The following is an 89,049-nucleotide window of genomic DNA, read 5'->3' on the forward strand; positions in this document are numbered from 1 at the left end:
TTATTCCAAAAGCCCTCTGCTATCGCAGGGGGCTTTTTTTATGCGTGGGGTTTAATAGAACAAAATAAAAAGGCTTAAATTCAATTTAAGCCGTTTTATTTATGTATTAATATTTCTGGAATGCATTTACTTAATTATTAGTACATTCTAATTACATCGATTTTTTAAGTTGCTTCTGGTGCGTTAAAACTTCTTTTGCATATTTTTTGCCTTGTTTACGCATTTTTCGATCTTTCTCATAGGCAGTAGGGCCTACATTATAATAGCCCAGCGCTTTTTCTAGGCTGCCGCTAGATTCCTGATAACGTGACAGAATATAACTCCCACATCCAATATTGACTGCTTCATTAAATAAATCAGGTCCACAGGTAGATCTCCAATAACGCGGAACAATTTGCATAAGACCCACTGCACCTGCAGGTGAAGCGACCTGACTGCGATAGGTAGATTCCTGTCGAATCACGGCTGCTACTAGCAAGGGATCTAGACTATGTCTTTCTGCATTCTGAATAATTAAAGGTGAAACGCGAGTAGCAGTTGTCGCAGGCACAGCATATGCAGTCTGAATTCCTTGAGACAGTTTAGCAGAGCGTTTTTCTAAGGAGTTACCTCCTAGTGAGGAGCAAGCACTTATTAATATTGTACTAAAGCCAAGCATCCCAATTTTTAAGGTAGTAGGATTTAAGACCTTTAATAATGAATAGTTTTTGCTAGAAAATTTGCCCAACAACTTTCAGCTTCCCTGTATTTTTAAAATTAGGTCGATCTTAGGAAGATGTATGAAAATCGTCAAGAAATTAGATGATTTGTTTACAAAGACAACTTAGATTTTGTTGAATAATGAATTTTTTATGAAGAATTGCTTAAAGAAAAGCTAGTTAGCAGCTGAATTTGTATCTCTGGCTCTTCTTTAAAGTGTATTATATATTTGGATGCACAAGATAGCTTAGTCTAAAGTTTTTAGCATCCAGATTTCACAAGCTGCACTATGACCCGTATTGCCTTCGGGATGATCGAGATGTTCAAAACTTAATTTTTCGTAAAGCTTTACTGCCTGCCAAAGACTTGCAGTAGTTTCAAGATAGATTCGTTTAAAGCTCTGCTCATGAGCGAAGTCAAAAGCCAGATTTAAAATCTGTTTTGCAAATCCATAACGACGAATAATAGGTAAGAAATACATTTTCTGTATTTCTAGAATACTCTGATCACCCTGTAATGGCGCAATACCTCCACCGCCAAAGACTTGATCCTGCTCATCGACAATGACCCAATAAGCCGCTTTTGGCTGCTGATATACTTCATACAGGTTATCCAGGATTGAATCACCGACAGCAAAACCGGACTCTGCTGCAAGTCCGAATTCTACGGAAACTTCACGAATAATTTTGGCAATTTGAACATTATCTTGAGGTTGTATAGGACGAATAGAATACATAGGTCATGACATGAAAAAGGATGGAAATTTTATAGTCCGAAAACCATAAAAAATCCATCCTTTTTGATGATTTGTTCTTTAATAAAGCAGTATTTCTAGTTTTTGATTATTTTAATTCACTTGAAGATTTACCTAGTTCACGTCGAGCAATAATGAGTTGCTGAATCTGTTGAGTTCCTTCGAAAATATCCAGAATCTTGGAATCACGTGCCCATTTTTCTAAAAGTTCTGCTTCGTTATAGCCTATAGATGCTGCTAATTCGACGCACTTCAAAGTAATTTCATTCGCAATACGACCCGCCTTGGCTTTAGCAATAGAAGCTTCACGGGAATTAGGCTTACGATTATCCGCCATCCACGCAGCTTTCAGCATTAATAAACGGGCGGCTTCCCATTCGGCTTCTATACGATAAATCTGCGCTGCAATATTCGATGTATGTAAAAAAGGCGTATTGTACTCAGGGTCTAGCTGATCCTTAAAAATTTCCTTGATTCTTTCTAAGGAAGCTTTAGAACAACCAATTGCCATCGCTGCAACGAGTGGACGGGTATTATCAAAAGTTTCCATGACCCCAGCAAAACCTTTAGCCACATCAATTTCTGCATGTCCAAGCAAATTAGCAGCAGGTATACGACAATCGATAAAACTAATTGCAGCCGTATCCGAGGCTTTAATGCCTAGCTTATGTTCCAGACGCTCGATTTTCATGCCAGGCGTACCTTGGGGTACGACAAAGGATTTGATTGCAGCACGGCCAAGTTTTTTATCTAAAGTCGCCCAGACGACAACCGCATCTGCACGTTCGCCAGAGGTGACAAAGATTTTTTCACCATTGAGGATATAGTCATCACCCTCTTTAATGGCAGTAGTACGAATGGCAGCTGAATCGGAACCACAGCCTGGTTCAGTGATTGCCATCGCTGCCCAGATGCCATGAAAGCGTTGTAACTGTTCATCATTAGCAACAGCAGCAATGGCTGAATTTCCTAGACCTTGACGCGGCATGGATAAAAGTAGTCCGGTATCGCCATAACACATTTCGACAATACTAAGTGCAGTGGACATATTGACGCCATTTTTATTACTTTCATCGTTATCACCGCGTTTATTGACCGCAGCTCCCGCATTCATGCCTTCGCTGCCTTGGTTCATACCGTCGACGACAGAAGCGAGCATATTTAACTCTTTCGGATAAGCATGTTCAGCTTTGTCATATTTGCGTGAAATAGGGCGGAGTACATTTAGAGCAACTTCATGTGCTTGATCAATCAGCAATTTGAATTTTTTAGGATTTTGCAAGTTCATCTATTTTTTTCCTTATTCTTTGCTCAGGCATGAAGGCCAGAATGTACGATTGCTGTTGCTCTTAAGTCCCGATACCAGCGTTCTACCGGATGTTCCTTGGTGAAGCCATGTCCTCCAAGAATCTGCACGCCATCTGTGCCAATTTTCATGGATTTTTCTGCACAGAGCAGACGGGCCAGATAAGCTTCTCGATGAAAATCCTGCCCGGATTCTGCCAGACTGGCGGCATTCAGGATTAGCATTTGCATGGCATCAATTTCAATCGCCATATCTGCAATCATAAAAGCTACACTTTGCCGATGGGAAATTGGTTCACCAAAGGCTGTGCGTTCATTGGCATATTGCACACAGTATTTTTTAACCGCTTCACAGGTACCGACCGCCATGGCACACCACATCAAGTTACCCAGATCAATAAAAGCGGTGCAATCAAAATCGTCATCTCCCAGGCGTTGTGCCAGTGTGTTATTAAATTTTAGATTCATGGTTTGAGTGGCTTTCAGGCCCATAGCCGGAGATTTTTGTGCAGTAATAGTATTATTGCGTTGCACAATAAATACTTCGGTTTTGCCATTCAGATCTGCACTGACCAGATAGATATCAGCAGTTTCTCCGAGCATCACCAAGGTTTTTTCACCATTAATTAAATAGTTATCTCCATTCGACGTTGCTTTAGTTTTTAACTGATAAGGATTAAAGGCAACTGTTACTTCCTGTACTGCGAAGGTAGCTTTAAGATGAGGATCATCAGCGAATGCAGTCAAATACTCAGTCTGAACCTGTTCTGAACCCCAACGGGTAATCGCATTAATCACACTAAAAGTAGAAAGCAGTCCAGCGGTCAGACTGAAATCACCTTGAGCCAACTGTTGAGCCATCAGGACATTGCTGACGATATTCTGTTCTGCAGCAACGCCACCTAGAGCTTCAGGCAGCGCATAAAAATTAAGACCCAGATCAGTTGAATATTGCCAGAGTTCCTCTGGGAAGATTTCATGATGATCTGCATCGTGTGCCAAAGGATAAAGGACTTCGCTGGCAAACTGTTGCATTGCCTCGCAGGTCATTTGCTGTTCTTCAGTCAGATTCAGATCAAACAGGGATTTGGACTGATGTGGTAAACGTTGTCTTTGAATTTTCTGACCAGATTTCAGGATTTTCTGAGTTTGGCTGAATGTTTTAAAACCTGCTTTAGAGCTTTGATAAAGAGATTTTTCTAAAAATTTACGCAGCTTTAATTGGTCGAGTAAATCACTTCCAGCCACTTTGGTCAGGATGGACAAGCCAAATCCTTGTGCTTTGTTCACCATATTGTTCATTCTAATTATCCTACGGGGTGCTATCTTATTTGCCTGATGTTGACATGCAGTTCTAGAAAAAACCATGTCATCAATGACATGAATCATTGTCAATTTATCATTAAAATAAATAGAGGATTTAAAATTTAAGATATTGAAAATAAATAGAAAAATGAAATAAGAGAAATTTGGTTTTTGTCAAAAATTGACCCGAATGACAAAATCATCCGGGTCTTATATAAGGCTAATAATAACTTAGTCTATTAGAGATGACGTTTAATCATCGCGCGTACATTAGTTTTCGCATCAATCACCGTCATGAAGGTATAAGCGCCAATGAACTTACGGCTGATAAACATAAATTCTTTAGGCGGTACACTGAAATAACGTGAAGCCATGGATTTAGAAGCCTGCTGCATCACACGGCTATGAAGCTGGCTTTTTTTCCAGTTATAGCGGTCATGTTCATCCATCACACCTGGAGGCAAGTCTTTATTGTTCATTGGCGAGCTGAAGGCTTCTGTGGCTAACAGGAAGACTTTCGCCATATCCGGTTTGATGCTAGGCGGAATAGAATCAAAGAATTCATAACCGGTCATGGCTTTTACCATCATGTCTGAATCATGATGATAACCGGCCTGGATCAGGTTACGCGCTACATTGAGTAGATGCTGGTCAAACTGACGGATTGCACCGAAGTCAAGAAGTACAATTTTGTCCTGGATATTTTCGCCATCACCTAGACGTACCAGATAGTTACCGAAATTCGGGTCAGTCTGCATCTCGCCCCATTCAAAAATCTCACGTACAGCGATTTCAAGGGAAGCTTCACCCAGTTTATTACGACGTTCCTGTGGTAGAGACAGCATCACTGGACTATTGATGGGTACACCACGTTCAAAGGTCATACACAAGACACGGTCAGTACAATAGTTATCGATAATGGTCGGTACGATATATCGTGGATCATTTTGAAGACGCTTACAGAAGCGGCGAGTGGTATCCGCCTCAATTTTGTAATTGACCTCACGATGCATCATCTCGCGAACTTCATCAAACCATTGATCAAATTCACGGGTTTGCGGCACCATACGGGTCAATTTGAGCATGTTCTTAAACAGGCTCATATCAGAATCAATAGCTTCAGCTACACCCGGGTACTGGATTTTAAGCACCAGCTCCATACCGTCTGACTTACGCACCGCACGATGCACCTGAGCCAAAGAGGCAGTGCCCAAGGGCTCATGATCAACTGTCAGACCATCTAGCTTGGAACCTAATTGCTGCTGTAATTGAGCTTTGATCGCCGGCCAAGCCAAAGCGACTGTTTTATTATTTAAAGTATTTAAGGCTTGAGTAACTTCTTCTGGCAGAAAATGCTCGCCATACAGTGCCATCATCTGGCCAATTTTGACAATTGAACCTTTAAGCTTGCCAATTTCTGCAACCAGATAATCGGCCTGTTCTTTCATGGCTTTTTTGCGTCTTCTTTCTTTTTCTTCTTCGCTCGAGAACATAGAACCCGCACTGGATGCTGCCCAGCGCGTACCTGCCAGCAAAGATGCCTTTGCGATCGATAAGCGTCGATCCATTGAGGAAGTTTTCAATTGTTTAAGCTTATCGTTCTGATCTGACATGTAAACTCAATCCTTTTATCAGCATAAAGCGGAATAAATCATTGTAGTGGATATTACCGTGTCTGCACGTATTAAAAAAGTTTAAGCCGCTGAATTCACGGTGAAAATCTCGGCAAGAGCATATCGCTTGCCGTTTTGACCAGTGTAGGGTGAATATTATGACATTTGAAATTGAATTTTTAATTCAGATCGTTGTTGTAACTGTTGTTTATTTGTTTGAATATGTTGATGAATTAGGTTCTGGACTGTTTCATGCATAAAACCCAGCGCATAACCCTTCACAATAATGATGCTTGGCAAGCTGAAAAACAGGTATTTGGCATCTTCCAGTGTCGCGCTACTAAATACGCCTTGCTGCATTAATGTGGTCTGTAAAAATACCTTTTCCTGCTGCACCTGACTGGATAACTGGTCATTCCAGTAGTTCTGGCGCATGGCCATAAGATTGTTGTGCTTATAGCTCATAAGATCTGGGCTCGTTTGGACATCATTGCCGAATTATATGCGGCCATAAAATCAAGTTTCAACCAAAGAACTGTGACATCTTTTTAAGCGAGAAAAATATAGGATTTTATCGAGGATCAAGTTAGTATCAGGCAATAATATAAACAAGATTCATTATTCAATATTGATTGGAAACAAGCCGGTTTTGGTGAAGGAGATATTATGTGTTTTGCATGTTTATTAATGGCAGGTTGTTTGGGGACAATGGCATTACAGGTTCAGGCGGCTACAGGTTATTCTCAGGAATATACCCAGTGCATGAACTTTAGTTATGGCAATACAGCTAAACTACAAAAATGTGTGAAAAAAGAATTAAAAGCACAGAACAAACGTCTGAAGAAAAACTATAAGACTTATCTGAAATTAAATGCTGGCTATCGTAATAATATTGGTGAGCAGCATACAGTGTGGCAACGTAAACTATCACAGCAATGCAAGCTGACTATGAATACACAATATGCCCAGATTAAACAGGGTCAATGTGCGCTGGAGATGGTAAAAGATCAGGCGAATTTGTATCAATCGCGTTCTTATCGTGCCGGTGCTTAAACTGGTTTTAAGTTAATAAATCCTTCCGGAAATAGTGATAAACCTTAAAAAGCAGGATTCTAATCTGTCTGAAATCCAGAAGATCTGTCATTGATAAACCATGGAGAATTCGGGTTTTTCATGGTTTTGGCATTATAAAAGACCTCAAAACAAGGTATCATAAGGCGTTCTAAAAAATGACCTTGGAGACGCCTTAAGTGGATCGACCGACTATTAGCCCTGAACATTTGCAGGAAGCCGCTGAAAATTTAACTACCATTCGTGATTTTATTCGTTTTGGGGTTACAGCATTACGTCAATACGATGCGCACTTAGGTCAAGGTACAGAAGATTATTTTGCTGAAAGTTCAGCGCTGGTTCTACAAACCTTGTCACTGGACTGGAATGCAGATCCTGAAATTCTGGACTCTAAATTATTGCCGAGTGAAGTCGCTGAGTTCTTAAGCTTGCTGGAACGCCGCATTAATGAACGTGTTCCAACCTCTTATTTATTAAATCTGGCCTATTTCTTCGGCAAGCCATTCTATGTCGATGAACGTGTATTAATTCCACGTTCGCCAATCGTTGAGCTGATTGAAAACCGCTTTGCTCCTTATTGCCTGACTGAAAATGGTGAAATGCGCGCAGCAGTAAATAACTTGCCAGAAAACCCGAATCCAAAAACTCCACAACGCATTCTGGATATGTGTACCGGTTCTGGCTGTATCGCGATTGCATTGGCCTATGCTTTCCCGGATTCAGAAGTGGATGCAACTGATATTTCTAAAGATGCCTTGGAAGTGGCGCAGATTAACTGTGAACATCACAGTAAACAGTACCAAGTGGCCTTACTTGAATCTGATTTGTTCGCTAAAATTCCAGCTGAAAACCAATATGATCTAATCGTATCTAATCCTCCATATGTCGATGCAGAGGATATGGCTGATCTTCCTGATGAATTCCATCATGAGCCAGAGCTGGCATTGGCTGCTGGTCAAGACGGTCTGGATCTAGTTCGTAAGATGCTGGCTCAAGCAGCTGATTATCTGACTGAAGATGGTCTGATCGTGATTGAAGTGGGTAACTCTGAATGGGCAATGAAGCAAAACTTCAATACCGTTGATTTCCACTGGTTGCAGTTCCAACGTGGTGGTTCAGGTATCTTTGCACTGACTGCAGCCCAATGCCGTCAATATCGCGATTTATTCATTCAATCTGTTAATTCATAAGGAGTCGTTGACATGGCAGGTAATAGTATAGGGCAACTCTTCCGTGTAACGACTTGTGGTGAATCTCATGGTGTTGGCTTAATGGCCATTATTGATGGGGTTCCACCAGGGATTGAACTGTCTGAAGCTGATTTGCAAAAGGATTTGGACCGTCGTAAGCCAGGTACTTCAAAATTTGCAACACAGCGTAAAGAGCCAGATGAAGTTGAAATTATTTCCGGTGTGTTTGAGGGTAAAACCACCGGAACTTCAATCGGTCTTTTAATCCGCAATACGGATCAAAAATCGAAAGATTATGGCAATATCGCGCAAACTTTCCGCCCAGGCCATGCAGACTATACCTATACTCAGAAGTATGGTTTCCGCGACTATCGCGGTGGTGGCCGTTCAAGTGCGCGTGAAACTGCGATGCGTGTAGCAGCAGGTGCGATTGCCAAGAAATTCCTGTTTGAAAAATTCGGTATTGAAATCCGTGGTCATGTGACCCAAATCGGTACTGAAAAAGCAGAAAAACTGGACTGGAATGAAGTGCCAAATAACCCATTCTTCTGTGGTGATGTTGATGCCGTTCCACGTTTTGAAGCACTCGTGACTTCATTACGTGAACAGGGCACAAGCTGTGGCGCACGTTTAGAAATTATTGCTTCTAAAGTACCAGTCGGTTGGGGTGAACCAGTATTTGATCGTTTAGATGCTGATATTGCCCATGCGATGATGTCAATCAATGCCGTGAAAGGCGTGGAAATTGGTGATGGTTTTGGTGTGGCTGAGCAGTTCGGTCATGAAACCCGTGATGAACTCACAACAGATGGCTTCCTGGCGAACCATGCTGGCGGTATCTTGGGTGGTATATCTAGCGGTCAGGATATTCGTGTTTCGATTGCGTTGAAACCAACGGCTTCCATCACGACTCCGGGTAAAACCATTACCATTAACCGTGAAGATACTGATGTCCTGACCAAAGGCCGTCATGATCCTTGCGTGGGTGTACGTGCAACCCCAATTGCTGAAGCGATGCTAGCAATTGTTTTGATGGATCACTTCATGCGTCATCGTGCACAAAATGCCGATGTCGTTGCGCCGTTTGAGCCAATTGAACCTAAATAATTTGCTTTATAGAAGCAAATGAAATTAAAGTCAGGCTTCGGTCTGGCTTTTTTATGTTTATAAAATGAAAAATAACAATATTCGTTTAGCCCAAGCTACGGACATTCAAAGCATTGTTAAGTTGATCAATACAGCTTATCGATCTAATTTGGGCTGGACGCATGAACATTGCATTGTTTCAGGTGATCGAATTAATGAGGCTCAGTTAAGTGAGCTTTTAACACGATCTGATTTTGAACTTTATGTTTTGGAAAATGATGACCAACTGGTGGGTTGCATTGATGTGACACACTTGCCAGATTGTTTTGAAATCGGCAGTTTTGCTATTGACCCAGTCCGGCAAAATTCAGGTTATGGTCGAATATTGTTAGATTTCGCTGAGCAATACTCTAGAGAAAAAATACCTTTCAAAAAACTTAGAATGACTGTTCTTAATGTTCGCATTGAATTAATCGCGTATTATGAGCGTCGTGGTTATCACCAAACCGGCAAAACAGAGAGTTATCCACTCGATGCAGATGTTGGACAGCCTTTAGTAGATTTAAATCTGGTGATTTTAGAAAAAAGTCTCGAAAAGATTTATGAAGTTATTTGAATCTATTTTTGATTCTAAGTGTATTTAATAAAAATAATGACAGGATGTATGAATGGAAGTATGGTTAAGTGCTGAATTAAGTAGGGAAGTGTTAACAGAAGATCATCTTGATCTCGAAAATAAAGCACGTAACGCAGTAGAAAATGCCTTAAATGCTCAACTACAAAATAAGTCGTATGATATTCCGATAGATAAATGGAAGTGCATTGAAATTATGATGGGAAATGATAGTTTTGATGAACGTATTTTTTATTCATTTAAACGTAAAAATATGGATTTCCGTTTAAGGATTGATCCAACAACTTTTAAGGCAACAGATGATTTAGGTCGTGAGAGACTCATTTTTAGGATGCTCTTAAGAAGCTTAGATTTGTTAAAAGTTAAGTTTGAAAAAGTCCGTCCGAAGCTTGATGTAAAGGTTTATGAGGAGCTTGAAAGATTAAAAAATGATGCACTAAATATTGCAAAAGATGAAAGTTGGATTTAAAGCGTATTTTAATTAAAGCCAGCCAGAGTGTTTTTTATTTATTATCCATTGAATTTTCCACTATTTTTATCCTGAAACGAGCCGCTTGTTGTATCCTTGCTCATTGACAGGCAATTGAATTGGATGCGATTGCCGCAAAACCCATATCATGAGTTGTTCAATGTTTCAGACTATCTTCACTGTACTGTTTCCGCTTATTGGCCTGATTACTTTGGGCTATGTATTAAAACAAAGGAAATGGCTGGAAGATAGTTTCTGGCGTGGGGCAGAAAAACTCAATTATTTTGTCCTGTTTCCAGTTATGCTGTTTTTAAATCTGGCCGTAGCCAAGATTGAAATGGCAGTCATTAAAGATGTGATTCTGGTGGTCTTTAGCCTTATGGCGGTGGTCAGTATTGCGCTATATGTACTGCGCAAGATTTATCAGATTGGCTATGCACGTTTTGGGGTCTATGTGCAGGCACTTCTGCGCTTTAACACCTATATCGGACTTGCAGCAGTGAATGCCTTATTTCATCAGCAGGGCATGACCATTTTCGCCGTAGTGATGGTGTTGTGTATTCCACTGGTCAATATTTTATCTGTACTTGCATTTACTCGTAGTTCAGATATGCAGATCTTCAAAATTCTGGTTGATCTGTTAAAGAATCCTTTAATTTTAGGCTCTCTTGTGGGTGGCCTATTTAATCTTTCAGGCTTATCACTCTGGGCCGGGTTTGAATTATTCCTAAAACAGATTGCCTTATGCAGTTTGCCGCTTGGCTTGATGTGTGTGGGGGCTGCTTTAAAATTCCAAGGCTTCCAGCGGGATATCTTCCCATTGGGCCTGGCGACTTTTGGACGTTTATTAGGAATGCCACTTGCTGCTTTCTTTGTCTGCCAATTATTTAATATTGACCCTTTAACCACACATGTACTGGTGTTGTTTTTTGCTTTACCTACCGCTTCAGCTTCTTATGTGTTGACACGTGTCTATGGGGGAGATAGCCAGTTCATGGCTAGTATTATCAGTATGCAAACGGTAGTCGCGGCAGGATCTCTCATGTTAATTCTTTCCTGGTTAATTTAATTTTAGGCTCTGAAAGCCAGTCATATATTGAGAGTTTTCTGGTAAACCAATCTCGTAAATAGCCTAAGAAAATATTAACTTTATTGCTTTTCTTAAATGCTTTTTATTGGAGCATGACGTAGAAAAATGAGGCAAAAAACCAAATTAAAATCTTAAAACTCATTTGAAATGGATAGTGTTATTTCTTCTAAATTTATTGAAAGTGTTGTTACCACTTAAATCACGTGAATTAACATAAATAAAAAACTGTAGTCCCCGATAAGATGGTATATAAATTGCTCAGGATAATAAAAATATTATTGCAGGAGAGAAATGCTACTGCATTCGCCGAAGGAGCAAGGTCCCAGGAAACTCTCAGGCAAAAGGACTGCAATAATATATTAAACTCTGGAGAGAAGTGTTGAATCACTCACCGAAGGGGGAAGGTTGCTGCATACAGTTATGATGCAGTTACCGAAGCTCTCAGGTACACATGACAGATGGGAAAGACATCACATATTAAGGAGAGGTGTCTATGCGTCATGTTATTGTGGTGGGGGCAGGCATTACCGGTGTAACAACAGCTTATGAGCTCGCTTTACTCGGTTATCAGGTCACGGTGGTCGACCGTCATCTTTATCCCGCGATGGAAACATCCTTTGCCAATGGCGGACAACTTTCTGCCTGTAATGCAGAAGTCTGGAATCAAAAAGCCACTGTATTGAAAGGCATCAAATGGATGTCACAGAAAACCGCGCCACTATTGCTTAATCCTTCTTTTAGTCTGCATAAATATGGCTGGCTGATGGAATTTCTAGGTCATATTAAAAATTATGAAGCCAATACCCGGGAAACGGTAAGACTCGCGCTACTGGCCAGAAAACGCCTGTTTGAAATTGCCGAAATTGAGCAGATTGATTTTGATCTGGAAAAGCGCGGAATTCTACATTTCTACCATAATAAAGCTGATTATGATGTCGCAATTAAGGTCAATGATCTCCTATGTAGTGGTGGTCTAGAACGTAATGCAATTACAAATGAAGAAATCAAGCAGATTGAACCTGCATTAACTGGAGATTACTACGCCGGGTTTTATTGCCAAAGTGATGCGACTGGAGATATTCATAAATTCAGTACCGGACTGGCAAATGCTTGTATGAAAAAAGGGGTGAAATTCGAATTTGGTCAGGATGTATTTGCAGTCGATCACCAGACACAGCAGATTATAGTTAAATGCAGGCCAAGCCCTGAAAATGTGCGTGCCAATGCTGAAGATGTGCTCGAGATTCAGGCAGATGCCATTGTGGTATGTGCAGGTGTCAGCAGTTACCAGTTGGCAGATCTGTTGGGGGAGCGGGTGAATGTCTACCCGGTGAAAGGCTATTCAATTACGGTACAGCTCAATGAAGAGCAAAGCCAGCAAAATGCTCCTTGGGTCAGTCTCCTCGATGAGAGTGCCAAGATCGTCTTGTCACGCTTAGGTAAAGACCGCTTACGTGTTGCAGGAACCGCGGAATTTAATGGCTATAATCGGGATATTCGCGTAGACCGGATTCAGCCTTTAATTGACTGGACACAACGCAATTTCGATCTGTGTACTGAACATGTGGTTCCGTGGGCAGGTCTGCGTCCCATGATGCCGAATATGATGCCTGTAGTGCGCCGTGGTAGACAGGAACGTGTCTTTTATAACACCGGTCATGGACACTTGGGCTGGACATTATCAGCGGCAACCGCAGCTATGATTAGCCAAGAAATAGCTCAGCATTACCCGGCATAAGTAAATAGCCCGCTTGCGGGCTATTTTAAAAGATCAAAAAATAATTGTTTATCAATTAAGCTCCTTCTACTTGGGGAAGAAGGTTGGGGTGAAGGGAATCTTTATAAAAACTTCTCCAATAAGGAGAGGGAATTTCTAGTTTAAATTTTTAAATATATATTTAGGAGATTGGTAGATAAAAATAAAAGTCGACTGTTTAATCATATAAACGATAAATACCACTAAAGCGCTCGCAGCCTTTTTGTTCAGTACTGACCGTCAAGATTGCTTTGCTATAGTTAAAGGTATATTTGCAGTCATGCTCATTATCCATAATCTGGCTTTTAGTTTCCGTCGTGGTATAAGCCAGAAAAGGAATGGTCTGGGTTTCTGCACGATTGTTCGGATTACGGTAGGCGACCCCTTCAATCTTGATGCGGTCTTTCGTCAGCTGATGAATCTTGAGATGAATCGGCTGTTTGGCCATTTGGCCCTGTTCAAACTTCAGATAGTGCTGAGTCAGGCTCTGATTCAAAGAAATATAAATATTGAGGTCATCCAGACGCTGGTCAAATTGCTGTTTAAAGCAGTCCAGCGTTTTACATTGCTGTAAGCGTGTGCTCCATAGTTGCTGGGTATCTTGCAACAAGCGAACAGGTGCATCTGTAATCAGAAAAGCGGTAAAATATTGATCAGCCAGTTTTTCACGCGGTTCATCTAGAGAGGCTGAGCAGATCTTTTTCATGGCTGCGTTATTGTTATGATGACTGCTACAGTCCAGCGATTCAGCATGAATGCTGCTAGCAAAAAGGCCTGTCCCGAGTAAAAGTCCCATTATTTTCATCATATTTATATCAGTTTTCAGTAGCATGATCGCTTATACTTTCACTGTGTTACGCTAGGTCTAACTATAGCGAAATAGAAACGTCGTGTACAAGATTTCAATCAGTTATTTCTAAAGGATATAAAAGTGATTGCACAAATTCGTATTGGTCAGGGACTGGATGTACATGCATTTGAAGAAGGTGATTTTGTCACTCTGGCAGGTATTCAGATTCCACATACGCATGGCTTGAAAGCACACTCTGATGGTGATGTAGTTTTACATGCACTTTGTGATGCTTTATTAGGTGCCTTAGCACTGGGCGATATTGGTCAACATTTTCCGGATACCGATCCGCAGTTTAAGGGTGCGGACAGCAAGGTCTTGTTAAAGCATGTCTATCAGCTAATTCTGGATCGTGGTTATCGCCTGAATAACGCTGATATCACTGTAGCTTGTGAACGTCCAAAGCTGGCTAAACATAATCTGGAAATGCGTCAGAGCATTGCCGATGTACTGGATGTGGATATGACTCAAATCAGTATTAAAGCCACAACCACTGAAAAATTAGGATTTACTGGCCGTCAGGAAGGTATTCTGTCTATGGCAACTGTTCTAATCAGCCACTACAAATAACATCAACCGAAGTTATTGGGATGAATCAGGGATAATTCCAGTTCATGTGTTGCTTTACGGCCTTGCAGCTGTAGGGCAACCGCATGAATTAAACCGGTCCAAGTTTCATTCGGTTCCCAGAGCTGATGCAGATATTCCTGCGCAGTCGGCATATCCATATTCATGTAGTATTGACGGTATAGATATATCAGGCAGCTGACATGATAATTCTGCGTACAATGTACCCAGACCATTTGTTCTTTGACCAGATAATCAATCAGATCCAATACCAGTAGGCACTGACTATCTGAGGGAGTTTCCCAAGAGATGGGCAACTGGATATAGTTCAGGCCAAGATCAAGACAAATTTTATCTTCATGTAACAGATGATGATCGCTATCTGTTAATGCCACATTGATTACGGTAGAGACGCCGTATTCTTTAATCAACCTCAGTTGTTCAGTTGTCGGCTGACCAGAGCTGAACAGATGGTCATGGATGAACTGAAAATTTTCAATTTGACTTAATGCAGTTTCAATTTCATTCATCAGATAAAATTTTCCTTGTTCAGAAATGAAAACGCCATCTTGTCGATGGCGTTTGTCAGTTCGTTTAACGATTAGGTAAAACGTCCTTCAATGCCTCATGCATGTCAAGCAACACTTTTTCTGTGGTCTCCCAATCGATACAGCCATCAGTTACTGATTTTCCATATTCCAGATCACAAAGATTGGCAGGAATATCCTGACGGCCACCTTTCAGATGACTTTCTACCATAATACCAACAATTGACTTGTTTCCATCAAGAATTTGTTCAGTAATATTTTTTAAGACAAGCGGTTGTAAGTACGGGTCTTTATTCGAGTTTGCGTGGCTGGCATCAATCATGATCTTGCCGCTCACTTTGGCTTTCGCAAGAGCTGCTTCAGCATCTGCAACTGAACCTGCATCGTAGTTAGGTTTGCCATTACCACCACGTAGAACCACGTGTGCATATGGGTTACCAGAAGTACGAATCACCGCAACCTGACCTTGATCATTAAGGCCCAGGAAGCTGTGACCATGTTTAACAGATTGCATTGCATTAGTCGCAACAGTTAAGCCGCCGTCTGTGCCATTTTTGAAGCCGACTGGTGAAGACAGGCCAGAAGACATTTCACGGTGAGTTTGGCTCTCAGTAGTACGTGCACCGATCGCTGACCATGAAATTAGATCTTGATAGTACTGTGGAGAGTTTGGATCCAGTGCTTCTGTCGCACATGGCAGGCCAAGTTCATTCAGCTCCAGTAACAGTTTACGACCGATACGCAGACCTTTCTCAATATTGAAAGAGTCATTCATATCAGGGTCATTGATCAGACCTTTCCAGCCTACAGTTGTACGCGGTTTTTCAAAATAAACACGCATTACGATATACAGGCTATCTCTTACTTTTTCGCTTAAAGCTTTTAAACGTTCAGCATATTCATGCGCAGCCGCTGGATCATGAATTGAACATGGACCAATCACTACAAAAATACGCTTATCCTTGCCATCCAGGATATTACGAATCGTTTCACGACCATGCAGTACGGTTTGATAAGCAGTTTCAGTCAAAGGTAACTCTGCTTTCAACTGAGCAGGTGTTACCAAAGGAATCATGCTTTGGATATTCACGTCATCAATATCTGATGCTGAAATAGGTTTTGACTGTAGTGTATTCATTGCCGTCACTGGTTTGATCATACAAAAGGTTGTTTAATAGCCTGAATATAACATGAATGATGCGTCACTTTGTTATAAAAAAGATGAATACTTCTTTGAAAAAAAAGTGATGAATCCATGATTTAGTTTAAACAGCAGCAGCTTTTTCTGCTGCTGTTACCAATTCAGGTTGGGCGGGTTGTGCCGGTTTTGACTTGACTGGATTCACAATGAAATTCACGCCAAGACAGAACAGGGTAATCCCAAGAATTTTACGGATAATTTTCTCTGGCATACGTGAACTGATCAGTGTACCAATCACAATTGCTGGAATAGAACCGCAAATTAACCAGCCTAATAAAGTAAAGTCTACATTACCTGCGCTCATATGGCCCAGACCTGCGACTAAAGTTAGAAGTACAGCATGTACTACATCCGAACCGATGATGCGAATCATGGGTAAATTCGGAAACATGAGGATCAAGGCCATAATACCGAAAGCACCGGCACCGACAGATGATAGGGTCACAAATACGCCCAGTACAATCCCCATGATCACGATCAAGACACGTTTATTACCAGATTTAAAGTCAACTTTGTCCAGATCCTGAGTCATGTCAGGCAGTTCTTGTTTGCGGTATTTATTAAAAAACTTTTCAATAGAATTGCGGAATATAATAGATGCCCCGGTAAGGGTCAGCATAAAGCCTAATACCATGGTCAGCGTTGCTTTATAATGTGTCGATTGACTGAGGTAATTCTCTAGTACCCAATGGGTCGCAAATGAGGCAGGGATACTACCGATGGCCAGCCAGATCACAATAGGCCAGACAATATTCATTTTTTTGGCATGAACCAATGAACCACAAAATTTAGAAATTGCGGCATAAAGAAGGTCTGTACCAATCGCGATATGCGGTTCAACCCGAAGCAGTGTAATCAGGATTGGGGTCATCAACGAACCGCCACCGACACCGGTAATCCCGACACAGAAACCAACCAATACACCTGCTAAAATAAATTCAATCGGACCAAACATGCATATATGCCAAAATCAAAAAACGAGCATATCTTATGACTTTTAAATATAAGTCGTTGTCTTGATTATTGATTTGCTTATTCTAAAAAGAGATAAAGACTGTAAAATTTAAAGTAATTCATCCTAATTTATATTTTAATTTGAATCATCTAGTACACCTTTCTATTGCTAAGCCTGAAAATTGATAAAGATTCTGCAAAATGCCTTTTGATTTATTTGTTTAAAGATTATTCGGTTTAGGTCACTTCTAATTTTTAAGCTGGGCTAAGGCGCGGGCATTGTCCAGATCCCAGTAATTTTATTATTTGAGATAGCCATGATTTGTGAGTTCAACACTTAGGCATGCTCAAATCACGCTTTATGATAGAATCTGAACGGAATTAATTTGTCTCATTTGAGGGAATACACTTGCAGAATCGGAAACTTAAAATCGGAATCGTGGTGGGAGAGGTATCGGGAGATACGCTTGGTGCGAAGTTCATCCGTAGTTTTCGAGAGCAGGGTATTGATGCAGAATTTGAAGGGATCGGCGGGCCACAAATGCTGGCGGAAGGCTTCAAGAGCTACTATCCAATGGATATTCTCTCGGTCATGGGCATTGTTGAAGTCCTGAAAGATATTAAAAAACTGTTTGCAGTTCGTGATGGTCTGGTCGAGACCTGGACGAAAGATCCAGTCGATGTGTTTATCGGTATTGATGCGCCTGATTTTAATTTGCGACTTTCCAAAACCCTGAAGCAAAAACAGTTACCGATTAAGACCGTGCAATATGTCAGTCCTTCGGTCTGGGCATGGCGTCAGGGCCGGGTACATGGCATCAAGGCCAGTATTGATCTGGTGCTGTGCCTATTTCCATTTGAAAAAGCATTTTTCAAGAAATGGGATGTTCCGGCAGCTTTTGTCGGTCATCCATTGGCAAGCCAGTTACCCCTTAACAATGATCTGGCTGAAGCGCAGGCAGAACTGGGTCTCGATTCTACGCAAAAGTATATTGCACTGCTGCCGGGGAGCCGCCGTGGGGAAATTGAACGTTTAGGACCATTGGTACTGGATGCAGCCAAAATTCTACATCAGAAATACCCGGATTATACGTTTCTGATTCCCGCCATTAATGAGATGCGCAAACAGCAGATTGAAAACTTGCTGGCACAATATCCGGACAGTTTAAAAGCGCATATCCGCCTGATGGAAAATACCAGTAGCGAGTCAAAAATTGGCCGCCAAGTCATGAATGCGTCCAATATCATTGCGCTAGCTTCAGGCACTGCGACACTGGAAGCCATGTTATTGCACCGTCCGATGGTGACCTTTTATAAATTGCACTGGCTGACTTTCCAGATTGCCAAATTGCTAGTCAAAATTCCTTATTTCTCATTGCCAAATATTATTGCGGGCAAAAAAGTCATTCAGGAATTAATTCAGTCTGAAGCAACGCCTGAAAATCTAGCTGCTGAAATTGAAAAATTGATGGATATTGAAGCAGCTCAAATTCAGGTGATGCAGCATCTCACCATGCACAAGCAGCTGCTTTCCGGCAATAGTGAAGATCCTGTCAAAGCGGTACTAGACTTAGTCCAATAAAGGCGTCTTGCTTTTCTGACAAGCAACACGATATTGGGTCGGGGTTTGTTCAAACTGTTTTTTAAAGCTTTGACTAAACGCCGTTTCCGAAGAATAGCCTACCAAATAGGCGATCTGCTGAATGCTAAATCCGCTATTTCTGAGATATTGTGCTGCCAGTCGAAGTCGATACTGTTGCAGATAAGCCAATGGCGGCTCACGAACAATCTGGGTAAACAGCTGGGCAAATTTGGAGCGCGACATATGGCATTGTTCAGCCAAACTTTCTACAGTCCAAGGCTGTTCTGGTTTGCCATGAATCGCTGCCAAGGCATTGGATAGTTCAGGATGCGAAAGGGCATTTAGCCAGCTTGAGGCATTTTCCAGATTCAAAATATAATCTCGTACGCATTCAATCAGTAAAATACTGACCAGATGATCCAGAATCTTGTCCCGTCCAGGACGAAGTTGTTGGGTTTCTAGCGCCAGAAATTGCAAACCGACCTGTAACCATTCTGGTGCTGTATCTCCCAGAATATGCTGGATGTGCAGAAATTTGGGTAAAGCACTCAATAGCGGTTTCGCCATCTGGATATCCAGATTGGAACGAATCGCCAAAATAAAACTACGTTCTGCTGAATGGGTGATATTGAGATCCACACATTGCTGTGCATGAGTCTGAAAATAAGAGTTGATCGAATGATGTTCAGAAAAATTCGCATTACCGGGACTAGAAATCCGATGGGCAGAACCTGCAGGCAATAACATCAGATCGCCTTGTTGCAGCTCAAGCAGATCGCCATCTTTAAATATTAATTGCGCTTGACCTTGCAATAACACATAAGCCAGCATGGAAGGTTCATATTTATAATCAAACCCGCCTGGATGGAACAGATTGAGGTAGAGATATTCTGATTTTTCCAGATGAATATCATCAAAAATTTTACTTAAAGCATCCATGCCTGACTCTATTCTTTTGTTTTAATTCATTTAATTAAATTTAAATAGTCCAGAATTGTGATTTAAGGCCAAGATTTAGCCTATTGCGCCAAAGACGCTGACATAGTTTTTCTGGACGTTCAATACTGTTTGCTAATGCTGAAATATTCAACTATATGTGCAGAGTAACATAAAAAAGGAGGGTCGTAATGAATGCCCCTGCACAAATTAGCAAAGCTCAGTTCACGCAGGATGTGTCAGCGCTGAAAGGTTTACAACTGGATAAAAAACGTTTTGGCTGGCTGCTCAGTCCCAGTTTGCCTGTGATCGGTATGGGAATTCTGGCTGGCTATCATTTTGGTCCCAAAGCCACTAAAAAAGTCTTTGCGATGGGTGGACCTTTATTATTGCATGTGATTATCCCGACTCTGGATGCTTTAATTGGTGATGATGCCAATAATCCAAATGATGAGCAGATTCAGGCATTGGTCAGAGATCCTTATTATGACCGGATTGTGAAGATGTTTATTCCTTTGCAAATGGCTGCCAATGCTTTTGCAGGCTATGTAGTATCCCGCCCAAATGTTTCTCTGGTCGATCAGGTTCTACTTGGCGTATCTATGGGGGCGATCAATGGAATCGGCGTGAATACTGCGCACGAGCTGAGCCATCGTTCTCAGAAAAAAGACCATTACTGGTCGCATGCCAGCCTGATGCCACTGGCCTATAACCATTTCCGGATTGAGCATCCTTATGGACATCATAAACGGGTGGCGACGCCAGAAGACCCGGCATCTTCGAAAATGGGTGAATCTTTCTACCGTTTCTGGCCACGTACCGTATTGGGTGGCTTGAAATCAGCAATTCAGATAGAAAAAAGACGTTTGGAACGTAAAGGCTTAAAATTCTTTAGTCAGGAGAATGAACTGTTTCATGGCTGGGCCATGAGTGCGGGCTATCATGCCTTGATGCTGAAAACGTATGGCAAAAAAATTATTCCTTATACGCTGACCCAGGCCTTCTATGGCATCAGCCTGTTTGAGATCGTGAATTATATCGAGCATTATGGGTTGAAACGCGGGCAAAAAGCGGATGGTACCTATGAGCGAACCTTGCCCGAACATAGCTGGAACAATAACAATATCGTGACTAATCTGTTCCTGTACCAGTTACAGCGCCATTCAGATCATCATGCCTATCCAAGCCGGCCATTTCAGGCATTGCGACATTTTGATGAAGCGCCAGAATTACCAAGTGGTTATGCTACCATGCTGATTCCAGCACTGATTCCACCATTGTGGTACAAAATGATGGATCAACGTGTGTATCAGCATTATCAAGGCGATCTGACTAAAGCGAATATTCTGCCTTCGAAGCGTGCCAAGCTGCTTAAGAAATTTGGTCTAAAAGACGCTGCGGCTTGATGATGTAAACAAATAAAAAATGCGCCTCAAATGGCGCATTTTTATTGATTTTTAATTAGAACCAGTCACTTTGCATATTTAGACAGGTGTCATCGAAGTTCATCAGTAATTTAGCCTGATGTTCAATTTCAGGCAGTTCCCACTGAATAAAATATTGAGCTGCCTGAATTTTACCTGCCAGAAAAGCTTTATCTTCCTGTTGAGAAGATGTGCCAAATTTAAGTTGAGCCTGATTAGCCATTTCCAGCCACAACCACGCAATAATAGTTTTGCCCATCATATCCAGATATAGGCCAGAATTGGCCAAAGCTTCACTAACGTTGCCTTGATGCAGAGCCTGACCTAAAACCTGAGTGGTCTTTTGCACAGTGGCAAGATGCTGTTTATAGACATCTGCCAGTTCTGTTAACTTACTATCCTGAATCTCAAATAAGGTTTTCTGGATGCGTTGCATGAGCAGAGTCAGGCCTTTGCCATTGTGCTGCCAGAGTTTACGGCCTAATAGATCCAGAGACTGAATCCCATAAGTGCCTTCATGAATCGGATTAAGGCGGTTATCACGATAGCATTGCTCAACCGGATATTCACGCGTATAGCCCGCACCACCCAAGACCTGAATCGCCAGATCATTGGCTTTAGGACCATAGGCAGAAGGGAAGGACTTGACCACGGGTGTAATGAGATCCAGCAAAATAGCACTATCTTCATCTTGTACAGCCTGATGTTCATCAATTAAGCGGGCTGCAAATAAGCACAGCGCCAAAGCACCTTCAACATAAGACTTTTGTGCTAATAACATGCGTTTGACATCAGTATGCTCAATGATATTCACGGGCTTGGCATCAGGTGTTTTTTCATGAACCAGCCGGCCTTGAGGACGGTTTTTGGCATAGTTCAGAGATTCCAGATAACCACGATAACCAATCATGGCTGCACCGAGACCAACACCGACACGTGCTTCATTCATCATCTTGAACATGTATTTTAAGCCATGCCCCGCTTCACCAATTAAATAGCCTAAGCAATTGTCATTTTCCCCAAAGCTTAGCACTGTTGAAGTAGTGCCGCGATAGCCCATTTTGTGTAGCAGGCCAGCCAGCTGGACATCATTGGATTCACCTAAAGTGCCATCTGTATTGGTTTTGAGTTTCGGCACGATGAATAGGGAAATACCTTTTACGCCTTGTGGTGCATCTTGGATACGAGCCAGAACCAGATGCACAATATTTTCAGTAATGTCCTGATCACCACCAGAAATAAACATTTTCTGGCCTTTAATTTTATAGCTTCCATCTGCCTGAGAAATCGCTTTAGTGGTCAGATCTCCCAAAGAGGAACCTACATTCGGCTCGGTCATCGCCATAGTCCCGGCAAAGCGGCCACTGAGCATATGCGGCAAGAACATTTGTTTTTGTTCTGAAGAAGCAAAGGCCTGAATCAGATTTGCTGCAGCGGCTGTCAGAAAAGAGTAGGCAACAGTCGAAGGATTCGCCGACATAAAATAGGCATTGCAGGCCATATTCACCAAAGTCGGCAATTGCATGCCGCCGTCTGCGTAATCATGCTGGGCGCAGAGTAGACCAGCATCAGCAAATTGTTGCCATGCTATTTTCACTTCATCAATAGTCTTCACCTGTTTGCCATCAAAGCTCGGTTCGTGGTGATCAGCCTTGGCATTATGCGGCGCAAAATAATCGGTCGCGATGCCTTTTGCCGTTTCCAGAATGCTATCAAAGGTATTTTTGTCATGATCCTGATAACGTTCCAGGTCAGTTAAGGCTTCGAGTTTGAAAACATCATAAAGCAGAAAATTGAGGTCTTTATCATTAATCAGCTGAGTCACAGTACGATCCTGAATGTGTAATCCTTGAGATAGCATCAAGACTAGCAGTTGCATTTATCAAGGAGGATTGTCAATAATGACATGAATCGGGTGAAAAACGACAAATAGAAAAATATGCAACAGGTAGTGATTTTAGGCTTTGATGGTGCTTTGGCTTCAGCAATTACAGGTGTCGTCGATTTATTTGCTATGGCTGGCGTGAGCTGGAACCGGATTCAGCAGCAGGATGTGCAACGCCTGTTTAAAGTCAGGATCGCAAGTCCAGATGGACAGCCAATTCGTTGTATTAATGGTCTGGAATTGCAAGCTCATTGTGCGTATAAAGAGATTCAAACAGCAGATATTCTGGTAGTGCCGACCATTGCCGCACCTATTCAAGAGGTACTGGATGAAAATCCAGGCCTGATTCAGTTTTTAACTTCCGCTCATGCACAATCCACCTTAATCGCTGGAAACTGCACCGGGAATTTCTTTCTGGCAGAAGCCGGCATATTAGATGGACGTGTGGCGACAACGCATTGGGGATTTCAGGACATGTTTCGTGCCCGTTATCCTCAGGTCAAACTCAATGCCGATCTGATGATTAGCCGGGATCAGAATATTTACTGTGCAGGTGGAGGCTTGGCCTGGTTTGACTTAGGCTTGCATCTGATTGAACGTTTCTATGGTTTTGAAGTTGCCATGCAATCTGCCAAATCCTTTGTGATTGATTATCGACGCGATAGCCAACTCTCTTATTCATTAATGAAGATTGGTCAACCTCATCATGATGAACTGGTGCAAAAAGTTCAGGACTGGTTAGAGCAGCATTTTCATGAAGAATTCACTTTGAATGCACTGGCAGAACGTTTTAATGTTACCACTCGTACTTTAATCCGGCATTTTAAGCAGGCGCTAAATATTGCACCGAACCAGTATCTACAAGCCATTCGCATTGAAGCAGCACGCAAACGGCTTGAGGAAACTGATCAGGCAATAGATCTGATTATGCAAAATGTCGGCTATCAGGATCCAAGCTCATTTCGGCGTTTATTTTATAAAAAAACAGGGTTAACACCCTTAGAATATCGCCGTCGTTTTAGCCGACGTTTCTAGATTTTGATAAAAAGAGAGATTCGAAAATCTCTCTTGATATAATACATATTAGCTAAAGATGTCTTTACGTAGATAATGCGTATAAATGGTTGAAGTGATACTTTGCAGGAAGCCTGTAAACATAATCCAGTAAATAAAAACTTCACGTTCTAACCATTTTAGTCCGAAGCCTTTAAATCCGATGATGATCAAAAAGGCTGAACTAATCCCCAAAAATAAGTTGAGATATAAAAAACGGGCTTGATGCCCGTTTAAAAAAGTATTGAATCAACTCGTTTAAGCTTTAACTGAGGTCGATTTAACCTTGCGGCCATGCAGCAGGTAATACCAGATTAGACAGCTAAAGGTAAGCAATGCAGAGAACAGATAAAGCTGACGATAACCCACCTGATCCAGCAGCATGCCGAGGAAATAAGGGCCGAAACCAAGACCTGCATCCAGTGCAATAAAGAAGGTTGAGGTGGCGAGACCCATCCGTTGCAAGGTGGTACTTTTCACAGCAATGGTTTGACACACGGACTGGATATTCCCGAAACCAAAACCTAATAACGCGGCACTCGCCAGTAACATCACAGAGTTTTGTGCTTGACTCAGCATCAGAATACCTACTGCCATAATCACGATTGCAGGATAGATAATGATGTTTTCACCTTTGCGGTCCATTAATGGGCCAGTAAAAGGACGCGACAGCAGAATAGCAAAGGCATACATCAGGAAGAAGAAAGAGGCTGCTTCGACCAGATTGATGTCCTTGGCATAGAAGTGAATAAAGGACAATACGCCTGAATAACAGGTAGCCACCAGCAGGACAATCACTGCAATCGGCAAGGCATTGGGCTCTACATATTGAGCGAGTTTACTGGCAGATTGTGGAACAGAGGAAGTTGATGTACCACTCGCTTTAAGGCGCGGCGGCTGGATAAACAGACCGCAGATCAGGCAGCTGAGCGCAACGATAGTGGTGAAGATAAAAATCACCTGATAATTAAAATTCGTCATCAGCCAGATCCCGACAAAAGGACCAATCGCTGTACCAAGCGTACTGCTCATACTGAAATAACCGATACCTTCACCACGTCGTGTTGCCGGAATGGTTTGCGCAATTACTGTGCCGAGTACGGTAGAGGCCATACCCATCATAAAGCCGTGGATCAGACGAATACCCAATAACACTTCTAGTTTGGCCGGAATCATATAAAGTCCGGAAAATAGCAAAAAGCCAGTCAGGCCAATCACCAGAGTATTTTTCAGCCCTAGACGATTCAGTAATTTCCCAATAAATAAGCGTCCAATTAACGTTCCGACAATAAACAGACCGGATACCAGACCGGCTTGTGCAGTCGATGCTCCCAGTTCAGCGACCGAGAAACCGACAATCACAATCACCAGCAGGTAAAACACCAGAACAAGCTGGAAATTAACCAGACTGACCAGGACGAAATTAGGGGTCCATAAGCGGGCTTGATCTTGGCTCATTGTGGCGTTTCCTGAGATGAAGGGTGTAATTGCTGAATCAGTTGAACCAAAGTATTTTTACTGCTTTGCAGATCATCTGCGTCAATCTGTTGCAGTAACTGATCTTCAAAAGCATCAATCTGTTTAGAACACAGGTTAAAGGTTTTAACCCCTTGCTCGCTGAGTTTAAATACCTTTTGACGTTTATCTTCGGTTTCGATCTGGCAGATTAAGTCGAGTTCACTTAAATGCTGGATACGTTTGGTTATGCTTGGTTTTGAAACATTTAAATAGCTTGAAATATCAACCAGTGTGCATTGCTGTTGGGATTGAATGGTATAGAGCACTTGCCATAAGGAATAATTAAGTTGGGAGGATAATAAAATAGTATTGATTTCATCACTCATGAGTCGTGCGCAACGCAGCAACAGTGAACGAAATCTGGAAGAGGGTTGAAACATATAGTTAACCTGGCTAACTAAATTGTGCCTAATTTACGCCTCTTTATTCAATTAGACAAGAGGGAAATTTTGAAAATTTTTGCATGGTTAACGTCTTTTTGACTAAGTTATTACAAGTCTTTAACTTGATTAAAAAATAATCAACAAAAGACTACATACTTTTAAGAATGATTCAGCCTAAGCTACCTAAGCACTAGAAAAATCCATCACTTAATAACTGAAGGGCAGATATGCCACATAACACTGCATAGGTGAAGTTTATGACTCTGGGTTTAACTGCATTAGAGTTAGCACGCATACAGTTCGCCTTTACTGTATCTTTTCATATTATCTTTCCTGCAATTTCAATCGGATTAGCAAGTTTTTTGGCTATTCTGGAATGGCGCTGGTTAAAGACTAAAAATCCGATTTTTCAGGATCTGTTCAAGTTTTGGGTCAAAATTTTCGCCGTCGCATTTGGTATGGGCGTCGTATCCGGTGTGGTAATGAGCTATCAGTTCGGAACTAACTGGAGTGAGTTTTCCCGGGTCGCTGGAAGTGTGACCGGACCCTTGCTGGCTTATGAAGTTTTAACTGCGTTCTTTTTAGAAGCCGGATTCCTGGGCATCATGCTCTTTGGCTGGAATCGGGTTGGCCCACGAGCACACTTTTTCTCCACTTTAATGGTCGCAGTCGGCACCTGTATTTCCATGTTCTGGATTTTATCTTCCAATAGCTGGATGCAGACCCCACAAGGTTTTGCGATTGAAAACGGCCTGATCGTCCCGCAGGACTGGGTAGCGATCGTATTTAACCCGTCTTTTCCTTATCGTCTGGCCCATATGGCGATGGCCGCCTTTCTGGTCTCGGCCTTACTTGTAGCTTCAACAGCGGCATGGCATCTGATCAAGGGTCGTCGCGATCCTTTAGTTAAAACTTCATTTTCCATGGCCATGTGGCTGATTCTGGCACTTGCACCTTTACAGATTTTTGTGGGGGATATGCATGGTCTGAATACACTTGAACATCAGCCAGCCAAACTGGCCGCGATGGAAGGCCATTGGGAAACCAATCATGATGAAGGAATGCCTTTATACCTTTTTGGGATTCCAGACATGCAAGCGGAAGAAACCAAATATGCAATTGGTATTCCTAAATTGGGTAGCCTGATTCTGACGCACTCTATGGATGGAAAAGTCACGGGGCTTAAAGATTTTGCGCCTGAAGATCGACCCAATTCACTGGTCGTGTTCTGGAGTTTCCGGATTATGGTCGGGATGGGTATGTTGATGCTCTTGCTTGCATTATGGGGGCTATGGTCACGTACCCGAGGACGTTTTTATGAGTCACGTGGTCTGAATCGTTTTGCACTCATCATGGGTCCATCCGGATTTCTTGCCATGCTGGCAGGATGGTTTACCACAGAAGTCGGCCGTCAGCCTTGGGTTGTCTACGGCATTATGCGGACCAAAGATGCATTATCACCAGTGTCCGCTGAACAGGTCGGTTTGACCTTGATTATCTTTGTGGTGGTGTACTGCGTTGTTTTTGGCGTAGGAATTTTCTACATGTTGCGCCTAATGCATAGAGGTCCAGAATTTATTCATTCCAGACCACATCATGAATCGGATAGCGATGTGGTTCAGGCTTCCCGTCGACCATTGAGCAGTATTCGCGAACGTATTGAAGAGGTTCCTGAACATCCGGATCAGGAGGATAAAAAATGATTGATTTATCATTAATTTGGATTGCGATTATTGGACTGGGTGTACTGGTCTATACTATTCTCGATGGTTTCGATCTGGGCATTGGCATTCTATTTCCATTCTTCCCGCATCAGGATGAACGCGATGTCATGATGAATACGGTCGCTCCGGTCTGGGATGGTAATGAAACTTGGATGGTTCTAGGGGGCGCTGGATTATTTGCTGCCTTTCCATTGGCTTATTCGACGGTACTCTCAGCACTGTATATGCCCATTATCCTGATGGTGATCGCCTTGATTTTTCGTGGTGTTGCTTTTGAGTTCCGTTTTAAGGCGAATAAAAGCAAACACTGGTGGGATAAAGCTTTTATAGGTGGATCGATCATCACCAGTTTCTTGCAAGGGATGATCCTGGGTGCATATATTCAGGGAATTGAAACACGAAATGGTGTCTATGTAGGTGGTGGTCTGGATTGGCTCAGTCCATTTAGTATCTTTACAGGAATCAGTGTCGTGGTGCTATATGCAGCATTAGGCTGTGGATGGCTCATTTATAAAACCGGTGATGATTTACAGGATCGCATGTTTAAACTGATGCCGAAGCTGATTGTAGCCTTATTGATTATTCTAGGTGCTGTTAGTGTTTATACGCCGTTGACCCATCCGCAAATTGCGGAGCGCTGGTTCAGCCAGCCTCAATTTACCTACTTTATGCCCGTACCGATCCTGGTCATATTGTTTACCTGGCTGGCCTTACGTGCCTGTAAAAGACGCAGTGAACTAGGCCCATTTTCCTATATGTTAGTGCTGGTATTCCTGGCATATACCGGTTTTCTGATTAGTCTGTGGCCTTATATTATTCCACCATCAGTCACGATCTGGCAGGCAGCGGCACATGAAAATAGTCAGTTATTTGCTTTGATTGGAGCCTTAGTCCTGATTCCGATTATCGTGATTTATACCTGCATGTCCTATTGGGTATTCCGACACAAGGTGCGTGTTGGTGATGATGGTTATCATTAAGGAGCGGGTATGACACGCAAACAGATAGTATGGTTTGTAGGCTTATGGCTTGCAGGTTTTTTGACACTGGCACTTATTGCAGGGGCATTCCGCTTTCTGGTACATTTGGCCTATTAGGTCATCATATGAACTGAACAAGCAAAAGGGATTTGTTAGTACAGATCCCTTTTTTATAAGCTAAATTTTAGATCTTTAAAATCAAGATGAGGCTTTGATCTGTTTACGATACACACTTGGACGGACAGGGCGGCTATTTTTCCATAACCCTTTTTTCTGCTTTTTGGCTTTATTCTGTAGTTCCATCATATAGCGTAAATGGTTTTTATCCCGGATATATTCCTCATAAACCCATGCCGCACCACGTTTCACAATCTCTTCATTGATATTCTTGCGATAACGATAGACCACACCGACACAGCGACCATATCGGTCAATATCAGTAATTTGTACACGAATCATTTTATTTTTAACCATACTTTGAACCAGGCGTAACGATTCCTTACCATAGGCCTGTGAAGATTCAGGTGCATCGACATAAGCAAAGCGCAGTTTGGTCTCAGAGCGACGGATATTAAAACGGTAGCAGGTGAGGGTATCGCCATCACTGACAGCACTAACCCGGCACCAGTATTTCTTACCTTTCTTAAAGGGGCGAAATAGGTCCTTTAAATACACCGTAATTTTATGCAGCAGATAATAGGAAAAACACAGAAGTACGAAGCCCAGCACAATTTGCCAGGTGGTGGAGAGATGTAACAAGGGCAAGATCCAAATCAGCAAAAACAGCCGCATAAACACAGCTAAAAGTTGAGCCATTTTAGATCAAAGCCACTCCGCATAAGGCTTAAAAAGTCATCAATCAGTGTTTAGTTTTGTACCGATAAAATAGCCTAAGTACTAGCAAATTAGGCCAATCTCAATCCTAAAACCTGATAATAAAATAGCCTAAGCAATTTTAAATCATCTGATAAATAGCCTAAGTAAAAATTTTATAAATTTCATTTCTCAAAAATCGATGTCTTTTATTTTCTTGCAGATCTTTATGCCAATACATCCCCATATTAATTTTCGGCAGTTGTACAGGAACGTCAAAAATATTCAGACAGTTTGCTAACTGTAGATGTGTCAATACATTTTTAGGAATTGTCAGCATGGCAGTCTTTTGCTGTTCCAGAATTTGCAGGGCTGTGGAATAGTGCTGACAACGTAAAAAAATCTGCCGAGAATAATGTTTTCGACTTAAATATATATCTTCAACTAAAACTCCCGTACGGCGTGAGGAAACGCCAATATGAGGTGAGGCCAGATAAATCTGTTCATTCATTTCTGTTTGTTGTGTACAGACCACGAATTCATCTTGTACCAGTCGTTCAAACTGAATTTTTTCACTAATACTTTGCTCCAGATCAATGACAAAATCGACCTGTTGAGAGGCGAGATCTGCAGCAATATTTTTACGGTCGAGTTTCATGCTACTCAGCTGAAGATCCAGGTTAATTTTTTGAAAATGTTGAACCAATTTTGGAAATATCATGGGTTCAATTTCATCATGTACAGCGATTTTTAAGCTATGAATCAATTCCGGTCTGAATTGCTGATGCTGCATCGAAATATTCTGAATCGCAAAAAGTGCATTTTTAATTTCAGGATAGATCTGATCCGCAAACGGTGTGGGCTGCATCTTGCTACCCGTTCGCACAAATAAATCATCCTGTAAATGCTGTCTTAAACGTTGTAAAGCATGACTGGCCGCTGACTGGCTTATCGATAGAATTTGCGCGGCTTTAGAAATACTGTTTTGTTCGTAAATGGCAATAAAAAGTGGATAAAGATTAATATCAATACGATGAAAATTTCGTAGGTCCATCACGGTTTTTGAATGAATACTATGCATATTGCTATATGGAATTAAATCATTTTATTCATAATATATTTTGGGTTAAGGTATTGTAAAGCGTATGAATTAGAATATTCAGAGGGATAAAGCAATGTTTGATTTGTCTGCACGAGCACAGGATTATTTAAATAGAACAAAAAAGTTTATTACTGATGAAATTGAACCTGTCGAGGCTGGTTTCTGGCATCAGGTGCATCAACTGAATCAAGGTGGCGACTGGACCAAATGGCAATGGCCGGCAGAGCTTGAAATATTGAAAGATAAAGCCAAAGCGGCAGGTCTCTGGAATATGTTTTTGCCTTGTCCAGAATTAGGTCAGGGATTATCCGTTCAGGAATATGCACATATCGCTGAACTTTCTGGACGAAGCCTGATTGCACCTACCGTCTTTAACTGTAATGCGCCAGATAGCGGTAATATGGAAGTATTGTGGCGCTATGGTTCTGAAGAACAAAAACAGCAATGGTTGATGCCACTTCTGGAAGGGAAAATCCGTTCAGTGTTCTGTATGACTGAACCTGCTGTGGCTTCAAGTGATGCTACCAATATGCAGGCGACGGCAGTAGTTGAAGGTGATGAAATTGTTTTGAATGGTCGTAAATGGTGGTCTTCGGGTTTGGGTGATCCAAATGCCAAAATCATCATCTTTATGGCACATACACCGGATGAATCCAAAGACCGTCATCATCAGCATTCCATGGTTTTAGTTCCAGTCGATACTGCAGGCGTGAAAATTGAACGGATGCTTCCAGTCTTTGGTGATTATGATGCACCACATGGCCACGGCGAAGTCAGCTTCGATAATGTTCGTGTTCCAGTTTCGAATTTTATTGGGGGTGCAGGTCAAGGCTTTGAAATTGCCCAAGGGCGTTTAGGGCCAGGCCGTATTCACCATTGTATGCGTTGCATCGGTGCTGCTGAAAAATCATTAGAACTTATGATTGATCGGGGTATGAGCCGTACCGCATTTGGTAAAGAGATTTTAAAACTGGGTGGTAACCTGGAACGTGTCGCAGAAGCTCGCGTTGCCATTGATCAGGCTCGATTATTAACCTTGTATGCTGCCTATAAAATGGATACTTTAGGGAATATGGCAGCACTGACTGAAATTTCTGCAATTAAAGTCGTTGCGCCAAGTGTACTGGAAAAAGTTGTGGATATGGCGATTCAGATCCACGGTGGTGCGGGTGTTTCTCGTGATACACCGCTGACCGGATTCTTTGCCCAAGCCCGTGCCTTACGTCTGGCTGATGGTCCGGATGAAGTGCATAAAGGTATGATTGCCAAGCTGGAACTGGCAAAACGTGGTTATAGCACACGTCGTAAAAAATAAGCTGGCTTTATATACAGACCATTGAAACGTATTAGAAGATTTTAAGGAAAAATTATGGCGGTCATTGATGTAGGTGGATCAGTTCGTGAAGGTGAGGAACTGGATGTACAGGCCATCACAGATTGGTTAACTCAACAAGGAGTAAATGTAGAAGGTCCTTTAGAGCTTACTCAATATTCCGGTGGAGCTTCAAACTGGACTTATCGTTTGCAATATGCCAATGCCGATTTGATTCTACGTCGTCCGCCTCAAGGGACTAAAGCTAAATCTGCGCATGACATGGCACGTGAATATCATGTACAAAAAGCTTTGGCTGAACACTATCCAGTCGTACCTGAAATGGTGGCACTTTGTCAGGATGAATCAGTCATTGGCTGTAATTTTTATGTGATGAAACGCATTGAAGGTATTATTCCGCGTGCCAAGCTGCCGCCTGAATTACAACTGACTGAACCAGATATCAAAACTCTATGTATTAATGTGATTGATAAGCTGATCGAACTACACCAAGTTCCTTACACTGGTACAGAACTGGAAAAGTTAGGCAAAGGTGAAGGCTATTGCCGTCGTCAGGTAGAAGGCTGGGATGCACGTTACGAAAAAGCCAAAACATTAAATGTTCCATCTTTTAAATACGTGCGTAACTGGCTGAAAGATAATATTCCATCTGATTCTAAAACCTGTGTTATTCACAATGACTGGCGTTTTGATAATGTCATTTTAGATCCAGAAAACCCAACTGAAGTTATTGGGGTGCTGGACTGGGAAATGGCCACCCTAGGTGATCCGCTGATGGACTTGGGTTCTGCCTTGGCTTATTGGGTAGAAGATACGGACAATGCCATTTTTAAAGCAACACGTCGTCAGCCCACCAATTTAAAAGGTATGTTTACCCGTAAAGAAGTGGTGGATTACTATCTGGAGAAAACCGGTCTGCAACCGGAAAACTGGACATTCTATGAAGTGTTTGGGATTTTCCGTCTCTCAGTGATTGCTCAGCAGATCTATTACCGTTATTACCACAAACAAACCAACAATCCGGCCTTTAAGGATTTTTGGGTAGTGATTCATGCCTTGCATATCCGTGCATTAAAACTGATTGGTCTACAAAAGCTTGAAGCCAATGACATTGCACAAAAATATATCCTGAAATTTAAAGAGTTAATGCCAAAATGACCACCATTTACTTGATCCGGCATGGGCAGGCATCTTTCGGGGCAGCCAGTTATGATCAGCTTTCGCCAAATGGGGAACTACAGGCAAAATTGCTCGGTCGTTATTTTGATGAAATTCTGAAAGAAGCACCGTATGTAGTGGCTGGTTCTATGCAACGTCATCAACAAACGGCGCAGTTATCTCTAGATGAATGTTTTCCTGAAAGCGAGATTTTGACCGATAGTGCCTGGAATGAGTTTAATCATCAGCAGGTCTTTGCCCGTTATGAACCGCGTTTTAATCAGCCAGAACTGCTGAAGCAGGATGTCTCAGAACATGCTAATCCACGGGATTATCTGAGCAAGATCTTTAGTGGAGCGATTGCTCGATGGATCTGTGATGATTATCACCACGAATATGATGAATCCTGGCCCAATTTTAAAAGCCGTGTAGAAACCGGTTTGCAAAATTTATGTGACCAGCTTGCGCAAACTAAGCCGCGCTATGCAATCGTGTATACCTCGGGTGGTGTCATCTCTGTCGCGGTAGGCAAAATCCTGGGTCTGAGTCCAGAGAAAACTTTCGCTTTAAACTGGGCAATTACTAATACCAGCATTACTACATTACGTCTGGTCGGAAATGAACCCCAGCTACTCAGCTTGAATGAACATCATTTTATTAAAGCACAACGTCCAGACCTGCTAACCTGGATTTAAAAATTTTTGAAGATAAAACACCTTAGAAAAAAATAAAGGGATAGGGTAAAAATATGGCTAAAACGATTTTAATTACTGGTGCAAGTTCAGGGATTGGTGCCGGTATGGCACGTGAATTTGCAAAAAAAGGGTATAACCTGGCGATTTGTGCACGTCGTCTGGAACGTTTGGAAACTTTGAAGCAGGAACTCGAAAGCCAATATGATATTAAAGTCATTGCCAAAACACTGGATGTGACCAATTATGATCAGGTTTTTGAGGTTTTCCGTGCCTTTAAAGAAGACTTTGGCACCATTGACCGGATTATTGTCAATGCCGGTGTAGGTGAAGGCCGCCGGATTGGTAAAGGTAATTTTGCAATCAATAAAGCCACTGTCGAAACCAACTTTATTTCTGCATTGGCACAATGTGAAGCTGCAGTGGAAATTTTCCGCGCACAAAACTCCGGTCATCTGGTGATGATTTCATCGATGAGCGCAATGCGTGGTATGCCAAAACACTTGACCGCTTATGGCGCAAGTAAGGCAGGGGTTGCACATCTGGCTGAAGGCATTCGTGCTGAGCTAATTGATACACCAATTAAAGTTACGACCATTTTCCCAGGCTATATTCGTACTGAAATCAATGAAGGCGCGAAAAAATTACCGTTTGAAGTGGATGAGAAAACGGGTTCACGTCTATTGGCAGAAGAAATTGAAAAAGCGCCAGTCAAAGCTTATGTACCGAAGTGGCCTTGGTTGCCACTCGGTTTGGCAATGAAAGTATTACCGCTAAAATTAGTCAATAAATTAGGTTAAAACTTCAATTCAAAAAAGCTCCATCAGGGGCTTTTTTAATTTTTAGTATTTAAAAATTTGGATAAAAGTAGGTTGGATAATTCTGGTATCGGATTTAAAGGCGTTATAAATTATTAGGATGTTTGGTTAAATCCCTAAAAGTCATTAACACTTTGATGATGAATAAATTTTATTTCTATATAAAAATAAAAATTTTATCAGAATAGAGATAATTAAATTTTTAAGAAAAGAATTTTTAGACGATAAATTTTATAGAAAATATCTCCTTATTTTTCTGCTTTATTGTTGATCTTAAAAAAATTACTAAAACTGCCCAAAACTTGGACATACTCGCTGCGAAAGTAGAAAGATAACTTCTCTTTTTTATAAATTCCTTTAATGTACAACTGTTTAGAAATCAAAGGTTGTCCATATGTCTACATCTTCGGATATGACTGACCAACAGCGAATCTCTAAGGTCAGAAATATCGTTACACAGGCCGGGGAAGAAATACGTACCCGTTATCCTATACTCAAACATCAGAATTTTATTGGTGCGAGTATTTTAGGTTTTGCCTGGACGGGGATGATCGCATGCGCATTGGCATATGGATATGGTCATCTTTCGGCATGGTTCACCATTCCATTGATTGCAATTTTTGCTTCACTGACACATGAATTGGAACATGACCTGATTCATTATATGTATTTTAAAAAAACGCCTTGGGCACATCATTTAATGTTGGCTTTAGTGTGGCTGGCTCGTCCAAATACAATTAGTCCATGGGCTCGCCGACGCATGCATTTGCATCACCATAAATATTCAGGCACTGAATATGATCTTGAAGAACGTGGCATCAGTAATGGTATGCCATGGGGGATTCGCCGCATACTAGTGATAAGTGACCAGTTGATGTCGGTCTATTTACGCCCATTTCAGATGTTTAAGATGATTCATCTTTTTATGGAAAAACAACCTGAAAAAGAACGTAAAGTTGCAATGATTTCTCAGCTCTTGGGCTTCTTGCCATTAAGCATGATTTATTATGGTCTGTGCTATTTATTTGTAATTTTTCATGTAGGCAATGCTGTTGCACCAATCTTTGGTTATGAAATGCTTTGGTCGGAAAGTATCATCGAAGCTATGCCGCTCGTGAATTTCTTGGCAGTAATTTGGATCATTCCGAATTTTATCCGTTCTTTTAGCCTGCAATTCGTTAGCTCCAATATGCATTATTATGGTGATATTGATCCACGCGATGTCATCAAGCAGACTCAGGTACTGAATCCATGGTGGATGGTACCATTCCAGTTATTTTGCTGTAATTTCGGTTCAACTCATGCGATCCATCATTTTGTGGTCAAAGAACCCTTTTATATACGTCAGTTGACCTCTAAAACGGCGCATAAAGTCATGAAAGAAGTGGGTGTACGCTTTAATGATATCGGAACTTTCAAGCGCATGAACCGCTGGAATGATTATAAAGTTTGATAGATCAGCTACATTAAAAAAAATCTCGCTAAATGGCGGGATTTTTTAATTTTTTAATCTACTCGTTAAGTAAAAATTTTATATACAAATATTAGAAAGCAATGTACGGACAAAATTCTAAGTTACGTGAATATTCATTAAAAATGACTGCTGAGGTATTACTCGTAATCCATAAATTGCAGTAAAATCAATCATATCTTTATATAAATTAGTCCATTATGTTGCTCAAAGCTGCCACTATCGCCTTAATTCCCGCGCTCATAATTCAGGGTAACCGTGTCAAAAAAAATACGATAAAACTTCCAGAACCAGAAGGTGCACGTGAAGGGCAAACAGGAACAGGAAAAAAACTTTCATTACTGATTGTAGGTGATTCAGCTGCAGCAGGCGTGGGCGTAGATCATCAGGATGATGCCTTACTCGGCGCGATTCTGAATGAGCTAAAAAATGACTTTGAAATTGAATGGAAGTTGCAGGCAAAAACAGGCAATACCACCTCAAAAGTCATTCGTACTTTAGACCAGATTGAAGCTAAATCCTATGATGTGGTCGTGACTTCAGTCGGCGTGAATGATGTGACTAAACTCATGCCTGCCGATGTCTGGATCAAGAAGCAGGAACAGTTTTATAGCAAAATCCAGCAAAAGTTTAATCCAAAACTGGTGATTGCAGCCGGTGTTCCTCCAATGAACATGTTCCCGGCTTTACCGAATCCTTTAGCCTGGTTATTTGGTCAATATGCTAAACACATGAACCAGCAGCTGGAAAAATTTGTGAATAAGCAGAGGAACATGCAATGGATTGAATACGATATTGAAAAATATCGTGCCATGAATTTACAAATGGCCCAAGATGGATTTCATCCAAGTAAGGAAGTTTATACACTTTGGGGACAAGAAGTTGCTAGCAAGATCCGTCAGGCATTCTAAAATAACTGAAATGCCTGAATCTGGAACAGTTTATGTCGGATATTGAAACCCATCCATTACCGCCATTTTTACCGCCCAATGCCAAATTACTGATGTTGGGCAGTTTTCCGCCACCCGCAACGCGCTGGAAAATGAATTTTTATTATCCGAATTACCAAAATGATATGTGGCGGATATTTGGATTAATTTTCTTTAAAAATAAAGATTACTTTTTGGACTTACCCAATAAAAAATTTCAGGAACATCTAATCCGTGAGTTTCTAACTGAAACGGGGGTTGCGATTTTTGACAGTGCTTATCAGATTCGACGCCTGAAGGGAAATGCTTCCGATAAATTTCTGGAAATTATAGTGCCAACCAATTTGCAGGATCTATTAGGGAAAATGCCAGACTGCAACCACATCATGACCACAGGCGACAAGGCTACAGATACTCTGATGCTATCTATGCCTGAAGGTACGTTGAAACCAAGTATAGGCGAACCTACCCAAGCACATTTTATTGGTCGTGAGCTGTATTTATACCGGATGCCGTCTTCATCCCGGGCTTATCCTTTGGCTCTGGAAAAGAAAGCAGATAGTTACCGGATGATGTTCGAGCATGTCGGTCTAATTTGAGTTATGAATAAATATAAATTTTAAGTATATTTATGAAATAAACTTACTTTTAGAAAGTGTTTAAATATTTTCTATCGGCATATTAGGATATTCGACCCAGCGATAATCCTTAACTTTAATATCCCGCACATGATGAAAACTGGACCAGATCAGTTTGCTACCTTTACTCCATTTAATGTAGAGATACGAGATTCGACTTTTTCAATTTCTTCCGCTGTAGCAGAACGTAAATAGCCAATTTCTGCATATAAACGTACACCGGGATAATGCTTAAATTTTCCTTTAAACATGGAACTTAACCAGAAAAGTTTGCTGCTATTCACAGCTTGAATGCATGCAAGTGGCTGATGCTGTAAATTTTCAGAGAAGGTGGTGGAGTAGGTATCAAAAAAGAAACCTGTATTAGACTGCTGATCCAGGAAGACAGTTCCGATCGAACAATACATTGCTGCACGCTGTGCATTAGCAACTACCTGACGGATATTTTGCCATTCAGAAGGGGAAATCATGATGTTTTCTCTTTATTATTTTAATCAAGCTTAATCTGCATTTCTAAAATAGGCATTGCCATAAAAATATTCAGGCAAAGGCAATTTAACCAATTAAAAATAAGAAATAAATTTCCTATGAACAAAAAGAGCCGATATGGCTCTTTTAAATTTTAGAAATGGAAAAATGAATTAACTATCATATTCCACATAATCCCATAGGTTTAAGCGCGCTTTAATTTCCTTGCGAATATTTGGTAACATTGGAAGTAATGTCCCGTCAATCCATAAACTTAAAGCCTGTGCAGAAATCAGTTGCTGTTGTTCATCGACCAGTTGCGTGCCTTTAACTATCACCAGCGTTTCTTCAGAAGCTTCGGTTTCAACACCTTTAAATAGCACCTGTAATTCATAACCGGTATCCTGAATCAGCCATTCCAGTTCGACCTGGATATTCTGATTAGATTTAAGTACGACCTGACCTTCGACTAAGTCCGAATCAGACAGGCAATCATGTTCAACCCGTACTTTGGCTAAAAACCATTCTTGGTGAGACAGATCCTGCAAGGTCTTAACAGGGGTGAGAATATCACTGAATTTAAACTGGCGGCTTAAATCAAAAAATTGCATGGGAGTGGAAAGCGAAAATTCGCAAAATACTGGAAAAGTGTAATTCTAGAGCAATCAACGGAATAGGTAAAACCTTTGTCAGCATTGATCTGATTAATGTATAAGAAATAAGCTGAAAAATATAAGTAGAAAAACTCGATTTAGAGATTTAGTCAATTTTATATTGTTCAGCTTATTACCAATAAAGATCTAAAATATCTAAAGCCAACTATCAATTAAGGAAAAACCACACTAAATGTAATTTGATTGCAATGTATCTGTCATTACATTAACCATTCTCCCGGGAATTTTGTCACCAGATTCATCATATAACGCTGGAATTGTGTTGTTTCAGGGTCATGATTATGCTGAATCACTGAACCATTTTTTTGATGTTCCAGCCAAATGATCTCGCCCTGTTTATTTAACTTAAGTTGATAAGCCATTCTGGGTAAATACTGGTTTAAGGACTTGGTAATTTCATCTTGGAGCTGATCAGATTCAATCACCAGACCGACTTCAGTGTTTAAATATGCAGAACGTGGATCGAAGTTAAAGGAACCAATAAATACCATGCCATCCAGATCAAAGAATTTGGCATGTAGACTGGAACTGTTCTTATTTTTGGCCGGAATAATATTACCGGTCATAATTTCATACCAGGTCCGTTTTGGTCGTTCAATATAGGGTTTAAATTCCCAGAGTTCAATTCCATTTTTGAGGAGCTGTTTACGGTATTGCTGATAATAGGCATGAACCAAAGCAACATCATTTGCCTGGAACGAATTGGTTAAAATTCTGATTTTGACACCCTGTTGGGCACGTTTACTTAAATAATCCGCACCTTCCTGAGTAGGAATGAAATAAGAAGAAACCAGTTCCAGATGGTCTTCGGGCTCACCCATAAGTTCCAACATATGAGTATAAATATAATCACCATTCTGGGCGCTACGACGGACCTTGGAAGGGGCATCGGCAACAAAATAGGCATTTCCCCATTTAATCGGGCGCTTTCTCAGCTGTTCATCAATCTGCTGTTCCGCAATACCGACTCGACGTCTTAGTTCATTTTTATCGACTTCATCTTCTTTAAATTCTGTTCTCAACCGTTTTAAAAGTTGTGGATTACCTGAATCATTTAGAACTTGTCGGATGTCATAGCTTAGATCATCGTTCCAGAATTTGATAAAGGTCTGATTTGCATCGTGTGCTGGTTTTCCGGCAAAGAAAATATCAACATCGCTAAACTGAAAGTCTTCACTGGCATCAAAATATTCACTACTGATATTCCGACCACCTGTGACCGCTGCCGTACCATCCGCAATAATCAGTTTATTATGCATGCGCGGATTAACATATTTCATACGGAATCCGTAATCTAGGGCACGCAAATAACGGAATTTATAAGGATTAAATAATCTGACTTCGAAATTAGGATGCTGAGCTAAGGCCAGCAGCTTATCATCCAGTTGAGTTCCGTTCTGGTCATCAATCTGAACCCGAACCTTCACGCCTCGATCAGCGGCTTTTAATAATTGGGAGAGAATCATGTTGCCAATATAGTCATCTTTCCAGATGTAATATTGCAGGTCGAGATGGTATTTGGCCTGATTGATCAGATATAACCTTGCCGCCATACTCATAAAACCATCATATAAAGGCAGATAAGCCGTTTTACCTTCCTGAATCTGTGGTAGCTGTTCCTCTCTAATCCAGTGGGCCGATTGTACGGGAGTAATAGCTTCTTCTTTTGCTGTATTGGGAGCTAATTCACAGCCAGAAATAGTCAGGCTAAAAACAAAAATACTTAAACATGTAATTGACGAGGGCTTAGTCATTGATGTTCCATTTGTTATAGGGGTTTTATTCCTCAACTAGTGATGTTAATGGTTGAATCTCCGAATAGAAAGAGGTTACTGTTAACCATCTGTAAATCAGTAATAAAAGGATTGTTTTACATGAAATCACGTGCAGCGGTTGCATTTGGCCCAGGTCAGCCATTAGAAATTGTGGAAGTAGATGTTGCTCCACCAAAAGCAGGTGAAGTACTGGTAAAAATTAGCCATACTGGCGTATGTCATACCGATGCATTTACCTTGTCTGGTGATGATCCGGAAGTCGTATTTCCAGCAATTTTAGGCCACGAAGGTGCGGGTGTGGTCGTTGAGGTAGGTGAAGGCGTAACGAGTCTGAAACCGGGTGATCATGTGATTCCACTTTACACAGCAGAATGTGGTGAATGCCTGTTCTGTAAATCGGGTAAGACCAACCTGTGTGTAGCGGTTCGTGCGACTCAGGGTAAAGGTGTAATGCCAGATGGAACTACCCGTTTTTCTTATAATGGCCAGCCAATTTATCATTATATGGGCTGTTCAACGTTCTCTGAATATACAGTCGTTGCAGAAGTTTCTCTGGCGAAAATTAACCCTGAAGCTAACCATGAGCAAGTGTGTTTATTGGGCTGTGGCGTGACTACAGGTATTGGCGCGGTACATAACACGGCTAAAGTGTAGGAAGGTGACAGTGTTGCGGTATTTGGTTTAGGCGGTATTGGTCTTGCTGTGGTACAAGGCGCACGTCAGGCTAAAGCAGGCCGTATCATTGTGATTGATACCAATCCGGATAAATTTGAGCCGGCAAAACAGTTGAGCCGGCAAAACAGTTTGGTGCGACCGATTTCCTTAATCCTAAAGACTATGATCAGCCGATCCAGCAAGTGATTGTTGAAATGACCGGTTGGGGTGTAGACCATTCATTCGAATGTATCGGTAATGTAGATGTGATGCGTTCAGCACTAGAATGTGCGCATCGCGGTTGGGGTCAGTCTGTGATTATTGGCGTAGCAGGTGCAGGTAAAGAAATCTCGACTCGTCCATTCCAGCTAGTCACAGGCCGTAAATGGATGGGTACGGCATTTGGTGGTGTTAAGGGCCGTTCTCAATTACCGGGCATGGTTGAGCAGGCCATGAAAGGCGAAATTCAATTAGAACCATTTGTGACACATACGATGCCATTAGATCAGATCAATGAAGCTTTTGACCTGATGCATGAAGGTAAATCAATCCGTACAGTCATTCATTTTGACTAAGCTGTTTTAATCTAAAAAAGACCGGTACCAATCCGGTCTTTTTTATACGGCTTTCACTTGATTCAAGATACATTAGTGCATGAAAGCCTCACAGAGAGTCACTGAAACAACACACGCCTGCTAATGTCATTACATGCCAGATGCTTATATTAAATAGGACGTATGAAAATACGTGATAAAACCATTTTAAAGAATAAGGATAAGCTCTATGTCGAATGATAATTTTGATCGTGATGTAATTAAGAATGCGCCTAAAGATGTCCGCGATGATTTAAATGCTGATCCAATTACTGGTGAACCTGGTGCTCATCCTGTGGGTACAGGTGTTGGTGCTGCAGGTGGCGCAGCGGCAGGTGCAGCGGTCGGTGCAGCAGGCGGTCCGGTCGGTGCAGCAGTAGGCGGTGTTGTTGGGGCAGTGGTCGGTGGTCTGGCAGGTAAAGGCGTAGGCGAAGCTGTGAACCCGACTGAAGAAGCAGCATTCTGGCGAGATAATGCCGTTGAAACCCCTTATTATTCAGATGCCCGTACCACGTATAGCGATTTAGATTACGATCGTGACTATGATGCGGCCTATCGTGTCGGTTATGAAAACCGTGGGGCATATGATGCTAATACCCGTTTTGAAGACGTAGAAAGCGATCTGAAAGTAAAATGGGAGCAAGTAAAAGGCCAGTCACGTCTGAACTGGGAACAGGCAAAATTTGCAGTACGTGATGCATGGAATCGCGTAACCCGTTAATTGCAAATGCCAAAACCAAGATCCAATATGCTCTTGGTTTTAAGGAAATGGGCAAAGTCCGCTGACTTCCACGACTTTGTTCATTATTAATATCTGAAAATTGATCACTGAAAGGCTAGAATTCTAGGGCGATAAGTAAAAGTACAAATACTGATAAATATTTTTTTATACTTACTACTTGTCAAAACTGGATAGAGCGCGTATTTTAATTTCAGATTCACATTTTTATGAAAGACATAAACATGTTAAAGCAACCTATCATTTCAAACGCTTATTTTTATTTTTGGCAGTTTAGATAATTGCCTGAATGCGTTTGGGCAATAAAAAGGTTGCCCACCAGTTAATACCTGATCGGCAACCCTGATCAGGTTTTTTTATGCATGTGATTTAACAGTTTTTGGAGACAGACATGACAAACTTTAACTATTCATACTTTAGCAACTTTTATTGGTCTTACTTTAGCCAGCTAATGACGCTTTCGACATCTTCGATTAGACCCATAACGCTCAAATAAAAGTTTGGACTGATTGCCAGTCCCAGGATTTAAAGTCATGAATATTGCAAATACATCACAACAACATCAAACAGAAACCATTTTAGCTTTGCCACAGCAGCTTAAGCAGCGATTGCCACTGTCTCCGCAATTGGCTGTACAAGTCGCTGAACAGCGTCAAATTATTCAAAATATTTTAGAGGGTAAAGATCACCGTTTAATGGTGATTACCGGACCATGTTCCATTCATGATGAAGCTTCCGCACTGGAATATGCAGAAAAATTAAAACAGCTTCAGGAACAGGTCTCAGATCAAATTTTCCTGGTTATGCGGGCTTATATTGAAAAACCACGGACTACTGTCGGCTGGAAAGGCTTCCTGTATGACCCAGAACTCGATGGCTCATCCAATATGCAATTGGGTCTGGAAAAATCTCGTGCACTGTACCTAAAACTGATTGGCATGGGCCTGCCGATTGCCTCAGAGATCTTAAGTCCAATGGCAACGGCGTATTTTGATGATCTATTGACCTGGGGCGCGATTGGCGCGCGTACAAGTGAATCACAAATTCACCGTGAAATTTCCAGCCATATGCCGTACAGCATCGGTTTCAAAAATGGGACAGATGGTTCGATTCAAATTGCTCTTGATGCCATTCAGTCAGCTTCCAACCCCCATCAGTTCCTGGGGATGAGTCAATCGGGTTTGCCATGTATCCTGAACTCACAAGGTAATCCAAAAGCACATTTGATCCTGCGTGGTTCAAATAGTGGTCCGAACTACCAGTTGTCTGAAATTGAAAAGATTAAAGCAAAACACTCAATCGATTTGCCGGCCCTGGTTATTGATTGCAGTCATGGCAATAGTTCAAAAAACCCAATGCTACAATCTAAAGTGCTGGAGCAGATCGTTGCTGAACGTTTGCACAACAATGTACGTGGTGTAATGCTCGAAAGTCATCTGGTCGATGGCAACCAGAAAATCTCAGAAGATATGGTTTACGGCCAGTCAGTGACTGATGGATGTCTGGGCTGGACAAAAACCGAGCAATTATTGTTAAATATGGCAGATTCACTGCGATGCGAAAGTTTAAAGCGTAGCGCTTAAACTGACGGTCTTGTCTTTCCTCAATTCGTTGGGGAAAGATATTATGATCGAATATGGGTATTAAGAAGTGTATATTTGGACACTCAAGAAAACTATTCGATATTTTGAAAATTAAAACAATGATTATTAAAACGATTTTAAAAATTGAATAAAAAATAATTAATTTAAAAAATAAACAATAACAATAACTTATTAGAGATCAGTCTGACACTGTTTTTATACAGCGGATGAGTCATGATCCCAGGAATCTTGCTATGTATACTACTGAATTGCTCGATGAAGCACGTAAATTTATGCACCATATGCTGACCAAAGTCGTTGAATATGGTGGTTCCGATCTTTTTAGCACAGCTGATTTCCCGCCCAGTATCAAACAGCAGGGGTTAATGAAACCGTTTGGCCAGCAGAAATTCACAGCCGATAAGACCCGTTTGTTTGCTTATGCCTTGATGAACGAGCGACAGATTCAGGAATTTGAATCGGTGATGGAATGCAATTTTAGTATTAGCATCCCGAAAGTGTCTCGTTTCCGGGTTAATGTCTTCCAGCAACAGCACAATGTAGGTATGGCGATTAGGATCATTACGACAGATATTCCAAGCTTTGAGCAACTAGGCTTAACGGCTTCATTGCAACAGGTCATCATGCAGAAACGTGGTCTGGTGCTGGTAGTCGGCGCAACGGGTGTCGGAAAATCGACTACATTAGTAGCTATGATTGATTACCGTAATACGCATACTGAAGGGCATATTATTACAATCGAAGATCCGGTGGAATATGTCTATCAGCATAAAAAATCGATGATTACCCAGCGGGAAATTGGTGTGGATTGTGTTTCCTGGCACAATGCACTGATTAATACCATGCGGCAGGCACCTGACGTCATCGTGAATGGTGAAATCCGCGATACAGACAGTATGGAACATGCAATTGCCTTTGCTGAATCCGGCCATTTATGTCTTACCACACTTCATTCCAATAATGCCGATCAGGCACTGGACCGGATTATTAACTTCTTCCCGGAAGAACGCCGTAATCAGCTATTGCTAGATTTATCAGCCAATATCAAAGCCGTGATTTCTCAGCGCCTAATTCGTACTGAAGATGGTAAAGGTCGTCGGGCTGCGGTAGAAATTCTGTAAAATACACCTTTAGTTTCTGACCTGATTCGTAAAGGTGAATTCTATGAGCTTAAAACGATTATGGCTCGTTCGTGGGAACTGGGCATGCAAACCTTTGATCAGGCATTATTTGATTTATATAACCAACGCATTATTTCTTATGAAGAAGCCTTGCGTAATGCAGACTCCAGCAATGAATTACGTTTGCAAATCAAGCTGAAGAGCAGCCGTATTAATCCTGTTTTACAGGCAGAAAATGCACAGATTTCACTTCTGGAACAGTCCAGATCGCGTGCACTTTCTACTGATTAATCTTTTTTTTAATAAACAGACTACTATTCAGCTCAATACAATGAGTCATAAATCTTCTTTAATGGTGGCTTTTAAGACAGGCAGCTTTCGGCCACCTATCTAAATTTTTAATTTTATCCTTACTTGTCTGGTGAATTCAGTTTCACTGTCTTGCATTTATTCTGAATATGATCTTTTTCATAGTAATATTCTTTTAAAGTAAAATGGTTTTAAAAACCAAAATATGTCAACTTAGTTGATATTTTATTGAACTGAATCACATAATTATTTAAGAATATTTTCTTTATAAATCAAATCTATTTGAGGCTTTTAAAAAAACGCTGCACAATAAAAATCAAATGATATTGGCATGAATCAAGCATTTAAATTCATGTAATTGTGTATTTCCAGGGGAAGAAAATGTTCACGGCAGAACTGTTGGACGAAGCAAAAAAATTCATGCATCACATGCTGACCAAAGTAGTGGAATATGGGGGCTCAGACTTATTTATTACCGCAGATTTTCCACCAAGTATCAAACATCAGGGCTTAATGAAGCCTTTTGGACAACAGACGCTAACTGCTGAAAAAACCAAACTGTTTGCCTATAGCTTGATGAATGACAAACAGAGTCAAGAGTTTGAAGCCGAACTAGAATGTAACTTCGCGATTACCGTGCCGGGTGTATCGCGCTTCCGGGTAAATGTTTTCGTACAACAGCTTCAGGTTGGGATGGTGATCCGGACCATTACGGCAGAAATTCCAAATTTTCAGAAACTGAAATTACCAGAATCATTGAAACACGTGATTATGGAAAAACGTGGTCTGGTACTGGTTGTGGGAGGAACAGGTTCAGGTAAATCGACCTCTTTGGCAGCGATGATCGACTACCGCAATGAAAATTCTGCAGGGCATATTATTACCGTGGAAGACCCAGTGGAATATGTGCATAAGCACAAGAAATCTATGATTACTCACCGTGAAGTCGGGGTAGATTGCCATTCCTGGCACAATGCGTTGAAAAATACCTTGCGTCAGGCACCTGATGTGATTCTGATTGGTGAGATTCGCGATACTGAAACCATGGAACACGCAATTGCCTTCGCCGAAACCGGACATTTATGTCTGGGCACACTGCATTCCAATAATGCTAACCAGACTTTGGACCGGATTATTAACTTCTTCCCGGAAGAACGCCGTAATCAGTTATTGATGGATCTATCTTCGAATATGAAGGCAATTATTTCCCAGCGTCTGATTCGTACTCAGGATGGGAAAGGCCGTCGGGCTGCGATTGAAATCATGTTAAATACACCTTTGATTTCTGATCTGATTTTAAAAGGTGAGTTTCATGAGCTGAAAGCTATTATGGGCAAATCTCGTGAATTGGGCATGCAGACTTTCGATCAGGCCTTATTTGACCTGTATAACGAGGGTGAGATTTCTTATGAGGAAGCATTGCGTAATGCCGATTCGACTAATGAATTACGTTTACAGATCAAGCTGAAAAGCAACCGCCAAGATAATCCTGCTGCCGGAGAAGCAACACAATTCACGATGATGCAAGAACCGAAAGCTGAAGAAAAAGAACAAGAAAATACTTCAGCATCTGAATAAATACATCCTCGTGTCAGAATTAAAACAGGCAGTTCATCTGCCTGTTTTTTATTATATTTAGACATTAACTTGTATTAGGCAGTCTTAACTTGAACGACCAATTTAAAGTAAACAATACTGCATAGGGTGAGTAAACTACAGAGAATAAAGGCGAACTGATAAATATAAGTCGCAATAAGCACCCCAATCAGGAGCGAGCCGACCGCAATTCCTACATCATAAAAGGTATAAAAGGTCGAAGTCGCATAACCAATTCGGTGTTTCGGTGCACGTTGAATGGCCAGTGTCTGGATGCAAGGTTGTGCGCTACCAAAACCGACACCAATCAATACCGCAGCCAGCAGGAATCCCCACAACGTCTGAATCTGACTGAGTAAAAAAAGTCCTAAACTAAATACTAATAGCGCAGGATAAATCACATATTGTGGACCTTTGCGATCGTAAATTTTTCCGGTAATCGGACGTAAACTCATCATGGAAATGGCGAATACGACAAAGAATAAACTGGCATAAGCCATCAGGTTTTTACTGGCAGCAAAAGGTGCAATAAAAGACATGATGCTGGCATAAGAGAAAGAAATCAGAGCTGCCAGAACAGCAACAGGCAATGCTTTCTTTTCTACAACATCAGACAACGCCAGTCCTTTTTTCTCAGGAATAGTTTGAATGATGTGCTCAGGCTCTTTGACCGGAATCATTAAGCAGAAAGCAAATCCGATAAAAACTAATGCAATAAGCAGCGTTGTGATCTGAAAATAAGACCAGTATTCAATCAGACTTAAGCCAATCAATGGTCCTAGAACAATACAGATTGACTGACATGACGTAATAGCCCATGCCTTCGCCTTTACGCTGTTCTGGAATAAACTGATTTACTACAGGGACACAGACTGTAGTCAAAATACTAAACCAGATCCCATGCAAAAAAAGGATGATAAATAAGGTCGTCAGCTTATCGGCAAGCAAATAGGCTAGGGAAAATAGACTGAAAAAGATTCCAGAAACAATCAGGGTTTTACGGATACCCAATTTTTCAATAATTAAGCCGCTAAATGGACGTACCGCAATCGCTGAAATCATAAACAAAGTCATGGCCAGACCAGCTTGGGCTAAGTTTCCGCCTAATTCTTTCAGGATATAAATTGGTAAAATTGTAGTTTGTGCAAAATAGAAAATAAATAAAAACAGGTTATTGGCCAGACAAAGGATAAATGACTTGGTCCATAATGGCGCTGCATTGGCGTTCATGATTTTCCTAAAATGATATGCTGTAAGACGCTGGGCTCAGCATGGGAAATTATTGTTATAAATAAGCGCGACCTATTCAGGAGCGAAGTGAATATGATCAAGACTTTAGGAAAAATAAGTGAAAAATACAATGATATTTCATGATAAATACATGAAATTTAATTTGAACTAGGAAATGCGGCGATTGATCTTTAATAAAAAAATCAGCCCGAAGGCTGATTTTCTAAATTTAAACCGGCTTAGAGACCAGCTTCATATTTTGTATTGGAAAGCAGCTTTTCAACATCTGCCATATTGTCCGGTTTGATTTTATAGATCCAACCTTTGCCATATGGGTCGTCATTAATAAAATCAGGATCATCTTCAAGATCAGGATTGATTTCAACCACTACACCAGACACCGGTGCATGAATATCGGAAGCCGTTTTGACAGATTCAACGACACCGGCTTGTTCGCCCGCAGTAATATGTGAATCAAGATCTGGTGCTTCTACATAGACCAGATCACCTAACGCATCCTGTGCATGGTCGGAAATACCGGTCACAACAAGATCACCCTCAATGCGCACCCATTCATGTGTACTTGCGTACTTTAATTCTGCAGGATGATTCATTGATAACTCCTTAAAAATCTTAAGATCATTTTTGATATGTTTTATACATTCTTTTTGGCCAAAACAAAAGGTTTATCCTTGCTTATAAATAAGGATCTTTACGCCAGTTGCTCGGGCTACGACCACTCCAGCGCTTAAACGCCCGACTAAAATTGGCCACATCACTATAGCCAAGTTCATCAGCGATCTGCTCCAGAGTAAAGTCTGTACGGGATAATAAGGAAGTGGCATGCCGGTAGCGCACTTCATCCACCAGCGTAGAGAAAGAAGTACCTTCAGCGGCCAACTGACGCTTTAAGGTTCGATCTGACATGTGCAGGCGTTCAGCTACGCTTTCAATACTCAGATAATGCTGTTCGGAATGAGTCAGAATATCCCGTACCCGCATGGCAATCCGGTGCCGTTCACCTAAAGCAGATAATTCGGCTTCACACTGGTTAATCGCAATCTGGCTGGCAATTGGATCAGCATGTACCAGCTTGTTCATCAGGTAACTTTTATCAAAGCTTAAAATTAAATGGGGCTGTTCAAAACGGAACTGATGCGTAGGAAATTTTGCCATAAAGCGCTCAAAACCTTCCGGCTTTTTGAAATCAAAGTCAATTTCTCCGGTTGCATCGTTAACCCCTGTAATAGCCTTAGCCATACTGATCAGACCAATCATCAGGGCAATCGAAATTTCTGTACGAAGCGGTTCAAGCTGAATATCAGTTTGCAGCTGTACCGTTGCCTTAGCGCCAAAGGTCGAGAAAAATAACTGCAGGAAGGGTAAACGTAACTGAATGAATCGGTTCGCCAGCACCAGAGCTTCGGTAATATTATTCGCCGTCATGATGGCATAACCGATAAAGCCATGAATCGAAATCCGCATCTGGGTACCTAAGTGATAACCCAATGTCGGTTCACCAGTGAGTTTCAGGGCATGCTTGACCAGTTCATTGGCCACTGGTGTCGGAATACGGTAATCAGGATCTGCCAACTGTTCACTGGTCAGGCCAAAAGGTTTAAAAAGCGACTCATTATTATACCCCCAGCGGGAAATGACATCGAGAAGCAAGAGACCGTATACACCTGGAATACCTTGGTCTTGGCGTGGAGCTATTATTTTCATGCGCGATCCGTTGCACTCATTCAATTTTTTTTATTTTCACTTCATATTGGTATGAAAAAACCATTTTCTTGATAAAAATTGTTGGACAAAGCTGCGGCTATTTCCACAAGAAAATTTCAATCGACTTCAAGCAGAGTAGCCTAATTTAAAGTTGGAAATCAATGTAAACCAGAGATATTTTAGGTATTTAATTTTAAGGCTACAGATTTCTATTAATTCAGAATAGGGCTGTTTTTTGAGTAATCTGGAATTTAAAAATGCCTGTGGAATAGTTGATATTCCCATAAAAGCAAACCAAAGCATTACTATTCAAGTGACTCAAATAGAATGCTTCAGTTTCTGTTGTAGAGCTTAGCTACTACTGAATAGAGAACAATTATGCTTCATGCAAGCTGTCAGATTTGACATGTTGTTGTACCAAAAACCCACCGGTTTGACGCTGCCATAACTGCGCATAGATCCCGTTTATGGCCACCAGTTCATCATGCGTACCTTGCTCAGCAATTTTACCTTGATCCATTACAATCAGACGGTCCATCTGGGCAATGGTAGAAAGACGATGTGCAATGGCAATAACCGTTTTACCTTGCATCAAGTCATCCAGACTATTCTGAATAGCCGCTTCGACCTCGGAATCCAGCGCACTGGTGGCTTCATCCAGAATCAGAATCGGTGCATCTTTCAGGAATACCCGGGAAATGGCAATACGTTGGCGCTGTCCACCAGAAAGCTTCACGCCACGTTCACCTACATAGGCGTCATAGCCTCTACGGCCACGCAAATCAGTCAGATTCGGAATGAATTCTTCTGCTTTGGCCTTGCGTACAGCTTCAAACATTTCTTCATCAGTCGCACCTGGACGACCGTATTTAATATTTTCAGCAACGGTACGATGCAGCAAAGACGTATCCTGAGTGACCAGCGCAATATTTTTACGCAGACTGTCCTGAGTGACATCGGCAATATCCTGGCCATCAATCAGAATACGGCCCTGATTCAGATGATAGAAATGCAGTAACAATTGAATCAGAGTTGATTTACCGGCACCGGAACGACCTACGATGCCGATTTTTTCACCCGGACGAATGGTCAGATTAAACTGGTCAATGACCGGTTTTTCATTATAGGCAAAAGTGACTTTATCGAATTTAATCTCACCGTGTTTCAGTTGCAGTTCTTTCGCATCTTCTTTGTCTTGAATATTGATTCGACGACCTAGAGTTTTCATCCCGTCCTGAATAGTACCGACATTTTCAAACAGGACAGAGGTCTGCCACATCATAAACTCGGCAATACTATTGAGCTTTAACACCATCGCTGTGGTGGCTGCAATAATCCCTAGCTGCGCCTGACCTTGCATCCAGAGCCAGATCGCAGTTCCCAGCACACCTGCATATAGCACAACACTCAGCATCAGAATGCTGATTTCGTATTGAGCGCCCAGACGCATCTGTTTATACACCGTAACCATAAATTCCTGCATGGAGGATTTGGCATACTGACTTTCGCGACCTGCATGCGCAAACAGTTTTACGGTTTGAATATTGGTATAGGCATCAGTCACACGTCCGGTCATGACTGCACGTGCATCCGCTTGTAAGGATGAAATCTTGCTTAATCTTGGAATGAAATAGCAGGCAGCACAGATAAACAGTAATAGCCAGACCATAAGCGGCAAAATAAGTAAGGGTGAAATGGCACCCAAAACAATATTAATTGTGACGAAGTAAATCAGCACATAGGCCAACATATCGCCCAAAATGACCCAGAATTCCCGGATCGCTAGCGCCGTTTGCATGACTTTGGCGGATAAACGTCCGGCGAAGTCATTATGGAAGAAGTCCAAACTCTGTTTGAGCAATAAATTATGGAAGCGCCAACGCAGACGCATCGGGAAATTACTATATAAAATCTGATGCTTGATCAGGGACTGGGCACTGGCAAACAGGATATTAGCCAGCAAGATAATACTTAATAAGGTCAGGTTGCTGGCATGTTGATCTAAAAAAGTTTCTGGCTGACTTTGACTCAACCAGTTCACCAGATCGCCAATTTTTGAATACAGTAAGGCCTCAAAACTGGCTGCACCCGCGGTACATAGCACCAGAATCAGTAAATAACGGCGTACCCCATAGGCTGCTTGCCAGACAAAGGGAAAAAACCTGGTGGGTAAAGGTTGATTCAGGTTTTTGGTGGGATAGGGATCTACCAGCCGTTCAAGCCATCGAAACATTCACGTACTCTTATCATGTATTTTCTTTGCGAAAATTATAAAGGATTCTGCTTTTTAAGTCTGAATTTGAGTGAAATTGCCACAAATGTTTAACCAAATCAAACTTTAGGTTGCAGAGCAAAAACTCATACCAGATTTATACCAAATAATATGAAGACCAAAAATAAGAGATTGAATTCATTTTAAATACTGAATAAAAAGCCCGAAATAAGAGATTATTTCGGGCTTAAGTTGAGAGATTAGTTTAAGTGATAATCGGAGATGAAGAACTCGCGTTAAAAGATTCCTTAAAATCACTTCCAGAAGGCGCCTGATACACCTTCAATCCAAATTCCGGAATAATCGCCAGAATATGGTCCATGATATCTGACTGGATATTTTCATACTCTGCCCAAACCGTCGTATTGGTGAAAGCATAAATTTCCAGTGGCAAGCCTTCGCTAGTCGGTTGTAACTGACGCACCATTAACGAGAAATTTTTGGCAATACCGGGATGCTGTTGCAGATAAAATTCCAGATAAGCGCGGAACGTGCCTAAATTGGTCAGACGGCGCTGGTTGTATTGTGAATGGTGCTGGAGCTGCTGGTTAAACTTCTCTAGTTCTTCTGATTTGGTATTCAGATATTGATCCAGCAGGATAAAATTTTTCAGTTTGTTCTGTTCTTCAGCCGTCATGAAATGCACGCTGGTTTGGTCAATATGAATTGAACGTTTGATCCGGCGGGCACCCGCTTCCTGCATGCCGCGCCAGTTTTTAAAGGTATCAGTCACCAGTTTATTGGTCGGAATCGTGGTCACTGTTTTGTCAAAGTTCTGCACAGTCACTGTGTGTAATGACATATCAATGACATCACCATCGGCGTTTAGGGTCGGCATTTCAATCCAGTCACCAATACGTACCATGTCATAAGATGAAATCTGAACCGAAGCGACCAGTGACAGAATCGTATTTTGAAAGACCAGCATCAGGACAGCAGCCATCGCACCAAAACCGGCAAGTAAGGTGAATACATCTTTTTTCAGGAAAGTGCCTAAAATCATCAAGCCACAAACAATGAAGATGATCAGCTTGACCAGCTGTAAATAACCTTTAATCGGCTTGTTGCGTGACTTGGGATTACGCTGATAAATCAGGTTAAAGATATTTAGTAACTCACCGAGTGCCAGAGCAATGGTCAGGAAAATAAACGCCTGAGCACCCATTTGTACAAAAGTTTGTACTTTATCGGATAAATGCGGGACAGTGGTAATCCCGTTCATGATCACGATTGCCGGAACAATATTGGAAATCCGGCGAATCACATTATGTTCAGCAAAAATCTGATTATTGGCAAAGGGCATTTTGGAAATCAGTTGACGGATGCCACGTACAACAATCTGTTTGGCAAACACATTGGCAAGAATGGCCAGTAAAATCACAATACTCAGTGAAGATAACATTTCCAGCCATGGGTACTGATCGGCCCAATCTCGAATATTCTGAATAAAATTAAACTGTTCCAACTGATCTTTCTCTTTAACTCAAAAAATTTGTTAGAGTTTATAGGTTCAAACGCAATTTTTTAATCTTGGATAACCTTTTAAAACATATCTTTATTAGAGGCTACAAACTTAATCACTATTCAGGCATTTATTTTTATCTTATCGAAACTGTATTTTTTCTTTGAGGTTAATTCAGATTGAATAGATCAATGAAAATTGATTGGCTAATGGCTAGGAAACGTGAAAAATCGATAGAACAGCCTAACTTGGTATTCCTATACTTCTTTTTAAACTTTAAAAAATTAAAAAGGTCAAAGTGAATTAAAAGAATTTGGTATAGCGTTTATTATGTTAATTCAACATAACTTAATGTTTATTTTAAATTTTATATACTTACTTTTTATAGGGGATAGTGCTAGGATTAAAATCATATAATCTTAATCATTAAAAATGAAAAATCTTCAAATAGTTATAGCACAAGCTCTACATTTCTATGAACTGGAACATATTGAGCAATCAATAAGCTATGAAATTAATAACACTATATTAGAGATAGTGGTTAATGATGAATCTTTTGAAAAAATTGATTGTTACTTGTATTCAAAAAAAGATCCGAAAAAAATCCTTAAAAGCTCTATATATTATGTAATAGCACTCTTAGAAAGAGCAAAGTATAGGGTAGAAAAAGCTCAGCAAAATAACGTGAGTCCTTTGCATATCTGCTTATACGTTATTAAGAAAATTGAGGGATTTATTGAATATTTACATACTAAATTTTAGTTATTAACGCTTTCATCTAAGGTCTGTTATACGAAATCTGAAGTTTCCAAATAGGATTTGAAGCGAGTGAAGTTTGCTATCTATTAAAACAAGAATAAGCATAAAGATAAGCTGTTATAGATCAAATTAAACAGATAAAAAAACCGGTAAATATGCCGGTTTTTTATTTGTGCTTTTAAGAAAAATGTACTTACCACATTAAATCATCAGGAATCACATAAGCTGCATATGGGTCTTCTTCATCAGTGGTTTCTTCATTTTTCTCTGAATTATTCACGATGATAAAGCCTTCCATTTTCGAATTGATGCGATCCGCCAGAGCTTTAGGCAGGAAGGCATAACTCTCATTTTCACGTGCAATCACCAGACTGCCAGCGACCAGTGCATTATAAATCTGCTGGTTGATATAAACTTTCTTGATCTTGCTGTCATCAATAAACTGATAACTGATCTCACCATCCGTATCGCGGATTTTATGCTGATTAATCATCTGCATGATGGCCGCTTTGAGTTCTTTTTCCTGCAACTGGACTTTTTTCGCCTGTTCAATCGCTTGGTCTTTAGCCAGCTTTTCCTGTTTGTCCTGCTCAATCTTTGCCTTGATTTCGGCTTCTTTACTGTCGCCTGTGCGCTTTTCATGTACAGCCTGTTTAGACAGTTTTTTGGCTTTTTTATTATCGACCAAGCCTGCCTTTAACAATTGTGCCTGTAATGCATTTTTAACCATGAGAGTTTCCAGAAATTAGTCGTGTTGATGTCGATAACGTAAATAGATCACCCAATAGGTCAGGCTAAGCAGCAGGCTTAACGCTGTAGGGACCAGGAATGCATTTAATTTTAAATAAGGATAAATCCAGCTGGCAAGTATGCCGCCCATTAAAAAGCCGACCAAGATCAGCATATGCAGGATCACTTTACGGGATTCTACTACCAGACCACGCAGGCGATAGCCCATAGCCAGACCTAAATCTGTCAGTACACCAGACAGATGTGTGGTCCGGATAATCGCACCTTTATAATGACTGACCATGGCATTTTGTACGCCCATCGCGACACAGGCCCATAACAAGGCATAACGCGGGAAATAGGGCAATAATAGCCAGCAAATGAATATAAAAAAAGCCACCAGGCTTAAAGGATAACCATACAGGTGCCCCAAGCGAAAGTGACTATTTCCTAAAATCAGCCCGCTATACATCGAGCCAATCACATAACAGAGCGTAACCAGAATCAGATACAGAATCTGGCGTGGTTGCCAGTCCAGCAGCGCCATTGCCAGCATACTAACGTTACCGGTCATATGTGAAACGGACTGATGCAACACGGTCACCAGTCCTAATACATTAATCATTCCGGCATTTACCGCAAGGAAGAATGCACCCAGTTGAACCCACGATGGTAAACGCTGTAATGGCATGGCAATATCATTAGCAAAACATCTTGATTCTTCAATATAAAATCAATCTGTAGCGCGGTCTACTGCTGTTGTAAATAAAACATCGGTAGATGAGTTGAGTGCAGTCTCGGTAGAGTCCTGCAATACACTGATCACCATACCAATTGCCACCACTTGCATTGCGATATCTGAAGAAATCCCGAACAGGCCACAAGCCACGGGAATCAGCAATAGTGAACCACCAGCCACACCTGAAGCACCACACGCAGACACAGTCGCTACGATAGAAAGAATTAGCATAGTGGTGAAGTCAACATTAACACCTAAAGTATTTACTGCAGCTAAAGACAACACGGTAATCGTCACTGATGCACCGGCCATGTTAATTGCTGCACCTAAAGGAATTGCTACGCTTGAAGTAGTCTCTTTCACACCTAAGCGTTTTGCCAAGTCCAGGTTTACCGGAATATTGGCAGCAGAACTGCGGGTAAAGAACGCGGTAATGCCACTTTCACGTAAACAGGTAAACACCAGTGGATACGGATTACGACGGGTAATGAAACCGACCATTAATGGGTTAATCACCAAGGCTACAAATACCATCGTGCCCAATAAAACAGCTAATAAATGCGCGTAACTAGTCAGAGTATCCAGACCGGCTTCGGCAAAAGTCACGGCAACCAGACCAAAAATACCGACTGGTGCAAAGCTGATCACCAGACGAATTACATAATTGATGGCATTGGCAGCGTCATTCAGACAGGTTTTAGTCGTGTGCGATGCATGACGGAAGGCAATCCCTAACGCAATTGACCATGCCAGAATCCCAATAAAATTCGCTTCAGCAATGGCAACCACCGGGTTCGCCACAAAGCTCAGCACCAGATTTTTGAGAATTTCACCTAAGCTGCCTGGTGGCTGTAAATCACCTTGCGCTGCAATATCCAGGAACAATGTACTTGGAAATAAAATACTGGCGATGACAGCGCTTAGTGCTGCCAGGAACATGCCTACAGCATACATCAGCATAATAGGTCTTATCGTTGAATTAGTCTGGCCAACCTGGAAATTTGCAATTGATGCAAGAACCAGAATGAAAACCAGAACTGGCGCGACGGATTTTAGTGCCTTAATAAACAGATCACCTAACAGGCTTAAGGAAGGTGCAGCTTCAGGAAATAACAGAGCCACACCAACGCCTAGAATAATGGCGATGATGATTCGGGAGACTAAACTCAGACGCGATAGGGCAGAAAACATAAGGTTGCCTTGTGAAAATTACGAGGGCTAAATGCGAAAAAAATTTGCGTTATTTTATACTTAAATTAAGGATCGCTTAAAATATATTTTTAGATAATATTTAAGTAACTGAAAATTAATAAATAATTAAGATGGTTTTTTATCTTGATCGTATTATTTCCATACAAAATTCTTAGAATTGGCCAGATTTACTGATCGGTTTTTAATCTTTATTTTTTAGATGAATATAGAATTTAAATCAATCATTTCCAGTTATATTTCAGTTGAATTCTTTGCATGACAGCATGTCTATCATGCAAAGAATTGAAAAATCTTAAATCATATAATGCTGAGGCTTTTCGAAAATTTCCGGTGCCAGATCCTGAATCGCCTGAAAATGGGTCAGATAAATCCGTCCACTCAAATGTGTCATGAGTTTGGAGGCCTGCAAGCGGTCGAATACCGGGCCTTTCACTTCTGCAAAGTGCAGGCGAATATCTAGTTTGGATAATTCAGCATTGAGCTCTTCCAGCGTTTCCAAGGCACTCAAGTCAATCGCACTGATACTGGAGCAGTTCAAAATCACATGCTCTAACTTGTCATTTAAACTTAACTGATTAATCAGATAACCTTTAAGACTATGTGCATTTAAAAAACTCAGGTTTTCATCAATACGCAAAGACAGAACCCGATCAGAGGTCATCACCTGATGACGCTGGATATTCCGGAAATGCTGGGTCCCTTCAACCAAACCCACGACTGCAATATGAGGACGGCTGATGCGCCATAGCATAAGAATAAAGGTCGAAATAATCCCGACGATCAGGCCAGTGGTGATATCCAGTAATACTACACCAAAAAAAGTAATCCACATGGCAATGCCATCAGCTTTGGAATAACGCCATGCATCGACGAAAGGCTGGAAATCAACCAGTTTCCAAATAGACACAATAATGGTTGCAGCCAGAATGGTCAGTGGTAGATCCTCAAAGAAGCTGGTAAAGAACAGACTGACCACGACAATCAATAAAGAAGACAATACGCCAGCCAAAGGTGTTTTGGCGCCAGCGTCAGCATTAACCACAGTACGTGATAAACTACCGGTTACAGGAAAGGCGGAACTGATTCCGGCACTGATATTGGCTACACCGAGCGCAATCAGTTCCTGGTTACTGTTTAAATTGCTACGTTGCTGTAGCGCCGTTGCCTGAGCAATAGAGAGAGATTCCACAAAACTGATCATGGCAATCATGCTGGCACCCGGTAATAAGGTTATCACCAGTTCCCAGTTCCAGTGCGGGAAAGACAAAGGCGGAAAGCCTGAAGGAATTTCTCCGACAGTTTTAATTCCCTGAACTTTTAAGTCTAAAAAAAGAACGGCTGCAATACCGAGAAAAACCAGAATCAGTGGAACTGCCCGAACCAGAAAATCAGTCGAACCGATCCGGCTTTGTATGGTTTGGGATTTTAATAGTTTCGGCAGATAAACCAGTAAACCGATAGAAAGCAGGCCAAAGATCAGACTCGGAAGATGCAAAAGTGGCAAATATTCAACCAGGCTTTTCACTAGCTCGGGAATATTATTGGCTTTTAAAGGTAAATCAACCAAAAACTTGAACTGACCAAAAGCAATCAATAAAGCCGAAGCAATAATAAAACTCTGAATGACGGGATGGCTGATCAGTTGAATTAAAAAGCCGAAACGGAACACACCCAAAAGCAGGGAAATAATGCCGACCATCAATGCCAATAAAGTTGCTGCTTCAATATAGACCGGAGAACCCACTTCAAATAAAGGATTCAGTGTGGCAAAGGTCATCATGGAAATGATCGCCACTGGTCCAATCGATAAAGTCGTACTGCCGCCCAATAAGGCATAAATGATCATTGGCAGAATACTGGCATAGAGTCCCATAATCGGTGGTAAGCCTGCCAGCATGGCATAGGCCATCCCTTGTGGTACCAGCATCGCAACGACAATCAGGGCAGCCAATACATCCGATTTTAATTTCACCGGGTTGTACTGACTTAACCATGACCAGGCAGGGAGTCTATTGAGCAGTCTAGACTTAAAATTTGGCATATACAGGTCTAAATCACAAATATAGATATATTATGCACAAATTCTGCTAAGAAGTCTTAGGATATAAATAGGTGATCATTCACATTTTAAAAAATGAATGAGGAGACAAAGGATCCAGGCAAAAGACTTAAAACGTTCAATAGAGAAAGTTTAAATCAGGCAGATCGCTTTAAAATAAAACAGGACGAATGAGGTAAATTACAGCTTTAAGCGACTGCTTGATTTACACAGTAGATTTGATAAAGCTTGTTTAACATTTCTACCAGATTCTGGTCTTTGATCGAATAATAGATCTGTTTACCGTCTCGACGGGTATTTACCGCATCGCTTTTACGCAAAATCATGAGCTGCTGAGACAGGGTTGGCTGTCTGATCTCGGTAATCTCTTCAATTTGAGAGACATTCAGTTCATTTTGGGAGAGATGACATAAAATGAGCAGTCGGTCCGTATTGGCCATTAACTTTAAAATACCGACAACCTGTTGAGCTGAATCCCGCATCGCGGCAATTTCAAGATCGGTTTTCATTTACTATGTCCATTTATACAATTACAGCGCGCGAATTATACGACTCGAACAGCGTGAATTGATGGATAGAAAGCGTGAATTACTATGGTTTTTAATGAATTGTGTTATCAAGAATAGTTATAATTTACTAATTAAAATATAAGATAATTTTATCGTGTTCCGGTTTTTTGCGAAGAAGATGTTTCATTTCAAACTGCTATCGTGATCCCATCTCGTTTCAGGCATCTACAAAGCCGAAAAATGCTTGTATCATGTAAATACATCTTGGCGAATAATATCAAGGATATTCTAATGACTACAGATTCAGCTTTTCCAACACCTGCCAATTTAGGTATAGCGGTTTATAGCAATAATGCAGAGGCGATTGGTAATACCCCTTTGGTTCGTATCAATCGTGCCATTTCTGGCGGAGCGACTGTACTTGCGAAAATTGAAAGCCGTAATCCGGCATTTTCGGTGAAATGCCGTATTGGCGCAGCCTTGATTGCTGATGCAGAAAAGTCAGGTAAATTGAAGCCGGGCATGCACATTGTCGAGCCAACCAGTGGTAATACCGGTATTGCGCTGGCATTTGTAGCAGCGGCTAAAGGCTATGATATTACCTTAACTATGCCATCAAGCATGAGTATAGAACGCCGTAAAGTGGTTAAGGCTTTAGGTGCCAATCTGGTACTGACAGATCCAGCCAAAGGTATGAAAGGTGCCGTAGAAGAAGCACAACGTTTGGTGAATGAAAATCCTGAACTATATTACCTGCCACAACAGTTTGAAAATCCAGCCAATCCGAAAATCCATGAAGAGACTACCGGTCCTGAAATCTGGGAAGCGACTGGAGGTAATGTCGATATTCTGGTAGCGGGTGTAGGCACAGGCGGTACGATTACCGGTATTTCACGCTTTTTTGAAAAAGTGAAAAACAAGCCGATTTATTCAGTTGCTGTAGAGCCGGCTGAATCTGCCATTATTGGTCAGGCAATACGTGGTGAGACACTCACTCCAGGACCACACAAAATTCAGGGTATTGGCGCGAACTTTATTCCAAAGAACCTGGATCTGGATCTGGTCGATGAAGTGATTGCCATTACCAGTAGCGATGCAGTGGAATGGGCACGTAAAACTGCAACTCAAGAAGGTATCTTGGTCGGTATTTCAAGTGGTGCTGCAATGGCTGCAGCTGCGCAATTGGCTGCACGTCCTGAAAATGCAGGCAAAAATATCGTGGTGATTCTGCCAGATGGTGGTGAGCGCTATTTATCTTCAATTCTTTTTGAAGATATTTCTGCTGAGTAAATATTTAACAAATTAGTTTTACTAAATCTCGAAAAAGCCTGAAGTCATCTTTGGGCTTTTTTATTGGACTTTATGCCTTCATATAATGAAAGATCAAGAATTTAAAGCAGAAGCTTGACCTTCCCATTATGGTAATGTTTAAGCTATAGCATAGGCAGTGAATGGGTAAATGGAGAGCGCAGAATGAATACACCAGCAACCACACAGTTATACGAACAGCAGGTACAGATTTCAGGAATGACCTGTGCCTCTTGTGTCGCACGTGTGGAAAAAGCCTTAAAGAAAATTGAATGTGTGGTGGAAGCGAACGTCAATCTCTCCACTGAACAAGCTTTTTTAAAAAGTGAACAACCCATTCCTGCAACGCAACTCGTTAATGCTATCAATAAAACCGGTTTTGAAGCCGTGATCCAGCAGTTTGATTTAAATATTGAAGGCATGACCTGTGCGTCTTGTGTAGCTCGTGTTGAAAAAGCCTTGAAAAAAGTCGATCAGGTACTAGATGCGCAGGTTAATCTGGCAACCGAAAAAGCTCATGTCACTGCAATTCGTCCTCTCGCTGTTTCCCAACTGGTTAAGGCGGTACAAAAGGCCGGCTTTGATATTCAAACCGACCGAATTGAACTGGCTATTGAAGGAATGACCTGTGCCTCCTGCGTAGCACGTGTAGAAAAGGCCTTGAAAAAAGTCGATCAGGTAAGTGAAGCACAAGTCAATCTCGCCACTGAAACAGCTTCGGTCAAGGCGCCGCGTAGTCAGCTTCCAGCTTTAATTGCTGCCGTCGAAAAAGCTGGATATAACGCCCATGAAAAATTAGATACACAGGCTACCGATGCCCAGACGGCATTTCAGGAAAAGAAAACCGCTGAAACTGAACAGCTAAAGCGTGATTTATGGTTGGCGCTAATTTTAGCTGTTCCGGTGTTTATTCTGGAAATGGGTTCACATCTGATTCCTGCTTTTCATCACTGGATTGCACATACGCTAGGTACCCAAAACAGCTGGTATATCCAGTTTCTGCTGACCACTCTGGTCTTACTGATTCCGGGACGGCGTTTTTATCAGCATGGAATTCCAGCATTATTGCGACTGGCTCCTGATATGAATTCTCTGGTTGCCGTGGGAACAATAGCCGCTTATGGATTTTCCTGTATTTCCACTTTCTTTCCGCAATTATTGCCGCAAAGTACTGTACATGTGTATTTCGAAGCGGCGGCTGTGATTGTTGCCTTGATCTTACTAGGACGTTATCTGGAAGCTCGAGCCAAAGGTAAAACCTCTGAAGCGATTCAATATCTGGTTGGCTTGCAGCCAAAAACTGCTCGAGTACAACAAAATGGAACCTGGGTTGATCTGAAAATTGCTGATGTACAGCAGGGCATGCTGATCGAGATTCGCCCGGGTGAGAAAGTCGCAGTTGATGGTGAAGTCGTTTCTGGTCAAAGTTATATCGATGAAGCCATGATCAGCGGTGAACCTTTAGCCGTGGCTAAACAGGCTGGAGATCGGGTGATTGGCGGAACGGTAAATCAGAATGGCACCTTGCAGATCAAGGCGACAGCAGTCGGACAAGATTCAGTTCTAGCTCAGATTATTCATATGGTGGAACAGGCACAAGGCGCAAAGCTTCCCATTCAGGCGGCAGTCGATAAAGTGACCTTATGGTTTGTGCCGGCTGTGATGCTGCTCGCGACTTTGACTTTTATTGTCTGGTTCCTGTTGGGTCCTGAACCGAATCTGACTTATGCACTGGTCAATGCTGTTGCAGTACTGATTATTGCCTGTCCTTGTGCAATGGGCCTGGCTACGCCAACATCTATTATGGTCGGCACCGGCCGGGCAGCAGAGCTGGGTGTCTTGTTCCGTAAAGGCGAAGCATTGCAACTCTTGCAGCAAACCAGAGTTGTGGCGGTGGATAAAACCGGAACCTTAACTGAAGGGAAACCAGCCCTGACCGATTTTGCAGTGACATCTGGTTTTGAGCAGCAAAAAGTTTTGCAAATGGTCGCAGCAGTGGAAGCCAAGTCTGAACATCCCATTGCCCATGCGATTGTTGAAGCTGCGAAAGCACAACAGCTGCAACTACCTGAAGTCAGTGATTTTGATTCAATCACTGGTGCAGGCGTGAAAGCTCAAGTTTCAGGTCAGCAAATTCATATTGGCGCAGAACGCCTGATGCAGCAATTGGGTTTAAGTGTCGATATTTTTAAAGAGAAAGCACAACAGTTAGGCGAGCAGGGACGCACGCCTTTATATGTCGCGATAGATCAGCAGTTGGCTGCCATTATTGCTGTGGCTGATCCGATTAAAGCCACAACCTATAGTGCGATTCAGGCCTTACATGATCAAGGCTTAAAGATTGCCATGATCACCGGTGATAACCAGCATACTGCACAAGCCATTGCTAAACAGTTGAAAATTGACCATGTCATTGCTGAAGTTTTACCTAATGAAAAAGTCGATGCGGTACATCAACTCCAACAGCAACATGGCATCGTCACTTTTGTCGGTGACGGGATTAATGATGCACCTGCCTTGGCTCAGGCCGATGTTGGAATGGCAATAGGAACTGGTACGGATGTGGCAATTGAAGCAGCAGACGTGGTGCTGATGTCTGGAAATTTACAGCATGTAGCAACCGGTATTGGCCTAAGTCACGCAACCATGCGCAATATCAAACAGAACCTGTTTTGGGCCTTTGTTTATAATATTGCCTTGATTCCGATTGCTGCAGGTCTACTATATCCATTCTTCGGTATTTTGTTATCACCGATGTTTGCAGCAGGTGCAATGGCCTTATCCTCAGTCTTTGTGGTCAGCAATGCGCTTCGTTTAAAGACTTATCAGCCGATCCAGTTGAAGGAGGCAGTGTAATGAATATTGGACAGGCCGCGAAACGCTCCGGGATCTCGGCCAAAATGATCCGTTATTATGAAGATATCGGTTTATTACCCAATCCTAAACGTAGCGATTCAGGTTATCGTGTTTATAGTGACGATGATATGAAGACTTTAAGTTTTATTCAGCATGCGCGTGAATTGGGTTTTTCTTCCGAGCAGATGAAAGAATTGCTCGGCCTGTGGCTGAACGATGCCAGACACAGCCGTGATGTCAAACAGTTGGCGCAAAAGCATATCGAGTTACTGCAACAGAAAATTGCGGATATGCAAAATATGATGAAAATTTTGCAGCAATCGGTTGCGCAGTGTGCTGGAGATGAACAGTCTGATTGCCAAATCCTAAAACAGATTGAGCAGGGTGTGTCACATGGGAAAACTGCGCATACGCCTATCAAAGCAGATCAATAGACTTGAACTTATATCACTTAACCCAAATTTAAACTGATCAAAGGGAGATCAAGATGAAATTCCGTATTGAAAATATGACTTGTGGTGGTTGTGCGCGTAGTGTGACTGCAACCATTCAGGAACTGGATGAAAATGCTAAAGTAAATGTTGATGTGGTCAGTAAAATGGTGGAGGTTGAATCGAGTGCAAGCGAATCTGAGATTATCGCGGCATTAACTGAAGATGGCTTTCCGCCCGAAACTATAGCTTGATATTCACTATTTAAAAGATAATTCTAAAATGCCTAATCATGATTAGGCATTTTTTATGAAACTACCGATATTTTATCTGGCGTCATCAATGCCTGATTAATATACAGTTTAATCAAGCGTTCACGCGAACCAATCGCTTTTTGATAACTGGTCGAATTTAATAATAGTGAAGCCCCATAAGTTACCGTCCAGATATAAGATAAATAATCCCGGATTGACATTGCACTGTCTAAAGATACCAGATAATCATGGGTCATATCTTTAATGCGGATAATCCGTTCTTCACGAATACGATAGAGTTCCTGAAATAACTCTTTCAGGTTTTTTTCATTATTAGTTAAACGCTCTTCAATGACATGCAGCAAAATAGTCCGGTTTGAATTGAGCATGTGATAAAGCATATATTGCGAAACATAATTTTTAATATCGTTATTATATTTATCAGAAATTGCCAGAATTCTTTTTTCATTCAGAATGATGAGTTCTAAATATAACTGGTTTTTACTTTTAAAATGTTTATAGATAGTTCCTTTGGCGATGTCCAGTTCTTCAGCAAGTTCACTCAAGGTGATGTCCTGATTATTATCAAGCAGTAGACTTTCTGCCATGCTCAGGATCTTCTCTTTACGAAGAAGGAAGTTCTGCTGTCTTACAGTCGTCATCTTCTTGACTCATCATTTTCGAAAAGGAATATATTAAGAATATGCTATTTTCGCAGCTATAGCTATAAAACTAAGGTCGTGATATTTATCTAAATTTGTATATTTATTCAACATTTCTTGTAGAAAAAAGTTATATACCGCTGCACTAAAAATATTGTCAAGAAAATTGAACCCTTGAGATCAACTTTGTTAAATAAAATTCCATTTTCAATATATTTGATTTATGGTTTTAGGACATAAAGCTGAATTATATTTTCGTTTTAAACCTAGACTAGACAAGGTTTAGCGCAGTGAAGCCAGAGTCATTTTAATAGCTTAAATTTTTCATTTATTAATGGATTTAAGTTTTAAGGATTCAGTAAATACCAGAGGTATAAAGTTTTTGATTTTAAATTTTATATCGCTGATTTATGAATGACATGCATGGATTCGAGCAAAAAGCATCCAAATGTTTTCTCGAATCCATAATGAAAAAATACTCAGTAACAGGATTGAGTATCACCAGTGAAGGAATGTGAAAATGCCTATTTATAATGCGCCACTAAAAGACATGGAATTTATTTTAAATGATGTGTTTCAGGCCGAACAATTTTGGCAAGATAATGAAAATCTTGCACATTTAGATATGGCAACTGCAAATGCAATTCTGGAGGAGATGGCCAAGTTTTCCAAGAATGTGATTCTTGATCTGAACCGTCCTGCAGATGAAGAAGGTGGTGCTCAGTTTAATAATGGTGAAGTCAAAACACCTGCAGGTTTTAAAGAAGCTTTCAAACAGTTTGCTGAAGGCGGCTGGGTGGGGTTGGGCGCGCCTGAAGAATGGGGCGGTCAGGGCATGCCAAAAATGCTGACTGTTCTTGCAGATGAAATGATCTGGAGTACTAATCCATCTTTCATGCTTTACCCGCTGTTAACCGTGGGGGCTGGCATGGCGATCAATGACCGTGCTTCGCAGGAACAGAAAGAAACCTATCTGCCAAAATTCTATACGGGTGAATGGTCGGGCACGATGTGTTTAACTGAGCCACATTCAGGGACAGATCTGGGCATTATCAAAACCAAGGCTGAACCAAACGAAGATGGTTCATACAACATTATCGGAACTAAAATCTTCATTACCAGCGGTGAACATGATCTGAGTGAAAATATCATTCACTTGGTATTGGCCAAAACACCGAATGCGCCAGCAGGTTCACGCGGTATTTCCCTGTTTATTGTCCCAAAATTTCTGGTCAATGCCGATGGTTCACTCGGTGAGCGCAATGCAGTCGCTGCCGGTTCGATCGAACATAAGATGGGCATTAAAGGTTCAGCAACTTGTGTCATGAACTTTGATGGTGCCAAAGGCTATATGGTGGGCAATGAAAATGAAGGTCTGGCGGGCATGTTCGTGATGATGAACTACGAACGTTTGTCGATGGGGATTCAAGGCATTGGCGCGGCAGAATTTGCTTATCAGAATGCAGCACAGTATGCGACCGACCGTTTACAGGGCCGTGCATCAACCGGTGCAAAATCACCAGAAAAACCAGCCGATTCAATTCTGGTGCATGGTGATGTACGCCGTATGTTGCTGAATGTACGTGCTAATAATGAAGCTTCACGTGCTTTCGCAGTCTATGTCGGTCAGCAGCTGGATATTACCAAATATTCCACTGATCCTGAGGCAGTACGTAAAGCAACCGATCGTGTGGCTTTATTAACGCCTATTGCCAAAGCTTATCTCACCGATAAAGCACTGGATGCTGCACTGGAAGCACAAATGTGCTTCGGTGGTCATGGTTATATTCGTGAATGGGGCATGGAACAATGTATCCGTGACCTGCGCATTTCACAGATCTATGAAGGAACCAATGGGGTACAGGCGATTGATCTGATCGGCCGTAAAACCACAAAATGCAAAGGTGCTTATATTGCAGAATATATCGCGGAAATTCGCGATTTAGCCGAAGGTCTGGATAATGCCTTGACGATTAAAAAGGCAACCTTAGATACCTGTCAGCAACTGGAAGATATCACCAATTTTATTGTTGAGCAGTCTCAAGTAAATCCTGATTTCGCCAACTCGATTGCTGTTGATTATTTGCACGCTGTAGGTCTGCTGAGCTTTGTTTACATGTACGCACGTATCAGTAAAGCGGCGGCTACTAAAGAAGAGAGCTATTTCCAGAATAAACTGGTACTGGCAAATTACTATATTGCTAAAGTACTCCCGGATTTGAGTGCGAGAATTCAACGCATTCAGGCAGGTGCTGAGCTGGTGATGCAATTACCAGAAGAATATTTCACTGCACAGGCCTAAACCCGCAAATATTGCGAAGGACAAACACTGCACAGATATCACTTTGCAGTGTTGATAACAATGATGTTAAAGGATGAGATTAGAATGATTGTAATTGTAGAAGCTGTACGTACCGCGATGGGCGGTTTTCAAGGCTCACTTTCTAGCTGTACCGCACCAGATTTAGGAGCTGTAGTGATCAAGGAAGCGGTGGCACGTGCAGGTCTGGCAGCCAATGATATTGATGAAGTGATCATGGGCTGTGTACTGCCGGCAGGTTTAAAACAGGGTCCGGCACGTCAGGCCATGCGTCAGGCAGGTTTGCCAGATTCAACCGGTGCGACTACGATCAATAAAATTTGTGGTTCAGGCATGAAAGCGGTGATGCAAGCTGCGGATGCGATCAAGGCCGGTTCTGCAGAAATCGTAGTGGCGGGCGGTATGGAATCCATGTCGAACGCACCGTACTTAATGGATAAAGCTCGTGCCGGTTTCCGTATGGGCCACGGGAAAGTGACCGATCATATGTTCCAGGAAGGTCTGGAAGATGCTGAAACAGGTCTGTCGATGGGAATCTTGGCACAAGAAATGGCGGACAAAAAAGGCTATACCCGTGAACAACAGGATGATTATGCGATTGGCTCTTTAAATAAAGCCGTGACTGCCGTTCAGCAGGGCTTCTTCAAAGATGAAATCGTGCCAATTACAGTCAGCACGCGTAAAGGCGATGTGGTGGTTGAGCAGGATGAACAACCACTGAATGCCAAAGCAGACAAAATCCCATCTTTACGTCCGGCATTTAAAAAAGACGGTACGATTACTGCGGCAAATGCCAGTTCAATTTCCGATGGTGCTTCCGCATTGGTTGTAACATCGAGCGAGATTGCAGTACAGCATAGCCTGAAACCTCTAGCGAATATTCTGGCTTATGCCAGCCATTCACAACATCCATCAGAATTCACGATTGCACCGGTGGGGGCAATTGAAAAAGTACTGAAGAAAACTGGCTGGAATGCAACTGATGTGGATCTATGGGAAATTAATGAAGCTTTCGCGATGGTAACCATGGCAGCGATTGATGCCTTTGAACTGGATCCTGCCAAAGTGAATATTAATGGTGGTGCTTGCGCTCTAGGTCATCCACTGGGCTCTTCAGGTTCCCGTATCATTGTGACCCTGATTCATGCCTTGAAACGTACTGGCGGCAAAAAAGGTATTGCAGCGCTATGTATCGGTGGCGGTGAAGCAACAGCGATTGCGGTAGAACTGGTTTAAGTTTATTTAGATTAGATGGCGATGCTTTTGGTAATAAGCTAAGAGTATCGCTTAATTTATTGAAATAGTATTAAGCCCAAAATAAAGCCTGTGGATCACGGGCTTTATTTATATTGTATTAGATAAATATTTTAGTTCTGAATCAGACGTGGGTTATTAAAGACTTTATCCAATATATGCCGATGAATGAAACGCAGTTTATCTTTCACAGCTTCAGTCAGCTTAAAGGGGTAAGCATCCTCCAGACCCATACTGCGGTTTAAGGCATTTAAATTAAAGGTCAGGGTGACCCAGTTTTCCAGGATATGTTCAAAATCCTGTCCACCAATCGGGCATTCTTTAAAGTCCATACTGGCCAGATTTCGGCCATTACCTTCCACGCGTAAGCCAGCATAAAATGCCGTTTCCAGTGTTTCCATGATATGCAGATAATGTGACCAGGTTTCAGCCCAGTCTTCCCACGGGTGTGCGGTGGCATAGGGACTAATATATTTTTCATGCCAGTTAATAGGCGCACCCTGATTATAGTGCCTCTCTAGTGCTTCACTATAATTTTGCCGCTCATCTCCAAAAAAATGGCGAAGTTCATCCAGTAATTCCGGATGTAGGTGCTGGATGAGATTAAAATAAAAATGCCCACTTTCATGACGAAAATGCCCTAATAAGGTTCTGTAGTTTTCACCCATATTGACCCGGGTGGTTTCACGATAAACCACATCGGCCTCAAAGGCATTTAAGGTAATTACACCATTGGCATGGCCGGTAAGTACTGGCTTGTCTTTTTCAGGAAGAAGAAAATCAAAACGTAAACCCAATGGATCATCATCCGAATGTTTTGGACGAGGCATAATGTTCATACGTTGGGTCAGATACAAAAAACGGCGTTTGGCTTCCTCCAGCCGATACCAGTAAATCATGTTTTCGGCATTTTCCAGATTTGGAATTACATGAGTCAGCTGGCAGGATTCGCAAAAATCTTCCTCATCATCTGCAGGGATCATCCAGTTACATACCTGATGATGGGTATAGTTATAACAAGGTTTATAACGGGAATGTTGATACTTTTTAGCAACCGGAACCCACTCCTGAGCATTCAGCTTTTTAAATGTCGTCATTTCTTTTTCGGAGGCGATATAGCCGATAGAGGAAAGGCAGTGATCACATACGAATTTGGCGAAAAAGATCTGCTTTTCGCAAACTGGACATTCAAAATATTTCATCGATACTCCCTGCGAAATGAATGAATTACAATGGATTGCTGAAACTCTGTAATTTATATTCAGATTGCATTGCGGAATTTTATCCTGTTTAAAAATTCATCATAAAAATTTCTTAAAAAACACTATGTTGATTAATTGTAAAATGCATGTGATCGATTATTCATTAGATTATAGTTTAGTGACTGTTTATAGAAGAAAAGCTGACAGAAATAAAAAAACCGATGAACTGACTTATGTATTTTTTTCTTAATAATAAAAGAGCACCAAGTTAAAAGATTTGAATAATGCAAACTCTAAAAAATATAGATCAAAAATTATTAAAATAAAATCGATTGAATCGCGTTTTTCAAAAGACCTAATTGGTATATATTTTGCTCAATATTAAAACATACATCATGCTGAAAAATAAATTATTTTTCATTTCATAGTTCTGCTTTGGGGGTATTAAAATATGATGAAGATAAGAAAAGCCACTGTTCAAGATACACTTGCCATTGCGAATGTCATTGCCCTATTTGTTGATGTCTTGATTTCTAGTGAAGAGGGGCGCAAGCGTTTTCAACCTGAAATTCTTCAGAGCATTTTTGACCGAGCTGATATTCATTATTTTATTGGAGAAATTAATCAAAAAATTGTGGGCGTGGTGGCCTATATGGAACCTGCACACTTCATGCACTTTTTTCTGGATCCAGCTTATCAGGGGCATGGACATGGACGACAAATGTGGAATTTTTTAGAAGAACAAATCCGTAATCAAGGGCATCAAAAGATTACAGTCAAATCCAGTTTATATGGCTTCAATATTTATAAAAAATTTGGTTTTGTAGAAACAGGTGAACTTACTCACGAACATGGCATTCGCTTTATTCCAATGGAAAAAGTTTATTCTGATGAAACATCTTCGATCTCTTAAAATAGAAGAGCCGTTTATTATAAGTTAATCAAAGATCAGGAGTTATTTTCTTATTTTTTTGCATAGTTGGAATCTGAGAAATCAATTTTATCCCTATCAAATTGATAAATTTTAATTATTTTTGAATTAGAAAATTAAACTTTTAGCTATTAGCCATTATCTCATTTTTAATTAGTCATAGATTGTACTAAGGCATAGAATTAATTCACTTTTACGGCATTAACGATCAGGGTATGGCAATCAGCTGGATTTTCTTCACTTTAATGGCTGCATTTATGCAGGCCTGGCGAAATGCCTTTCAAAAACAGCTCAGCACAACTGTCGATATCTGGGGCGTGACACTGGCGCGTTTCCTGTTTGGCTTTCCGCTAGCAGGGCTTTACATCGCAGCTTTATATCACTTCAAACCGGTAGAAAGTGTGGTGCATTTTACCCCGAAGTATTGGATCTATATCCTGATTGCCGGTATCAGCCAGATTCTGGCAACCGCCTTGATGGTGCAGCTGTTTAAACAGAAAAATTATGCGATTGGCGTTGGATTGGCAAAAAGTGAAGCGATTCTGGCTGCCATTATCGGAGTGATTTTTCTGTCAGATCATCTGTCTGTACTGGCATGGATCGGGGTGCTGATCGGTGGTTATGCGGTATTCCTGCTGAGTAAGGGCAATCAGCTCACCGGTCTATCCACCAAGACTTTAGCCATCGGAATCGGCAGCGGTTTGAGCTTTGCCATTACTTCACTTTTGGTCCGTGAAGCCAGTCTGGAACTGCCGATGTTGCCAACTGTGCATCGTGCTTCATGGGTACTAATTTCGGTGATTGGTTTCCAGTGCATCAGTATGCTGATTTACCTGAGCCTGTTTAGTCGAAAAACCTTAGTCGCCATGTGGCAACGTCTAGGTTTAACATTTAAAGTCAGCTTATGCAGCTTTATGGCATCACTAGGCTGGTTTACCGCCATGAGTATGATGAGCGTGCCAATCGTGAAAACCTTGGGACAAATCGAAATCCTGTTCAGTCTGCTGATTTCAGCTTATTTCTTTAAAGAAAAACTGGCGCGTGCCGAGCATTGGGGCTTGGGACTGGTTGTGATTGCAGCGATGCTGGTGATCTGGGCTTAACGAATCCACGAATAAAAAAAAAGCCACGAAATATCGTGGCTTTTTTTTTATAAGAATGAATCAAGCAGCAAGAAAAGTTTGTACTGCCTGATTAAAGGCTTCCGGCTGTTCAATATTGGAAATATGTGAAGCATTGATTTCAAACAATTGGCTATTCGCAATACGTTGCTGCATAAACTGTCCATCTGAAACAGTCGTCACAGGGTCCTGCTGACCCGCAATAATCAGCACAGGGATTTGAATACTGCTAAGTTGTTCGCGGACATCCGCCTTAGCCAGAGCTTCACAGCAGTTTGCATAGCCTTCTGGGCTGCCAGCTCCGAGGTCGTTTGAAAGTTCTGCAACGGCTGCCGGGTTGCTCTGGATAAAGGGATTGGTAAACCAGCGTGATGCTGCAGTTGCAGCAATCGGAGCAAGACCTTGCTCACGGACAAGCGCAGCACGGTCTTGCCATGCCTGTTCCTGGCCAATTTTGGCTGCGGTGTTACAAACAATCACGTGGTTAAAACGTTCTGGCTTATGAATCGCTAACCATTGACCGGTTAAGCCACCCATAGAAATGCCACAGAAAGCGGCTTTCTGGATATTCAGATGATCCAGCAGATTGACCACATCCTGACCTAACTGTTCAAGACTATACGGACCTTGTGGTGCAGAGGAAGCCCCATGACCACGAGTGTCATAACACACAACAAAATAATCTTGCTGGAAAAATTCAATTTGTGGCTGCCACATGCTGAATTTGGTACCCAATGAGTTAGAAAAAACCAGGGCAGATTTGCTGGCATCACCAAAAGTCTGGTAATTGATCTGGGCATCGTTGGATGTAAATGTTGGCATTTTTTTAAGTCCTTAATCTTATAAATCCCCCTAAATCCCCCTGAGCAAGGCTTAAGCATTGCTTTAAGCTGAAGTGCAAGAAGGGGGACTTTTAATGAGGATTAAACACGTTCAATAATCAACGCGATGCCTTGACCGACACCGATACACATTGAACATAGCGCATATTGACCACCGGTGTGTTCCAGCTGGTTGAGTGCAGTCGTCACTAAACGCGCACCTGAAGCACCGAGTGGATGACCCAAAGCAATCGCACCACCATTTGGATTGACTTTCTCTGAACCGTCTTCGATACCCAAGTCACGGGTACATGCCAGTGCCTGAGCAGCAAAAGCTTCATTCAGCTCAATCACATCCATCTGCTCTAAAGTCAGACCGGTTTGTACCAGTAATTTCTTGATGGCAGGTGCTGGACCAAAACCCATGATTCGTGGTTCAACACCTACAACGGTTGAGCCAATAATTTTGGCACGTGGTTTTAAGCCATGCTGAGTAACAGCTTCATCAGATGCAATCAGCAGGGCAGCCGCACCATCGTTAATACCAGAAGCATTACCCGCCGTTACAGTCCCCTCTGCTTTCACCACAGGTTTCAGTTTCGCCAGAGCTTCTGCTGTGGTAGAGGCACGCGGATGTTCATCAGTATCGACAACGATCGGATCGCCTTTACGCTGCGGAATCACCACAGGAATGATTTCCTTGGCAAAGAAACCATTGGCCTGCGCTGCTGCGGTACGTTGCTGGCTGGTCAGAGCAAACTTGTCCTGATCTTCACGGTTGATATTGAACTGTTCTGCCAGATTTTCAGCAGTTTGCGGCATGGTTTCTACGCCGTACATTTCTTTCAGTTTCGGATTGATAAAACGCCAGCCCATGGTGGTGTCTTCAATCTTCTGGCTACGGCCATACGCTGTTTCTGACTTGCCCATCACGAATGGGGCACGCGACATGCTTTCTACACCACCGGCAATAATCAGATGGGCTTCACCGGCTTTAATCGCACGTGCTGCCATCGCGACTGCATCCATCGATGAACCACACAGACGGTTCACGGTCGTTGCCGGCACCTGATAAGGCAGACCTGCAAGTAGTGAAGACATACGACCGACGTTACGATTGTCTTCACCGGCCTGATTGGCACAGCCATAAATCACGTCATCGACCTGTTCCCAGTTTACCGATGGGTTACGTTCCATCAAAGCTTTAATTGGCAGCGCACCTAAATCATCTGCACGGACAGGCGCGAGGCCACCGGCATAACGGCCGAATGGGGTACGGATGGCATCGATAATATATGCGTTTTTCATTGTGTATTTGCTCACATATTTAAAAGAAGAAAACTCCTCCCTTTTTAAAGGGAGGTTGGGAGGGATTTAATGAAGTAGTTTTAATCCTCAAATCCTCCCTAAATCCCTCCTTTAATAAAGGAGGGACTTCCCCTTAATTTGATTGAGTCGCATCAATCAGTTTGGCACCAGTTAATGCCTGCAATTCTTCAAATGACAGACCTTCAACTTTCTCAATCACTTTCATCCCTTCAGGTGTCACATCAATCACACAAAGATCGGTATAAATACGGTCGACACATTTCAGGCCAGTCGCAGGATAAGACAGTTCAGCCACGATTTTGGGCTCGGCTTTTTTGGTCACGTGATCTGTGGTAATAAAGACTTTTTTCGCACCCACAGCCAGATCCATGGCACCGCCGACTGCTGGAATCGCATCCGGAGCACCAGTATGCCAGTTGGCCAGATCACCATTTTCAGCGACTTGGAAAGCACCCAAAACTGCGATGTCTAAGTGACCGCCACGCATCATCGCGAATGAATCACCATGATGGAAGAAAGAACCACCTTCGAGCAAGGTCACGAATTCTTTACCGGCATTAATCAGCTCAGGATCGCGGTCTTCTTCAGCAGGAGGAGGACCGAAAGCCAGCAGGCCATTTTCAGAGTGCAGGAATACGTCTTTGTCGCTTGGCAGGTAGCTTGAAATCTTGGTTGGTAAACCAATACCGAGGTTCACATAAGCACCATCAGGAATGTCTTGTGCCACACGTTCAGCGATCTGGTCACGGGTCAGTTTGTTATAGCTCATGAATCTTCTCCTTATCCGTGATTACTGTGCAGGTTTAACTTGAACAACGTGTTGAACAAAAATTCCTGGGGTAATGATGTGCTCTGGATCCAGTGCACCCAGTTCAACCACCTCAGAAACCTGTGCAATGGTTACATCAGCTGCCATCGCCATAATCGGGCCAAAGTTACGCGCAGATTTACGGTAGACCAGATTGCCCCAACGGTCGCCCTGATGGGCCTTAATTAAAGCAAAGTCAGCTTTAATCGGATTTTCCAGGACAAAATCTTTGCCTTCATAGTTCAAGGTTGGTTTGCCTTCAGCCAGCAAGGTACCAAAACCGGTTGGGGTATAGATTGGACCTAAGCCCATACCTGCTGCCTGAATACGGCAAGCCAGATTACCTTGCGGCACCAGTTCCAGTTCGATCTTGCCTGCACGATAGAGTTCGTCAAATACCCAGGAATCAGACTGACGCGGGAAAGAGCAGATAATTTTACGCACAGCGCCCGCTTTAAGCAGTTTCGCCAGACCATAGTCGCCATTACCAGCATTATTATTGACAATAATAAGATCCTTGATTCCCAATTCGATCAGACCATCAATCAGTTCAGCAGGCTGACCCGCTGTCCCAAATCCGCCGATCATAATGGTAGAACCATCCTTGATCTGGGAGAGTGCTTCTTTCAATGATAATGAACTTTTATCTATCATAATCTGGTCCTTACATACCCTAAACTAATGGATGTCTTTAAATTCGTTTTGAATCTGATGTTGCAACCGGAACAGCATTACGGTCTTTCTGTGACAGCAGAAAATGTGCTACCAGGCCAATACAAATCCCCCAAAAGACTGAACTCAGCCCCAAGAAATGCATGCCGGAAGCAGTTGCTAAAAAGGTGATCAGTGCGGCATCACGTTGCGACTCTTTGCTCATCGCCATAGAGATGTTAGTGGCAATTGCTCCGAGTAAGGCCAGTCCTGCCAAAGCTGCAATTAATTCCTTCGGCATCAGGCTAAACAGCATGACAATGCTGCCGGCAAACAGGCCGCCTAAAATATAAAAAAGCCCGTTCGCCACACCCGCGATATAACGCTTTTCTTTCAGCTCGTGCGCGTCTTTGCCTAAACACAATGCGGCCGTAATAGAGGCCAATACAATAGTAATCCCCCCCACACAGGCTACTGCGAGCGAGGCAATACTGGTTGCACTGATAATTGGCTTGGCAGGCATGTCATATCCACTGATCTTGATAATGGCCATTCCTGGTAAGAACTGGCCCGACAGACTGACCAGAATAAGCGGGAGGGCCAGATTCAGGGTGGAACTCCAAGTCCATTCCGGTGCAATAAATTGCGGAATTGCCAGACTGAAATCTGCCGTGACCGGATTAATCTTGCCCAGCAGCATGCTTAAAATCACACCGGCAACCAGCACCCAGACCATGGCATAACGTGGACTGAAACGCTTGGCCAGCAAAAACACCGCCAGCATGCCAAAGACGATATAGGGCATGGTATCGGTCGCGGTGAACAGTCCTAAACCAAACTGCAGTAAAATTCCGGCCATCATTCCGGCAGCGACTTCCTGGGGAATCCAGGACAGCAATTTGTCGAAATAACCGGTAATCCCAATGAGAAAAATCACCACAGCAGAGGTGATATAGGCCGCAACCGCTTCATTGAGCGAAATATCGGGAAACAGCGTGACCAATAGTGCCGTTCCGGGCGCAGACCAGGCGGTGACAACAGGTATTTTGTATTTAATCGATAAAAAGATACCTGCGAGCGCCGCACCAATAGAAATTCCCCAAATCCATGAAATCATCATGTCTGGGGAAACCTGGGCTTGCTGCGCTGCCTGGAAAAAAATGATCAGTGGTCCTGAATAGGAAATCAGCACTGCTAGAAATCCTGCAACAGTCGCTGAAATTGACCAGTCATTTTTTAATGTCTGAAACAGGGTGTTCATTGGTAATGTGCCTCCTTGCGTCGAACCATGAGCCTGTCAAAAATCGTGATGATCAGGACTAGCCTTGATCTCCACCACCGACCGGTACTACGGTACCTGTCATATAAGATGATTCATCGGAAGCCAGGAATAGAATGGCATTTACTTGCTCCTGAATTGTGCCGTAGCGACCCATAAACGTACGGTCAATGGTCTGATCTACCACTTGCTGCATCCATTCTTGTTCAGATTCAGTCAGTGGATTGGCATTGCGCGGTACTTTACGGGGAGGTGCTTCGGTGCCACCCGTTGCAACTGCATTAACGCGAATACCATCTTTGGCATGTTCAAAGGCAAGGGAAGCCGTCAGGCCATTTACGCCACCTTTCGATGCCGAATATGGCACACGGTTAATGCCGCGTGTGGCAATAGAAGATACGTTTACAATGGTACCCTTCTGATTTTTAATCATTTCTGGTAAAACTGCACGGCAACACCACAGCGTTGGAAACAGCGAACGGTTCACTTCCTTGATAATTTCCTCTTCAGAGAATTCTTCAAAAGGTTTCATCCAGATGGCACCACCCACGTTATTGATCAGTACATCGACACGACCATAGGTATCTAAGGCTTTTTCAACGACTGACTGAGCACCGGCAAACGTTTCCAGATTGGCTTTGACGGTAATCGCATCACCGCCAGTCGCTTCAATTTCAGCCAGAACTTCTTCCACATAAGGGGAAAGATCAGCCATGACGACTTGAGCGCCTTCGCTCGCCACTTGCAGCGCGACACCGCGCCCAATGCCCTGAGCGGCACCGGTCACGATTACAACTTTATTTTCAAATCTTTGACGATTAGACATTGAATAAATTCCCTCTAGTTAGTTTGCTGAGAATTTTTCAAACAGGAAGCTTGCAGGTTTTACGCCTTCTGCTTCTAGCCAGCCGCGAACCGCTTCAACCATTGGTACCGGGCCACACAGGTAGATATCAACCTCACCAGCATTTAGCCATTCATTTTCAATATGGCCAGTGACATAGCCTTTACGTTCATGTGCAGATTCCGGGTTTGCCACTACAGTACGGTATTCGAACCACGGGAATTTATCTTGTAGTTCATTCAGTTTTTCAATGGCCACCAGATCAAAATCATTGGTCACACCAAATACCAGACGCACTGGATGCTCTGAACCTTTTTCTTCCAGCACTTGCAACATCGACATGAATGGTGCAATACCTGTACCACCCGCCAGCATCAAGACAGGGCGGGTCACAGGGCGCAGGTAGAAGCTACCAAACGGACCGGTAAAGGTCATTTTGTCGCCAGCTTTGGCATTTTTGCTCAAGAATTCACTCATTTTCCCGTTCGGTACATTACGTACTACGAAACCAGTCAGGCGATTACCCGGTTTTGAGCTGAATGAATAAGAACGGGTTTCTGTGGTGCCTGGAATACTAACATTGACATATTGACCTGCCAGAAAGTGAATGTCTGGTTGACCATCATCGAGTTGAATATCAAAAGTAATGGTGGAATCAGACAGGTTTTCTACACGGGCCAACGTACCTTGAAATGCATGAATCTCGGTTTTACAGACATCAGAGGAGGCCTGAATTTGGAACACGGCATCCGAAGTCGGTTTACATTGGCAAGCCAGGATAAAACCTTCTGCGGCTTCTTCTGGTGTCAGTGCATCTTCAATGTACATTTCTTCAGGCATGTCATACGCACCTGATTCACAAAAAGCGCGGCACGTTCCACATGCACCGTCACGGCAATCTAGAGGGATATTGATCTTTTGACGGTAAGCTGCATCGGACAAGGTTTCGCCTTGGGCAACACTAATAAAACGTGTAACGCCATCTTCAAATTGGAGTGCAACATTGTGGTTTGACATGGCTGAATATCCTATATAAATCTTTGAAACTTAGCCTTTCAGCCATATTTCCCTGGCTGAAAGGTTTGACCTTGCTGTCGAGACAGTCTTAGAGGTGATAAATGTCGATAACCTGGTTGATGTAATCGTTTTTCAGCACCACGTATTTGCTTAAAATCTGTGGTTTTTCGCCTGAAAAATTGATTACATAACGAGACATACCAAAGTAGCTGTAACTGGTTTTGTAGCGGAAACTCAGGGTATTCCAGTTAAAGCGCACAGTGACCTTGTCGCCATCACGTTCCACAATTTCAATATTGCAGATGTTGTGACTAGTACGGGTATCCGGCATGGTGGCAGATGAACGTTCTGTCTTGATCCGGAACACACGGTCTTCAAGACCCTGACGGTCTGGGTAGTAAATCAGTGAGATTTCAGACTGTGGATCTTCAGTCAGACGGTCATCATCATCCCAAGCAGGCATCCAGAAAGAAGCAGTAGGGGCGTAGCACTGTAACCAGTCATCCCATTGCTCATCATCTAAAAAGCGGGCTTCCTGATACAGGAACTGTGCAATATTTTCTAAAGTGATGTCGCTCATGCGGTTTCTCCTTCAGTGCTTGCAGCAATTTCTTTTTCAGTCGCAATGCCTTTTTTGATCAGCTCTAACCAGTACTGGTGCTGAGCCAGGTACAGGCCTTCATCTTCTGTTTTAATACCAGACAGTTTTGGTTTCAGGCCAATTTCATTGGCTGCATCATCTGGCCCTTGAATCCAGTGCTTAGAACCACGGCACATATCATTCCATTCCAGCGCGATCCCAGCATAACCGGCCTGACAGGCACGGAATTCTTCCAGATCGTCTGGGGTAGCCATACCAGAAGCATTAAAGAAGTCTTCATACTGACGGATACGGCGGGTGCGTGCTTCAGGCTCTTCACCGACAGGACCGATACAGTAAATCGTCACTTCAGTCTTATCGACAGAGATTGGACGCAGAACACGGATTTGTGAGCCGAACTGATCCATGAAGTAAACGTTTGGATAGATACACAGGTTACGTGAACGTTCGATCATCCATTTCGCCATGGCTTCGCCATAACGCTCGGTATATTCATCTTTCTTGGCAAAGTTTGGACGGTCTTCCGGGTTGGCCCATTGTGTCCAAAGCAGCATGTGACCATGTTCAAAGCCGTAAGAACCACCGCCTTGTTTGCCCCATGAACCTGCGCTCATGGCACGAATATTATCGCCAGCTTCTTTTTCCTTACGTTGCTGAGTCGTTGCAGCATAGTTCCAGTGCACGGCAGAGACGTGATAACCATCGGCACCGTTTTCTGCAGTCAGCTTCCAGTTACCTTCATAGGTATAAGTCGACGAACCGCGTAAAACTTCCAGACCTTGCTCAGACTGACCCACGATCATGTCGATGATCTTGGTGGCTTCACCCAGGTATTCTTCCAGAGCAGGAACATCCGGATTCAGGCTGCCAAACAAGAAGCCTTTGTAATTTTCAAAACGAGCTACTTTTTTCAGGTCATGAGAACCGTCCTGGTTAAAGCAATCTGAATAGCCTGCATCAGCCGGATCTTTCACTTTTAACAGCTTGCCCGAGTTATTGAATGTCCAGCCATGGAATGGGCAGGTATAGGTTGCTTTATTGCCACGCTTATAACGGCAGAGCTGTGCACCGCGGTGAGAGCAGGCATTGATCATGGCATTCAGTTCGCCATTGCGGTTACGTGCAATGATGATTGGCTGACGGCCAATATGGGTTGTGTAGTAATCGTTGTTATTGGGAATCTGGCTCTCATGGGCCAGATAAACCCAGTTTCCTTCAAAGATGTATTTCATTTCCAGATCAAACAGGGCTTGATCAGTAAATACGGAACGGTGCAGTTTAAATTCACCAGATTCAAAATCATCGACCAGTAATTCATCAATACGGTCTAAATGGCTGGTGTTAATTACAGGAATACGAGGCATGTCCAGTCTCCGACTTTCCAAGGAGGGGAAGTCATCGGGATGTTGCTCAGACTGACATCCCGATTCCATTTTGAATTAAGCGCTTGCGCGACGACGTTCTACTTCAGTGCTTGGCGCTGCAGCCTGGTCTTTCACCAGTTCAATATTGAACTGGATATGTTTGAATGGACCATTTAAACCACGGCGTGCGATTTCAGCTTCATCGGTCACATCAACAGCGGTTGCGACCAGACCATCACGTGTGGCGAAGGCAAAGTCATCCCACAGGTATTGATCGCCTTCGATATTGAACTGTGTGGTTAACTTTCGGTAACCCGGTGCAGATACGAAGTAATGCACATGAGATGGGCGGTTACCGTGACGACCTAATTTGTCCAGTACGAACTGGGTGGTACCCTCAGGTGGACAGCCATAACCGACCGGCATGGTAGTCAGGGCAACATATTTACCGTCTTGATCGGTAAAGATAGAACGGCGCAGGTTAAAGTCAGATTGCGACTTGTCAAAGAAAGAGTAGTTGCCCAGGCTGTTGGCATGCCAGACTTCAACTTTTGCACCTTCAATGATGTTGCCGTCAGTATCGGTCACTGTGCCTTCAATAATCAGGGTTGGAATTTTGCCCTCTTCAGAACCGTCATCCATACGCGCAAAACCAACTGACTCAGGAGCACCTGCAACATACAGCGGGCCTTCGATGGTACGTGGTGTACCGCCAGTAATGCCTGCTTTGGCATCTGCTTCATCCGCGCGTAAATCTAAATAATGCTCCAGACCCAGACCTGCAGCCAGTAATCCTAATTCATTGGCTTGACCTGCATCAGTAAAGTATTCCAGACCTTTCCAGAGTTCAGTCTGAGAAATATCAAGATCTTCAATAGCCTGGAAAAGATCACCTAATAAACGTACAACAACTTGTTGTACACGCTCATCAACTGGTCCTGTCGCTGTATCGACATTCATTTTTTTAACCAGTGCATCAATTTGTTGGCGGTTCATACTATTGCTCCTAAAGTATGTCTTTCATATTTTAGTGGCGCATGTTTTAGCATTCGTTTGGCTGGCTAAATCTTGCTGGCCACAAGTCCTTTTGGATTACCCTCAGGTGTAAGGGGGGAAGAAAACTCTTTCATTTCCATTCCCGAATTTATTCATTACTTGTCATCATCCCGAATCGATGATGGATGGCGGTTCAATGCCATAACTTTGATGTTCATATACGGGTAGAGCGGCAAGCCTTGTAGCAGGTTGTGCAACTCTTCATTGCTTTCAACATCAAAAATACTGATGTTTGAATACTGCCCGGTGATGCGCCAGATATGACGCCACTTACCTTGACGTTGCAGATCCTGTGAATAGGCTTTTTCGACAGCCTTAATTTCATTGGCCTGTTCAACTGGCATATCTTTTGGAATATTGACGTCCATTCGTACTTGGAAAAGCATGGGTTTCTCCTGGAATTATTGACGACGCAAGTTGTCAATTTTGTTTTCATCCAACTCAATACCCAGACCTGATCCTTTCGGAATCTCAAGTTCAAAGTTTTGATACTGGAGTGGGGTTTTTAAAATATCTTCAGTCAGTAGCAGGGGGCCAAACAGTTCGGTGCCATAAGCGAGACTTTCAAAAGTCGAGAAGGCATGGGCAGAGGCGATCGTGCCCACCGGGCCTTCCAGCATGGTGCCGCCATACAGGTCGATACCAGCCAACTGTGCCACTTTTGCAACTTCACAGCCTTCAATCAGGCCACCGGACTGCGCTACTTTGACTGCAAAAACTGATGAGCCATGCTGGCGTGCAATCTGATAGGCAGACTGTGGCCCCATCAAGGATTCATCTGCCATGATGGCGATATCAAAACGCTGGGTCAGACGTCGCATTGCATCCAGATTGTCAATGGCGCACGGCTGTTCAATCAGGTCAATGCCGCCGTCCTGGAGTAACTGAATGCCTTTAATCGCGTCCAGCTCTGACCAGGCACGGTTCACATCAACACGGATCGAAATGTCTTTGCCCAATGCCTGCTTAATCGCAAGCACGTGTTCAACATCCTGTTCCACTGGACGAGAACCAATTTTCAGTTTGAAAATATTGTGGCGTTTGGCCGCAATCATTTTCTGGGCTTCAGCAATGTCTTTCTCGGTATTGCCAGATGCCAGTACCCACAGCACTGGTACGCTGTCACGTAAACGTCCACCTAGAATTTCACTCAGTGGTTGGCTCAAACGTTGTGCCTGAATATCCAGCAGTGCGGTTTGAATGGCACATTTGGCAAAGCGGTTACCATTAATATTCTTTTTGATGGCTTGTAATGTCTGTGCAACATTCAAACCTGATAATGTTTTCAGAAGCGGTACAAAGTAAGTCTCAATATTCACTTTGACACTTTCTGGGCTTTCTTCACCGTAGCCTAAACCGCCAATGGTGGTGGCTTCGCCCCAACCCACGTAACCGTCTTCGGTGGTGATTTTGACCAGGACCAGTGTCTGGGTTTGCATGGTTGCGACAGCCATCTTGTGAGGACGGATCGTCGGTATTTGAACCAGCAAGGTTTCAACTGACTTATACATAATTACGCTTCACATTCTTGCTTTAATGTTTTGACTTGATATACCTTAAAAGAATAATTTTGATTGGTCTAAGATCGATTTAGCATTTTTTTATACTTTAAAGGTATGCATAAATATGGAACTCAGGCATTTGCGTTACTTCGTCGCAGTCGTCGAAGAACAAAGTTTTACCAAGGCGGCAGAAAAACTGTTTATTGCTCAACCACCTTTAAGCAGACAGATACAAAATCTGGAACAGGAACTCGATATTCAGCTTTTTGAAAGAGGTAGCCGACCGCTTAAGACCACAGAAGCAGGTCAATTCTTCTACCAGCATGCGGTTAAACTTTTGTCTAATGCGGAAGAAATCAAATCGATGACCAAGCGGATTGGCATCGCGGATCGTACCATTAGCATTGGTTTTGTCGGCTCTTTATTATTCGGTTTACTATCGCGTATTGTGTTTCTATTTAAACAGCAACATCCCCAGCTCAAAATCGAGATGGTTGAAATGAATACTTCAGAGCAGATTCAGGCACTTAAAGAAGGGCGGATTGATGTCGGTTTTGGACGTTTGAGAATTTCAGATCCGGCAGTGAAACGGGTGTTGCTGCGTGAAGAACGGCTGATGGTCGCAGCACATTCTAGTCATTTTTTTTCGCAACGAGATGGCGTGAACTTGGCGGAACTGGTGGATCAGCCACTTTTTTTATACCCGAATAATGGTAAAGCGAATTTTTCTACCCAGGTGCGCGGTATATTTTCCGAGTATGGACTGGAACCAAAAAATATCCGTGCAGTCAGTGAATTGCAACTGGCACTTGGCTTTGTGGCTGCCGGAGAGGGCGTCTGTATTGTGCCGGAAAGTGCCCAGAATATTCGTCTGGCACATTTAAACTTTATCCCTTTATTAGATGAATTTGCGGTCAGTCCGGTCTTTATGGCGATTCGTAACATGGATGAAAGTGAATATATTCGTTATCTGTTTGATGCGGTCTATCAGGTCTATGATCTTGAAGCGATTAAATATGATCGTGCGGTGTTTTAAACAAGATTAAAAACTTTTTAGATGTTATATAAAATAGGTGAAATTATTATTTAATGGCTGAATTAAAGTCGTTTTATTTGGACGAATATCATTAAGGCATAGTAAATAAAGCCTTTTCTTTAAGGCAGACTTTATAGGTATAGAAGCATGCCTATTCAGTTTTGGACATTTATGCACATCTTCTGCATTGTGAATCTCATAAATTGAACTTCACAATTAGGAGGTGGAGATGTCTACAAATAAAGTGAATATAAATACGCTGATTGATGAAGCAAAGTTCACGCCATTTCATTGGGGCGTCCTGATCTGGTGTTTGCTGATCATTATTTTTGACGGTTATGACCTGGTAATTTACGGCGTGGCTTTACCGCTACTGATGCAGGAATGGGCACTCAGTGCAGTACAGGCAGGCATGTTAGCCAGCACCGCCTTGTTCGGTATGATGTTTGGAGCGATGAGTTTCGGCACTTTGTCCGATAAACTGGGACGTAAAAAAACCATCATGATCTGTGTCGCGATCTTTAGTGGTTTTACGTTTATCGGTGCCTTTGCAACATCACCTGTCGAATTCGGGATTTTACGCTTTCTTGCCGGACTCGGAATTGGTGGCGTGATGCCAAACGTCGTTGCCCTGATGACGGAATACGCACCGAAGCGGATTCGCAGCACGCTGGTTGCCTTGATGTTTAGTGGTTATGCGATCGGTGGCATGACATCTGCCTTGCTTGGCGCATGGCTGGTGCCACAGTTTGGCTGGAAAATCATGTTCTTGCTTGCGGGTACTCCTTTACTGTTCCTGCCAATACTCTGGAAATATTTACCAGAATCGCTGATGTATCTGACCAATAAGCAGCAAACGGGTGAAGCGCAAAATATTATCCAGAAAATCTCGCCAACCCAGGTAATTGGATCTGACACCCAGTTCGTCCTGAATGAAGTACAAAAAGGCGATGAAGCACCTTTAAAAGCATTATTCCAGCAAGGCCGCATATTTAGTACCTTTATGTTCTGGCTGGCATTTTTCATGTGTCTATTAATGGTCTACGCACTGGGTAGCTGGTTACCAAAACTGATGATCCAAGCCGGATATTCACTGGGTGCCAGCATGATCTTCCTGTTTGCCCTGAATATTGGCGGCATGATCGGGGCTGTTGGTGGGGGGTATCTGGCAGACCGTTTCCATATTAAAAAAGTGCTGACGATCATGTTCCTTTGCGGAGCAGCTTCTTTAATCCTGCTCGGTTATAACAGTCCGCAATTCGTGCTTTATAGCTTGATTGCTGTGGCCGGTGCAGCAACCATTGGTTCTCAAATCCTGCTCTACACCTTCGTGGCGCAATATTATCCATCAATGGTGCGTTCCACTGGCATGGGTTGGGCTTCCGGAATTGGACGTATCGGTGCGATCGTTGGACCGGTATTGACGGGTGCTTTATTGACCATGAATTTACCGCATCAAATGAACTTCTTTGCAATTGCGATTCCCGGTTTGATTGCTGCGCTGGCAATTTTCCTGGTGAACTTAAAAATGTCTGTAGAAGGTCAAGCCCTTGCTACACCTGAGATTCATACTGATTCTCTCGCTGAAAAAGCAAGTTAATGGATTAAATATCAATTAATAAAGAAAACACTTCTAATGATAGAGATCGCCATCGTAAGTGGTGGTGATCTATTGCTAGAATCGAGCTGCATAATAAAAAAGCGAGTTTAGGATGAACACGAAACAATTATTTAATAATCAAACAATCACATTAAAACGCACGGTTCTGATGAGCATGATGGCAATGAGTTTAGGGGGCCTTAGCTTGTCTACCCAGGCACAAACTCCAGCTCAGTCCAATCAGCAGGAAATTGAGCAGTTGCGTCAGGAGGTTCAAGCTCTACGTGCCTTGATTGAGCAGCAGCAAACTCAGAGAGCTGCTGTGACTGCACCTGTAGCGGCAACGCCGGCACCTGCAAATACAGCAGTAGCGCCTGCGAGCAAACCTGTGATGAAAATTGCCAGTGGGGCCGAGTTTAATTTATACGGTAATATCCGTGCTGATGCCTCTTATCAGGCTGAGGGCGGTGCAGCTACACGTATGTATAACCAGATTAATGCGGTACCTCTTGAAGGCACAGGTGAACGCAGTGATGAATTTAAGTCCACGCTTTCAGCCACCCGTTTAGGGATGGATTTTAAAGCGCCCGTGGGTGCTGGGGATAAAGCCTTAAGTGGTAAAGTTGAGGTCGATTTCCTGGGGGGGGCTAGTTTTGATAACCTGCGTATCCGCCATGCCTATATCAGCTATGCTGACTGGTTAATTGGTCAAACCTGGTCAAACTTTGCGACCCCAGACTATATACCTGAGACGGTAGATGCACTGGTTTATGCCGGTGGTTCAATTAAACGGACGCCTCAGATTCGTCATACCAGTACTTTGAGTCCAGCGACCAATCTGGTGCTTGCAGTAGAAGATCCGAAAGATGCGACCATTACGGGAATCAAACAGCGTTTACCTGCTTTAACTGCACGCTTAAACCACAAATTTGCGGATAATCTTTCTGTTAGCGCGCGTGCGATGGGGAATGAAAAACGCGTGAATGAAGATGAAAAAACTGCATGGGGGGTGGGCTTAGGTGCCAAATACGAGTTTGTTCCAGGCACCAGCCTTAAGGCAGATTATTATCATGTCAAAGGTGATAGCAGTTTTGTCTCTTACACTAATCCTGGCGTAGTTCGAGCTCCTAATGGTGATCTTCTACAGAGTGAATTTGACTCGATTACGGTTGGTCTAACGCAGCAGTTTACTGAGAAATTACGCGGTACTTTGGGTTATGGTTATATGAATTTCGACCAAGATAATGGCTATCTTGCTGCTCTTGGTCTGAATCTAACAGCAGTGAACAAAGACCTTTGGCAGGCTTGGGCTAATGTGTTCTATAACCCTACAAAACCGCTGAGTTTTGGCCTTGAATATGTCTATGGCGAACGTGAAGCATTGGGTGCTGCACCAAATGGCAGTACAAAAGGTGAAGATAACCGAGTGAATGCCGTTGCAATTTACAGTTTCTAAGCTCTAGCGATTTACATAAGAAACCTAAAGCGTGGATGAATTAATCCACGCTTTTTGCATGATTCAGGATCACCTCTGCCAGCACATTGACAGCGTTTTCTATCTCAAAGGTCCAGTCAAATGAACAGTTCAGGCGAATATAATTCTGGCTGGTATGTTCCGGTTTAAACAGTAAAGCAGGAGCAATGGCAATATTGTGCTGAATCAGCTGTTCATATAAAACCTGTCCATCCAGCTGTTCGGGCAATTTGATCCAGAGAAAATAGCCACTGGAATAATAATAAATTTCACAGACTGAATCTAAACGCGCTTTGAGTTCCTGATAAAACTTCTGTTTATACTTTTCCAGCTGCTGTCTTAAATGGCGCAAATGCTTTTCATAATGATGATGGGACAGAAAATCGACCAGTGCATTTTGTAATAGCGGACTAACAGTCAAAGTACTCATGAGCTGTAAATGCTGGATTGCATCGGAAAATGGGCCAGCGAAAACCCAGCCGACCCGCGCACCCATGCCCAGAGTTTTAGAAAATGAAGAGCAGTGCAATACCCGTTGATGCTGATCAAAATATTTTACGGAAACCGGTTTATGAGCGCCGTAATTGAGTTCCTGATAGACATCATCTTCAATCAGATATACCTGATATTCATTCAACAGTTCAGCAATTCTTTGCTTGATCTCTGAATTTACCGTAAAGCCAATCGGATTATGCACATTCAGCATCAGCCAGCAAACTTTGATCGGGTACTGTTTAAGTGCTTGTTCAAATGATTCCAGGTCAAAACCAAACTGCGGATGTTCAGGGATTGTGATGACTTGCAAGCCTAAACGTTCAGCCGCCTGCCAGGCACCATAAAAAATGGTTTGCTGGAGCAGGATAAAATCACCAGGTTGAGTCAAAGCCTGTAAAGACAGATTAAGGGCTTCCAATGCACCAGAAGTAATGACAATGTCATCCGAAGTGCAGTTTATGCCTTGTAACTGATAGCGGTTAGCAATCAGTTGGCGTAATTCCTGATTACCCGGTGGCATATGATTTTGATGGCTATAACTGCTTTTTCTTTTGCTATGCTGCGCCAAAATCTGCATAAACCGGCTGTTATATAACAGTTCAGCATTTGGAAAAGCTGAACCAAAAGGCGCAATATTTGGAGTTTGCAGTGACTTTAAATAATTAAATACCACAGAGTTAATTTTAACTTTGGAGTTTAAGCCAATCTGTACCGCGGGTTCTTTGCTGTTATAGGTTTGAGGTCGCTCCGCAATATAGTAGCCAGATTTATCTTTGGCATAGACCAATCCTTGCGATTCAAGCACCTGATAGGCATTAAGCACCGTCATCAGGCTATAGCCGGACAGTTCAGTTTGTTCCCGTAATGAAGGTAATTTGTCATGCGCCTTCCATGCGCCATTTTCAATCATCTGGCGAATATTTTGGGCTAGCTTTTCAGATTTGAACATAAGAAAATAAAATCTAAACTGTACTAATATAATCAGAATTATATTATGAATAAGTTATTAAAATATAACAAATCAAAAAAATAAGTGGCTAACTGTTATATTACGCAGATTCAAATACCAAGTG

79 protein-coding genes, 4 pseudogenes and 1 riboswitch are annotated in these 89,049 nt (G+C 42.3%); of the genes and pseudogenes, 38 read left to right on the forward strand and 45 right to left on the reverse strand.

Translation table 11 applies throughout. The annotated features are described in order from the left end of the window. Positions 1-151 precede the first annotated feature (151 nt). The 6 genes from B3Q46_RS10610 to B3Q46_RS10635 form a co-directional block, all read right to left on the reverse strand. On the reverse strand, positions 152-658 hold the full coding sequence (locus B3Q46_RS10610) for a lytic transglycosylase domain-containing protein (RefSeq protein WP_224214000.1): 507 nt from the start codon (positions 656-658) through the stop codon (positions 152-154). A 288-nt stretch (positions 659-946) separates the two neighbouring features. Further along, the gene (locus B3Q46_RS10615; protein WP_004785485.1) at positions 947-1,435 is read right to left on the reverse strand and encodes a GNAT family N-acetyltransferase; all 489 of its coding nucleotides are present in this window, start codon (positions 1,433-1,435) and stop codon (positions 947-949) included. A 106-nt stretch (positions 1,436-1,541) separates the two neighbouring features. Continuing rightward, positions 1,542-2,741, reverse strand: a complete 1,200-nt coding sequence (locus tag B3Q46_RS10620) for an acyl-CoA dehydrogenase family protein (RefSeq protein ID WP_004785486.1) — start codon at positions 2,739-2,741, stop codon at positions 1,542-1,544. Positions 2,742-2,764: 23 nt separating this feature from the next. Further along, positions 2,765-4,051 (reverse strand): acyl-CoA dehydrogenase family protein, encoded by a 1,287-nt coding sequence (locus tag B3Q46_RS10625; protein WP_171064827.1) that lies wholly within the window; start codon positions 4,049-4,051, stop codon positions 2,765-2,767. A gap of 251 nt (positions 4,052-4,302) precedes the next feature. After that, complete coding sequence (locus B3Q46_RS10630) at positions 4,303-5,676, reverse strand: ABC1 kinase family protein (protein WP_004785492.1); 1,374 nt, start codon at positions 5,674-5,676, stop codon at positions 4,303-4,305. A 156-nt stretch (positions 5,677-5,832) separates the two neighbouring features. After that, the gene (locus B3Q46_RS10635) at positions 5,833-6,141 is read right to left on the reverse strand and encodes a hypothetical protein (RefSeq protein WP_004785493.1); all 309 of its coding nucleotides are present in this window, start codon (positions 6,139-6,141) and stop codon (positions 5,833-5,835) included. Positions 6,142-6,342: 201 nt separating this feature from the next. Between B3Q46_RS10635 and B3Q46_RS10640 the strand changes: the two genes are divergently transcribed. From B3Q46_RS10640 to B3Q46_RS10670, 7 genes are all read left to right on the forward strand, one after another. Continuing rightward, the gene (locus B3Q46_RS10640; RefSeq protein WP_004785495.1) at positions 6,343-6,729 is read left to right on the forward strand and encodes a hypothetical protein; all 387 of its coding nucleotides are present in this window, start codon (positions 6,343-6,345) and stop codon (positions 6,727-6,729) included. A 197-nt stretch (positions 6,730-6,926) separates the two neighbouring features. After that, positions 6,927-7,937 carry a 50S ribosomal protein L3 N(5)-glutamine methyltransferase gene (gene prmB, locus B3Q46_RS10645; protein ID WP_004785497.1) on the forward strand — a complete coding sequence of 337 codons (1,011 nt, stop codon included), beginning with the start codon at positions 6,927-6,929 and terminating at the stop codon, positions 7,935-7,937. Positions 7,938-7,949: 12 nt separating this feature from the next. Continuing rightward, positions 7,950-9,044 carry a chorismate synthase gene (gene aroC, locus B3Q46_RS10650; protein ID WP_004785500.1) on the forward strand — a complete coding sequence of 365 codons (1,095 nt, stop codon included), beginning with the start codon at positions 7,950-7,952 and terminating at the stop codon, positions 9,042-9,044. A 64-nt stretch (positions 9,045-9,108) separates the two neighbouring features. Beyond that, positions 9,109-9,639, forward strand: coding sequence for a GNAT family N-acetyltransferase (locus tag B3Q46_RS10655; RefSeq protein WP_004785502.1), 531 nt, complete (start codon positions 9,109-9,111; stop codon positions 9,637-9,639). Positions 9,640-9,691: 52 nt separating this feature from the next. Beyond that, a complete protein-coding gene (locus B3Q46_RS10660) occupies positions 9,692-10,126 on the forward strand; it encodes an Imm44 family immunity protein (protein ID WP_004785504.1) in 435 nt (144 codons plus the stop codon). A 160-nt stretch (positions 10,127-10,286) separates the two neighbouring features. After that, positions 10,287-11,195, forward strand: a complete 909-nt coding sequence (locus B3Q46_RS10665) for an AEC family transporter (RefSeq protein ID WP_004785505.1) — start codon at positions 10,287-10,289, stop codon at positions 11,193-11,195. A 292-nt stretch (positions 11,196-11,487) separates the two neighbouring features. After that, a riboswitch (glycine riboswitch) is annotated at positions 11,488-11,575 on the forward strand. Between the two features lie 134 nt (positions 11,576-11,709). After that, positions 11,710-12,954 carry a D-amino acid dehydrogenase gene (locus tag B3Q46_RS10670; protein WP_004785507.1) on the forward strand — a complete coding sequence of 415 codons (1,245 nt, stop codon included), beginning with the start codon at positions 11,710-11,712 and terminating at the stop codon, positions 12,952-12,954. Positions 12,955-13,150: 196 nt separating this feature from the next. Here the strand turns inward: B3Q46_RS10670 and B3Q46_RS10675 are convergent, their stop codons facing one another. Beyond that, complete coding sequence (locus B3Q46_RS10675; RefSeq protein ID WP_004785509.1) at positions 13,151-13,804, reverse strand: A1S_1983 family putative colistin resistance protein; 654 nt, start codon at positions 13,802-13,804, stop codon at positions 13,151-13,153. A gap of 99 nt (positions 13,805-13,903) precedes the next feature. On the opposite strand from B3Q46_RS10675, the gene ispF reads away from it, so the two are divergent. Next, positions 13,904-14,392 carry a 2-C-methyl-D-erythritol 2,4-cyclodiphosphate synthase gene (gene ispF / locus B3Q46_RS10680; protein ID WP_004785510.1) on the forward strand — a complete coding sequence of 163 codons (489 nt, stop codon included), beginning with the start codon at positions 13,904-13,906 and terminating at the stop codon, positions 14,390-14,392. A 2-nt stretch (positions 14,393-14,394) separates the two neighbouring features. Here the strand turns inward: ispF and B3Q46_RS10685 are convergent, their stop codons facing one another. The 3 genes from B3Q46_RS10685 to B3Q46_RS10695 all read right to left on the reverse strand — a co-directional run bounded on the left by B3Q46_RS10685 (position 14,395) and on the right by B3Q46_RS10695 (position 17,093). Beyond that, entirely contained in the window at positions 14,395-14,919 is a 525-nt protein-coding gene (locus B3Q46_RS10685) for a protein tyrosine phosphatase family protein (protein ID WP_004785512.1), read from the reverse strand. Positions 14,920-14,983: 64 nt separating this feature from the next. Next, a complete protein-coding gene (locus tag B3Q46_RS10690) occupies positions 14,984-16,075 on the reverse strand; it encodes a 3-deoxy-7-phosphoheptulonate synthase (protein WP_152606034.1) in 1,092 nt (363 codons plus the stop codon). A 127-nt stretch (positions 16,076-16,202) separates the two neighbouring features. Beyond that, complete coding sequence (locus tag B3Q46_RS10695; RefSeq protein WP_004785516.1) at positions 16,203-17,093, reverse strand: sulfite exporter TauE/SafE family protein; 891 nt, start codon at positions 17,091-17,093, stop codon at positions 16,203-16,205. Between the two features lie 408 nt (positions 17,094-17,501). On the opposite strand from B3Q46_RS10695, the gene lpxB reads away from it, so the two are divergent. Then, positions 17,502-18,674: a lipid-A-disaccharide synthase gene (lpxB, locus tag B3Q46_RS10700; RefSeq protein WP_004785519.1), complete on the forward strand. Its 1,173-nt coding sequence runs from the start codon at positions 17,502-17,504 to the stop codon at positions 18,672-18,674. Here lpxB and B3Q46_RS10705 read toward each other — a convergent pair. Continuing rightward, positions 18,663-19,613, reverse strand: coding sequence for an AraC family transcriptional regulator (locus B3Q46_RS10705; protein ID WP_004785522.1), 951 nt, complete (start codon positions 19,611-19,613; stop codon positions 18,663-18,665). The two genes, lpxB and B3Q46_RS10705, sit on opposite strands and share 12 nt — an antisense overlap. Positions 19,614-19,801: 188 nt before the next feature. Between B3Q46_RS10705 and B3Q46_RS10710 the strand changes: the two genes are divergently transcribed. Then, entirely contained in the window at positions 19,802-21,016 is a 1,215-nt protein-coding gene (locus B3Q46_RS10710) for an alkane 1-monooxygenase (protein WP_004785523.1), read from the forward strand. Between the two features lie 55 nt (positions 21,017-21,071). Here the strand turns inward: B3Q46_RS10710 and B3Q46_RS10715 are convergent, their stop codons facing one another. Next, the gene (locus tag B3Q46_RS10715) at positions 21,072-22,895 is read right to left on the reverse strand and encodes an acyl-CoA dehydrogenase (protein ID WP_171064828.1); all 1,824 of its coding nucleotides are present in this window, start codon (positions 22,893-22,895) and stop codon (positions 21,072-21,074) included. A 78-nt stretch (positions 22,896-22,973) separates the two neighbouring features. On the opposite strand from B3Q46_RS10715, the gene B3Q46_RS10720 reads away from it, so the two are divergent. Next, entirely contained in the window at positions 22,974-23,954 is a 981-nt protein-coding gene (locus tag B3Q46_RS10720) for a GlxA family transcriptional regulator (RefSeq protein WP_004785527.1), read from the forward strand. A 48-nt stretch (positions 23,955-24,002) separates the two neighbouring features. Here B3Q46_RS10720 and B3Q46_RS10725 read toward each other — a convergent pair whose 3' ends face one another. The 3 genes from B3Q46_RS10725 to B3Q46_RS10735 all read right to left on the reverse strand — a co-directional run bounded on the left by B3Q46_RS10725 (position 24,003) and on the right by B3Q46_RS10735 (position 25,870). Then, positions 24,003-24,146 carry a hypothetical protein gene (locus tag B3Q46_RS10725; protein ID WP_155757227.1) on the reverse strand — a complete coding sequence of 48 codons (144 nt, stop codon included), beginning with the start codon at positions 24,144-24,146 and terminating at the stop codon, positions 24,003-24,005. A gap of 84 nt (positions 24,147-24,230) precedes the next feature. Further along, the gene (locus tag B3Q46_RS10730) at positions 24,231-25,430 is read right to left on the reverse strand and encodes an MFS transporter (RefSeq protein ID WP_004785529.1); all 1,200 of its coding nucleotides are present in this window, start codon (positions 25,428-25,430) and stop codon (positions 24,231-24,233) included. Then, on the reverse strand, positions 25,427-25,870 hold the full coding sequence (locus B3Q46_RS10735; protein WP_004785531.1) for a MarR family winged helix-turn-helix transcriptional regulator: 444 nt from the start codon (positions 25,868-25,870) through the stop codon (positions 25,427-25,429). Before B3Q46_RS10735 ends, B3Q46_RS10730 begins: the two co-directional genes overlap by 4 nt. Positions 25,871-26,130: 260 nt before the next feature. On the opposite strand from B3Q46_RS10735, the gene B3Q46_RS10740 reads away from it, so the two are divergent. From B3Q46_RS10740 to B3Q46_RS10750, 3 genes are read left to right on the forward strand one after another with little or no spacing between them, the layout of a single operon-like run. Further along, positions 26,131-27,576, forward strand: a complete 1,446-nt coding sequence (locus B3Q46_RS10740) for a cytochrome ubiquinol oxidase subunit I (protein WP_286715366.1) — start codon at positions 26,131-26,133, stop codon at positions 27,574-27,576. Further along, positions 27,573-28,577 (forward strand): cytochrome d ubiquinol oxidase subunit II, encoded by a 1,005-nt coding sequence (cydB, locus tag B3Q46_RS10745; RefSeq protein ID WP_004785535.1) that lies wholly within the window; start codon positions 27,573-27,575, stop codon positions 28,575-28,577. The genes B3Q46_RS10740 and cydB overlap by 4 nt, the downstream gene beginning before the upstream one ends. Positions 28,578-28,586: 9 nt before the next feature. Beyond that, positions 28,587-28,694 carry a DUF2474 domain-containing protein gene (locus B3Q46_RS10750; RefSeq protein ID WP_104426067.1) on the forward strand — a complete coding sequence of 36 codons (108 nt, stop codon included), beginning with the start codon at positions 28,587-28,589 and terminating at the stop codon, positions 28,692-28,694. Between the two features lie 81 nt (positions 28,695-28,775). Here B3Q46_RS10750 and B3Q46_RS10755 read toward each other — a convergent pair whose 3' ends face one another. Together B3Q46_RS10755 and B3Q46_RS10760 are read right to left on the reverse strand one after the other, a co-directional pair. Next, positions 28,776-29,393, reverse strand: a complete 618-nt coding sequence (locus B3Q46_RS10755; RefSeq protein ID WP_004785537.1) for a thermonuclease family protein — start codon at positions 29,391-29,393, stop codon at positions 28,776-28,778. Positions 29,394-29,553: 160 nt separating this feature from the next. Continuing rightward, positions 29,554-30,471 (reverse strand): LysR family transcriptional regulator, encoded by a 918-nt coding sequence (locus tag B3Q46_RS10760; RefSeq protein WP_004785539.1) that lies wholly within the window; start codon positions 30,469-30,471, stop codon positions 29,554-29,556. 94 nt (positions 30,472-30,565) lie between these two features. Here B3Q46_RS10760 and B3Q46_RS10765 point away from each other — a divergent pair, with 94 nt between their 5' ends. The 7 genes from B3Q46_RS10765 (at position 30,566) to B3Q46_RS10795 (ending at position 37,492) form a co-directional block, all read left to right on the forward strand. Beyond that, positions 30,566-31,807: an acyl-CoA dehydrogenase family protein gene (locus B3Q46_RS10765; RefSeq protein WP_004785542.1), complete on the forward strand. Its 1,242-nt coding sequence runs from the start codon at positions 30,566-30,568 to the stop codon at positions 31,805-31,807. A 54-nt stretch (positions 31,808-31,861) separates the two neighbouring features. Then, positions 31,862-32,983 (forward strand): phosphotransferase family protein, encoded by a 1,122-nt coding sequence (locus tag B3Q46_RS10770; protein ID WP_004785543.1) that lies wholly within the window; start codon positions 31,862-31,864, stop codon positions 32,981-32,983. Continuing rightward, entirely contained in the window at positions 32,980-33,678 is a 699-nt protein-coding gene (locus B3Q46_RS10775; RefSeq protein WP_004785545.1) for a histidine phosphatase family protein, read from the forward strand. The genes B3Q46_RS10770 and B3Q46_RS10775 overlap by 4 nt, the downstream gene beginning before the upstream one ends. Before the next feature lie 53 nt (positions 33,679-33,731). Next, on the forward strand, positions 33,732-34,475 hold the full coding sequence (locus tag B3Q46_RS10780) for an SDR family oxidoreductase (protein ID WP_004785546.1): 744 nt from the start codon (positions 33,732-33,734) through the stop codon (positions 34,473-34,475). A gap of 412 nt (positions 34,476-34,887) precedes the next feature. Beyond that, complete coding sequence (locus B3Q46_RS10785; RefSeq protein WP_004785550.1) at positions 34,888-35,946, forward strand: fatty acid desaturase; 1,059 nt, start codon at positions 34,888-34,890, stop codon at positions 35,944-35,946. Positions 35,947-36,164: 218 nt separating this feature from the next. Then, the gene (locus B3Q46_RS10790; protein WP_004785551.1) at positions 36,165-36,875 is read left to right on the forward strand and encodes an SGNH/GDSL hydrolase family protein; all 711 of its coding nucleotides are present in this window, start codon (positions 36,165-36,167) and stop codon (positions 36,873-36,875) included. Between the two features lie 32 nt (positions 36,876-36,907). Further along, positions 36,908-37,492, forward strand: coding sequence for a uracil-DNA glycosylase family protein (locus tag B3Q46_RS10795; protein ID WP_004785554.1), 585 nt, complete (start codon positions 36,908-36,910; stop codon positions 37,490-37,492). Positions 37,493-37,552: 60 nt separating this feature from the next. Here B3Q46_RS10795 and B3Q46_RS10800 read toward each other — a convergent pair. The 3 genes and pseudogenes from B3Q46_RS10800 to B3Q46_RS10810 form a co-directional block, all read right to left on the reverse strand. Further along, positions 37,553-38,001 (reverse strand): annotated as a pseudogene (locus tag B3Q46_RS10800) (pyridoxamine 5'-phosphate oxidase family protein). A gap of 171 nt (positions 38,002-38,172) precedes the next feature. Continuing rightward, complete coding sequence (locus tag B3Q46_RS10805; protein WP_004785558.1) at positions 38,173-38,610, reverse strand: hypothetical protein; 438 nt, start codon at positions 38,608-38,610, stop codon at positions 38,173-38,175. A gap of 263 nt (positions 38,611-38,873) precedes the next feature. Next, on the reverse strand, positions 38,874-40,427 hold the full coding sequence (locus B3Q46_RS10810; RefSeq protein ID WP_004785561.1) for a phospholipase D family protein: 1,554 nt from the start codon (positions 40,425-40,427) through the stop codon (positions 38,874-38,876). 120 nt (positions 40,428-40,547) lie between these two features. On the opposite strand from B3Q46_RS10810, the pseudogene B3Q46_RS10815 reads away from it, so the two are divergent. The 5 genes and pseudogenes from B3Q46_RS10815 to B3Q46_RS10835 all read left to right on the forward strand — a co-directional run bounded on the left by B3Q46_RS10815 (position 40,548) and on the right by B3Q46_RS10835 (position 47,046). Further along, positions 40,548-41,677: pseudogene (locus tag B3Q46_RS10815) on the forward strand (S-(hydroxymethyl)glutathione dehydrogenase/class III alcohol dehydrogenase). A 208-nt stretch (positions 41,678-41,885) separates the two neighbouring features. Next, complete coding sequence (locus B3Q46_RS10820; protein ID WP_004785566.1) at positions 41,886-42,416, forward strand: hypothetical protein; 531 nt, start codon at positions 41,886-41,888, stop codon at positions 42,414-42,416. Positions 42,417-42,967: 551 nt separating this feature from the next. Beyond that, positions 42,968-44,017 (forward strand): 3-deoxy-7-phosphoheptulonate synthase, encoded by a 1,050-nt coding sequence (locus B3Q46_RS10825; protein ID WP_004785567.1) that lies wholly within the window; start codon positions 42,968-42,970, stop codon positions 44,015-44,017. A 254-nt stretch (positions 44,018-44,271) separates the two neighbouring features. Further along, positions 44,272-45,450 (forward strand): annotated as a pseudogene (locus tag B3Q46_RS10830) (PilT/PilU family type 4a pilus ATPase). Between the two features lie 399 nt (positions 45,451-45,849). Then, positions 45,850-47,046, forward strand: coding sequence for a PilT/PilU family type 4a pilus ATPase (locus B3Q46_RS10835; protein ID WP_004785573.1), 1,197 nt, complete (start codon positions 45,850-45,852; stop codon positions 47,044-47,046). Between the two features lie 74 nt (positions 47,047-47,120). Here the strand turns inward: B3Q46_RS10835 and B3Q46_RS10840 are convergent. The 5 genes and pseudogenes from B3Q46_RS10840 to B3Q46_RS10860 all read right to left on the reverse strand — a co-directional run bounded on the left by B3Q46_RS10840 (position 47,121) and on the right by B3Q46_RS10860 (position 53,756). After that, positions 47,121-48,294 (reverse strand): annotated as a pseudogene (locus B3Q46_RS10840) (MFS transporter). A gap of 239 nt (positions 48,295-48,533) precedes the next feature. Continuing rightward, positions 48,534-48,908 (reverse strand): glycine cleavage system protein GcvH, encoded by a 375-nt coding sequence (gene gcvH / locus B3Q46_RS10845; protein ID WP_286715380.1) that lies wholly within the window; start codon positions 48,906-48,908, stop codon positions 48,534-48,536. Positions 48,909-48,990: 82 nt separating this feature from the next. Then, positions 48,991-50,019 carry an AraC family transcriptional regulator gene (locus B3Q46_RS10850; RefSeq protein WP_004785579.1) on the reverse strand — a complete coding sequence of 343 codons (1,029 nt, stop codon included), beginning with the start codon at positions 50,017-50,019 and terminating at the stop codon, positions 48,991-48,993. Between the two features lie 376 nt (positions 50,020-50,395). Continuing rightward, on the reverse strand, positions 50,396-52,252 hold the full coding sequence (locus B3Q46_RS10855) for an ABC transporter ATP-binding protein (protein ID WP_286715385.1): 1,857 nt from the start codon (positions 52,250-52,252) through the stop codon (positions 50,396-50,398). Between the two features lie 244 nt (positions 52,253-52,496). After that, positions 52,497-53,756 (reverse strand): mechanosensitive ion channel family protein, encoded by a 1,260-nt coding sequence (locus tag B3Q46_RS10860; protein ID WP_004785585.1) that lies wholly within the window; start codon positions 53,754-53,756, stop codon positions 52,497-52,499. Between the two features lie 429 nt (positions 53,757-54,185). Here B3Q46_RS10860 and B3Q46_RS10865 point away from each other — a divergent pair, with 429 nt between their 5' ends. After that, entirely contained in the window at positions 54,186-54,515 is a 330-nt protein-coding gene (locus tag B3Q46_RS10865; RefSeq protein WP_004785588.1) for a hypothetical protein, read from the forward strand. Between the two features lie 190 nt (positions 54,516-54,705). Here the strand turns inward: B3Q46_RS10865 and B3Q46_RS10870 are convergent, their stop codons facing one another. From B3Q46_RS10870 to B3Q46_RS10890, 5 genes are all read right to left on the reverse strand, one after another. After that, the gene (locus B3Q46_RS10870; protein ID WP_004785589.1) at positions 54,706-55,242 is read right to left on the reverse strand and encodes a DUF2058 domain-containing protein; all 537 of its coding nucleotides are present in this window, start codon (positions 55,240-55,242) and stop codon (positions 54,706-54,708) included. Between the two features lie 15 nt (positions 55,243-55,257). Then, entirely contained in the window at positions 55,258-55,932 is a 675-nt protein-coding gene (locus B3Q46_RS10875; RefSeq protein ID WP_004785592.1) for a YoaK family protein, read from the reverse strand. A gap of 42 nt (positions 55,933-55,974) precedes the next feature. Continuing rightward, complete coding sequence (gene sstT, locus B3Q46_RS10880; RefSeq protein ID WP_004785593.1) at positions 55,975-57,171, reverse strand: serine/threonine transporter SstT; 1,197 nt, start codon at positions 57,169-57,171, stop codon at positions 55,975-55,977. 313 nt (positions 57,172-57,484) lie between these two features. Then, positions 57,485-59,233: a SulP family inorganic anion transporter gene (locus B3Q46_RS10885; protein WP_004785597.1), complete on the reverse strand. Its 1,749-nt coding sequence runs from the start codon at positions 59,231-59,233 to the stop codon at positions 57,485-57,487. 206 nt (positions 59,234-59,439) lie between these two features. Beyond that, positions 59,440-59,760, reverse strand: a complete 321-nt coding sequence (locus B3Q46_RS10890) for an ArsR/SmtB family transcription factor (protein WP_004785598.1) — start codon at positions 59,758-59,760, stop codon at positions 59,440-59,442. A gap of 291 nt (positions 59,761-60,051) precedes the next feature. Between B3Q46_RS10890 and cysK the strand changes: the two genes are divergently transcribed. From cysK to B3Q46_RS10910, 4 genes are all read left to right on the forward strand, one after another. Then, positions 60,052-61,050, forward strand: a complete 999-nt coding sequence (gene cysK, locus B3Q46_RS10895) for a cysteine synthase A (RefSeq protein ID WP_208462159.1) — start codon at positions 60,052-60,054, stop codon at positions 61,048-61,050. Between the two features lie 183 nt (positions 61,051-61,233). Continuing rightward, positions 61,234-63,924: a heavy metal translocating P-type ATPase gene (locus tag B3Q46_RS10900; protein ID WP_208462158.1), complete on the forward strand. Its 2,691-nt coding sequence runs from the start codon at positions 61,234-61,236 to the stop codon at positions 63,922-63,924. After that, the gene (gene cueR, locus B3Q46_RS10905; RefSeq protein ID WP_208462157.1) at positions 63,924-64,358 is read left to right on the forward strand and encodes a Cu(I)-responsive transcriptional regulator; all 435 of its coding nucleotides are present in this window, start codon (positions 63,924-63,926) and stop codon (positions 64,356-64,358) included. The genes B3Q46_RS10900 and cueR overlap by 1 nt, the downstream gene beginning before the upstream one ends. A gap of 53 nt (positions 64,359-64,411) precedes the next feature. After that, a complete protein-coding gene (locus B3Q46_RS10910; RefSeq protein WP_034171014.1) occupies positions 64,412-64,609 on the forward strand; it encodes a heavy-metal-associated domain-containing protein in 198 nt (65 codons plus the stop codon). 53 nt (positions 64,610-64,662) lie between these two features. On the opposite strand, the gene B3Q46_RS10915 is transcribed toward B3Q46_RS10910, so the two are convergent. Beyond that, positions 64,663-65,271 carry a TetR/AcrR family transcriptional regulator gene (locus B3Q46_RS10915; protein ID WP_208462156.1) on the reverse strand — a complete coding sequence of 203 codons (609 nt, stop codon included), beginning with the start codon at positions 65,269-65,271 and terminating at the stop codon, positions 64,663-64,665. Positions 65,272-65,791: 520 nt separating this feature from the next. Here B3Q46_RS10915 and B3Q46_RS10920 point away from each other — a divergent pair. Together B3Q46_RS10920 and B3Q46_RS10925 are read left to right on the forward strand one after the other, a co-directional pair. Then, entirely contained in the window at positions 65,792-67,573 is a 1,782-nt protein-coding gene (locus B3Q46_RS10920) for an acyl-CoA dehydrogenase C-terminal domain-containing protein (protein ID WP_208462155.1), read from the forward strand. A 78-nt stretch (positions 67,574-67,651) separates the two neighbouring features. Beyond that, complete coding sequence (locus tag B3Q46_RS10925) at positions 67,652-68,827, forward strand: thiolase family protein (RefSeq protein ID WP_286715424.1); 1,176 nt, start codon at positions 67,652-67,654, stop codon at positions 68,825-68,827. A gap of 131 nt (positions 68,828-68,958) precedes the next feature. Here B3Q46_RS10925 and B3Q46_RS10930 read toward each other — a convergent pair whose 3' ends face one another. After that, the gene (locus B3Q46_RS10930) at positions 68,959-70,047 is read right to left on the reverse strand and encodes a zinc-binding metallopeptidase family protein (protein ID WP_208462154.1); all 1,089 of its coding nucleotides are present in this window, start codon (positions 70,045-70,047) and stop codon (positions 68,959-68,961) included. A gap of 454 nt (positions 70,048-70,501) precedes the next feature. Between B3Q46_RS10930 and B3Q46_RS10935 the strand changes: the two genes are divergently transcribed. Continuing rightward, complete coding sequence (locus tag B3Q46_RS10935) at positions 70,502-70,960, forward strand: GNAT family N-acetyltransferase (protein ID WP_208462160.1); 459 nt, start codon at positions 70,502-70,504, stop codon at positions 70,958-70,960. Positions 70,961-71,193: 233 nt separating this feature from the next. Further along, complete coding sequence (locus B3Q46_RS10940; protein ID WP_208462153.1) at positions 71,194-72,081, forward strand: DMT family transporter; 888 nt, start codon at positions 71,194-71,196, stop codon at positions 72,079-72,081. 60 nt (positions 72,082-72,141) lie between these two features. Here the strand turns inward: B3Q46_RS10940 and pcaD are convergent, their stop codons facing one another. The 12 genes from pcaD to B3Q46_RS11000 all read right to left on the reverse strand — a co-directional run bounded on the left by pcaD (position 72,142) and on the right by B3Q46_RS11000 (position 83,380). Beyond that, the gene (gene pcaD, locus B3Q46_RS10945; RefSeq protein ID WP_208462152.1) at positions 72,142-72,921 is read right to left on the reverse strand and encodes a 3-oxoadipate enol-lactonase; all 780 of its coding nucleotides are present in this window, start codon (positions 72,919-72,921) and stop codon (positions 72,142-72,144) included. A 101-nt stretch (positions 72,922-73,022) separates the two neighbouring features. Next, positions 73,023-74,228 (reverse strand): 3-oxoadipyl-CoA thiolase, encoded by a 1,206-nt coding sequence (pcaF, locus tag B3Q46_RS10950; RefSeq protein WP_208462151.1) that lies wholly within the window; start codon positions 74,226-74,228, stop codon positions 73,023-73,025. A gap of 133 nt (positions 74,229-74,361) precedes the next feature. Then, positions 74,362-75,018: a 3-oxoacid CoA-transferase subunit B gene (locus B3Q46_RS10955; RefSeq protein ID WP_208462150.1), complete on the reverse strand. Its 657-nt coding sequence runs from the start codon at positions 75,016-75,018 to the stop codon at positions 74,362-74,364. Between the two features lie 21 nt (positions 75,019-75,039). Beyond that, complete coding sequence (locus tag B3Q46_RS10960) at positions 75,040-75,711, reverse strand: 3-oxoacid CoA-transferase subunit A (protein WP_086044785.1); 672 nt, start codon at positions 75,709-75,711, stop codon at positions 75,040-75,042. Between the two features lie 37 nt (positions 75,712-75,748). Next, positions 75,749-76,969, reverse strand: coding sequence for a benzoate/H(+) symporter BenE (benE, locus tag B3Q46_RS10965; RefSeq protein ID WP_208462149.1), 1,221 nt, complete (start codon positions 76,967-76,969; stop codon positions 75,749-75,751). A gap of 58 nt (positions 76,970-77,027) precedes the next feature. Next, positions 77,028-77,813, reverse strand: a complete 786-nt coding sequence (gene benD / locus B3Q46_RS10970) for a benzoate diol dehydrogenase BenD (RefSeq protein ID WP_180015415.1) — start codon at positions 77,811-77,813, stop codon at positions 77,028-77,030. Positions 77,814-77,831: 18 nt separating this feature from the next. Continuing rightward, entirely contained in the window at positions 77,832-78,848 is a 1,017-nt protein-coding gene (benC, locus tag B3Q46_RS10975; protein ID WP_208462148.1) for a benzoate 1,2-dioxygenase electron transfer component BenC, read from the reverse strand. A gap of 88 nt (positions 78,849-78,936) precedes the next feature. Next, a complete protein-coding gene (gene benB, locus B3Q46_RS10980) occupies positions 78,937-79,428 on the reverse strand; it encodes a benzoate 1,2-dioxygenase small subunit (RefSeq protein WP_179992594.1) in 492 nt (163 codons plus the stop codon). Further along, complete coding sequence (gene benA, locus B3Q46_RS10985; protein WP_076753608.1) at positions 79,425-80,813, reverse strand: benzoate 1,2-dioxygenase large subunit; 1,389 nt, start codon at positions 80,811-80,813, stop codon at positions 79,425-79,427. The genes benB and benA overlap by 4 nt, the downstream gene beginning before the upstream one ends. A gap of 75 nt (positions 80,814-80,888) precedes the next feature. Beyond that, entirely contained in the window at positions 80,889-81,809 is a 921-nt protein-coding gene (catA, locus tag B3Q46_RS10990; protein ID WP_208462147.1) for a catechol 1,2-dioxygenase, read from the reverse strand. A gap of 155 nt (positions 81,810-81,964) precedes the next feature. Beyond that, positions 81,965-82,255, reverse strand: coding sequence for a muconolactone Delta-isomerase (catC, locus tag B3Q46_RS10995; protein WP_180002032.1), 291 nt, complete (start codon positions 82,253-82,255; stop codon positions 81,965-81,967). A 15-nt stretch (positions 82,256-82,270) separates the two neighbouring features. Next, entirely contained in the window at positions 82,271-83,380 is a 1,110-nt protein-coding gene (locus tag B3Q46_RS11000; RefSeq protein WP_208462146.1) for a muconate/chloromuconate family cycloisomerase, read from the reverse strand. Between the two features lie 115 nt (positions 83,381-83,495). Between B3Q46_RS11000 and B3Q46_RS11005 the strand changes: the two genes are divergently transcribed. The 3 genes from B3Q46_RS11005 (at position 83,496) to B3Q46_RS11015 (ending at position 87,463) form a co-directional block, all read left to right on the forward strand. Next, positions 83,496-84,407, forward strand: coding sequence for a LysR family transcriptional regulator (locus B3Q46_RS11005; protein ID WP_004785644.1), 912 nt, complete (start codon positions 83,496-83,498; stop codon positions 84,405-84,407). 229 nt (positions 84,408-84,636) lie between these two features. Further along, on the forward strand, positions 84,637-86,007 hold the full coding sequence (locus B3Q46_RS11010) for an MFS transporter (protein WP_208462145.1): 1,371 nt from the start codon (positions 84,637-84,639) through the stop codon (positions 86,005-86,007). A gap of 112 nt (positions 86,008-86,119) precedes the next feature. After that, complete coding sequence (locus B3Q46_RS11015; protein WP_208462144.1) at positions 86,120-87,463, forward strand: DcaP family trimeric outer membrane transporter; 1,344 nt, start codon at positions 86,120-86,122, stop codon at positions 87,461-87,463. A 40-nt stretch (positions 87,464-87,503) separates the two neighbouring features. Here the strand turns inward: B3Q46_RS11015 and B3Q46_RS11020 are convergent, their stop codons facing one another. Further along, positions 87,504-88,925, reverse strand: a complete 1,422-nt coding sequence (locus tag B3Q46_RS11020; RefSeq protein WP_208462143.1) for a PLP-dependent aminotransferase family protein — start codon at positions 88,923-88,925, stop codon at positions 87,504-87,506. Positions 88,926-89,049: the final 124 nt, after the last annotated feature.

It is taken from the genome of Acinetobacter sp. UBA2581, assembly GCF_002339435.1.
GTDB classification, from domain to species: Bacteria; Pseudomonadota; Gammaproteobacteria; order Pseudomonadales; family Moraxellaceae; genus Acinetobacter; species Acinetobacter variabilis.

What these genes read in the sequence shown, in the direction of transcription:
- B3Q46_RS10665 (WP_004785505.1), top strand. Translation starts at nt 10,287, where the DNA reads ATGTTTCAGACTATCTTCACTGTACTGTTTCCGCTTATTGGCCTGATT.
- B3Q46_RS10685 (WP_004785512.1), bottom strand. Translation starts at nt 14,919, where the DNA reads ATGAATGAAATTGAAACTGCATTAAGTCAAATTGAAAATTTTCAGTTC.
- B3Q46_RS10770 (WP_004785543.1), top strand. Translation starts at nt 31,862, where the DNA reads ATGGCGGTCATTGATGTAGGTGGATCAGTTCGTGAAGGTGAGGAACTG.
- B3Q46_RS11020 (WP_208462143.1), bottom strand. Translation starts at nt 88,925, where the DNA reads ATGTTCAAATCTGAAAAGCTAGCCCAAAATATTCGCCAGATGATTGAA.
- B3Q46_RS10640 (WP_004785495.1), top strand. Translation starts at nt 6,343, where the DNA reads ATGTGTTTTGCATGTTTATTAATGGCAGGTTGTTTGGGGACAATGGCA.
- gcvH (WP_286715380.1), bottom strand. Translation starts at nt 48,908, where the DNA reads ATGAATCATCCTGCAGAATTAAAGTACGCAAGTACACATGAATGGGTG.
- B3Q46_RS10710 (WP_004785523.1), top strand. Translation starts at nt 19,802, where the DNA reads ATGAATGCCCCTGCACAAATTAGCAAAGCTCAGTTCACGCAGGATGTG.
- B3Q46_RS10865 (WP_004785588.1), top strand. Translation starts at nt 54,186, where the DNA reads ATGAAAAATCTTCAAATAGTTATAGCACAAGCTCTACATTTCTATGAA.
- catC (WP_180002032.1), bottom strand. Translation starts at nt 82,255, where the DNA reads ATGCTTTTCCAAGTACGAATGGACGTCAATATTCCAAAAGATATGCCA.
- B3Q46_RS10635 (WP_004785493.1), bottom strand. Translation starts at nt 6,141, where the DNA reads ATGAGCTATAAGCACAACAATCTTATGGCCATGCGCCAGAACTACTGG.
- B3Q46_RS10630 (WP_004785492.1), bottom strand. Translation starts at nt 5,676, where the DNA reads ATGTCAGATCAGAACGATAAGCTTAAACAATTGAAAACTTCCTCAATG.
- catA (WP_208462147.1), bottom strand. Translation starts at nt 81,809, where the DNA reads ATGAACCGCCAACAAATTGATGCACTGGTTAAAAAAATGAATGTCGAT.
- B3Q46_RS10730 (WP_004785529.1), bottom strand. Translation starts at nt 25,430, where the DNA reads ATGAGCCAAGATCAAGCCCGCTTATGGACCCCTAATTTCGTCCTGGTC.
- benC (WP_208462148.1), bottom strand. Translation starts at nt 78,848, where the DNA reads ATGTCAAACCACAATGTTGCACTCCAATTTGAAGATGGCGTTACACGT.
- aroC (WP_004785500.1), top strand. Translation starts at nt 7,950, where the DNA reads ATGGCAGGTAATAGTATAGGGCAACTCTTCCGTGTAACGACTTGTGGT.
- B3Q46_RS10850 (WP_004785579.1), bottom strand. Translation starts at nt 50,019, where the DNA reads ATGAAAATAATAGCTCCACGCCAAGACCAAGGTATTCCAGGTGTATAC.
- B3Q46_RS10795 (WP_004785554.1), top strand. Translation starts at nt 36,908, where the DNA reads ATGTCGGATATTGAAACCCATCCATTACCGCCATTTTTACCGCCCAAT.
- B3Q46_RS10655 (WP_004785502.1), top strand. Translation starts at nt 9,109, where the DNA reads ATGAAAAATAACAATATTCGTTTAGCCCAAGCTACGGACATTCAAAGC.
- benE (WP_208462149.1), bottom strand. Translation starts at nt 76,969, where the DNA reads ATGAACACCCTGTTTCAGACATTAAAAAATGACTGGTCAATTTCAGCG.
- B3Q46_RS10935 (WP_208462160.1), top strand. Translation starts at nt 70,502, where the DNA reads ATGAAGATAAGAAAAGCCACTGTTCAAGATACACTTGCCATTGCGAAT.
- B3Q46_RS10955 (WP_208462150.1), bottom strand. Translation starts at nt 75,018, where the DNA reads ATGAGCTATAACAAACTGACCCGTGACCAGATCGCTGAACGTGTGGCA.
- B3Q46_RS10790 (WP_004785551.1), top strand. Translation starts at nt 36,165, where the DNA reads ATGTTGCTCAAAGCTGCCACTATCGCCTTAATTCCCGCGCTCATAATT.
- pcaD (WP_208462152.1), bottom strand. Translation starts at nt 72,921, where the DNA reads ATGCCAACATTTACATCCAACGATGCCCAGATCAATTACCAGACTTTT.
- B3Q46_RS10930 (WP_208462154.1), bottom strand. Translation starts at nt 70,047, where the DNA reads ATGAAATATTTTGAATGTCCAGTTTGCGAAAAGCAGATCTTTTTCGCC.
- B3Q46_RS10720 (WP_004785527.1), top strand. Translation starts at nt 22,974, where the DNA reads ATGCAACAGGTAGTGATTTTAGGCTTTGATGGTGCTTTGGCTTCAGCA.
- B3Q46_RS10915 (WP_208462156.1), bottom strand. Translation starts at nt 65,271, where the DNA reads ATGACGACTGTAAGACAGCAGAACTTCCTTCTTCGTAAAGAGAAGATC.
- pcaF (WP_208462151.1), bottom strand. Translation starts at nt 74,228, where the DNA reads ATGAAAAACGCATATATTATCGATGCCATCCGTACCCCATTCGGCCGT.
- B3Q46_RS10900 (WP_208462158.1), top strand. Translation starts at nt 61,234, where the DNA reads ATGAATACACCAGCAACCACACAGTTATACGAACAGCAGGTACAGATT.
- B3Q46_RS10625 (WP_171064827.1), bottom strand. Translation starts at nt 4,051, where the DNA reads ATGGTGAACAAAGCACAAGGATTTGGCTTGTCCATCCTGACCAAAGTG.
- B3Q46_RS11015 (WP_208462144.1), top strand. Translation starts at nt 86,120, where the DNA reads ATGAACACGAAACAATTATTTAATAATCAAACAATCACATTAAAACGC.
- B3Q46_RS10885 (WP_004785597.1), bottom strand. Translation starts at nt 59,233, where the DNA reads ATGCCAAATTTTAAGTCTAGACTGCTCAATAGACTCCCTGCCTGGTCA.
- B3Q46_RS10870 (WP_004785589.1), bottom strand. Translation starts at nt 55,242, where the DNA reads ATGGTTAAAAATGCATTACAGGCACAATTGTTAAAGGCAGGCTTGGTC.
- benA (WP_076753608.1), bottom strand. Translation starts at nt 80,813, where the DNA reads ATGCCTCGTATTCCTGTAATTAACACCAGCCATTTAGACCGTATTGAT.
- B3Q46_RS10705 (WP_004785522.1), bottom strand. Translation starts at nt 19,613, where the DNA reads ATGGATGCTTTAAGTAAAATTTTTGATGATATTCATCTGGAAAAATCA.
- B3Q46_RS10910 (WP_034171014.1), top strand. Translation starts at nt 64,412, where the DNA reads ATGAAATTCCGTATTGAAAATATGACTTGTGGTGGTTGTGCGCGTAGT.
- B3Q46_RS10805 (WP_004785558.1), bottom strand. Translation starts at nt 38,610, where the DNA reads ATGCAATTTTTTGATTTAAGCCGCCAGTTTAAATTCAGTGATATTCTC.
- cysK (WP_208462159.1), top strand. Translation starts at nt 60,052, where the DNA reads ATGACTACAGATTCAGCTTTTCCAACACCTGCCAATTTAGGTATAGCG.
- B3Q46_RS11005 (WP_004785644.1), top strand. Translation starts at nt 83,496, where the DNA reads ATGGAACTCAGGCATTTGCGTTACTTCGTCGCAGTCGTCGAAGAACAA.
- B3Q46_RS10620 (WP_004785486.1), bottom strand. Translation starts at nt 2,741, where the DNA reads ATGAACTTGCAAAATCCTAAAAAATTCAAATTGCTGATTGATCAAGCA.
- benB (WP_179992594.1), bottom strand. Translation starts at nt 79,428, where the DNA reads ATGAGCGACATCACTTTAGAAAATATTGCACAGTTCCTGTATCAGGAA.
- B3Q46_RS10785 (WP_004785550.1), top strand. Translation starts at nt 34,888, where the DNA reads ATGTCTACATCTTCGGATATGACTGACCAACAGCGAATCTCTAAGGTC.
- B3Q46_RS10940 (WP_208462153.1), top strand. Translation starts at nt 71,194, where the DNA reads ATGGCAATCAGCTGGATTTTCTTCACTTTAATGGCTGCATTTATGCAG.
- B3Q46_RS10835 (WP_004785573.1), top strand. Translation starts at nt 45,850, where the DNA reads ATGTTCACGGCAGAACTGTTGGACGAAGCAAAAAAATTCATGCATCAC.
- B3Q46_RS11000 (WP_208462146.1), bottom strand. Translation starts at nt 83,380, where the DNA reads ATGTATAAGTCAGTTGAAACCTTGCTGGTTCAAATACCGACGATCCGT.
- B3Q46_RS10610 (WP_224214000.1), bottom strand. Translation starts at nt 658, where the DNA reads ATGCTTGGCTTTAGTACAATATTAATAAGTGCTTGCTCCTCACTAGGA.
- B3Q46_RS10660 (WP_004785504.1), top strand. Translation starts at nt 9,692, where the DNA reads ATGGAAGTATGGTTAAGTGCTGAATTAAGTAGGGAAGTGTTAACAGAA.
- B3Q46_RS11010 (WP_208462145.1), top strand. Translation starts at nt 84,637, where the DNA reads ATGTCTACAAATAAAGTGAATATAAATACGCTGATTGATGAAGCAAAG.
- B3Q46_RS10755 (WP_004785537.1), bottom strand. Translation starts at nt 29,393, where the DNA reads ATGGCTCAACTTTTAGCTGTGTTTATGCGGCTGTTTTTGCTGATTTGG.
- B3Q46_RS10780 (WP_004785546.1), top strand. Translation starts at nt 33,732, where the DNA reads ATGGCTAAAACGATTTTAATTACTGGTGCAAGTTCAGGGATTGGTGCC.
- B3Q46_RS10760 (WP_004785539.1), bottom strand. Translation starts at nt 30,471, where the DNA reads ATGCATAGTATTCATTCAAAAACCGTGATGGACCTACGAAATTTTCAT.
- B3Q46_RS10670 (WP_004785507.1), top strand. Translation starts at nt 11,710, where the DNA reads ATGCGTCATGTTATTGTGGTGGGGGCAGGCATTACCGGTGTAACAACA.
- benD (WP_180015415.1), bottom strand. Translation starts at nt 77,813, where the DNA reads ATGTCTAATCGTCAAAGATTTGAAAATAAAGTTGTAATCGTGACCGGT.
- B3Q46_RS10690 (WP_152606034.1), bottom strand. Translation starts at nt 16,075, where the DNA reads ATGAATACACTACAGTCAAAACCTATTTCAGCATCAGATATTGATGAC.
- B3Q46_RS10740 (WP_286715366.1), top strand. Translation starts at nt 26,131, where the DNA reads ATGACTCTGGGTTTAACTGCATTAGAGTTAGCACGCATACAGTTCGCC.
- B3Q46_RS10750 (WP_104426067.1), top strand. Translation starts at nt 28,587, where the DNA reads ATGACACGCAAACAGATAGTATGGTTTGTAGGCTTATGGCTTGCAGGT.
- B3Q46_RS10810 (WP_004785561.1), bottom strand. Translation starts at nt 40,427, where the DNA reads ATGACTAAGCCCTCGTCAATTACATGTTTAAGTATTTTTGTTTTTAGC.
- B3Q46_RS10765 (WP_004785542.1), top strand. Translation starts at nt 30,566, where the DNA reads ATGTTTGATTTGTCTGCACGAGCACAGGATTATTTAAATAGAACAAAA.
- B3Q46_RS10820 (WP_004785566.1), top strand. Translation starts at nt 41,886, where the DNA reads ATGTCGAATGATAATTTTGATCGTGATGTAATTAAGAATGCGCCTAAA.
- B3Q46_RS10695 (WP_004785516.1), bottom strand. Translation starts at nt 17,093, where the DNA reads ATGTTTGGTCCGATTGAATTTATTTTAGCAGGTGTATTGGTTGGTTTC.
- B3Q46_RS10675 (WP_004785509.1), bottom strand. Translation starts at nt 13,804, where the DNA reads ATGCTACTGAAAACTGATATAAATATGATGAAAATAATGGGACTTTTA.
- cydB (WP_004785535.1), top strand. Translation starts at nt 27,573, where the DNA reads ATGATTGATTTATCATTAATTTGGATTGCGATTATTGGACTGGGTGTA.
- B3Q46_RS10960 (WP_086044785.1), bottom strand. Translation starts at nt 75,711, where the DNA reads ATGATAGATAAAAGTTCATTATCATTGAAAGAAGCACTCTCCCAGATC.
- B3Q46_RS10875 (WP_004785592.1), bottom strand. Translation starts at nt 55,932, where the DNA reads ATGCCATTACAGCGTTTACCATCGTGGGTTCAACTGGGTGCATTCTTC.
- B3Q46_RS10735 (WP_004785531.1), bottom strand. Translation starts at nt 25,870, where the DNA reads ATGTTTCAACCCTCTTCCAGATTTCGTTCACTGTTGCTGCGTTGCGCA.
- B3Q46_RS10715 (WP_171064828.1), bottom strand. Translation starts at nt 22,895, where the DNA reads ATGCTATCTCAAGGATTACACATTCAGGATCGTACTGTGACTCAGCTG.
- B3Q46_RS10825 (WP_004785567.1), top strand. Translation starts at nt 42,968, where the DNA reads ATGAATATTGCAAATACATCACAACAACATCAAACAGAAACCATTTTA.
- B3Q46_RS10920 (WP_208462155.1), top strand. Translation starts at nt 65,792, where the DNA reads ATGCCTATTTATAATGCGCCACTAAAAGACATGGAATTTATTTTAAAT.
- cueR (WP_208462157.1), top strand. Translation starts at nt 63,924, where the DNA reads ATGAATATTGGACAGGCCGCGAAACGCTCCGGGATCTCGGCCAAAATG.
- B3Q46_RS10615 (WP_004785485.1), bottom strand. Translation starts at nt 1,435, where the DNA reads ATGTATTCTATTCGTCCTATACAACCTCAAGATAATGTTCAAATTGCC.
- B3Q46_RS10890 (WP_004785598.1), bottom strand. Translation starts at nt 59,760, where the DNA reads ATGAAAACCGATCTTGAAATTGCCGCGATGCGGGATTCAGCTCAACAG.
- sstT (WP_004785593.1), bottom strand. Translation starts at nt 57,171, where the DNA reads ATGTTTTCTGCCCTATCGCGTCTGAGTTTAGTCTCCCGAATCATCATC.
- B3Q46_RS10775 (WP_004785545.1), top strand. Translation starts at nt 32,980, where the DNA reads ATGACCACCATTTACTTGATCCGGCATGGGCAGGCATCTTTCGGGGCA.
- B3Q46_RS10855 (WP_286715385.1), bottom strand. Translation starts at nt 52,252, where the DNA reads ATGTTTCGATGGCTTGAACGGCTGGTAGATCCCTATCCCACCAAAAAC.